This window comes from Pseudomonas sp. LAMO17WK12:I10 (assembly GCF_900215185.1).
Lineage (GTDB): Bacteria > Pseudomonadota > Gammaproteobacteria > Pseudomonadales > Pseudomonadaceae > Aquipseudomonas > Aquipseudomonas chlororaphis.
Genome location: NZ_OBDX01000029.1, coordinates 1 through 85,907, shown reverse-complemented (window position 1 = coordinate 85,907; position 85,907 = coordinate 1). Strand labels below are relative to the sequence as shown.

Here is an 85,907-nt window from a genome sequence, read left to right as displayed (position 1 = left end):
CGCTTCGACCTCCATACGATGTCCTCGACTGCGTCGAGGGGCGCTGCGCGCCATCCCCCTGATGAACGCCTCCGCTCGGCCTCCCGATGGGGCGGGTAGATCAAGATCAAAAGCCGGGCGCGACCTACCGGTCGGCGCTAAACCTTGTAGCCGCTGCCGAGCTTGCGAGGCTGCGATCGGCCGCGAAGCGGACGCAGGGTCTTGAAACCGCTTGAGGACCTTCGGTCCTATCGCAGCCTCGCGGGCTCGGCAGCGGCTACAGGAAGCGTGGGGGCCGTCAGAGGGAAAGAATGGCAACACATTGAGGGTTGTCGCAGTTTTTTTGCGAAGCCATAGTTGCCCGGTCGCCGACGCATCGGCGGCCGATCTTAGCCGGTCGGAAAGCGAGCCTATGAATGCAGAAATGCTAACCATGGAGCTTCCCAATGACCGACTTCATCCCCCTACAAAGCAATCTCACCCCCACCCCAATTTTCCACCTCGACCGCAACGCGCCCGCAGCCGATCTGCATGGCGGCGCGGTACAGCGCATCAAGGCTTCGCGCGATCTGATGCACAGCCTCAATTGCCTGAGTGTCAAAGGTGTGGGCGATCAGGATCTGATTCACTTCGTCAACGCCGCGCACTTGTTGCTACAAGACGGCTGCGACGCGCTGGATGCCTTGCAGTGGCAACTGCAGGCGTAAAAAATCCCACCCCGGAAAAAGCCCAGGCTCACTGTCCCCAGTGAGCCTGCTTGTTCTTGCCGCTTGTAGCTTGCAGCTGCCTCTAGCCTAGATACCCCTTGACCCCGGTAAAGATGATCTGCGCCGCCAGGGCGCAGACGAACAGGCCCATCAGTCGGCTGACGATCTGCAAGCCTTGCTCGCCGAGGATGCGTTCGATGCGGTTGGACAGGTAGAGCACCACGCCGACCGTGAAGCTGGCCAGGGCGATGCTGAGGATCGCGGTGAGTTTGTCGTCCCAGTGCGGCTGGCTGACGCCCATCACCAGCAGGGCGCCGATGGTGCCGGGGCCGACGGTGAGCGGGATGGTCAAGGGCACTATGGTCACGTCCTGCTGCACGTTGTCGGTCTGGATCGCCGACTTGCCCTGGGCCATGCCCAGCGCCGAGATGAACAGCACGCTACCGGCGCCGATGCGGAAGGCGTCCACGGTGATGCCGAACACATTGAAGATCACCCGTCCGAACAGATACAGCAGCACGCTGGAGGCCAGGGTCGCCAGGGCGACGTTCCACGCCAGGCGCCGACGCTCCTTGCTGGAGTAGCCGCGAGTCAGGCTGATGAAGCAGGACAGGACGAAGAAGGGGCTGTAGAGCACCAGCATCTTCAGGTACACGCTGAACAGCACATGGAGCATGGCGCAAACTCACAGCGAGGGAGGGCGAGCGGAGTTTAACAGGCGTTTGCCGGGCTGTCGGCTCAGGACGGTTGCGCCGTGGTGCGGTTCTGCTGATCGCGCTGCGCCACCCAGTGTTCGATCAGTTCGCGCAGTTGCGACAGCTCCACCGGCTTGGCCATGTGCCCGTCCATGCCGGCCTGCCGCGCGCGTTCCTTGTGCTCGGTGAGGATGTGCGCGGTCAGCGCCACCACCGGCGTGCGCACGCGCTGGTTGCCGACTTCCCAGGCCCGCAGCTGCTGGGTGGCGGAGAAACCGTCGAGGATCGGCATTTCGCAATCCATCAGCACCAGGTCGTAGCGCTGGGCCTTCATCGCTTGCAGGGCCTCTTCACCGTTGCTCGCGGTATCGGGCTGCAGGTTGAGCTTGCCGAGCATGCCGCGAATCACCTTGGTGGAAATGCTGTTGTCCTCGGCCACCAGGATGCGGAAGTCGCTCGGCACCTTGACCGGCACCGGAACCCCGCTCAGCGAATGGGGCTGATGGGGGACCAGTTGGCCCTTGTTGCGCTGGGTCAGCTCGTCGGCCAGGGTGGTCTTGAGGGTGTAGCCGGCCACCGGTTTGGCAAGGATGCGCTTGACCCCGGCGTTGCGCGCGATGACCTTGCTCGGCGCGTTGCTGATGCCGGTGAGCATGATCAGCAGGATGTCGTGGTTCAGGCTCGGGTCTTCCTTGATCTTGGCCGCCAGTTGCATGCCGGTCATGCCGGGCATGTTCTGGTCGAGCAGCACCACATCGAAGTAGTCGCGCAGGTGCGCCTTGGTGCGCAGCAGGGCCAGGGCTTCCTTGCCCGAAGGCACGGCGCTGACGTTCAGGCCCCAGGCGCTGCATTGCTGCACCAGGACCTTGCGGCAGGTGTCGTTGTCGTCCACCACCAGTACCCGGGCGCCTTGCAGCGGGCCATCCAGGTCGGACGTCGGGTGCTCCAGGCGCTCAGGGTCCAGCGGCAGGGTCAGCCACAGGGTGCTGCCCTGGTTGGCGCTGGTCTTGACCCCGAACTCGCCATGCATCAGCAGGATCAGCTGGCGGGCGATGACCAGGCCGAGATTGCCGCCCAGGCGGGTGCTGGCGAGGAAGTTCTTGCTGTGCAGTTCCGAATGCAGCAGGGCATCGCGCTCTTCGGCTTCCATCGGCTGGCCGCTGTCCTGCACGGCGATGCGCAGGCGCGGTTTGCTGGTGCGCTCGTCCAGCGCGACCACCACCAGGACCTCGCCTTCGTCGGTCTTCTTCAGGGCGTTTTCCAACAGGCTGAGCATGGCCTGGCGCAAGCGCGTCGGGTCGCCGCTGATCACGCGCGGCACCTGCGGCTGGATGAAGCTGATCAGCTCGACGTTCTGCTGCTCGGCCTTGGCGCGGAAAATACTCAGGCAGTCCTCGATCAGTGCATTGAGGTCGAACTGCACGTCGTCCACCTCGATCTGCCCGGACTCGAGCTTGGAGATGTCGAGGATCTCGTTGATCAGGGTCAGCAGCTCATTGCCGGCGCTGTGGATGGTCTGCACGTAGTCGCGTTGCTTGACCGACAGTGGCGTGCCCAGCAGCAGCTCGGTCATGCCCAGCACGCCGTTCATCGGTGTGCGGATCTCGTGGCTGATCTTGGCCAGGAACTCGGCCTTGGCATTGACCTCGGCGTTGCTGGCGGCGAGGTCACGGCTGACGCTGAACTCGTTTTCGGTGATGCTGCGCTGGCGCTCGCCCAGGGCGATGCTCATCGCCCACCCGCTCAGGCACATGATCACCAGCAGGGTGACGATCAGGCCCTGGGGCGCGACCATGGTCAGCCCCAGCAGCGCCGGCAGCACGATCAGCGCGCCGATGTTGAAGATACCCATGCCGGCCACGAAGTAGCGCGCCGGGCGGTAGCCTTTGTGCCAGTGATAACCGGCGATGAACAGCATGCTCAGGCCGACCAGGGCCACCAGGCCGTAGGTGATGAGATTTAGCGGCAGCGAATCGACGAACAGCAGCAAGAGGCTGCACAGGCCGACCATCAGGATATCCACCAGCAGCAGCTTGTTCAGCGGATGCGGGCCCAGCGGCGCGAAAAAGCGATAGACGAACATCAGTCCGCAAGGGGTGGTCAGCAACAGCGCCAGGTAGGCGCCAGGGGTCTGTATCGCGTGCCAGTCCGGCAGCCAGGGGCCGAACAGGTTGAGCATCAGCGCCAGGCTGAGCATCACCAGGGCTTCGCAGGATGCCAGCCACAGGCTGCTGCGCGAGCGGGTGTAGGCGTAGCGCACCAGGTTGTGCAGCATCAGCATGCCCATGCAGCCGAACAGCAGGCCGTAGAGCACACTCTGGCCCTGATTGGCCGCGGTCATGACCGCCGATTGCAGGGTGATGTACGGGCGCAACTGATGGTCGGAGACCAGGCGCAGATAGACATCGAGGGTCTTCTGGTGCTGCGGCAGCGGCAGCATGAAGTCGCTGCTGGGCAACGGCCGTTCGGCCTGGGGCTGCTGGGTGCCGGAGGTCAGTTGCTCGACCAGGTTGTCGCCGTCCAGCACATACATGTCCAGGCGTGACAGGTCGGGCGCGAAGATCCGCAGCAGTTGTTCGTGCTTGCCCGGTTGCAGTTTGAAACGCAGCCATAACGCGCCTCCGGGTTCTGCGGCGGTGATGCGTTCCAGTTCGATCGGGCTGAATTGATTGGTGTAGCGCGGGGAGCGGATATCGCTCAGTTGCAGGTCGGCCTGTTCATCGAGCAAAACGGCCCAGTTACTGCCTTGTGCGGCCTGGGCCGGGATCAAGCAGAGCAGGGTCAGCAGAGTGACGGTGAAACTTATGGCAGTCCTGAGCCAGCGCACGGCGAAATCCCTTCGTAGGTTGATGCCAGATTATAACTATGCGCGGCGCTGGAGCCGTCCGGCAAGGGCCTGGGGCCCCTGCCGGACAGGAAGACAGGATTACTCCTGACTTTTGCCACGCTCGCGGGCAATGGCCCGGTAACCGATGTCTTTGCGGTAGAAGCAGCCTTGCCAATCGATCTTAGCTGCCAGTTGGTAAGCCTGCTGCTGCGCGGCACTTACGCTGTCGCCCAGGGCGGTGGCGCAGAGCACGCGGCCGCCGGAGGTTACCACCTGACCGTCCTTGAGCGCGGTGCCGGCGTGGAAGACTTTGCCTTCCAGTTTGGCGGCCGCGTCCAGGCCTTCGATCACCGCGCCTTTGGCGTAGTCACCAGGATAGCCGCCGGCGGCCAGGACGATGCCCAGGCTCGGACGTGGATCCCATTGTGCTTCGACCTTGTCCAGCGCCTGGGCCAGGGCGGCCTCGACCAGCAGCACCAGGCTCGATTGCAGGCGCAGCATCACCGGTTGGGTTTCCGGATCGCCGAAGCGGCAGTTGAACTCGATGACTTTCGGGTTGCCGGCCTTGTCGATCATCAGACCGGCGTACAGGAAACCGGTGTAGACGTTGCCTTCGTCGGCCATGCCGCGCACGGTCGGCCAGATCACCTGGTCCATCACGCGCTGGTGCACGTCGGCGGTGACCACCGGGGCAGGGGAGTAGGCCCCCATGCCGCCGGTGTTCGGGCCGCTGTCGCCGTCGCCGACGCGTTTGTGGTCCTGGCTGGTGGCCATGGGCAGCACGTTCTTGCCGTCGACCATGACGATGAAGCTGGCTTCCTCGCCGTCGAGGAACTCTTCGATCACCACGCGCGAACCGGCGTCGCCGAAGGCATTGCCGGCCAGCATGTCGCGCACGGCGTCTTCGGCCTCGCTCAGGGTCATGGCGACGATCACGCCTTTACCGGCGGCCAGGCCGTCGGCCTTGATCACGATCGGCGCGCCCTTTTCCCGCAGATAAGCCAGGGCCGGCTCGATCTCGGTGAAGTTCTGGTAGTCGGCGGTCGGGATCTTGTGGCGAGCCAGGAAATCCTTGGTGAAGGCTTTCGAACCTTCCAGCTGGGCCGCGCCAGCGGTCGGACCGAAGCAGTCCAGGCCACGGGAGCGGAACAGGTCGACCACGCCAGCCACCAGCGGTACTTCCGGACCGACGATGGTCAGGGACACGTTCTTCTCGGCAAACTCGGCCAGCTGCTCGAGGGCCAATACGTCGATGGCCACGTTCTCGCACTTGGCTTCGATGGCGGTGCCAGCGTTGCCCGGGGCAACGAAGACTTTCTCGACCCGTGGGTCTTGAGCGACTTTCCAGGCCAGGGCGTGTTCACGACCGCCGCTACCAATGATCAGTACATTCATTTCAAAAACCTCGGATGACGCTAATTCGGTGAAGCGCACAAGCCTGACGTTGTAGCCGCTGCCGCCAGGCTGCGATCAACCGCGAAGCGGTTGCAGGATCTCAGATCGCTGAAGACCCTTCGGGTCTTATCGCAGCCTTCGGCAGCGGCTACAGGAGAGGGTGGCGCCCCATTGATACTTAGTGGCGGAAGTGGCGCATACCGGTAAAGACCATGGCGATTCCGGCTTCGTCGGCGGCGGCGATCACTTCGTTGTCGCGCATCGAGCCGCCTGGCTGGATCACTGCGGTGATGCCGACCTTGGCCGCATTGTCGATGCCGTCGCGGAACGGGAAGAACGCATCGGATGCCATGACCGCGCCCTGCACCTGCAGGCCGGCGTGTTCAGCCTTGATCGCGGCGATACGGGCGGAGTTCACGCGGCTCATCTGGCCGGCGCCGACGCCGATGGTCTGACGGTTCTTGGCGTAGACGATAGCGTTGGATTTGACGAACTTGGCCACTTTCCAGGCGAAGATCAGGTCGTGGATTTCCTGTTCGGTCGGCGCGCGCTGGGTCACCACTTTCAGGTCGTCGGCGCCGATCATGCCGATATCGCGGCTCTGCACCAGCAGGCCACCGTTGACGCGCTTGTAGTCCCAGGCCGGAACGCGGTCCGCCGACCACTCGCCGCAGGCCAGCAGGCGCACGTTGGCTTTGGCTGCCACCACGGCGCGAGCTTCTTCGCTGACGCTTGGGGCAATGATCACTTCAACGAACTGACGTTCGACGATGGCCTTGGCGGTCTCGGCGTCCAGTTCGCGGTTGAAGGCGATGATGCCGCCGAAGGCCGATTCGGTGTCGGTGGCGTAGGCCAGTTCGTAGGCCTGGCGGATACCGCCTTCGGCGTCCGGGCTCACGGCCACGCCACACGGGTTGGCGTGCTTGACGATCACGCAGGCCGGCTTGACGAAGCTCTTCACGCATTCCAGCGCGGCGTCGGTGTCGGCCACGTTGTTGTACGACAGTTCCTTGCCTTGCAGCTGGGTGGCGGTGGCGATGCCGACTTCGGCAGGCTTGGCTTCCACGTAGAACGCCGCGCTCTGGTGCGGGTTCTCGCCGTAGCGCATTTCCTGGGCCTTGATGAACTGGCTGTTGAAGGTGCGCGGGAATTCGCTGCGGCCTTCGGTGGTCAGGGTTTCGGCCGCCTGGTTCACGGTGCCCATGTAGTTGGCGATCATGCCGTCATAGGCCGCGGTGTGTTCGAAGGCCTTGAGCATCAGGTCGAAACGCTGGGCGTAGGTCAGGCCGCCGGCCTTGAGGCTTTCCAGCACCTGGCCGTAATCGCTGGCGTTGACCACGATGGCCACGTCTTTGTGGTTCTTGGCCGCCGAGCGGACCATGGTCGGGCCGCCGATGTCGATGTTCTCGATGGCGGTCGGCAGGTCGCAGCCCGGCTTGGAGATGGTGGCTTCGAACGGGTAGAGGTTGACCGCTACCAGGTCGATCGGCTTGATGCCGTGCTCGTTCATGATGGCGTCGTCGATACCGCGACGACCGAGGATACCGCCGTGGATTTTCGGGTGCAGGGTCTTTACCCGGCCGTCCATCATTTCCGCGAAACCGGTGTAATCCGCGACTTCCACTGCGGCCACGCCGTTGTCCTGCAGCAGTTTGAAGGTCCCGCCGGTGGAGAGGATCTCCACGCCCAGGGCTTCCAGCTCCTTGGCGAATTCGAGGATCCCGGTCTTGTCGGAAACACTGATCAAGGCGCGGCGGATCGGCAGGCGGGTAGTCTGGTCGGTCATCTCAATTTCCATCAAAAGCAAAGGAGTCAGCAAAAAAGGCGACCGGTTTTACGCGGGCGCCTTTCTGGTTTGATTGAATGCTTACAGCAAATCGTACTGCTTGAGTTTCTTGCGCAGGGTGCCGCGGTTCAGACCGAGCAGCTCGCTGGCCTTGGTCTGGTTGCCCTTGACGTAGTTCATCACGCTTTCGAGCAAAGGAGCCTCGACTTCGGAGAGCACCAGGTTGTACACGTCCGTGACGGCCGCGCCCTCAAGGTGGGCGAAATAATTGTGCAGCGCCTTCTCGACACTCCCGCGAAGGGTCTGGCCTTCTTCGCTCGGCGTATTGAGGTGCTGTTTCAAATTCACGTTGTCGCTCACGGGTGCTGTTCCACTCACTAAAGTCTCGGTCATCATCGTCATGCGGCCACCCCTTCTCCGTCCCCTGTCACCAGGCTCTTGTAACGCTCGGCAAAGAACTCACGAACGTTGGCGCACTGTGCTTCCGTATCTTCCAAACGATTGAAGTGGGCGCGAAACTCCCTGGCACCCGGCAGAGTTGCGAGATACCAGCCCACATGCTTGCGAGCAATGCGTACGCCCATGACATCGCCATAGAAGGCATGCAGCGCGGCCAGATGCTCAAGCAGAATACGTTCCACCTCGAACAGCTCAGGTGCCGGCAGGGTTTGACCGGTACGCAGAAAATGTTCGATCTCACGAAAAATCCATGGCCGCCCCTGAGCGGCCCGGCCAATCAACAGCCCGTCGGCACCGGTAGCGTCGAGGACGTAGCGGGCCTTCTCGGGCGAGTCGATATCGCCGTTGGCGAAGACCGGGATCGACACCGCCTGCTTGATCGCAGCGATGGTGTCGTACTCGGCAACGCCCGTGTACAGGTCGGCCCGGGTCCGGCCATGGACCGCCAATGCCGTGATGCCTGCCTGTTCGGCGATCTTCGCCACCGTCAGGCCGTTCTTGTTCGCCCGGTCCCAGCCGGTACGGATCTTCAGGGTGACCGGCACATCGACTGCGGCCACCACGGCCTGCAGGATCTCGTTCACCAGATCTTCATCTTTCAGTAACGCGGAGCCGGCGGCCTTGTTGCAGACCTTCTTCGCCGGGCAACCCATGTTGATATCAATAATCTGTGCGCCCAACTCGACGTTGGCGCGGGCGGCATCCGCCAGCATCTGTGCATCGCCACCGGCGATCTGTACCGAGCGCGGCTCGGGATCGCCCTCGTGGATCATGCGCAGACGCGATTTGCGACTGTTCCACAAACTCATGTCGCTGGTGACCATTTCCGAGACTACAAGGCCTGCACCCAGCCGCTTGCAAAGCTGACGAAAGGGCTGGTCGGTGACGCCCGCCATGGGGGCGAGAATCAAGCCGTTGTGCAATGTATATGGGCCGATGCGTACCGCCGACATAGGACTTCCCTGTTGTGGGGCCGGATCATGAGAGTTCGAAAAAGGGTTGGCATGATACCCGCTCTCGATGACTGGATAAAGGCTGAATTGGATAAAATCTGAACAGTTATTCTGTTATTGCCAGCGGTTTGGTCCGATGGACAGCAGTCAGAAAACCGCCGTCAATCCAGAGCGGTCTTTGCTCGGATGGCGCGCCTTACTCAGGTGAGTGGAAGCTCAGGCTGTAGTTGACGGCCTTGGGGCCCGGATCGAGGATGTCCAGCGCGATATGGATCGGTGTCTGCGGCGGCATCTCCGACACCCCTTCGAGCTCACCCTTGACGTATTCGCCGGGCTTGAAGCGACGACTGGCGATCAGATGGCCGTTGAGGTCGGCGAAACGCAGTTCCAGCAGCGGGAAGGGCTGGGAGAACGGCGCGCGGTTGTAGATGATCGCATCCACCACTAGGGCGCCGCTGAATTCCGGGTGGCTGCGCACCACCAGGTTGCTGCTTTTGATGCGTCCGATATCGACCTTCGAGGGCACCGTGCAGCCCAGTTCCGGGCAAAACTGCTGGAACCAGGGGCGGTACTGGTCCTGGCGCGCCAGTTCGTCGAAGTGATAGGCGATGTACTGGCCCGCCAGGCCGGCGGCGGCCAGCAGGATCAACAGGCTCCAGAGCAGGCGGCGGCCCCAGGGCGAGCGGCGCTTTTGCCAGTCCAGCTGGATCGGGTCGTCTTCCAGGTCCAGCAACACGGCGTCCGGCGCCTCGGGCTCGGCGCGGCCACGTTTGTTGCGTGGCGCCGGGCTGGCTGGTGGCTCGATTTCATCGGGCTCGTCGGCCTTCAGGGAACCGTGCGCTGGCATGGGTTCCAGGTCGTCGTCCAGGAGCAGGGAGGGCGCCTTGGGTTCGTCTTCCAGATCGTCCAGGTTGAAGGACAGCGACGGTTCGGTACGCCCGGAGCGGCTGGCATCGACGGCTGGCTGCTCAGGTTTTTCGTCCAGGTCGCCGCTGGTGCCTGGTGGCTGGCTGAACAGGCTGTCGGGCCAGTGTTCCTCTTCGGCATCCGGCTGGTCGCGGCGGGCGCTGAGGGCGTCTTCCCTGGAGGCGCGCTCCTGGCCGAAGGCCTTGGTCGGCTGGATTTCCCGCTGTTCGAGCTTGGCCAGTTCCTCATCCAGGTCGAGGCTGTCCAGGTCGAGCTCGGTGGCGCTCCACTGCTTCTGGCTGATGGCGCGCGGTGGCGGCGGGGTCAGCGGTTCAGCAGGGGCAGCCGGTGCGGGAGGTGCGACGACAGCGTCCTTGCCAGCGCGTTGCTCAAGCAACTGCCGTGCGGCGTTGAACACCTGCAGGCACGAGCCGCAGCGCACCACGCCCCGGGCCACGCTCAACTGGGCATGGCTGACGCGGAAGCTGGTTTGGCAATGCGGACACTGGGTGACGAAACTGTCGGTCATGCGGCGATCCGGTTTATACAGGCGGCCATTCTAGCGCCGACGGCCGGTGATGCGTACCCAGCCATCGAGGTTGGCGATCGGATCCAGATCGAAGTCCCGGGCGTAGGCGGCAGCGACTTCTTCACCCTGTTCGGCGAGGATGCCCGACAGCGCCAGGCGTCCGCCGCTCTTGACCAGGCTGGACAACTGCGGCGCCAGGGCAACCAGCGGGCCGGCGAGGATGTTGGCGACCAGCACGTCCGCCTGGACCTGCGGTAGGTCTTGCGGCAGATAGAGCGGGAACAGCGCTTCGGCGATGTTGTTGCGCCCGGCGTTGTCGCGGGAGGCTTCCAGGGCCTGCACGTCGATGTCGGTGCCCACCGCCTGTTTGGCGCCCAGCAGCAGGGCGGCGATCGCCAGGATCCCCGAGCCGCAACCGAAGTCCAGCACGTTGCAGCCTTTCAGGTCCTGGCCGTCGAGCCATTCCAGGCACAGGGCGGTGGTCGGGTGCGTGCCGGTGCCGAAGGCCAGGCCCGGATCGAGCAGCAGGTTGACCGCGTCCGGCTCGGGGGCGGCGTGCCAGCTCGGGACGATCCACAGGCGCTGGCCGAAACGCATCGGCTGGAAGTTGTCCATCCAGCTGCGTTCCCAGTCCTGGTCTTCGATCACTTCGCTGTGATGTTCGGGCAGCGGGCTGCCGGTCAGCAGCTCAAGGTGGGCCAGCACGCTGGCGGCCTCGGTGCCGTCTTCGAACAGGGCCAGCAGGTGAGTGTGATTCCATAGCGGGGTGGTGTTGAGTTCCGGTTCGAAGATCGGTTGATCCTCGGCGTCCATGAAGGTCACCGAAACGGCGCCGACTTCGAGAAAAGCGTCTTCGTAGGTTTCGGCTTGTTCTGGGCTGATGGCGAGACGGACTTGCAGCCAAGGCATGGCGGGCACCTTTGAAATATGTAATGTGCAGCCTAGCGGGCTGCGAGAAGCGCGCAAGTTTACGCGAGCGAGGCGCAGAAGACGACACGCCAGGCGCCATTTCCACTTGCCCACACCTCCTCTCTGTAGGCGCGAGCTTGCTCGCGATGCCTGCAGGGGCGCCGCATGACGCCAGGAAAATGCGCGTTGTCGCTGATGGCCCTATCGCGAGCAAGCTCGCTCCTGCTGGAGGGGCAGAAACGACAAGGCCGCTCGAAAGCGGCCTTGTCGGTCTGGTGCGGTGTCGATCAGTGTTGACCGGCCAGCTTGTGCTCCAGGTAGTGAATGTTCACACCCCCTTTGCAGAAGCCTTCGTCACGAGTCAGGTCGCGGTGCAGCGGGATGTTGGTCTTGATCCCGTCGACCACGATTTCGTCCAGCGCATTGCGCATGCGCGCCATGGCTTCTTCACGGGTTGCCCCGTAAGTGATCAGCTTGCCGATCAACGAATCGTAGTTCGGTGGAACCGCGTAACCGCTGTACAGGTGCGAATCGACGCGTACGCCATTGCCGCCCGGAGCATGGAAATGCTTGACCGTGCCTGGGCTTGGCATGAAGGTTTTCGGGTCTTCGGCGTTGATCCGGCATTCCAGGGCGTGGCCACGAATGACCACGTCCTTCTGGGAGATCGACAGCTTGTTGCCAGCGGCGATGCTCAGCATCTCCTTGACGATGTCGACGCCAGTGACCATTTCCGATACCGGGTGCTCTACCTGCACACGAGTGTTCATCTCGATGAAGTAGAAACGACCGTTCTCGTACAGGAACTCGAAGGTACCGGCACCGCGGTAGCCGATGTCGATACACGCCTTGACGCAGCGAGCGAAGACTTCCTGGCGCGCGGTTTCGTCGATGCCCGGGGCCGGCGCTTCTTCAAGCACCTTCTGGTGACGACGCTGCAGGGAGCAGTCGCGGTCGCCCAGGTGGATCGCGTTGCCCTGGCCGTCGGACAGCACCTGGACTTCCACGTGGCGTGGGTTGGTCAGGAACTTCTCCAGGTAGACCATCGGGTTGCCGAACGCCGCGCCCGCTTCGGAGCGGGTCAGCTTGGCCGAGGAGATCAGGTCTTCTTCTTTATGCACCACGCGCATGCCGCGACCACCGCCGCCGCCAGCGGCCTTGATGATCACCGGGTAGCCGACTTCACGGCCGATGCGCAACGCGGTTTCTTCGTCTTCCGGCAGAGGGCCGTCGGAACCGGGAACCGTCGGTACGCCGGCAGCGATCATCGCGTGCTTGGCCGATACCTTGTCGCCCATCAGGCGAATGGTCTCGGCTTTCGGGCCGATGAAGGCGAAGCCGGAGTTCTCGACCTGCTCGGCGAAGTCGGCGTTTTCCGCGAGGAAGCCGTAGCCTGGGTGAATGGCGGTGGCGCCGGTCACTTCGGCGGCCGCTATGATCGCCGGAATGTGCAGGTAGGAGTGCGCGGCGGAGGCCGGGCCGATGCAGACGGATTCGTCCGCCAGGCCCAGGTGCATCAGTTCCTTGTCGGCCTTGGAGTAAACGGCGACGGTCTTGATACCCATCTCTTTGCAGGCACGCAGAATCCGCAGGGCGATTTCACCGCGGTTGGCGATCAGAACTTTTTCCAACTTCGCAGACATCGTTGGCTCTCCGCGGTTCAAACGATGGTGAACAGCGGTTGGTCGTACTCAACCGGCTGGCCGTCTTCGACGAGGATGGATTCGATCACACCGCTGGTTTCAGCTTCGATGTGGTTCATCATCTTCATGGCTTCGACGATGCACAGGGTGTCGCCTTTCTTCACGCTCTGGCCGACTTCAACGAAGGCTGGCGAGGTTGGCGAGGATTTGCGGTAGAAGGTGCCGACCATCGGCGAACGGGCAACGCTGCCGTTCAGCGCTGGAGCAGCTGGGGCTGCTGGTGCGGCAGCGGCGGCCGGAGCGGCAGCGGCAGGCGCGGCAACCGGAGCAGCCATCGGTGCCGGTGCGTAGTACTGCTGGGCTGGAGTCTTGCTGTGACGGCTGATGCGTACGGACTCTTCGCCTTCCTTGATCTCCAGCTCGTCGATGCCGGACTCTTCCAGCAGTTCGATCAGTTTCTTAACTTTACGGATATCCATGAATCATCAACTCCCAAGGGTCGGTCAGGGGCGTTTAGCTTGTTGTTCAAGCTGCTCTAGTGCGGCCTCCAGGGCCAGTCGGTAACCGCTGGCGCCAAGGCCGCAGATCACTCCCACCGCAACGTCGGAGAAGTAGGAGTGATGGCGGAAAGGTTCGCGTTTGTGCACGTTAGACAAATGCACTTCGATGAATGGGATGCTCACCGCCAGCAGCGCGTCACGTAATGCGACGCTTGTATGCGTAAAAGCTGCTGGATTGATCAGAATGAAGTCCACGCCTTCATCGCGGGCGGCGTGGATACGGTCGATCAATTCGTACTCGGCGTTGCTTTGCAGGTAGAGCAAATGGTGGCCGGCCTCGCGAGCCCGGCGTTCCAGGTCCTGGTTGATCTCAGCCAGGGTGACTGCACCGTAGACCCCCGGTTCACGGGTGCCGAGCAGGTTCAGGTTGGGTCCGTGAAGAACCAGTAGGGTCGCCATCTGCCGTTCCTTGTTATTGCGCAGTGATTGGAATGTGCGGTTATCAGAACCCGGCGACTATGCCGCAAAGCCTTTGTGACTGTCCAGTTCTCTGCAATAGGCAGCACGATGACCGATGTTTACCTAAAATATGTGACCAACTGGCTAAATCCGGTCATTTGCTGCAGCAATGCGTTCAGCGAAGTTCGCGGCGCTGATTTCGCCGACTACACGCACATCGGCACGTTCGACGCCATCTTTGCCGAAGAACATTAGCGCCGGCGGGCCGAACAGTTGGTAGCGGTCCAGCAGGGCGCGCTGTTCGCGGTTGCTGGCGGTGATATCGAAGCGCACCAGGCGGTAGCCCCGCAGGCGTTCGACGACCTGGCGGTCGTTGAGCACCTCGCGTTCGATGACTTTGCAACTGATGCACCAGTCGGCGTACCAGTCGAGCAGCAGCGGGGTCCCGGCATTCCGGGCATCGGCCAGGGCCTGCTCCAGCTCACCGGGGGTGGTGACGGTTTGCCATTGGCCGGTGCTGGTTTGCTCGGGGCTGTTGCCGATGACCGCGACCGGTGGGCGGGCGAGCGGGCTGAACGGATCGGTCTGGCCGCTGAATGCGCCGTACCAGCAGGCCAGGGCATAAAACAGCAGGAACAGCCCGCACAGCTGCGCCAGGCGCGCGCGCGGCGCCTTGTAAACAAACTCCAGGGCTCCGAGAAACAGGCCGACCCCGGCCGCCAGCGCACCAATCAGCAACAGGCTGACCTGGCCCGGCAAGACCCGGCTCAGCAGGCCGATCGCCAGGCCGAGCAACAGCACGCCAATGGCGTTTTTCACGTAGACCAGCCATGGCCCGCTTTTCGGCAGCCAGGCCGCGCCGCCGGTGGCCACCAGCAACAGCGGCGCGCCCATGCCCAGGCCCAGGGCGAACAGTTTCAGGGCGCCGCCCAAGGCGTCGCCGCTGGCGCTGATATACAGCAGGGCGCCCGCCAGCGGCGCCGAAACGCAGGGCGATACCAGCAGGCTGGACACCACCCCGAGAATCGCCGCGCCCCATAGCGAGCCACCTTCAGTGCGCCCGGCGATGCGTTCCAGGCGCTGGCTGATAAAGCGCGGAAGCTTGAGCTCGAAGACATCGAACATCGCCAGGGCGAACACGACGAAGAACAACGCAAAGGGCACCAGCACCCAGGCCGATTGCAGGCGTGCCTGCAAATTGAGCTGGGCGCCGAACAGCCCCATCAAGGCGCCGAGCAGGGCGAAACAGGCGGCCATCGGCAACACGTAGGCGAGCGACAGATTGAAGCCGCGCCAGCCGCCGACCTGGCCCTTGAGGACCACGCCAGACAGGATCGGCAGCATCGGCAGGACGCAGGGGGTGAAGGTCAGGCCGATGCCGGCCAGGAAGAACAGCGCCAGTTCGCGCCAACTCCAGCCGGTTTTCCCATTGTCGGTAGCGGGGCTGCCGGCACTTGAGGCATGTGCCGAGGAGGCCGCGCCATCGATCTGCAAACGCTCGGTTTCCGGTGGATAACACAGGCCCTTGTCGGCGCAGCCCTGGTAGGTCACGGCCAGGGTGAAGCCTCGTTGGTCCGTGGCGCTGCGCGGCAGTTCGACATCGACAATGCCGTGGTAGACCTCGACGTCGCCGAAAAACTCATCGTGTTTCTGTTCGCCCTTGGGCAGTTGGGCGGTCCCCAGGGGGATGTCGGCGGGCTCGGCGCGGAACTGGAAGCGGTGGCGATAGAGGTAGTAACCCTCGGTGGCGACGAAGCGCAGCTTGATCGACTGCGGCGTGCTTTGCAGCAGGCTCAGTTGGAACGCTTCGCGCACCGGCAGGAAGTCGGCGCTGTTATTGATCGAGCCCAGGGTCGAACTGGGGCGGCTGTCCAGCAACCCGGCGGCGGTCGCCGGCAGGGCAAACACAAACAGCATCAGGCAAAGCAGGCGACGCATGGCAATCTCGCGAATTGAAGGTGTGCGCATGATAGCGGAGCGCGGCGGGGTATGCGTATGCGCCCCGTGGCCGCTGCCGAGTCTGCGATCGGTCCGGGCGGCATTCCGACGTAGCGGCCGCAAAGTCTGCGACCGCGTTCTTTCAGACCAATTGCATAGGCTGGTTTTGCGAGGACTGCGTCCTCGATCGCAGCCTCGCAGGCTCGGCAGCGGCTACAGGGCTACAGGGTTAGACGCGGAAGGCCTGGACGGCGGTGTGCAGCTGGCCGCCCAGGGCCAGCAGGTTTTCGCCTTGTTCGCGGCCTTCGCCGATGCGTTGCAGGTTATCCCCGCCCAATTGATGAATGCGCTCGCTGTGGTCGCGGATTTCGCTGACGGCGCCGCTTTGCTGGGCCGTGACATCGGCGATGCGGATGGCGGTGTCGGAAATGGTCTGGATCGCCCCGACGATTTCATCCAGCGCACCGTCGGCGGCCTGGGCCTGGCTGGCCGTGGCTTCGGCATGTTCGACCTGGGCGCGCATGCCTTCCACCGATTGCCGGGCAGCGGCCTGCAGGCCGGCGATCAGGGTCTGGATCTCGGCGGTGGCACCCGCCGTGCGTTGGGCCAGGGAGCGCACCTCTTCGGCGACCACGGCAAAACCGCGGCCCATTTCCCCGGCCCGCGCGGCTTCGATGGCGGCGTTCAGGGCCAGCAGGTTGGTCTGGTCGGCGATGGAGCGGATCACCGTGAGCACGCCGCCGATGGTCGCCGACTCTTCGGCCAGCTGTTCGATCATCTGCGCGTTGCCTTGCACTTCGCCGACCAGGGCATGCAACCCGGTCAGGCTCAGACCGATCACTTTCTGCCCCTGCTCCACCGCCATTCCGGCGCTGCGACTGGCATCGGCGGCCTGGCTGGCATCGCCGGCGACTTGCTGGATGGTCGCTTCCAGTTCGCCGAGGGCGTCGCGGATCTGCGCGGTGTCGCCGGCCTGGCGCTCGGCCCCGCCGTGCAGGCCACTGCTCAGTTCCGCCAGGGCGCGGCTACTGCCGGCGACCTGTTCGGCGTTCTGCCGGATGGTGCCCACCAGGTCCACCAGGTAGGCGCGCAGGCGGTTCAGGGATTCTTCGATGTCGTGCAGTTCGCGGTTGGTCCGGCCCAGCTGGATGTCGCGGCTGAAATCGCCTTCGGCCCAGGTCGACAGGGCCGGCGCCAGGTTGGTCAGGACCCGTGCCAGCCGACGCTGCAAGGTGTCGATCAGCAGGGCGATCAGCAGGATCAGGCCGATCATCAAACCCTGCATCAGCCGCACTTCGCCCTGGATCTGCCCGTGCTGGGCGCGCACCACCGGTTCCAGTTCGGCGATGGCCTGCTGCACGGCGGTGATTTTCAGGTGGGTGGCGGCGCTGAGGTCGGCGCGTTTCTGGATCTGTTCGCGGGTGCGGTTCAGCTCGGCGGGGTAGCGGCCGAGCAGGCTGTTGAGTTCGCGCTTGAGGCCGATGCCGGCGTCTTCGGCGGCGGCCTTCTCGGTGTTCTCCAGGCCCATCATGGCCGCGAAGTCATCGGTATTCGACGCATTGCTGGCGGCGACACCCAGCAACGGCAGGGTTTCCAGCTGCTCGGCCTGGGCGCGCATGTTGCTCACTTCGCGCTCGACATCGGCGGCCAGTTCGCTGCGGCCGCTGCTCACCAGTTTGTCGCGGGCCAAGGACAGCTTGCCCAGGTGCTGGGAGGCGGTCAGCAGCAACGGCAGGTAGGTCGCGGCGCTAGGATTGCTGGCCGCTCCGGTCGCGTACTGGCTCAGTTGTTCGAGGCTGGCCCCCAGCTCGCGCTCGGCCTGCAGCAGCAGCGCTTGCGGATCGCCGGCCAGTTTGCCGGCGGCCAGCAGGTCGGTCTTGCTGAACTCGGCCAGGCCCGACAGGCTCGGGCGCAGGCTTTGCGCCAGTTCAGCGGGCAGTTCGTCGAGCTGGGCTTGCAGGGTTTCGATGGCCTGGCTGGCGCTGCTCAGGCGCAGGGCGTCGCCGCTGGCCAGGTAGTCCTCGATGTTGCGCGCCGCCTGGTTCTGGAACTGCTGGGACAACCCCAGGTAGCGCTCCATCAATAGGTAGGGGCGCTCGAGGGCGCGTTGCGACCACCAGAGCGTTGCACCCAGGGCCAGGCAAACGGCAACTAATAGCAGGGTATTGAGATTGGTCAGCAGCTTCAGGCGCATCGCGTCCTACCAACGACTTGAATGGTAAGCGCCTGAATTTATTGCGTTTGTATTACAAGGTTATGACCGAACCGGTGGATTCTGGTGAAAAAGTGGCGCTTTGATGGCGCGCCGCCTGGACCCGGTTGCGCCCGCTGTCCTTGGCGCGGTAGAGCGCTTCGTCGGCCTGGCTGGCCATCATCAGGCTGTCGGAGTCTTCCCGCAGTTCGACCACTCCGGCGCTGAAGGTGCACCACAGGTCCTGGGGCTGGGCCGGGTAATGGATTTCGGCAAAGCGCTGGCGGATTTCATCCAGCACCTTGCAGGCCGCTTCCAGGTCGGTGTCGGGCATGACGATGGCGAATTCTTCGCCGCCGTAGCGACCGATGAAGTCGGTCTTGCGCAGGCGTTGCTTGAGAAACAGCGCCAGGCTCTTGATCACCCGGTCGCCCATGGGGTGGCCGTGGCTGTCGTTGACCCGCTTGAAGTGGTCGATGTCGAGCATGGCGAAGCTCAGCGGCTTGTTTTCGCGGCGCGCGCGGAAGCTGCAGTCTTCGAGCAGTTGCAGGATATGGGTGTGGTTGTACAGCCCGGTCAGGCTGTCGCGGACCATGCGCGCCTTGAGGTTGCGCGCGCGGGCGGCGCGGTTGCGCACGGTGGTGATCAGGTGGCGCGGCTTGATCGGTTTGGTCAGGAAGTCGTCGCCGCCTTCGCTCATGGCGTCCAGCTGCTTGTCCAGGTCGTCTTCGGCCGACAGGTAGATGATCGGCACGCTGACATAACGGTCGTTATGGCGGATCACCTTGGCCAGCTCGGTGCCGGTACAGGCCGGCATGTACATGTCGAGGATGATCAGGTCCGGTTGGAAGTCGGCCAGTTCGGCCATGGCCTGGATCGGCTCGATCAGCGTCCGGGTGATGATCCCGGCGCTGTTGAGCAGGCGCTCGGTGTGCAGGGCCTGGGCGCGGGAGTCGTCGATAATCAGCACTCTGTAAGGTTCGTACTGGGCGACGCAGGTGAGGATCTCGATCTTCTCCAGCAGGCTCGAAGCTTCCAGGGTGCCGGTGAGGAACTCCTGGCCGCCGGCGCGCACGGCGGCCAGGCGGGTCGGGGTGTCGGTTTCGTGGAGGCTGAAGAACAGCAGGGGCAGCTTCTGCTCCAGGCCTTCCTGGGCTTCGGCGGCCAGTTGCAGGCCCATGCCGTTGCCGCAGAAGTCGACGTCGATGACGATCGCCGCCGGCAGGCGCTCGACCATCGAGGCGCGAAACGCGGCGATGCTGTCCAGGGACTGGGCGCTGAGACCGAAGAATTCCAGCTGCTTGGCCAGGCGCTCGCCGCGATCGTGGTCTTGCAGCATCACGTAGATCGGCTTGCGCAGGGGCGGCAGGAAGGTCTGTTCCAGTTGGTCGCCATGGCGCAGGCCGGTGCGCGACAGGCGTTGCATCAGGCGGTTGAGGTCGGTGATCAGGCCGCTGCTCAGGCGCCCGCGGTTGGCGTCCACCGCCTCCAGCGAGTCGCTGATGCTGCGTGCCAGCTGGGTATGTTCGGGTTGTTCGAAACGTTCGGCGAAACGCAGCAGGCGCAGGTTGGCCTCGCTGAGTTCGGACATGTCGGCGGTCGACCATTCGCTGCGCTGCAGGCGCTGCCATATCTCGAGGATCTGACGAGCCTGGTGAATGACCCGCTGGGCAAAGTGGTGCTTGAGGCGCTCACGGCTGGGGTCTTCTGGCTCGGTCATATCCTGACTACTAGTTAGGGTGCATGCTGAGATCGACTGGTGGCTCTATGCTAGCACCTCTTATGGGTTGTACGAGTGTCGTACGTCAACAATCTGCAAAGCGACCTTATTCAGTTCCCGACCGACTGGTCGCATAGGTTCTGAACTGTGCTTCATTTATAGTGGCCGCTCGATGTACACCCGGCATGTGGCGCCTTGCGCGGCGGATGATTTTTAATCCGTTCGGTTCGAGGCACGATGGAGTAGGGTTGTGGTCGAACCGATGAACCCAAGTGATTGAAAGGATATAGCCATGCTGGACTGGAAGAACCGCGCGGGCAGCGCGCCGGATCGTGCTGCCGAACCCAAGTCGGCGACACGCAGCTACTTTGGTGGCCTGCTGTTCAGCCGCGCCCTGGGCACCCTGGTAGGGTTGTACCTGCTGGTGGCCGGCGCCCTGGGCTGGTACTGGAGCCAGGAACCGTCGCTGTTCCCCGTCCAGCAAGGCGCGCAAATTGCCGCCGAGAAGGAAGGCAAGCAGATGGTCGTGGGCTACACCACGGTGGAAACCCTCAAGGCCGTGGCCGGCACCCTGCTGACCAAGCCGGGCGGCTATATCTCCAACGACCGTTTCCCGCCGGGCCTGTGGATGGACAACATGCCGAGCTGGGAATACGGCGTGCTGGTGCAGGTCCGCGACCTGACCCGCGCCCTGCGCAAGGACTTCGCCCGTTCCCAGTCGCAGTCCGCCGAGGACGCCGACTTGGCCAAGGCCGAGCCGCGCTTCAACTTCGACAACAAGAGCTGGGTGCTGCCGTCCAGCGAGTCCGAGTACCAGGAAGGCATCAACTCCCTGAGCCGCTACCAGGCGCGCCTGTCCGATCCGGAGCAGAAGAGCGCGCTGTTCTACGCCCGTGCCGACAACCTGAACAACTGGCTGGGTGATGTCGGGACCCGCCTGGGTTCGTTGTCCCAGCGCCTGTCGGCCAGCGTCGGCCGGGTCAAGCTCAACACCGCGCTGAAAACCGAAGCCCCGGCACCGGGCCAGTCGCCGCAGGTCGACGAAGAGGTGGTGGAAACCCCTTGGATGCAGATCGACAACGTGTTCTATGAAGCGCGCGGCCAGGCCTGGGCCCTGTCGCACCTGCTGCGTGCCATCGAGGTCGACTTCGCCGACGTGCTGGCCAAGAAGAACGCCACCGTCAGCGTGCGCCAGATCATCCGTGAACTGGAGGCGTCCCAGGAGCCGATCTGGAGCCCGATGATTCTCAACGGCAGCGGCTTCGGCGTGCTGGCCAACCACTCGCTGGTCATGGCCAACTATATTTCCCGGGCCAACGCGGCTGTCATCGACTTGCGTCAATTGCTCAATCAGGGTTGATTCATGGTGGTTACCTCCAATGAGGCCGCGCACCGCGCGGCCTCCGATGCCGAACAAGTCGCCTGGGTCGATGGCGAAGACCAGTTGCTGGGCACGCTGGCACGCTCGGAGTTGCGCGAGCGCGGCCTGATCGGGCGCGGTACCTATATCCTGCTGTTCAATTCCGCCGGTGAGCTGTGCGTGCATCGGCGCACCCTGAGCAAGGCCATTTATCCCGGTTACTGGGACGTGGCCGCGGGCGGCATGGTGCTGGCCGTCGAAAGCTACGCCGAGTCGGCGGCCCGGGAGCTGGAGGAAGAATTGGGCGTGAGCGGGGTGGAATTGACCGCCCATGACCATTTCTTTTTCGAAGACACCGACAATCGCCTCTGGTGCTCGGCCTTTTCGGCGGTCTGGGACGGGCCTCTGCGCCTGCAGCCGGAAGAGGTGCTGGAAGCGCGCTTCATTGCGATCGACGAAGTGATGCGGGAAATCACCGAAAAGCCCTATTGCCCGGACTCCCTGGCGGCCTTGCAGCGCTATCTGGCGCGGCGTCGCTAAAGTTGTATAAATTGGCGCGGTTAGGCTCTTAGCAAGTCGGCTTTTTGCCGTTACACTGCGCGACCTTTTTCAAGCTGAGCCGGCGTTGCTTCTTATATAAGCGCACCGGTCCAGTAGCGCTGCCCCTGCCTGAGTGGGGCTTCGCGGTCGATGGCACAGGCCATGTGCTTCGACCAGTCTTTGTCCTCCCAAGAGGATTGCCGGTGGCCAAAAAAGCCGCATCCTTCGCCGCCCTTGGTGGCCTGGTATTTTCCACCGACGCAGGTCGACATTGCCCGGACTGTAGCCAGCCGGTGGCAGCCTGCATCTGCAAACAAACCGTTATCCCTGCCGGCGACGGCATCGCTCGCGTGCGTCGCGAAAGCAAGGGCCGTGGCGGCAAGACGGTGACCACCATCACCGGCGTGCCGTTGGCCGAAGACGCGCTCAAGGAACTGGCGACCACGTTGAAGAAACGTTGTGGCACCGGTGGCGCGCTGAAAGACGGCGTCATCGAGATCCAGGGCGATCATGTCGAGCTACTCTTGGCAGAGCTGATCAAGCACGGTTTCAAGGCGAAGAAGTCCGGCGGCTAGCAGCCTCTGTGAAAACCACCCCCGACTTGATGCAGCCCTGATCCGATTCAGGCTCGCCGTCGTCTTCATGGTTTTCACAGAGCCTGTTCATGACCGGTTTCTAAACTCAGCGCTGTAACCGAGGTCTACGTCCTCGTTGCAGGCTAATCGTCATTTTCATTCTTTAGACTGCGCCAGCCCCGGACCGGGGTGGCGCTCTATGACTTCTTTATAGGGGACTTCGATGTCCGTACGACGCACACGCAAAGACGATGGCAGCCAATGGACAGTTGCGGACAGCCGCAGTGTTTATGGGATTCGCCATTGGGGGGCCGGGTATTTCGCGATCAATGACGCCGGTCGCGTCGAAGTTCGTCCGAACGGCCCGAACAGCTCGCCCATCGACCTGTTCGAACAAGTCGAGGAGCTGCGCAAGAGCGGCTTGTCCCTGCCGCTGCTGGTGCGCTTCCCGGATATCCTGCAGGACCGCGTGCGCCAGCTGACCGGTGCTTTCGACGCCAACATCGAGCGCCTGGAATACCAGAGCCAGTACACCGCGCTGTACCCGATCAAGGTCAACCAGCAGGAAGCGGTGATCGAGAACATCATCGCCACCCAGAACGTCTCCATCGGCCTGGAAGCCGGCTCCAAGCCCGAGCTGCTGGCAGTGCTGGCGCTGGCGCCGAAAGGCGGCACCATCGTCTGCAACGGTTACAAGGACCGTGAGTTCATCCGCCTGGCGCTGATGGGCCAGAAGCTGGGCCACAACGTGTTCATCGTGATCGAGAAGGAGTCCGAAGTCGCCCTGGTGATCGAAGAAGCCGCCTCGCTCAAGGTCAAGCCGCAGGTCGGCCTGCGCGTGCGCCTGTCGTCCCTGGCGTCGAGCAAGTGGGCCGACACCGGTGGCGAGAAATCCAAGTTCGGCCTGTCGGCGGCGCAGTTGCTGTCGGTGGTCGAGCGTTTCCGCGGCGCCGGCCTGGACCAGGGCATCCGCCTGCTGCACTTCCACATGGGCTCGCAGATCGCCAACCTGGCGGACTATCAACACGGCTTCAAAGAAGCCATCCGTTACTACGGCGAGCTGCGCAACCTCGGCCTGCCGGTGGATCACATCGACGTCGGCGGCGGCCTGGGCGTGGACTACGACGGCACCCACTCGCGCAATGCCAGTTCGATCAACTACGACATGGATGACTACGCCGGTGTCGTGGTCGGCATGCTCAAGGAGTTCTGCGACGCGCAGAGCCTGCCGCATCCGCACATCTTCTCCGAAAGCGGCCGTTCGCTGACCGCGCACCACGCCATGCTGGTGGTGCAGGTGACCGATGTCGAGAAACACAACGACGACGTGCCGCTGATCGAGAACAAGGAAAGCCTGCCGGAAACCGTGCAATGGCTGGTGGACCTGCTGGGCCCGACCGATATCGAGATGGTCACCGAAACCTACTGGCGTGCCACCCACTACATGAGCGACGTGGCCGCCCAGTACGCCGACGGCAAGCTGACCCTGGCCGAGAAAGCCCTGGCCGAGCAGTGCTACTTCGCCGTGTGCCGGCGCCTGCACAACTCGCTGAAGGCGCGCCAGCGCTCGCACCGCCAGGTGCTGGACGAACTCAACGACAAGCTGGCCGACAAGTACATCTGCAACTTCTCGGTGTTCCAGAGCCTGCCGGACACCTGGGCCATCGACCAGGTCCTGCCGATCATCCCGCTGCATCGCCTGGACGAAGAGCCGCTGCGCCGCGCCGTGCTGCAAGACCTGACCTGCGACTCCGACGGCAAGATCAACCAGTATGTCGACGAGCAGAGCATCGAGACCAGCCTGCCGGTGCATGGCCTGAACGAGGGTGAGGACTATCTGCTGGGCGTGTTCCTGGTCGGTGCCTACCAGGAGATCCTCGGCGACATGCACAACCTGTTCGGTGATACCGACTCGGTGAACATCTACCAGAACCCGAACGGCACCGTGTACCACGCCGGGATCGAGACCCACGACACCATCGAAGACATGCTGCGTTACGTGCACTTGTCGCCGGAGGAGTTGATGACTCATTACCGCGACAAGGTGGCCAGCGCGAAGATCAGCGCCAGCGAGCGTACCCAGTTCCTCGACGCCCTGCGTCTGGGCCTGACCCGCTCGTCGTACCTGTCTTCCTGATAGGTCGACCGTTCGAAAAAACCACCGCTTGCGGTGGTTTTTTTATGCCCGCAGGAATCTTCAGCGGGCCGGAGCGAACCAGCCGTCATGCCGGCGCAGCCCGAGGGCGAAGGCCAGCAGGGTCAGGCTGCGCACCAGCATGAACAGCAGGAAGGTCAGCCACAGCCCGTGGTTGCCCAGCCCCTGCAAGGCCCAGGCGCAGGGCAGGGTGATGAGTACGCTGAGCAGCATGCCGTTGCGCATTTCCCGGGCGCGGGTGGCGCCGATGAACAGGCCGTCCAGCAGGTAGCTCCAGACCGCGATCAGCGGCAGGGCGGCGAGGTAGGGCAGGTAGGTGAAGGCGGTCTGCCGCACTTCGGCGATGTCGGTCTGCATCTCGATGAACAGGTGCCCGGCGCACAGGAACAGCACGGCAAAACCGAGGCTGGCCAGCAGCGACCAGCCGCCGGCCACCACCAGCGAACGGCGCAGCGCCAGGCGATCGCGGGCGCCGATGGCGTGGCCGCACAGGGCTTCCACCGCGTGGGCCAGGCCGTCCAGGGCGTGGGCGGTCAGCAGCAGGCCGTTGAGCAGCAGCGCGTTGGCGGCCACGGTCGCGTCCCCCAGGCGCGCGCCTTGCACGGTGATCAGGAAGAACACCGATTGCAGCGCCAGGCTGCGGATGAAGATGTCGCGGTTGACCGCCAGCAACGGTCGCCAGCTGGCCCAGCGCTGCAACGCCGCCCAGGCAATCCGCCCCGGATAGGCGCGCAGGGCCGGGCGGGTCATGGCCAGGCCGATCAGTGCGCCGGTCCATTCGGCGATCACCGAGGCCCTGGCCGAGCCGGCCACGCCCCAGTCCAGGCCCAGCACGAACCACAGGTTGAGGGCGATGTTGATCAGGTTGGTGCTCAGCAGGATCGCCAGCGGCGCCCGGGCGTTCTGGGTACCGAGGAACCAGCCGACCAGGGCCATGCTGGCCAGCGCCGCCGGCAGCCCGAGCAAGCGGGTATGGAAGAAGGTGCGAGTCATTTCGTCCAGCTCGGCCGAAGGCTGCATCAGTTGCAAGGCCGCGCCGCTCAGCGGCACGCCTATGGCGCCCAGCAGCAGGGCCAGCCCCATGGCCAGCAGCAGGCCTTGCACCAGGATCTGCCGCAGCGCCGCACCGTCGGCGCGCCCGGCGGCCTGGGCGGCAAAGCCGGTGGCGCCCATGCGCAGAAAACCCATGGCCCAGGCCAGGAAGGTATAGAGGCTGGCGCCGACCGCCACCGCGCCGAGCTGGTGGGCGTGGGGCAAATGGCCGATGACGGTGCTGTCGACCAGCGCCACCAGCGGCACGGAAATATTGGAAAGAATCATCGGCGCGGCCAGCGCCCACACCCGAGCATGAGTCGGACGGTGGCGCCAGGCAGAAATCAGGCTGGACATGCAGGCTCCTTGAGAGCGGGCATTGTAGCCGCTTGCCCGCCCGGCCATGCGATCCCGATCACGGCCCGAATCCTACAAAGAGGCCGCCCTCAGTCGATCAATGTGCGCTGCGCCACAGCCAGCCGGACGGCGGTGAGATATAGTTCAACCCTTCGATACTCCTGCCAATGAGTGCCCCATGTTTAACAAAGGATTGTTCCTGGCCTGTGCGCTGGCCTTGCTGAGCGCTTGCGATTCCTCGACCTCCGACAAGGCGGCGCCCCCTTCGGCTCCGACAGCGGCAGTGCCCGCGGCCAAGGCCCGGCCCGTGCAGGATGTCGCTGTGCTCAAGCAACGCTACGCCGGTCGCGAGTTGAACGTGGTGGACGTGTCCGAGGTGCAGCTCGACGGGGCCAGCACCCTGTCGGTGAGTTTCTCGGTGCCCCTGGACCCGCAGCAGAAGTTCGCCGACAAGCTGCACCTGGTGGACAGCAAGAGCGGCAAGGTCGACGGCGCCTGGGAGCTGTCGGACAACTTCATGGAACTGCGCCTGCGCCACCTGGAGCCGCAGCGCAAACTGGTGCTGACCGTCGACGCCGGGCTGCGCGCGGTGAACGACGCGACCCTGGCCGCCGAATACGTCAGTCGCCTGGAAACCCGCGACCTGCAGGCCACGGTCGGGTTCGCCAGCCGCGGCACCCTGTTGCCGACCCGCCTCGCCGAAGGCCTGCCGGTGATCGCGCTGAACGTCGACAAGGTCGATGTCGAGTTCTTCCGCATCAAGCCCGAATCGCTGCCGATGTTCCTCGCCCAATGGGGGCGCAATAACAGCCTGCACAGTTACGAGTCCCGTGAACTGCTGCCGATGGCCGACCTGGTGTATGGCGGCCGCTTCGACCTCAACCCGGCGCGCAATACCCGGGAAACCCTGCTGCTGCCGATCGCCGGGCTCAAGCCGCTGCAACAGCCGGGCGTGTACCTGGCGGTGATGCGTGCCTCGGGCACCTACAACTATTCGCAACCGGCGACCCTGTTCACCCTCAGCGACATCGGCCTGTCGGTGCACCGTTACCAGAACCGCCTGGATGTCTTCACCCAGGCCCTGGAAGGCGGCAAGGCGCTGGACGGCGTCAGCCTGGAGCTGCTGGACGGCGAAGGCCGCGTGCTCGGCCAGGGCAAGACCGAGAAGGGCGGCCATGCCGAGCTGCCGCTGCCGAAGAAAGCCGAAGTGCTGCTGGCCCACCAGGGCGAGCAGACCAGTCTGCTGCGCTTGAACGGCGCGGCCCTGGACCTGGCCGAATTCAATATCGGCGGCCCCCAGCCCCATCCGTTGCAGTTCTTCGTGTTCGGCCCTCGCGACCTGTATCGCCCGGGCGAAACCGTGCTGCTCAATGCGCTGCTGCGGGACAAGGACGGCAATGCGGTCAAGCCGCAGCCGGTGAGCGTCGAAGTGCGCCGGCCGGATGAGCAGGTCAGCCGCAAGTTCGTCTGGGACGCCGATGCCTCGGGGCTCTATCAGTACCAGTTGCAACTGGCCGGCGAAGCGCCGACCGGGCGCTGGCAACTGGTGTTCGACCTCGGCGACGGCAAGCCGCAACTGTACGAATTCCTCGTGGAAGACTTCCTGCCCGAGCGCCTGGCGCTGGAACTCAAGGGCAGCGACACACCGCTCAAACCGGACGAGACCGTCGAGATCAGCGTCAACGGTCGTTACCTGTATGGCGCCCCGGCCGCCGGCAATCGCCTGAGCGGCCAGATCTACGTGCGGCCGCTGCGCGAGGCGGTCAAGGCCTTGCCGGGCTACCAGTTCGGCTCGGTCACCGAAGAAGAGCTGAGCCAGGACCTGGAGATAGAGGAGTCGACGCTGGATGAAAACGGCGAAGAACTGATCGCCCTGGAAAGCAAATGGGCCGAGGCCCGTTCGCCGCTGCAACTGATCGTCCAGGGCAGCCTGCAGGAGTCGGGCGGTCGCCCGATCACCCGGCGGGTGGTGCTGCCGGTATGGCCGGCGGACAGGTTGCCGGGGCTGCGTGCGCTGTTCGACGGCGCGGAAACCGACGGCGACGGCCCGGCCGAGTTCGAGCTGCTGGTGGCCAACAATGAAGGCCAGAAGCTGGCCGCGGACAACCTCAAGGTGCGCCTGGTGCGCGAGCGCCGCGACTACTACTGGAACTACTCGGAAAGCGACGGCTGGAGTTATCACTTCAACGAGAAATTCCTCACCCAGGACGAACAGGTCCTGAGCATCAAGGCCGGCGATACCGCGAAGGTCAGCTTCCCGGTGGAGTGGGGCCCTTATCGCGTCGAGGTCGAGGACCCGCAGACCGGGCTGGTCAGCAGCCTGCGTTTCTGGGCCGGCTATCGCACCCAGGACAACGCCGAAGGCGGCGCGGTGCGGCCCGACCAGGTCAAGCTGGCGCTGGACAAACCGCTGTATGGCGACGACGACACCGCCAATGTCACGGTGACTCCGCCGGCCGCCGGCAAGGGCTACTTGCTGGTGGAGTCCAGCGACGGTCCGTTGTGGTGGCAGGAAATCGACGTACCGGCCGAAGGCAAGAGCTATGCGGTCAAGCTCGATCCGAAATGGGCGCGCCACGACCTGTACGTCAGTGCGCTGGTGATCCGCCCCGGCGAGCGCAAGGCCAACATCACCCCGAAACGCGCGGTGGGCGTGTTGCACCTGCCCCTGGATCGTACCCAGCGCAAGCTCGGCCTGACCCTGACGGCGCCGGAAAAAATGCGCCCCAAGCAGCCGCTCAAGGTGAAGATCCAGGCCAGGAACGCCGATGGCAGCGTGCCGAAGCAAGCCTATGTGCTGCTGGCGGCGGTGGACGTGGGCATCCTCAACATCACCGAATACCCGACCCCGGACCCGTACTCCAGCCTGTTCGGGCGCAAGGCCTATGGCGCCGACCAGCTGGATATCTACGGCCAGTTGATCGAAGCCGGCCAGGGCCGCCTGGCCAGCCTGGCTTTCGGTGGCGACGCGGCGCTGGCCAAGGGCGGCAAGCGCCCGGACACCAGCGTCACCATCGTCGCCCTGCAAAGCGCGCCGGTGACCCTGAACGAGCAGGGTGAAGGTGAAGTCAGCGTCGACATCCCCGACTTCAACGGCGAACTGCGCCTGATGGCCCAGGCCTGGACCGACGAGCGCTACGGCATGGCCGAAGGCAAGACGGTGATCGCCGCGCCGCTGATCGCCGAACTGTCGGCGCCGCGTTTCCTCGCCGGCGGCGACCAGACCACCCTGGCGCTGGACCTGTCCAACCTGTCGGGCAAGGCGCAGAAACTCGATGTGCAACTGAGCGCCGAAGGCCAGCTGGCGCTGGTCAACGAAACCCGTCAGAGCGTGCAACTGACCCAGGGCCAGCGCACCACATTGCGGATTCCGGTGCGGGCGCTGGGCGGCTTCGGCCAGGGCAAGGTCAAGGTGCTGGTCAATGGCCTGGACCTACCGGGCGAGAGCCTGCCACCGTTCAGCCGCGAATGGACCCTGGGGGTGCGACCGGCTTACCCGGCGTTGCTCAGGCATTACCGCGCGGTACTCAAGGATCAGCCATGGAGCCTGCCGGAAGGCGAGCTGGCAGCGTTCGAGCCGGCCGGGCGTGAAGCATTGCTGAGCCTGTCGAGCCGGCCGCCGCTGAACCTCGGCGAGCAGATCCGCGCACTCAAGGCCTACCCCTACGGCTGCCTGGAACAGACCACCAGCGGCCTGTACCCGGCGCTGTACGCCGATGCCGTCAGCCTGAAACGCCTGGGCCTGGAAGGCGAGCCGGATGCCGAGCGCAAGCGCAAGATCGAGCTGGGCATCGAACGCCTGCTGGGCATGCAGCGCTACAACGGCAGCTTCGGCCTGTGGGGCGCGGACGGCGAAGAGGAATACTGGCTGACCGCTTATGTCACCGACTTCCTGCTGCGCGCCCGCGACCAGGGCTTCGCGGTGCCGGCCGAGGCGCTGAAGAAGGCCAATGAACGCCTGCTGCGTTACCTGCAGGAGCGCAACCTGATCGAGGTCAACTACAGCGAAAACGCCGAGCACACGCGCTTTGCCGTACAGGCCTATGCCGCTCTGGTATTGGCACGCAGTCAACAGGCGCCGCTGGGCGCGCTGCGCAGCCTGTTCGAACGGCGTACCGATGCGCGCTCCGGCCTGCCATTGGTACAGCTGGCCATCGCCTTGCAGAAAATGGGCGATCAGCCACGGGCCGAGCAGGCCTTGACCGCGGGCCTCGCGGCTTCGCGCAACAGCAAGGACTGGCTGGCCGACTACGGTAGCCCGCTACGGGATCAGGCGCTGATCCTGGCGTTGCTGGAAGAGAACGACCTGGCCAAGGGCAAGCGCGAGGAGCGACTGTTCGAGCTGTCCGACCAACTGGCGGCCAGCCCGTACCTGTCGACCCAGGAGCGCAACTCGCTGTTCCTCGCCGGTCGCGGCCTGCTGGGCAAGCCGGAAGCCAACTGGACCGCCCAGCTGAGCAGTGGCGCCGAAAGCCGCGAGCTGAACAACAGCCAGCCGGGGCTGAAGCTGGAAGGTGCGTTGCTGGCGTCGCCGTTGTCGATCAGCAATCAGGGCAGCGAGCCGGTGTACCAGCAACTGACCATTTCCGGTTATCCACAGCACGCGCCGCTGGCCGGTGGCGAGAACCTGAGCATTCGGCGCGAATACCTGGGGATGAACGGCCAGCCACTGAACCTGCGGGCCCTGGGCAGCGGCGACCTGGTGCTGGTGCACCTGGCGGTCAGCGCCAAGCAACGGGTGCCGGATGCCCTGGTGGTGGACCTGCTGCCGGCCGGCCTGGAACTGGAAAACCAGAACCTGGCGCAGAGCGCCGCCAGCCTGGAAAACGCCAGCAGCCAGGTCAAGGAATGGCGCGAGTCGATGCAGAACGCCAGCCTCAAGCACCAGGAGTTCCGCGATGACCGCTACGTGGCGGCGCTGAACCTGGACGGCTACGACAGCGTCACGCACCTGCTGTACCTGGCACGCGCCGTCACGCCCGGCACTTACCGTGTGCCGCCGCCGCAAGTGGAGTCGATGTACCGGCCGAACTGGCAGGCCGTGGGTGAAACCCTGCCGGAGATGGTGATCAAGGGGCGTTGAGAAGGGTGATCGCGGCAAGCGCGTTCCTTATGTAGGAGCGAGCTTGCTCGCGATACGACCGCGCAGCGGTCGTCTATCGGTCAATGCACCACCCAGCTCAGCAGCCACAACCCCAGCAGCAGCCAGATGATGCCCATGACGATCGAGGCGCGCATGAAGGCGCGGACCGCCGAGTACAGCAGCATCAGCCCGACGATCAGGGTGATGATGCTGATGATCGAGGTGTCCATGCCCAGCGCCCGCGACAAGCCGTCGATAAAGTTGCCGCCAGCGTTGGTCAGGGCGTTGAACAGACCGCTGAGGCCATCGACGATAAACCGTATGACCGAGCCCAGCGCCTGGCCGAGCCATTCAAAAAAGCTTTCTACCTGCATGCGTGCATCCTGATGAAAAAGTTGGCGTGCTTGCCAGACCTGAGCCTTTGGCCATCAATCGCGCTGGCGAGTTCCGTTCCAAGCATAGAGGTTCGCGGGTTTGATTTTTCGATTAGTTGCATCGCGCCTGCGCAGTTTTTGGTGGCGAATATTTGGCCAGGCACAGTCGCCCGGCTTGCCATCGCCGCAACCAAGCGGTCGCCGAGGCTGGCGCATCCTGCGGACCGTGCTGGGTGGCCTGTTGCTGCTGTGGGCCGGGCTTTGGCTGGCCGACCGCATCTGGCCGCTGCCGCTGCCCAAGGATGACCTGGCGCGGGTGGTGCTGGCCGAGGATGGCACGCCGCTGTGGCGCTTTGCCGATGCCAATGGCGTCTGGCGTTATCCGGTGCGCACCGACGAAGTCTCGCCCTATTACCTGGACGCGCTGCTGACCTACGAAGACCGCTGGTTCTACAGCCATCCCGGGGTCAACCCGATGGCGCTGGCGCGTGCCGCCTGGCAGAACCTCACGGGCGGACGGGTATTGTCCGGCGGCAGCACCCTGTCGATGCAGGTGGCGCGCCTGCTCGATCCGCACTCGCGAACCTGGCACGGCAAGCTGCGCCAGCTGTGGCGCACCGCGCAGCTGGAATGGCACCTGAGCAAGCAGCAGATCCTCACGCTCTACCTCAACCGCGCGCCGTTCGGCGGCACCCTGCAAGGGGTGGCCGCGGCCAGCTGGGCTTACCTGGGCAAGTCGCCGCAGCACCTGACCCACGCCGAAGCGGCGCTGCTGGCGGTGTTGCCCCAGGCGCCGAGCCGGCTGCGCCCGGACCGGCAGGCCGCACGGGCACAGGCGGCCCGGGACAAGGTGTTGCAGCGCCTGGCGCAGTTCCAGGTCTGGCCGCAGTCGGCGGTAGACGAAGCCTTGCAGGAACCCCTGTTGCTGGCGCCGCGGCTGGAGCCGAGCCTGGCGCCCCTGCTGGCGCGCCGACTGAACCGCCCGGACAGCCCACCGCTGATCCGCACCACCCTGGACGCCAACCTGCAACGGCGCCTGGAAGACCTGCTTTTGGGCTGGCGCGCGCGCCTGCCGGAACACACCTCGGCGGCGATCCTGGTGGTCGAGGCGCAGACCATGGCCGTGCGTGCCTACCTGGGCTCGGTGGATATCAACGACGCGCGGCGCTTCGGCCATGTGGACATGATCAGCGCCATGCGCTCGCCGGGTTCGACCCTCAAGCCCTTCCTTTATGGCATGGCGCTGGATGCCGGGCTGATCCATTCCGAATCGCTGCTGCAGGACGTGCCACGGCGGTATGGCGACTACCGGCCGGGCAACTTTTCCATGGGCTTCAGCGGCGCGGTGTCGGCCAGCACCGCCCTGGCCACCTCGCTGAACCTGCCGGCGGTGCAACTGCTGGAAGCCTACGGGCCGAAACGCTTTGCCGCCGAGATGCGCATCGGCGGCATGCCTTTGACCCTGCCGGCGCTGGCGGAACCGAACCTGGCGCTGATTCTCGGCGGCGCCGGCAGCCGCCTGGAGGATCTGGTCAGCGGCTACAGCGCCTTCGCCCGTGGCGGCAAGAGCGCGAGCCTGCGCCTGCAACCGGACGATGAGTTGCGCGAGCGGCCGCTGTTGTCCCCCGGTTCGGCGTGGATCGTGCGGCGCATTCTCAGCGGCCAGGCGCGCCCGGACCGCGACCCGCGAGCCGAGCTGGTACAGCGCCCGGTGCTGGCCTGGAAGACCGGCACCAGTTACGGCTTTCGCGACGCCTGGGCGATTGGCGTCGGGCCGCGCTACCTGATCGGCATCTGGATCGGCCGTCCGGACGGCACCCCGGTGCCGGGGCAGTTCGGCCTGGCTTCGGCAGCGCCGTTGATGCTGCAAGTGCACGATGTGCTGATCAACCGCGACAGCCAGCGCGGTATCAGCGCGCCGGTGCAGCCGGTGCCGATGAATGTCGGGGTGGCGGCGATCTGTTGGCCCCTGGGCCAGCCCATGAGCCGCAGCGATCCGAACTGCCGCCGCCAGCGTTTCGCCTGGACCCTGGACGGCACCACGCCGCCGACCTTGCAGGCGGCGGATCAACCCTTGGGCGTCGGCCTGCTGGAAAAAGTCTGGGTCAATGCCAAGGGCCTGCGGGTCGACGCCAAGTGTCCGGGGGCGCAGGCGCGGGATATCGCGCTGTGGCCGGCGCCGCTGGAGCCCTGGCTGCCGCGCATCGAACGGCGTGAAGCGCGCTTGCCGGCCAACGACCCGGAGTGCCCGGGGCCGGCCCTGGCGGCAGCGGCGCCGTTGTCCATCGTCGGCGTGCGCGAGGGCGATCGCTTGCGCCGCCCGGCGGCCAGCCAGGAACTGCTGCGGCTCAAGCTGTCGGCCCTGGGCGGCAGCGGCCGGCGCTGGTGGTTCGTCAACGGCGAGCCGCTGGGCGAGAGTGCCAACCAGGACAGCATCAACGCTAGCTTCGAACGGTTGGGGCCATATCAACTCAGCGTGCTGGACGAAGGCGGGCAGACGGCGCGGGTTGAGTTCAGCGTTATCGATTGAGGGGGCGGTGCGGGCCTTGCCTTCATCCGCCATCCCCCCGAAGCTATACGCCTTCAGGAGACCCCGATGAACCTAGACGAACTGACCCAACGCCTGCACGCCATTCGCGACCGCAATGATTGGCGGCAATTTCACAGCCCGAAGAACCTCGCCATGGCCGCCAGCGTGGAGATGGCCGAGCTGGTGGAAATCTTCCAGTGGCTGAGCGAAGACCAGTCGCGGCAACTGCCGGCCGACAAGCTGGCCCACGCCGGCCAGGAAGTCGGTGACATCGTGCTCTACCTGTTGCTGCTGTGCAGCGAACTGGGCCTGGACCTGGAGCAGGTGGTGCGCAGCAAGCTAGCCGACAGCGAACGGCGGTTCGGCTGATGAGCGACCGTCATTTCGACCAGCTGGCGACCCGTTTCGCCGAAAAGATCTACGGCGGCGCCAAGGGCGCGATCCGCCTGGCGGTGCTCCAGGCCGACCTGGCCGAAGCCTTGCCGGACCGCCCGCTGCGGGTACTGGATATCGGCGCCGGGCTGGGGCACATGTCGCTGTGGCTGGCCCAGCGTGGCCATCAGGTGACCCTGGCCGAACCGGCCGAACCGATGCTCGAGGGCGCTCGCCAGCGCTTCGCCGAGGCCGGCCAGCAGGCGACCTTTATCCAGGCGCCCTGGCAGGACCTGCTGGGCCAGCTCACCGAGCCCTATGACCTGGTGCTGTGCCATGCGGTGCTGGAATGGCTGGCCGAGCCCCACGCGATCCTGCCGGTGCTGCATCAACTGACTACCCAGGACGGTTGGCTGTCGCTGGCGTTCTACAACCGCGATGCGCTGATCTATCGCAACCTGCTCAAGGGCCACTTTCGCAAGATGCGCAAGAACGACATGGCCGGCGAGAAGCAGAGCCTGACCCCGCAACAGCCCCTCGATCCGCGGGAACTGGCGGCGCAACTCGACGGCTTGTGGCGGGTCGAAACCCAGAGCGGGGTGCGGGTTTTCCATGACTACATGCCGGTGGAGTTCCAGGCCCGCGCCGAGTTGCTGGATCTGTTGGAAATGGAGTTGGCCCATCGTCGTCACCCAAGCTTTGCCGGGCTTGGGCGTTACCTGCACTGGATTTGTCGTCCGGTCTGAGCGGAGCTCGAAATGAAACGCCACGCTGGTTTGCTTGTGCTGTGCCTGGGGCTGGCGGCCTGCCAGAGCCCCAACCCCTATGTCGCCAGTTCCAATCCACTGCCGCCGGCGCCCCCGCAGGCGGCCGGCACCTTCGACCGCAGCGCCTATCCGGCGCCCCAGCGCGACTACGGGCGCTATCGCAGCTGGGCCTGGCGCAACGGGCGCCTGCCCAATGGCTCGGCCTGGGCCGATTCGGCGCAGGTCGCCGAGGCGGTCAGCAACGCTCTCGACCAGCGCGGCCTGCGTCCGTTGCACGACAACCGTCCGGCGGACCTGTGGGTCAGCGCCGACCTGCACCTGGAAAAGCGCCTGCGCCAGGTCCAGGACGACTACGGCTACGGTTACGGAGGATATGGCTACAACCGCTACGGCCCTGGTTATGGCATGTACAACACAGTGCCGGTGGTGCGTACCTACGAGGTGGAAGTCGTGGTGGTACGGGTCAACCTGTTCGACGGCCGCAGTGGCCAGCCGGTGTGGAGCGCCAGCGCGGAAACCTCGAGCCAGGGCAGCCTGAGCGAGCGCGCCGATGCGCTGCGCGAGGCTGTGGAAAAGGCCATGGCGGCGTATCCTCCTAGTTAGGCTCTCTACGAAAAGTGGCTGCGCTCGGTCATGCTGCGTTAAAAACAGGCTCGGAATGCTCATGTAGGCCCCTACACTCCGCTTCCTCGCCTGTTTTTGCCTTGCCTGACCTTCGCTCGCCGACTTTTCGTATAGACCCTAGCGACATCCCTTCAGGTGCATTTGCTCTTCTGGAGAAACATCATGTTCCGCCCTCTTGCTTTACTGGCCCTGGCCGCGCTGCTCAGCGCCTGCGCCGCCAACCAGGTCAACCATGACTTCGACGCCAGCCGCGACTTCGCGGCCTATCGCAGCTGGAGCTTCAAGGAACCCGCCCTGCAATACCGCCCCGACGATCCGCGGATCAAGAGCGACCTCACCGAGCAGCGCATCCGCCAGGCCGTCAGCGATCAGCTCGACCAGCGCGGCCTGCGGCCGGCCGCGGCGGGCAAAAAGGCTGATCTCAACGTCCAGACCTACCTGATTGTCGAGAACCGCCAGCAACAGGTCACCACCAATTACGGCGGCGGCTGGGGTGGCCCGTGGAACGGCTACTGGGGGGCGCCGATGTACAACGAAACCCGCAACATCACCTACAAGGTCGCCACCATCCAGATCGACCTGCTCGATGGCAAGGACGGCAAGCTGGTGTGGCGCGGCAGCGACGAGCAGATACTCAGCAGCACGCCAAATCCCGCCGATCGCAGCACGGCGATCAGGGAGACCGTCGGCCGGATTCTGGCGAACTACCCGCCCAGGTAAGTCGCTGCATTCCACCACGGGGCGAGGGCTACACGGGCCCTTACCCCAACGGCACCCTGCCCAAACACAGCGCTGGCAAGTCGCCAGCGTTGTATTCCAGCCTTGACTACACTCCTTTCACCCAGCGGAGATTGCGCCCGGCGGTGCGCCGGCAAAGGAGTGCTCCATGTTTTCCCGCACGCAGTTTTCCGGACCGGCTCGGCAGCGTGGCGCTATTGGTCTGATAGGGGCGTTGGCGTTGGCCACGGCGGTGTTATGCACGCTGGTAGTGGTCGACAGCGGGCACCTGTATCTGGATCAGCGCGAGTTGCAGCGAGTGGCCGATAACGCTGCATTGGAGGCGGTGGCGCGGGGTGGCAATTGCCAGGCGGGGCTCAGCGCGGCGGCATTCGCCAGAGAAAGCGCGGCGCGCAATGGCTTTGCGGTGGGAGACGACAGACCGCTGACAGCCACCTGTGGCTCGCTGCAGACCGGTGCCGACAACCTGCGCACCTTCAGCCCCAACGCCAGCCAGGCCAGCGCCATCCGGGTGGTGGTCAGTGAAGCGGTACCCACCAGCATCGCCCTCAGCGTAATCAATCTGTTTTCCGACAAGCCCCTCAGCGACATGACTTCGTTGAGCGCCACGGCGGTAGCCGCCCAGCCCAAGCCACCGCTGGCGCAATTAACGATTCGCAGCGCGCTGGTCGATCTCAACCTGTTGAACGGCACCCTCAGCGGCCTCGCGGGTAGCGCGATCAATGTCAGCCTGCTCGGTTGGCAAGGCCTGGTCGATACCGACATCAGCCTGCTCGGTTACCTGAAGCAGCTGGCCATCGACTTGAATGTGGGCGCCGGAAACTACAGCGAACTGCTCGACGTCGATACCGATGTCACCCAACTGCTCCAGACCAGCATCAGCGTGGCCCAGAAGAACGGCGCCACCGCCGAGGTCCTGACGGCCCTGGGTAGCATCAAGGCCGCAGCCATCAATACGGTTCCGGTGAAACTGGGTGACCTGTTGAAATTGCAGACCGGCACCGCGGACTCCGGGCTGGATGCCAACGTCCAGCTGCTGAGCCTGGTCGAGGCGTTCCTGCAACTGGCCAGCAGCCAGAGCGCCGCGGCGGTCGAGCTGCCGGTGAGTGTGTTGGGGCTGGCGGGCGTCACCACCCGGGTCAAGATTGTTTCACCTCCGGAGTTCGCCATCGGCAACCCGGAACTGGCCGCCGCCGACCCGCTGGGGCCCAATCGCATTTATGTGCGTACCGCCCAGGTGCGGGCGTTGCTGACGGTGGATCTCTCGCTGATCAACAGCGTGCTGCAGGCGGTGAATACCCTGCTGTCGCCGGTGGTGGTCACGCTCAATACGGTGCTCAGCGCCAATCTCAGCTGTGTGCTCGGTGGCCCCTGCGTAAGGACCGACCTGCTGATCCTGCCGGACGGCGCGAACCTGGATGTCAGCCTCGAAGTGGCGGCTGGCGACAGTCATGTCACCGGCTATACCTGCGTCAGCGACAGCGACAACAGCCTTTCCGTCGACACCACCACCTCCGCGGTCAAGCTCAAGGTCGGTCGGGTGGACGCCAGCAACTGGGCGTCTTCGAGCGCTCAGGTCAGCGTGAGCCCGTTGCCGCTGGTGGATATCGGCGCGAGGACCTGCCAGGGGCTGCTTGGCCCTTATGGGGCACGCGTCTCGTTTGCCGGTGGCGGTAGCGAGTTGATGATAGACACCTCGATTGCCGGCACCCACGAGCCGAATTTCACCTTCGTCAATCCGCCGAAAATGAAGCAGGAACTGGCGGACGACGATTGGCACAGCGTGACCGCTTCCAATGTGGTCAGCAGCCTGCGCGCGTCGTTGACCGGCATCACTCTGATTCAGCATCCGCCCAGCATCGGCAGCCTGCTCGGGGTGGTGCTCAATACCTTGCTGTCGGCGTTGAACACCGTAGTCGGCCTGCTGGCCACGGCTATCGGCGCCTTGCTCGGCCCGTTGCTGGACCCATTGCTGAACAATGTCCTGGCGGTGTTGGGCATCGATCTGGGCAAGGTCGAGGTGGGCGCCAACCTCACCTGCGGCCAAACCGGCCGGGCCTATCTGGTGATCTGATCGGTCTGTACCAACGGCAGCTCGATGCAGAAGCAGGCGCCTTCGCCGGTGTTGCTCACGCTCAGGCGCCCGCTCATGTTCTCGACTATGCCGTAGCTCACCGAGAGCCCCAGGCCGGTGCCCACGCCGACCGGCTTGGTGGTAAAGAACGGTTCGAAGATGCGCCCCAGCAGACGCGGGTCGATGCCGCCGGCATTGTCTTCGACCAGCAGCCGCACCCGCTGCGCGTCATGCTCGGCGCGTATGGCGATCCAGGGCCGCAAGTCCGGATCCTGTTCGCGCCGGCCGAGCAGCGCATCCCGGGCATTGACCAGCAGGTTGATCAAGACTTGCTCAAGCTGATCGACATGGCCCCGCACCTGCACGTTGAAGTCGATTGGCGCGACACGCAATTCAACGCCTTTGCCGCGCATGCCGTCGGCCAGCAGCGACAGGCAGCCTTCCACCGCCTGGGCCGGATCGAAAGGTTGTTGCTCGATCTCCGAGCTGCGGCCAAACACCCGCATATGGTCCACCACCCGGCCGGCCCGCTGGACCTGGGCATCGATGCGCTTGAGCTTGTCCTGCAGGTAGTCGAGCTGCACGTCGCCATTGTTCAGGCGCTTGAGCACGTTGACGATGGCCATGCGCATCACATTCAGCGGCTGATTGATTTCATGGGCCAGCCCGGTGGCCATTTCGCCCAGGGTGGCCATCTTCGCGCTTTGCATGAGTTGCAGCTGGGAGCGGCGGACTTCGGTGTTGTCGCGGCCGACGGCCTGGATCTCCCGCAGGCGTCCTTGCTCGTCGAACACCCCGCGGTCGGACCAGACCCACCAGGCATGTTCGCGCCCCGGCAGTTGCAGGTTGATTTCCGCGGTGCTGACCGGGAATTCCGGGGTCAGCTGGCGGATGCGTTGCACGAAGGCGGCGTGTTGTTCGGCGGACAGCCAGTCACCGAGGTTGGCTCCGGCCAGCTGTTCGGGCGGGCATTCCAGGTAGGTCGCCAGGGGCCGGTTGCCGAAGGTCAGGGTCAGGTCGGGCAGGTAGCGGCAGATCATCGCCGGGGAGTCTTCCACCAGGATCCGGTAGCGCTCCTCGCTGAGTCGTATCTGCTCGGCGGCCAGGGTGGCGTCGGTGACGTCCAGCCACAGGCCGACGGCTTCGACCGGCATGCCCAGGTCGTCGCGCAGCAGCCTGGCCTCGTCGAGCACCCAGTGGTATTCGCCACGGCTGTCGAGCAGGCGATAGCGGCTGCGCACCGCGCCTTCGCGCAGCAGTTGCCGGTTGCGCTCGAAGTAGCGGTCGCGGTCGTCGGCATGCACCCGTTCCGCCAGTGCGCCGTCCTTGCAGTCGTTCAGGGTCCAGCCGAGCAACGGCTGCAGGCTGTCGCTGAAAAACGTCGGCTGCAGCGCACCCTCGACATAGCGCTGGACATAGATCACCGCCGGCGAATGGGCGATCAGGTTGTCCAGCCGGGCATGGGCCGCGGCCGCCTGCTGCTCCTGGTTCTTGATGTCGCTGATGTCCAGCATGAAGCCGACAAAGCGCTGGTTCTGGCCAATGCCCAGGGCTTGCCCCTGCAGGCGGTACCAGATGGCTGGCAGGTGCGGGTCGGCTCGCTGCAACCGTACGCAGAGCAGCAGCGGTTTGCCCTGTCGCAACTCCTGCAGGCGGCTGCTCAGTTCCTGGCGATCGGCGGGGTGGATCAGGGCCAGCCAGGCCTGCAGCGACAGGCGCCGGGTCTGGGGTTCCAGCAGCAGGTTGAGGGCCAGCTGCGGCGCCAGCTGGATCTCGTTGTCCTGCGCGAACAACTCCCACCAACCGGTGCCAAGCAAACCTTGCAAGGCCTCCAGGCGCTCCAGCTGGTGATGGTGCTGCTGTTCGCGCAAACGTCCGAGCAACGGCCCGGCCAGGGCGGCGCTCAATTGCAGCCAGTCCCGTTCGCTCAACTGCGGTGCCTGCTGGCGTACCGGGTAGAGGCCGCAGAGCAGCCAGGCCGCGACACCGTGATCGTCGCGAAAGGGCACGACAAAGCCTTCGCTGCTGCCGAACGCATGTTGCAGGCGCGGATGCTCGCCAAGGCCTTGAGTGAAGATCAGCGACTGCGGGGCATTGCCGTTCAGGCTGTCCAGCCCGGTGCCCAGGACCTGGCCCTTGTGCCACAGCTGCGGTGCATCGGCGGCCTGATACAGGCCGTGGATGTACCAGCCCTGTTCCAGGTCGTCGAGCAGTGCCAGGGCGAGGCAGGGGATATGCCAGTGCCGGGCCAGGGCATGGAGTTGTTCATGCAGCACTTCGGGCAGGCGGAAGAAGCTGCACAGGCGCAGCTGTTCGCTGATCTGCGCGGCGAACTGCTGGCAGTCCTGGCGTTGCTGCGCCTGCAGGCGTTCCAACAACAGGTCGCCGATGTCCAGCAGGTGCAGGAGCCAGCCTTGGGTGGATGGTTGCACCCAGCCGCGCAGGTGCAGGGTTTGCCCGCCGGCGCCATGGAAGTCCAGGTCGAGCACGTGCCCCTGCCAGTCGCCAGGGCTGCCTTCGACACTCAGCGCGCTGTGCGCCAGCAGATAGTCCAGCAGCGGCGCCGGTCCTTCGGCGGCCGGCGGTTGGGCCAGGGCGTGGCGCAGCGGGCCGGTCATTTGCAGCACCTGGGCGTTGTGGTCCAGGTGCACCAGCAGGCCGACCCCGGGCGTGGCCAGGGGCGGCGCGGGAGGAAGCGCCTGGGGCGTCGTCCGGCCGAGAAAACGCCCGAGGAGTTTGTCGCCCGAGCTCAAAATTGCAGACTCGACTGGGCGCTGAGGTTCGCGGGCAGGGCGGGCACGCTGCCCAGGCCCGGCAGCACCAGGAAGGGGATGACCTGTCTGAGCTTGTCGGTGGAGTAGTGGACACGGACCGTGAGCAGGCCACCCGCGTAAGTCACGGTGGCATCGCTGGCGTTGTTGGCATTGAAGTTGAATGCCTGTGGAATCCAGGTCAGTTGCTCGCGCAAGGTGTTCTTCGCGCGTGCTATCAGGGCGGCGTCATAGCCGGGCGTGGCGGGGGCCAGGGCGACGCTGCGCCGCACCGCTTCGGCAGTCGCCTTATTGAAGGACTGCACCATCAGAAGCGGCACGCTGTAGCTGACCAGGGCATAAAACACGGCGAAAAAAATGATGAAGACCATGGCGAACTCGATGGCCACGGCACCTTTTTGTTTTTCTGGCAGGTCGGCTTTCACGGCGGCGTCTACCCTGACTGCTAGTAGGTCATGTCAGCATAGAATCATTCAGCCAGAAGGGATGTTTTTTAACCGATGCAGCATTGGATTCTATTGGCTTGGCTGGGGCTGTGCGCGGTGCAGGATATCCGCCAGCGTCATCTCGCCAACGGCTTGACCCTGGGTGTCGCGCTGCTGGCGCTGGGGTACTTGCTGTGGGCCGGCAACACCTGGCTGGGCGCCGACGCGGTGGAGGGGGGCAGGGCGCTGTTGCTGGCGTTGCTGCTGACCGTGCCTGGCTATGTGCTGGGCCGGATGGGTGGCGGCGACGTGAAGCTCCTGGCGGCCCTGGGGCTGGCGTCCGACCCCCTGCACTGCCGCCGCTGATCAGGATGTTGCAACGCTTGCCCACGGCCTCCTGGACGAATTCGAAAATCGCCTGGTCGATGGTCTGCATGGCCATCAGGTCGCTGCTTTTGAGCATGTCCTTGCGGAATTTGCGGATCGACAGGCAAGGGCCGTCGAGGGCGATCGGCGGGATGATTGCGTTGACCCGGCTGCCGTCGGGCAGCCGTGCATCGACCATGGGCGAGGACTCGTCGAGGCGTCGGCCCAGGGGCGCGAGGATGCGTTGCATGACCCGCTCCACATGGTGCGCGTCGATGAAACGCAGGTCGCTCTGGTGCAGCACGCCATCGCGCTCGACGAACACCCGGTGTGGGCCGTTGACCAGGATCTCGGTCACCGCCGGATCGCGCAGCAAGACTTCCAGCGGGCCGAAACCGGTGAGTTCGTCCACCAGTTCTTCGGCCAGGCGCTCCATTTCATAGCGGGAAATCGCCAGGTGCAGGCGCGAGATGTACTCGGCCACCTTATCGGTAATGAAGCGCGCCAGTGCCTGGCGCGAACCTTCCAGCAGGTTTTTTCCCGATTCCTCGATGGCGTCGATGACGTAGCGATGCAGCACCAGTTTCAGGCCCTCGTGATCGGTGTTGCCGACCGGGCTGTGGGACTGGGCGCCGAAAAGTTTTTCTCTGCTCATCGACTTCCCCTGAGGCGCTCGAACCAGCCGGGCTTCGCCGTGGGCAGCCCTTGGGAGCGTCTGGCCAGGCGCTCGCCGAGGGTCTTCAGGGCTTGGGTCAGGCCTTCGCGGGGGGCCAGTTCGAACAGTGTGACCCCCTGGTTTTTCGCGTTGAGGCGTACCTCGGGGCTATAGGCCAGGACCGCGATCACTTCCAGGGCAAAGGTCTTGCCCAGGGTTTCCGCATCCGGAGCGACCCCGCGCAGGTAGCGGTCGACCAGCAGGCGGGCGTGTTCCAGCTTCATGCCTTTTTCGCGCCAGAGATTGAGCACCGCCAGGTTGCGGCGGCAGTCGAGCACGCTCTGGTCGGTATACCAGAGCAACTTGTCGCAATGGCCGACGAAGGTGCGCAGGGCTTCGCTGTCCGGTTGTCCGGTGAGGTTCACCACGATGTGCTGGAAGTGCTGGCGCAGGGCGCTGAGCAGCATGTACAACTCGGCGGCGCTGGTGCGCTCCAGCGGCTCGTCATGGCCGGCATAGGCCAGGATCCGCAGCCCGGCTTCGGTGCTGGTGACGGCACTGTCGATCAGGGTCGCATCCAGGCGCCGCAGATGGCGCAAGGCATCGCCGAAGTGGAACGAGCTTTCCAGCCCCAGCAGCGCCAGGCTGTCGCCGCGCGGCAGGCCCAGGTCGAGCAACAGCGTCTGTTGGCCGCTCTTCTGTACCACCAGCGCCAGATGGCTGGCGAGCAGGGCGCCATCGGCATCGCTCTGGGTGCCGTAGAGCACGGTCAGGCCGCCGAGCTGGGTGCTCGGCGTGATCTGGGGCAGGCGTTTGCTCAGGCGCCGTACCAGGCCGGCCACTTCGCTGGAGCGCGAGCCGTAGGCCACGAAGTCGCGGGCTCCGGCGCGCATGGCGTTGAGTACCAGTTGGTTGTCCATGCCGTCGCCCAGGGCGACGATGGCCAGCATCGGCTTGGCCTCCAGCGCGCCCTCGATCAACGCCGACTGGCTGACCACATGCTCGCGATCGAGACCGACGAAGACCAGGCTGGCGAATGTCACATCCACCAGCGCCAGCAATTCGTCGAGGCTGCCGCTGCCAGCGCTGACCACCTGCCCGAGTGGCGCCAGGGCACCTTGCAACCACTCCAGGTCGGTGCCGTTGCGGGTGATCGCGAGGAAGGTCTGGCTCAGGTTCTGACTCATTGCGATAGTCCACTGCGTTTGTTGAAGTTGCGGTTTCCCCGGGAGTACGAGGCGTACTCGTCCGGGTCGTGGTTGCGCAGCGATACGTCGCTCTCGACAGGCGCACCATTGGACATCAGGGGCCGGATCAGGCCTTTGAACAGGGACCGGGAATCATTGGACATGAACAGGTGTCCTTGCATGATCAGGGTGTTTGTTGACTCGCTTCGATGCCGCGTATGACTTCTATCTGGGCGCGACGCGCTGCGGCGTCGAAGGTTCTGCCGGTGGAGGGAGGGGAGGTGGACAGGGCCAGCTGGTTGAACTGGATCAGGGACCTGTCGGCGTTTTGCAGATGCTTCGATGCGCTTTTTTCGCCGGCCCAGTAATGCGCCAGGCGTTTCTCGTCGGCGCTGCGTACCGCCAGTCGCAGCACGCCGGCTTGAGCCGCGAGCATCAAGCGGCTCAGCAAGGGTTCCGGGACAGCCAGCAACACGCTGCGCGCGTTCAGGCGACGCTGATCCTGTTTGAGCTTTTCCTCGGCACTGGCGGGCGGCGAGCCCGACTTGCCATCGTTGGTCAGGCCCAGTTGCTCGCCAATGCCCAGCACTCGCAGGGCCGGTACCACGACCTGGGCCGAGGGCAGCAGGTTGTTGCTGTCCTGGCGCAGGAACAGCAGCACATCGACGTAGTCGCCAGGGCTCAGTTGCCCGCTGACGCCAATGACTTCGTCTACCGCGACGGCCAGGGCGCGCTCGTCGGCACGGATCATGCGGGCCACGCTGCCACCGGCTTCGAAGCTTTCCTCGCTTAGCCAGGTCCCCGCCGGCAGCGCCCGCCATGGCGTGCGTCCGATGACTTGATCGAGACTTTTGAGGCTGCCGGCGGGGGCGGTGTGCAGCCGCTCCAGCGTGACATCGCCGGCCTTGATGGGAACGAACGGAGGTATGTCGCGTACCAGCACCACGACGGGCTGGCGTGTCGCATCTTCGGCGGAAGCAGCGACGGTTTGCACGACGGCGGGGGAAGGCTGCGTTACAGGTTGCGCTGCGGGCCGGCGACTCAATGCCAGGCCCCAGTAACCGGCAATGAGAGCCCCCACCAGAAACACCCCAGCCAAGCCCATAGTGATACGACTGTTCATGACGGCTCTCCCTTTCCCGCTGCATTACCGGCTCGCACATCCAATGAGTCAATTTCGCAATCAGGCAGCTATGAACAAGCAACTATTTCGCTATTTGAAGGTAGAACAGCTGCAACAAAATGCCATTACTGTCGAGAAAATAACTTGGCTTATCCGTGCCCTATCAGATGCCGCGTTTTTTTTGACGCCAAAGGGACCAGCTAATACTTAATGATTAATTCGTTCTTACAGTTGTTGGCTGGAAGTTTGTTGACAATGCTGTGCTGGCACAGGGGAATCATGTTGCAACGCTGCAACACTCAGTGCGTTGAGGAGAAACCAGATGTTCTTCATTCTCGCCACCCAATGGATCATCCTTCAGGCCTCCCGGCTCCTGCGTTTCCTCAAGAATAACGAGGGCGCGTCAGGGATCGAGTACGCGCTTATCGCCGGTATGGTGGCCGTGGCCATCGCGGCATTCGTACCTGACATTTCAAGCGCTATCACCACCACCTTCACGACGCTGCAAGGGGCGTTGGAGGGCGACACTAGCGCTGATGCTCCTAGTACCCCGTAAAACCGGTCCTCAAGGCTTTATCGAGGCGTCGATACCCATCGGTATTCAGTCACTTTCAGGTATTGCCCATGAGCTCCTCTTCGTTTCCACGCCAGCAGCTTCTTCTCGTGGACGATGAAGAGGACGCTCTGCTCGAGCTCGCCGAATTGCTCGAAGGTGAAGGCTTTTGCTGCTTCACCGCGACCTCGGTCAAGCTTGCCCTGGCCCATCTCACTCAACACCCGGACATCGCGCTGGTCATCACCGACCTGCGCATGCCGGAGGAGAGTGGCCTGTCGCTGATCAGGCGCCTGCGCGATCACACCTCCCGCCAGCACCTGCCGGTGATCGTCACCTCGGGGCATGCCGACATGGATGACGTCAGCGACCTGCTGCGCCTGCAAGTGCTGGACCTGTTCCGCAAACCCATCTACCACGTGCGCCTGCTGGAAACCCTGAACACCCTGTTCCCGCAGCCACGCATTCACCTGGTCAGTCCTTGAGTTTCCCTTTCTTCCAGGGCCACTGCGTAATCCAGAAGATGACCTGTAGGCGGATAACTAGGGTGCCTCTTTGAAATACCCTCTTGGTCGGGTATTGATTCGGCGTGAGTTCACTTTCGTGAAAACCAACGTTTTCGTTCCCAATTAGCTGGAAGGGTAAACGCATAGACAAATATCATGACAAGGGATAGCCAGCCCATTACGGAGTTATCTACGCGCCCCACAAATGGTAGCGTGCTGTCTTGCACAAAAAAAACGTGAATAGAGCCGAACAGTACGTTATAGATACCAACTCCCCAGAACTTAAATGGGGAAAAATTTCGACCTGAAAACGCGAAGTATGCCCAGTAGGAAGGCCAGTACAGAAGCACCGTTATCAGCACGAAGATGGGGTAGAAAATAAAGTTACTCATTAGAAGGATGGCACGCGTTATACATGGTTTTTGCAGTCGCACTGTCCATCAATCTATCGAAGATAAAGCCTCCTCGCGTAGCTTGTTGATACCCTCTAACATAGTCCGTATTCACGTACCTAAACAAACGCCAAGCATCGGGTTTTAATACCATTCTACCTATACCGTAGGCTGACGAACTCAAGTCAATCATTCCATAGGCCACATCGGCTTCACAATTACCTTTTCCCAGCATTCCAGAAATAGCACGGTAGCCTGTTCTTACTGGTCCAACGGTATCGGTACGGTTCTCGAAAAGGTTGCGCCCGTTTTCATAGATATTATTAGCTCCGTTGAGCATCATGGGCGCTCCGGCAAAAAGGCAAAGCGTGCCCACGGAGGCGTAACAAATCCCAGCGCCTGCAGCAAACTGAAGCGCTCCCGAGATAGTGCTTGCTCCTCGTAAGGCAACGTCTCTTGCCTGACTGAGTAGACTGCTTTGCTCATCCTTTAGCTCTTTTAATCCTTGCTCAGCGCTTTTATTACCCTGAGAAACATCATTGACAATACTTTTTGCGTAGTAAGCAACTTCGCGGTTGAATTGCAAACGTAGAGTGCCGTCTTTGATGTGTCTGGCACCTAATGTACTGGCTTGGTTTCCTAGTTTTCTAGCGGCGTCACTGACCAGCCAGTAATCACAACTGCTGGGCGTGCAATTGTCATCTATTAGCCTCATTCGTTGTTTCCCCAAGTACTGTGTCCACTGGTCCCGGCAGAGTGGTGGGTCCAGGTGATTTCCCTATAACGAATGGCGACATGCTCTTGCGGTTCAGCGTCGTTCTGCAATAGGGCGTGGGGCACTTCAAGTGTCAGGTCGGCAATAACTCCACCACTGATCGAAACGGAGTAGAATTTTTCCTGCATGCCAAAAGACGATACTCGGTAAAAGCTGATAGTGCAGTTTACTTCCTCTCTGCTTGAGAGGGCTTGAGCGATGAGTGGGGAGGACTTATCAATGTTTTTGGTTACTATGATTGGGCTGTGTGTTGGTTTATTAATGTTCCCGATATTAACCATGTTGTGACTGTAAGACAGCACCATGATTTCGTCGGTATGTCCTGCCTGACACTTATTACCAATAGAGTCTTGGGTTGAACAACCTGCAGAAATGAGTCCTTGCGTCTTGCCGGTGATGGTCATGTAACCGTGGTTAGCCATACGTGACACTCCTTTTAGTCAGCCGAACAATCCTATTGCAGGGCGGAGCAGGTGTGTTGTAAGGCATTTCCGAAAATCTATGCGAAATATTCGAACTTGAATCCGACAGAGGCTCCGTAAAGAATCTGGCCTGGTAAGTCTATGGGCAGGTCGAGAAACCAGAGCGTCCGGGCTTATTCTGATTGTTGCTCGGACAAAACGACCCGCCTGCGAGCGGGTCGTTTTGTTGTGCCTGTTTTGTGGGGAGGCTTACAGCTGGTAGCTGAAACTCAGGGTGTAGCGCGGACGCCGGTTGTGGGTGTCCAGTGCTTCATCGGACATCGGCTTGGCCGCTTCGAGGGAGGTGTTGTAGTACTTGGCGTCGCCAAAGCGCAGGCCGACGGCGGCGGACGACAGGTCGTTACCCTTGACCGGCAGTTCGTTGAACCAGGTCCGCGAGCGATCCAGCACCACGTACGGCTGGAGGATTCGCAGCCAGCGGTCTTCGCGATTGAAGCTGTAGTTCACCTCGTAGGCCGCGCCCCAGCCCTTGTCGCCGGACGCCTGGTCGTCGGGGTAGCCACGGCCGAAGTTCTGCCCGCCGAACACCGCGCGCTCGCTGTCGGGCAGGTTGTCGCGGCTCCAGTACAGGGCCGCCGACAGCACCCCTTGCCAGTTGTCGAAGAACTTGTCGCTCTGCACGCCGGACAGGCGCACGCGGAAGAAGTCCAGGTCGTACAGGTTGTCGTTGGTCTTCGCGCCCAGGGCGTCCAGCCCCTGGTACACCCCGGCACTGAGAATCCTTAGTTGGCGTGCGTTGGCCTTGCGCCAGTCGCCCTCGAAGGCCAGGGCGCGAATGTCGGTTTTCAGTTCGACGCTCTGCGGATAACCGACCACTTGATAGCGGGTCTTGTCGTTGACCGCATACAGGCGCGAACCCAGGATCAGCAGCTCGTTGGGCGCGGCGATGACCGGGTGGCTCAAGCCTATGGAATAGCGGTCGTTCTCCCGATGGGGCTTGAGTTCGAGGCCGTTGTCGAGCCGCACATTGGTCCCCGGGTCGGCGCGGTAGCGCGTGCCGTACAGGCTCAGCTGGGTGCCTTCGTCATTGAGAAACTGGTTGTAGTCCAGGCGGTAGTAGCGCTCGTGATCGTCCCCCGGCGGGAACAGGCCGCTGAGGGTTACCTGCTCGCCCATGGAGGTCTGCGAGTTGCTGCTGACCGCCAGCAGCGCTTGCAGGCCATTGCGGTTGTCGTCGGTAGTGCTGAGGCTGCTGGTGAACGGTTTGCGGCTGGCCTGGGCAATCAGGTAGGCCGCGCCGTCAGTGGTTCCCGGTGGCGGCACCTGGGCTTGCAGGGTGACCCCGGGAATGCGGCTCATCAGGGTGGTGTAGTGCTCGAAGGTCTTGCGGGTCAGCGGCCGTTCGGCCTTGAGTTTTGCCACCAGTTTGTCGAGGTAGGCCGAGACCGGGCCGATATCGCCCTGTAGCTGATAGTCCTTGATGTAGCCCTCCACCAGGACCACGCGCACGGTGCCCTGGTCGAAGCTCTGTTGCGGCAGGAACGCATAGGACAACAGGTAGCCGTCCTGCTGGTAGCGGCGGGTGATTTCCCGGGTGGCTTCGATCAGTTGCCCCAGGGTGCTCTCATGGCCGATCAGCGGCTTGTAGATCTCTGCCAGCTCGCTCAGCGGATAGAGGGTGCCGCCCTCGATCTGCACGGTGCTGACGTTGACTGTGGTGCCCATCATCAGGGGCTGGGCCTGGGGTTCCGTGGGGGGCGCCAGTTTGGGCGCCGGGGTCGTGGGTCGGTAGGCGTCGGCCGGCAGGTTGGGTACCGGCAGATTGCGGATGGTTTCGTTGCTATTGAGAAAGCTGGGAAGGTTTTCGGCGTGGACGTATGAGCAAAGCGAGACTAACAGCAAGGGAGCCAAAGCGCGCATAGGACACTCCATGGTCAAGTCGCAGCAACGCGAGAGGTACTTCAATCGGCGGCGCTTGTCAGGGTCTTGGCCTTGATCAAGGACTGCAACCGTCATGCTCCAGGCAAGAAAAAGACGAGAGACTCAATCGAATCCCTCGTCTCCAACCAAGCGTAGGCGCTGTAGGTAGGGCCGTCGAATCGGCCAGGTGCAAAACGCTTATCGGGTGCCGCCCAGGGTTCCGGTCAAGCCACCGAGTACACCGCCCAGCACGCCCGTGGTCCCGCTGCCGCTGGCAGTGCCACCGTCGACCAGGGTCCCGACCGAGGTGACCGTGGCCCCCAGGGTGTTCACGGTCTGGCCCACGGCAGTCACCACAGGGTTAGGGGCGCTTGCCGTGATCGTGGTACCCGCACCGCTGACGGCGCCGCCTACCTGGGTGAGCAGACCGGCGATGGGGGTGCCGGTGCCGGTCGTGGCGCCTACTTGCTGGGTCAGGCCGGTGACGGTCGTGGTGACCGGGTTCAACGCTGCGCCGACCGTGGCGCCGACACCGGCCAGTGGCGCAGTGGCGCCGACATTGGCCACACCCGTGCCGCCCAGGGCTCCACCCACCGAGGCTACGACGTTGCCGACCGAGGCTGTGCTTACCCCTGTGGCGCTGACCAGGGTGTTGGTGTTGCCGGCATTCAAGCCGGTACCCAGGTTGACCACCGCACCGCCGACGGTTTCCAGCAGGCCGGCGCCGCCAATGGTTCCCCCGCCGGTGCTCGGGGCGGTCGTCAGGCTGCTGGTATTGCCGATAGTGGTGGCGACATTGTTCAGGGTGCCGCCCAGGGTATTGGTCAGCGTGTTGCCACTGCCCGTGGCGGTGACTTTGTCGCCCAGGCCATCGACGGTCGTTGCCACCTTGTCGATCAGGCCGCCGACCGGAGCGCTCAGGCCCGTGGAGCTGACCACCTTGCCGGTCAAGCCTTCTGCCAGGGTGACGACCGGCACCAGCAGGTTGTTGCCGACCTTGTCTGTCACTGTCCCCAGGGGGCCGCTACTGGTCACGGTGGTGAGGGTGTCGCCGAGCATGCTGACCTTGTCGCCGACGCCGTCGAGTACCGGCGCCACTTTGGTGACCACGCCGCCCACCAGGGGAATGCTGCTGGTACTGGTGGCCAGCTTGCCGCTGATGTCCGAGACGCCATCGCCGACGTCCGACACCACGTTGCCGACTATGGCCGTGGTCTTGCTCAAGGCCTGTGGATCGCTGCCCAGTTGGCCGAGGCCATTGGTCAGGCCATCGCCCACGGTATCGACCACATTGCCGGTGGTATTCACTGCGCTCTGCAGTACACCACCGACTACCGGAAGCGGGGTCAATGCGTTGCTGAGGTTACTGACGCCATCGCCGACACCGCTGATGGTGGTGCCGAGGTCGGACACCAGGGTCGAGGTGACCAACGGGGTAGTGGTGGGTGTTGTCGGGTCGGTCGGATCCGTTGGGTTGGTCGGGTCGGTGCCGCCACCTCCACCGGTACCGCCACCCGTGCCTCCGGTCCCGCCGGTGCCACCCGTCCCTGCCGTGCCGCCGCCGGTTCCACCTGTACCACCCGTACCGCCGCCGATCCCGCCTGTACCATCAGTTCCGCCATCGATTCCGCCGGTCCCGCCTGTGCCCGCGGTGCCGCCACCGGTGCCGCCGGCACCGCCCGAACCATCGCCGGAGCCGCCAGAGCCACTGTCGGTACCTGCCGCGCTGTCGGGCGAGGAGCTGCCGGAACTGCTCTTGTGGCCGCCACCGCCGCTGCTGCAACCGGTCAGGCCGAGGGCCAGGATCAGGGCCAGCGCTGTGCTTGTTTTCAACCAGACTTGAGTTTTCATGAGTGAGATTCCTTGCACCTGTTACAACGTTTTGTTGTCTTCGATAACTCTCCAGTTCTGTTGCTGGAGATGTTTTCGTCCGTAGTCGCTATAAAAGGTCCAAGTGCTTTTTTTCACCATTCTCAACTTGGTATTAACAACTTATATATCGGCTGTTTTTGCTCCCGCGGAGGGACTAATACCAAAGGTGTGGTAAACGAATATGTTTTTTAAAAGATCTTATTAATCAGTATGTTGTATTTTTTTAAGTGAAAGCTCTGAGGGCGCTTGAACGAAAGTTATATATATACAATTAATTGCCTGGCGACCCCGCCACGGATTTGGCGTCAACTTGCCTTATAATCCGCGGCCTGGCTTTTTTTCTGGAGAAACTTTATGCCTGCCCCTGTCTGGTGGCTGCTTTGCCTGCCGGTGATTGCCGGTGCTTTTTTACCCCTGCAAGCGGGAATCAACGGCCAATTGGCCAAGCAGGTTTCCAGCGTGCTGGCGGCGGCGCTGATCTCGTTTTTTGTCGGTACCGTGGCCTTGCTGGTCCTGGCCATGGCCCAGCGCGAAGTGCCCGGCCTGACGGCCTTGAAAAGCCTGACCTGGTGGCACTGGTGCGGCGGTCTGCTGGGGGCGTTTTTCATTGCCACCGCGGCCTTCGCCGGGCCACGGATCGGCGCGATGCTGTTCATGGCCCTGGTACTCGCCGGGCAGTTGGGCATGGCCATGGCGCTGGACCATTTCGGCTGGGCGGGGTTTCGCGAGGCACCCATCAGCCTGGGCAAGATTGCCGGGCTGGTGCTGATCCTGGTGGGAGTGTTCCTGATTCGTCGCGGTTGAGACGGGCTCAGGCCAGCGGCTGCCAGCGCCCGCTCATATGTTCCAGGTCGCCCGCGCCGGTCAGGCGCAGGTCACCGCTCGAGCCCGCGGCGCTTGCCAGCAGGCACACCTCGCTGGGCAGGCGCACCGGTTTTCTGAAGTCCACGGCGATCTCGATAGGAGCCGCCGGCAAATGTTTGCTCAATGCCGCCAGGGTCCGCGCTTTGTTCCACAGGCCGTGGGCGATGGCCTGGGGGAAACCGAACATTCGGGCGCTGATGGCGCTCAGGTGAATCGGATTGTAGTCGCCGGACACCCGGGCGTAACGCCGGCCGATGTCGGCGGGGGCTTGCCAGCGCGTCAGCTCGCTGAGGCTGGCCTCGGCCGACGGCTCTTCGGCCGGTGCTTCGCCCGGCAGTTGCACACCCCGACAGAGCATCCGGCTTTGTGCTTCCCACAGCGGTCCCAGGGCGTCGTCGACGTAGGTCAACAGATCGAAAACCGCGCCTTTGGCATGGGGCTGCACGTTGTCCGCACGCACCCCGATGCTCAAGTTGCCGACCCCACCCATGGGCCGTAGCACGCGAATGCGGTTGGCCAGATGGATCAGCCCCAGTAGCGGAAAGGGGAAGTCGCTGGCGGTCAGTAATTGCATCTGCAGGGCGAACGCCAGCACATGGGGATAGGTCGGCGGCAGCAGGCCGTTCTCGGTAAAGCCGCAGACCTGGCGATAGGCCGCAAGCTTCGCCGGCTGCACGCTCACCTGGCGGCGCAGGCCATACTCAGGCAGCTCGGTGCCGGTGATCTTGCGGCGGATCGCGGCCTTCCAGTACAGCTCGGGCAGGTTCGGCGGGGTATCCAGCTGATGCCATTGCAGGCTCATGTTCACGCTCCCAATACGCTTTGCCCACAGACTCGCAGCGCTTGCCCGCTGACCGCGCCACTGCCCGGCTGGGCGAGCCAGGCCACGGCTTCGGCGACGTCCTGCGGCAGGCCGCCTTGCCCCAGCGAACTCATGCGCCGCCCGGCCTCGCGCAGGGCGAACGGAATGTGCGCGGTCATCTGGGTTTCGATAAAGCCCGGGGCCACGGCGTTGATGCTGATGCCGCGCTCTTGCAACAGCGGGGCCCAGGACTGGGCCAGGCCGATCAGCCCGGCCTTGCTCGCCGCATAGTTGGTCTGCCCGCGGTTGCCGGCGATACCGCTGATGGACGCCAGCAGGATCAGCCGGCCATTGTCGTGCAGGGTGCCACTGTCCAGCAGCGCCTTGGTCAGTACCTGCGGCGCGTTGAGGTTGACCGCCAGCACCGCGTCCCAGAATTCCGGGGTCATGTTGGCCAGGGTCTTGTCGCGGGTGATGCCGGCGTTGTGCACCACGATGTCGATGCCGTCCGGCAACTGTTCCACCAGCCGGGTCGCGGCGTCCTCGGCGCAGATATCCAGGGTGATCGCGTGGCCGCCCAGGCGCGCGGCCAGGGCTTCGAGGTCGGTCTTGGCGGCGGGCACATCCAGCAGCACCACCTGGGCGCCATCCCGGGCCAGGGTCTCGGCGATCGAGGCGCCGATGCCGCGCGCCGCGCCGGTGACCAGTGCCCGCGCGCCGGCCAGCGGCCGGGTCCAGTCCTGGACCTGGGTCGCGCAGGGGTTCAGGCGGATCGCCTGGCCGGAGATGTAAGCGCTTTTCGGCGAGAGGAAGAAGCGCAGCGCGCCTTCCAGCTGGCTTTCGGCACCCTCGCCGACATAGAGCAATTGCAGGGTGGCGCCACCGCGCAGCTCCTTGGCCAGCGAACGGCTGAAGCCCTCCAGGGCGCGTTGGGCGCTGGCGGCGAACGGATCGCCGAGGGTTTCCGGGGCGCGGCCGAGAATCACCAGGTGCGCGCTGGGTTCGAGGTTCTTCATCAGCGGCTGGAAAAATTCGCGCAGTTGCTTGAGCGGGTCGGTCTGCAGGAGGTCGCTGGCGTCGAACACCACGGCCTTGAGCTTGGGGCCGTGGCCGGGAATCCAGGCCGTGGCGAGGGTCGGATCGGTGCCGTAGCTGTAGATGCTCTCGGTCAGCCGCGGGGCGATGGCGCCGACCTGCTGGGTCAGCGGGCCGCCGCCGATCAGCAGCGCACCCTCGACCGGACGCATGCGGCCGGCCTGCCAGCGCTCCAGACGCACCGGCGACGGCAGGCCAAGGGCCCCGACCAGGCGGTGGCCGATGGACGAGTTGGCGAAGTCGATGTAACGATCTGACATGGAACACGCTCCAGGAACCGGGGTTCAAAGTGTGGACCACGAAGGGCCTTTGGTCGTTCGATCCATGAGATACAACCTACGCTTGTCGGTTGTGCCACTCACAGAATAGGGAGCTTTTCATGACTCAGCTGCGTCGTGTTGCGATTATCGGCGGCAACCGCATCCCCTTTGCCCGTTCCAACGGGCCTTACGCCACCGCGAGCAACCAGGCCATGCTGACCGCGGCCCTGGAAGGCCTGATCGAACGCTACCGCCTGCACGGCCTGCGCATGGGCGAAGTGGCCGCTGGCGCGGTGCTCAAGCATTCCCGGGATTTCAACCTGACCCGCGAATGCGTGCTCGGCTCACGGCTGTCGCCGACCACCCCGGCCTACGATATCCAGCAAGCCTGCGGCACCGGCCTGGAAGCGGCGTTGCTGGTGGCCAACAAGATCGCCCTAGGGCAGATCGAATGCGGCATCGCCGGCGGCGTCGATACCACCTCGGACGCGCCGATCGGGGTCAACGAGGGGCTGCGCAAGATCCTGCTGCAAGCCAACCGCGGCAAGACCCTGGGTGACAAGCTCAAGAGCTTCCTGCAACTGCGCCCCCGGCACCTTAAGCCGGAACTGCCGCGCAATGGCGAACCGCGGACCGGCTTGTCCATGGGCCAGCACTGCGAGCGGATGGCGCAAACCTGGAACATTCTCCGCGACGAGCAGGATCAGTTGGCGCTGGAGAGCCATCAGAAAATGGCCGCCGCCTATGTCGAGGGTTGGCACGACGACCTGATGACCCCCTTCCTCGGCCTGACCCGCGACAACAACCTGCGCCCGGACCTGACCCTGGAAAAGCTGGCGTCGTTGAAGCCGGTGTTCGAGCGCGGCGACAAAGCCACCCTGACCGCGGGCAACTCCACGCCGTTGACCGATGGCGCGTCCCTGGTGCTGTTGGGCAGTGAGGAATGGGCGAAGGAACGTGGCTTGCCGATCCTCGCCTATCTGCGCGACGGCGAAGCGGCGGCGGTGGATTTCGTCCACGGCGCGGAAGGGCTGCTGATGGCGCCGGTCTACGCGGTGCCGCGCTTGCTGGCCCGCAATGGCCTGACACTGCAGGACTTCGATTACTACGAAATCCATGAGGCCTTCGCCGCGCAGGTGCTGTGCACGCTCAAGGCCTGGGAGGACGCGGACTACTGCAAGACCCGCCTGGGGCTGGACGCGCCCTTGGGCTCCATCGACCGCAGCCGGCTGAATGTCAAAGGCAGTTCGCTGGCCGCCGGGCATCCGTTCGCCGCCACCGGCGGGCGCATTGTCGCCAACCTGGCGAAGCTGCTGGAAGTGGCGGGGCAGGGGCGTGGCCTGATTTCGATCTGCGCCGCCGGAGGCCAGGGCGTGACGGCGATTGTCGAGCGTTGAGGGGCCAGGTGTTTGCGCAGTGGCGGCCCCTGTAGGAGCGAGCTTGCTCGCGATCGAGCGCGAAGCACTCGTCAGCTTCTGTCACCTATACCCCGGCCTTTAGTAACGGGCAGCCGCCGAGCACTGGGCTATGATCCTGGTCGGTCGAGCCTGTCGACATGACGGGTTGACCTGGCACATTGAGTGCATCGGCACTGTCGTAGGTCGGTAACCTCTCCCCGTGGTGCGAGGATTGCCGTATAACGAGTGACATTCGCGTGTTTGGTAATAAAGGACCCCTGATAAAAGCTGATGAAGACTCCAAAACGCATTGAACCCCTGATCGAGGACGGTCTGGTCGACGAGGTGCTGCGCCCACTCATGAGTGGTAAAGAAGCAGCTGTTTATGTGGTGCGCTGCGGCAACGAATTACGTTGCGCCAAGGTTTACAAGGAGGCGAACAAACGAAGTTTTCGTCAGGCGGCCGAGTATCAGGAAGGCCGCAAGGTGCGCAACAGCCGTCAGGCTCGCGCGATGGCCAAGGGGTCCAAGTTCGGGCGCAAGGAGACCGAGGACGCCTGGCAGAACGCCGAAGTGGCGGCGCTGTTCCGCCTGGCCAACGCCGGCGTGCGGGTGCCCAAGCCGTTCGACTTCCTCGAAGGCGTGCTGCTGATGGAGCTGGTGGCGGATGAATACGGCGATGCCGCGCCACGCCTGAACGACGTGGTGCTGGAGCCGGATCAGGCCCGCGAATATCACGCCTTCCTGATTTCCCAGATCGTGCTGATGCTGTGTACCGGCCTGGTGCACGGTGACCTGTCCGAGTTCAACGTGCTGTTGACCCCCGACGGCCCGGTGATCATCGACCTGCCCCAGGCGGTGGATGCGGCGGGCAACAACCACGCCTTCAGCATGCTGGAGCGGGATGTCGGCAACATGGCGTCCTACTTCGGGCGTTTCGCCCCGGAGCTCAAGCGCACCCGCTACGCCAAGGAGATGTGGGCCCTGTACGAAGCCGGCACCCTGCACCCGGCCAGCGTGTTGACCGGCGAGTTCGACGATCCGGAAGAACTGGCGGATGTCGGCGGCGTGCTGCGGGAGATCGAGGCGGCGCGCCTGGACGAGGAACGGCGCCAGGCCATGCGCATGGCCGACGACGCGCCACCGGCCAAGTCCGAGGAACCACCGCCTCCGCCCTGGATGCAGTGATTCCCGAATACAAAAAATCCGGCAATAGCCGGATTTTTTGTACCCGTGAATCACGTAGCCGCTGCCGATAGGCTGCTATCGACTGCGAAGCAGGCGCTGCTCTTGAAACCGCCAGAAAAGCCTTCGGCCCTTATCGCAGCCTGCGGCAACGGCTACAGGTCATAGGGGCGTGCAGCACCCGCCCGAAGCCAGGTCCTTGAGAATCGGGCAATCCGGGCGATGGTCGCCGTGGCAGTGCTGCACCAGGTCCTGCAGGGTGTCGCGCAACCCGGCCAGCTCGGCGATTTTCCGGTTGAGCTCGTCGATGTGCTGGCGGGCCAGGGCTTTGACATCGGCGCTGGCGCGCTGGCGGTCCTGCCACAGGGTCAGCAGCTTGCCCACTTCCTCCAGGGAAAACCCCAGGTCCCGCGAGCGCTTGATAAAGGCCAGGCTGTGCAGGTCGTCGTCACCGTACAGGCGGTAGCCGCTGTCGCTGCGATGGGCCGGCCGGAGCAGGCCGATGGACTCGTAGTAGCGGATCATCTTGGCGCTCAGGCCGCTTTTGCGGGCTGCTTGGCCGATGTTCATCGAGCGTCCTCCAGGTCTTTGGGTTTCCAGGTTTTCAACAGTAGCGCATTGCTCACCACGCTGACGCTGGACAGCGCCATGGCCGCCCCGGCCAGCACCGGGTTGAGCAGGCCGAACGCCGCCAGCGGAATGCCGATCAGGTTGTAGACGAAGGCCCAGAACAGGTTCTGGCGGATCTTCGCGTAGGTCTTGCGGCTGATCTCCAGGGCCGCCGGCACCAGGCGCGGGTCGCCGCGCATCAGGGTGATCCCCGCCGCGTGCATCGCCACATCGGTTCCCCCGCCCATGGCGATGCCGATATCGGCGGCGGCCAGGGCCGGGGCGTCGTTGATGCCGTCGCCGACCATTGCCACCACGCCGGTCTTTTTCAGTTCGGCGACGGTGGCGGCCTTGTCGGCGGGCAGCACTTCGGCGTGCACGTCAGTAATACCCAGGGCCTCGGCGACCACCTTGGCGCTGCCGCGGTTGTCGCCGGTCAGCAGGTGGCTGCCGATATGGCGCGCGCTCAGTTGCTGCACCGCTTGCAGGGCGCCGGGCTTGAGGGTGTCGCCAAAGGCGAACAGGCCCAGTACACGTGGTTGTGGCTGTTGTTCGATCAGCCAGGACAGGGTGCGGCCTTCGGTTTCCCAAGCCTGGGCCGAGGCCGCCAGGTCGCCGGCCTGCAGGCCGCTTTCTTCCAGCAGGCGTCGGTTGCCCAGGGCCAGTTGGCGGCCGTCCAGGGTGCCGGCAATGCCGCGGCCGGTCAGGGACTGGCTGGCGCTGACGTCGGCCACCGCCAGCTGGCGTTCGGCGCACAGGTCGAGAACCGCCTTGGCCAGCGGGTGTTCGCTGCCGCGTTGCAGGGCGCCAGCCAATTGCAGCAGGTGGTCTTCGTTGCCATCGACCGCATCCAGGTGGGCGATGCGTGGCGTGCCGGAGGTCAGGGTGCCGGTCTTGTCGAAGACCACCGTGCTGACTTCATGGGCGCGCTCCAGGGCTTCGGCGTCCTTGATCAGGATTCCGTGGCGGGCGGCGACGCCGGTGCCGGCCATGATCGCGGTCGGCGTGGCCAGCCCCAGCGCGCAGGGACAGGCGATGACCAGCACCGCGACCGCATTGATCAGCGCGGTTTCCAGCGGCGCGCCATACAGCCACCAGCCGATCAGCGTCGCCAGGGCCAGCACCAGCACCGCCGGCACGAATACCTGGCTGACCCGGTCCACCAGTTTCTGGATCGGTGCCTTGCCGGCCTGGGCGTCTTCCACCAGGCGGATGATGCGCGCCAGCACGGTTTCCGCGCCGAGGGCCAGGGTCCGCACCAGCAGCCGGCCTTCGCCGTTGATGGCGCCGCCGGTGACCGGGTCGCCAGGTTGTTTCGGTACCGGCAGGCTTTCACCGCTGATCAGGGCTTCGTCGGCATGGCTCTGGCCTTCGACCACTTCGCCGTCCACCGGGAAGCGCTCGCCGGGCTTGACCAGCACCAGGTCGTTCAGGCGCAGGGCGCTGATCGCCACTTCCTGCTCACGGCCATCGATGACCTGGATCGCCCGTTCCGGGCGCAAGGCTTCGAGGGCGCGGATGGCGCTGGCGGTCTGGCGTTTGGCGCGGCTTTCCAGGTACTTGCCCAGCAGCACCAGGGCGATGACCACGGCCGAGGCCTCGAAGTACAGATGCGGCATGCCGCCGGCGGGGGTGATGGCCCATTGGTAGAGGCTCAAGCCGTAACCGGCGCTGGTGCCCAGGGCCACCAGCAGGTCCATGTTGCCGGCGCCGGCGCGCACGGCTTTCCAGGCGGCGACATAAAAACGCGCACCGAAGATGAATTGCACCGGCGTGGCCAGGACGAACTGCGCCCAGGCCGGCAGCATCCAGTGCAGGCCAAAGGGTTGCACCACCATGGGCAGTACCAGCGGCAGGGCCAGCAGGATCGCCAGCACCAGGGACCAGCGTTCGCGCCGCAGGCGTTGTTCCTGATCGTCGCGCTCGGGGTGTTCGGCCTGCCACAGGGTGGCGGAGTAGCCCGCCTTGCTGACGGCGGCGATCAAGTCGGCGCTATCGACCTGGCCCAGCAGATCGATATGCGCGCGTTCGTTGGCCAGGTTGACGCTGACCCGGGTGACCCCGGCCACCTTGGCCAGCGCGCGTTCCACACGGCCGACGCAGGAGGCGCAGGTCATGCCGCCGATGTTCAGTTCCAGGCTGTGGGCCGGCACGCTGTAGCCGGCATCCTGCACCGCGGCCATCAGCGCCGGCAGGCTGTCGCTGGGCGCCTGGACACGGGCCTGTTCGGTGGCGAGGTTGACGCTGACGGCCGCGGCGCCCGCGACCTTGCTCAAGGCGCGTTCCACGCGCCCGGCGCAGCTGGCGCAGGTCATGCCGGCAATCGGCAGGTCAAAGGTGGTTGATTCGGACATCACTGACACTCCCTGTAAACGGTGGTCTACAGGATCAACCTTGCCATGCTGGCAAGGTCAAGCGCCATGGTGCGGGGTGCTTCAATCTGTCTCGGGGGTAGCGCCTGGATCGTCGCCCGTGCCGGTTCCGGGGAGGGACAGGGCGCAGGCGACGACCCGGGGCCTCAGTATCCCAGGCCGGTGCGCTGGAGGTGCAGGCCCGACGGGCTCATGGCGATGCGGAACTTCAGTACGTCGCCGGCCTTGAGGCTGATGTCCTGGGAGCTTGGCGCCAGCATGCCCGGGTTGCAGCCCGGCATCTGCCCCGGCAGCAGTTTCAGGCGCAGCGAGACTTTGCCCGGCGGCAGGTTGAAGGACGTGGCTTGTTCCTGGAACAGCCGGCCCGCCAACTGATCCTCGATGTACAGGCCGATTTCGCAGGAGGTGGCGACTTCCAGGCGTTCCCGGGAAATGATCAGGACGCCGTAGTCCTCACCAGCGGCGTTGACCGAAGGGGATGCCGCGATCAGGCCGAGGAGGCTGAACAGGCTGATAACCGACCAGCGCATGGCTGAATCTCCTAGTGTCGTGTCGTAGAGGGATGAAGCTTGGCCGAGCGCGTCGCCGATTGCCAGCCCGGCAGATGCATCCGGAACTTGACCTTGCCATGATGGCAAGGTCGAGACTGGCGACAACCCTCACTACAGGAGAAGCGTCATGCAAGTGTTCAATGTCGAAGGTATGTCCTGCGGTCACTGCGTCCGGGCCATCACCCAGGCGGTGCAGAGCAAGGATCCGGCGGCCAGCGTCAAGGTCGATCTCGGGGCCCGGGAAGTGGGCGTGGAAAGCCGCTTGTCCGCCGACGAGGTGATCAGCCTGATCAGCGAAGAAGGCTATGCGGTCAAGCTGGCGTGAGCGGATTTAGCCGGTCTTTTTAATAGTTAGCGACCTATCGGAATGTTCAAGGCCTCCAAGCGCGGATAAACTGTCGGGCTGCCGACCGACCCGCACCTGGATGCCTGATGAACTTTCGCACAATCCTGATTCTCGGCGCCCTGAGCGCCTTCGGTCCTCTGGCCATCGACTTCTATCTGCCGGCGTTCCCGGCGATGGCGCTGGCCTTTGGCACCGATGAAAAACACGTTCAGCTGACCCTGGCGGCCTACTTCCTCGGCCTCTCCATCGGCCAGCTCGCCTACGGCCCGGTGGCCGACCGCTTTGGCCGGCGCATCCCGTTGCTGGCCGGGGTGGGGCTGTTCACCCTGGCGTCCCTGGCCTGTGCCTACGCGCCGAACCTGGAATGGCTGATCGGCGCGCGGTTCGTCCAGGCCTTGGGCGGCTGCGCGGGCATGGTGATTTCCCGGGCGGTGGTCAGCGACAAGTGCGACGCGGTGGGTTCGGCCAAGGTGTTTTCCCAACTGATGCTGGTCATGGGCCTGGCGCCGATCCTGGCGCCGATGCTCGGCGGCCTGCTGGTGAATCTCTACGGCTGGCAGTCGATCTTCATCATGCTGACTCTGTTCAGTGCCCTGGCCGGCCTGGCGGTAGCCCTGGGCTTGCCGGAAAGCCTGCCGGCCCATGTGCCGCGCCAGCCGTTGTCCGGCGCTTTGCGCCAGTACGGTCGGCTGCTGGCTGACCGGGTGTTCCTCGGCCATGCCCTGACCGGGGGCATCGCCATCGCCGGGATGTTCGCCTACATCGCCGGTTCGCCTTTCGTTTTCATCAAACTCTACGGTGTGCCGGCCGAGCATTTCGGCTGGTTCTTCGGGATCAACACCGGCGGCTTCATCCTGGTGGCGCAGATCAATGCGCGGTTGCTGGCCAAGCGTGGCCCGGCGTTCCTGCTGGCACGCACGGTGTGGATCTACCTGTTGGGTGGCCTGGCCTTGCTCGCCGTCAGTTCGCTGCACCCGGCACAACTCTGGCCGCTGCTGGCACCGCTGTTCATTTGTATCGCCAGCCTGGGCTGCATCCTTCCCAATGCCTCGGCCTGCGCCATGAACGGTCAGGGCGCGCGGGCCGGCAGTGCCTCGGCGATGCTCGGCTGTCTGCAGTTCAGCGTGGCGGCCGGCGCCGCGGCGTTGGTGGGCGTGTTGCACGATGGCAGCGCCGTGCCGATGGCAACGGTCATCAGCCTGTGTGGGATTCTGGTGGTGACGCTGGCGATGGTCACCCGCAAATTGCAGAACGCCAGGGCACTGCAAGCCGCCCAGCTGTAATCAGCCGGCGGCGCGTTGTTGGCTTTCGGGGAAGCGGTGGGGGGCTTGCAGACGCGTTTCCAGCGTATTGGCGAAGGCTCGGGCTTCGGCCTCGCTGCGGAAGGTCACCGCATGCTGGTCGAGTTGAACCTGCCATTGGGTGCCTTTGGATTTTGCCAATTCTTTTATCAGGATCTTCATTGCTGACCTCCTAGCGTAAAAGACTGCATTGCAAAGGCCCCCAGTGTAGACCCGAATACGGTCACAAGTATGACAAGGATCAACTCTCGGACTGACGGCATCCTGCCCCTTTCCGGAGCCGGCAGGACGCCGTCCGCTCCCCGCCTCAGAAGCCTTCGAGCACGATCTTGCCCTTGGCCTTGCCGCTTTCCAGCAGCGCATGGGCGCGCCGCAGGTTGGCCGCGTTGATCGTGCCGAAGTGCTCGCCGAGGGTGGTCTTCAAGGTGCCGGCGTCGATCAACTCGGCGACGCGATTGAGCAGCTTGTGCTGCTCCTGCATGTCCGCGGTTTCGAACAGCGAGCGGGTGTACATGAACTCCCAGTGCAGCGACAGGCTCTTGCGCTTGAGCTTGGTCACGTCGAGGGTTTGCGGATCGTCGATCAGCGCCAGCCGGCCCTGGGGCGCGAGGGCCTCGACCAACTCGTCCAGGTGCGCTTCGGTCTGGGTCAGGCTGGCGACATGGGTGACGCTGGCCTGGCCGGCTTTTTTCAGTTCCTGGCTCAACGGCTGGCTGTGGTCGATCACCAGGTCGGCGCCCAGTTCGCGCACCCAGCCCTGGGTTTCGGCGCGCGAGGCGCTGCCGATGACCTTGAGCCCGGTGAGCTGGCTGGCCAGTTGGGTGAGGATCGAACCGACGCCGCCGGCCGCGCCGACGATCAACAGGCTCTGCTGCCGATCGGCCTGGCCTTCGGCGATCTGCAGGCGTTCGAACAGCAGTTCCCAGGCGGTGATCGCGGTCAGCGGCAGGGCGGCGGCTTCGGCGAAGCCCAGGCTCTTGGGCATATGGCCGACGATGCGTTCGTCGACCACGTGCAGCTCGCTGTTGCCACCGGCGCGGGCGATCGAGCCGGCGTAGAACACCTTGTCACCGGCCTTGAACAGGCTGACGTCGCTGCCCACCGCCTTGACCACCCCGGCCACGTCCCAGCCCAGCACCTTGGCGGCGCCACCTTCAGGCTGGACGTTCTGGCGGACCTTGGTGTCCACCGGGTTGACCGAGATGGCTTTGACTTCCACCAGCAGGTCGCGGGGGCCGGCGAGCGGTTCCGGCAGTTCGATGTCTTGCAGGGACAGGGGATCGTCGATCGGCAGGGAGGCGTAGTAGGCGATAGCTTTCATGGTGGGTTTTCCTGATGAAGATGAAGGTTGGGTCAGAGGAGCAGCAGGCGCTTGAGCTCGAAGTGCTCGATCGCCTCGCGGGTCTGGCTGAGAAAATGCTGGAAGTGCGGTGTGGCGTTGTGAAACTCCAGGGCTGCCTCGTCATCCCAGCGTTCCAGTACATAGAAGGTGCCTGGGGCCTCGGCGTCCTGGTGCAGGTTGTAGTACTGGCAGCCGGCTTCTTCACGGCTCGGTTGCACCAGGGCGCTGAGTTCGCGCTTGAGCACGGCCTGCTGGCCGCTCTTGGCGACCAGAGTGGCGATGGCGGTAAAGGCTTGCGACATAGGGAGTTCCTTCAAAGGCTGGTGTGACGAGCTGATATGACGGTAGGCCGATCATTGGTCATTTCCCCGGAAGATAAAACCGGCTAAAACAGCAGTCTCTTTCAATATTTTTTTGATAATGCCCGGTGAGCCAGATGCTGCGATTCGATGACCTGCAATTGTTCGTGCGCGCCGCGGACCTCGGCAGCCTGTCCGCCGCGGCGCGGGTCATGGACCTGTCGGCGGCGGTGGCCAGCGCGGCCCTCAAGCGTATCGAGCAGCAGCTCGGCGCCCGGCTGCTGGCGCGTTCGACCCGCAGCCTGCGCCTGACCGCCGAGGGCGAAGGGTTTCTCGAATACGCTCGCGCGGCCCTGAGCAACCTGGAGGAAGGCCGGCGCCTGCTGGCCAGCGGGCAGGATCAGGTCAGCGGCGTTCTCCAGCTGTCCGCGCCCTCGGATTTCGGCCGCAATCTGTTGCTGCCCTGGCTCGACCAGTTCCAGCTGGAGCACCCCAAGCTCACGCTGCGCCTGCTGCTGGGCGACCGTATCGCCGACCTGTTTCGCCAGCCGGTGGACATCGCCCTGCGTTACGGCGAACCGGAAGACTCCAGCCTGGTGGCCTTGCCTGTCGCGCCGCAGAACCGCCGGGTGCTGGTGGCCGCCCCCGAGTACCTGGCCCGCCACGGCGAGCCGCGTCAGCTGGAGCAATTGGCCCAGCACAATTGCCTGCTCTACATGCTCGGCAGCCGGGTGCATGACCATTGGAGTTTTCACGACGGCAAGCGCGAGGTCGGCCTGACGGTCAGCGGCGATCGTTTCAGCGACGACGCCGATGTGGTGCGCCTGTGGGCGGTGGCGGGGCGGGGTATCGCCTACAAGTCCTGGCTCGACGTGGCGGCCGATGTGCTGGCCGGGCGTCTCAAGGTGCTGCTGCCGGAGCTGCGCTGCGAATGGGCACCGCTGAACCTGTTGTGCGCCCATCGGGCGCAACTGAGCAAACCGGTGAAGCTGCTGCGGGACATGTTGCAGGCGCGCTGCGCTGAAGTTTCCACGCATTACCCCAAGCCCACCCACGCCGATCACTGACCCTGGCCGGCGGCGTCGTTGCCGGGTGCGGGCAGGTCGCATCCAGCACTGAGCGGCGGCGTCGATCTTGCACACTCGATTGCAGACCATTCAATCGGGGGGACGGGGCATGGCAAGTCAGGGATACAGTGCGGCGGAGCGTCTGGAACGCTTGCCCATCAGCGGTTATCACCGGGTCATTTTCATCATCATCGCCCTGGCGTTTTTCTTCGACTCCATGGACCTGGCGATGATGACGTTCCTGCTCGGCTCGATCAAAGCCGAGTTCGGCCTGAGCACGGCCCAGGCCGGCCTGCTGGCCAGTTCGAGTTTCTTCGGCATGGTGGTCGGCGCGTCGCTGTCGGGCATGCTCGCCGACCGCTTCGGGCGCAAGCCGGTGTTCCAGTGGAGCATCGTGCTCTGGGGCATCGCCAGTTACCTGTGCTCCACGGCGCAGACGGTGGACAGCCTGACCCTGTTCCGGGTGCTGCTGGGGATCGGCATGGGCATGGAGTTTCCCATCGCCCAGTCGATGCTCTCGGAGATGATCCCGGCCAAGCGGCGCGGGCGCTATATCGCCTTGATGGACGGCTTCTGGCCGCTGGGTTTTGTCGCGGCGGGCGTGCTTTCGTACTTCCTGCTGCCGCTGATCGGCTGGCGCGACATCTTCCTGGTCCTGGCGATCCCGGCGGTGTTCGTGCTGGCGATCCGTTTCTTCATCCCCGAGTCGCCGCGCTGGCTGGAGCAGGCCGGGCGGCACGCCGATGCCGACCAGGTGCTGCGGCGGATCGAGGATAAGGTCCGCGCCTCGCTGCAGCGTGCGGACCTGCCCGAGCCGGTGCGCCTGCCGCGGGTGGAGAGCGTGCCGGGGCACTTCTTCTCGGCCTTGCGCGAGATCTGGTCACCGCTCTACCGCCAGCGCACGATGATGATCTGGAGTGTGTGGTTCTTTGCCCTGCTGGGTTTTTATGGCCTGACCTCGTGGCTCAGTGCCTTGTTGCAGCAGTCGGGTTTCGCCGTGACCCAGTCGGTGTACTACACGGTGCTGATTTCCCTCGGCGGGATTCCCGGCTTTCTCATGGCCGCCTGGCTGGTGGAGCGCTGGGGGCGCAAGCCGGTGTGCGTGATCACCTTGCTGGGCGGTGGGGTCATGGCGTTCTTCTACGGGCAGAGCGCGGTGTTCGGCGGCAACGTGGCGCTGCTGATCGGCTCCGGCCTGTTGATGCAGTTCTTCCTGTTCGGCATGTGGGCGGTGCTCTACACCTACACGCCTGAGTTGTATCCCACCTCGGCGCGGGCTACTGGCTCCGGGTTCGCCTCGGCGGTGGGGCGCATCGGGTCGCTGCTCGGTCCTTTGGTGACCGGCGTGGTGTTCCCGATGACCGGGCAGGGTGGGGTGTTCGCCCTGGGCGCGCTGTGTTTCGCGGTCGCCGCGGCGGTGGTCTGGCTGTTCGGGATGGAGACCCGGGGCAAGACGCTGGAGGAGTTGAGCGAAGTCGGCGTTTGATCTGTAGCCGCTGCCGCAGGCTGCGATAAGGTTCGAAGAACCTTCCGAGGCCCTCAAGAGCGGTGCCCGTTTCGCGGTCGATCGCAGCCTGCGGCAGCGGCTACATAGTGCGGTCGCGGCGTGGTCGGGTGGTTCGGGATGGAGACGCGGGGCAAGAGGCTGGAGGAGTTGAGCGAAGTCGGCGTTTGATCTGTAGCCGCTGCCGCAGGCTGCGATAAGGTTCGAAGAACCTTTCGAGGCCCTCAAGAGCGGCGCCCGCTTCGCGGTCGAGCGCAGCCTTCGGCAGCGGCTACATAGTGCGGTCGCGGCGTGGTCGGGTGGTTCGGCAGCGGCTACAGGGGTATCGCGGGCAGGTTGCCCGCGATGGCGGTTTACGGCTTGACCAGCCGCGCATCCAGGCTGTTCTGCGCCAGGCGTTTGGCCTGGTCCTGGGTCATGCCCAGGTGGGTGTACAGGGCGTGGAAGTTCTCGGTGACGTAGCCGCCGAAGTAGGCCGGGTCATCGGAGTTCACCGTGACCTTCACTCCACGTTCGAGCATCTCGAGGATGTTGTGCTGCGACATGTGATCGAACACGCAGAGCTTGGTGTTCGACAGCGGGCAGACGGTCAGCGGGATCTGCTCGTCGATGATGCGCTGCATCAGTCGCTCGTCCTCGAAGGCGCGCACGCCGTGGTCGATGCGCTGGATCTTCAGCAGGTCGAGGGCTTCCCAGATGTACTCGGGCGGGCCTTCCTCACCGGCGTGGGCGACAGTGAGGAAACCTTCGCTGCGGGCCCGATCGAACACCCGCTGGAACTTGCTCGGCGGGTGCCCCATTTCCGAACTGTCCAGGCCAACCGCGACAAAGGCTTCGCGGAACGGCAGTGCCTGGTCGAGGGTTTTCTGCGCTTGGTCTTCGCTCAGGTGGCGCAGGAAGCTGAGGATCAGGCCGCTGGTGATGCCCAGTTGCTGCTCGCCATCCTTGAGCGCGCTGGCGATGCCGTTGAGCACCACTTCGAAAGGAATGCCGCGATCGGTGTGGGTCTGCGGATCGAAGAAGGGTTCGGTGTGGATGACGTTCTGCTCTTTGCAGCGCAGCAGGTAGGCCCAGGTCAGGTCATAGAAATCCTGGGAGGTGCGCAGTACGTCCGCGCCCTGGTAGTACAGGTCGAGGAACTCTTGCAGGTTGTTGAAGGCATAAGCCTTGCGCAGGGTTTCCACATCGCTCCAGGGCAGGGCGATCTTGTTGCGTTCGGCCAGGGCGAACAGCAGCTCGGGCTCCAGGGATCCTTCGAGGTGCAGGTGCAGTTCGGCCTTGGGCAAGGCGTTCAACCAGTCGTACATGGGGGTGATCTCATCAGGTGCAGTCGAGCGCTGCGTGAACGTATTGCGCTCCATCATCCTGCGGCGAAAAGCCCACCGCAAGGTTCGATGACAGGCGCCGGCCCCGGGTTTCCCCAGGGCTGCGCGGGCGCGTCAGGTTCCAATCGCGCCCATAAGGGCAGGCATTCTACAGGCGCACGCGGACGATTCGGCAAAACCTGACCCGCCGGGCGATCAGGACGCTTGCGGTTCCCGGCGATAGGCATAGGTATCGGCGAACCGCGACAAGAGGAATTCGGCGCAGGTGGTGACCGGGTACTTCGGCGGATGCCCGGCATCCTGGCAGCCGGGCAGGCATTCGATGCGGGTATCCGGATGGGGTTCGGCGAAGAACGGCATCGAATAGCGGTCCACCCCCAGCGGGCTGATCACCCGGTGCGGCGTCGACCGGTAACGGTCGTTGCTCCAGCGCGCCATCATGTCGCCGAGGTTGACCACGAAGGTGCCCTCGATGGGCGGTGCGTCGATCCACTGGCCCTGGACATTGCGCACCTGCAGGCCGCCGGCGCTGTCCTGGTAGAGCAGGGTGATGCAGCCGTAGTCGGTGTGGGCGCCGGCGCCTTGCTGTTCGTCGCTGCTGGCGGTGTGCCGCGGCGGGTAATGGATCAGGCGCAAGACGCTGACCGGCTCCTTGAAGCGGCGGTCGAAAAAATCGCGCTCGATGCCCAGGGCCAGGGTCATGGCCCGCAACAGGGTCTGGGCCAGGGCCTGCATGTCCAGGTAGTGCTGCTCCATCAGGGTTTCCCAGCCGGCGATATCCGGGTGCCGGTTGCTGCCGCGCAACGGTTTTTCCGCGAGCACCTCGGGATGGTCGGCCGGCAGGTGCAGGCCCATGTCGAAGGTTTCCTTGAGGTCGCTTGGCTTGTCCGGGTCCAGTTGCTCGGTGGCGATTGCGCCATAGCCGCGATGGTGGCGGGTCTGGGTGATATCGATCTTGAGTTTCTCGGCGGCCGGCAGAGCGAAGAAATGCCGGGCGGCGTCGAGCAACTGGCCGATGCGCCCGGAGGTGATCGGGTGGCCCTTGATATAGAAGAACCCCCACTCGCGGCAGGCACGGTCGATCTGCTGGGCGACGCTGTTCCAGCCGTGGGCGTCGCCGCCGTAGAGCGGGCTGATGTCGATGATTGGCAGCTGGTTCATATAAATGCTCTCAAGGTACCCATTGCCCTGTAGCCGCTGCCGCAGGCTGCGATCGATCTGGGCGGCACTCCGACGAAGGGGGCGTGCTCTGGAGATCGAGCAAAGGACCTTCGGACCTTAGCGCAGCCTGCGGCAGCGGCTACAGGATTCGATGGGTCATTTCGGAATGTCGGCCTTCATGCCTTCCACGTAATAGTTCATCGACGCGAGCTCTGCATTGCTGGCGCTGACCCCGGCGGCGAGTTTTTCCACGCCGGCCTGATCCTTGATCGGTCCGGTGAACGGGTGGAAGGCGCCGCTCTTGATGTCGGCGATGATCTGCTCGGCCTCACGCTTGACGTCGGCCGGCACCAGGTCGCTGATCGGCAGTTCGACCGTGCCTTCCTTCAGGCCGCCCCAGTAGTCCTGGGATTTCCAACTGTGGTCGAGCACGCTCTGGGTGGCCTGGATATAGTGCGGGCCCCAGTTATTGACGATGGAGGTCAGCACCGCTTTCGGGCCGAAGTGGGCCATGTCCGAGGCGTAGCCCACGGCGTACACGCCACGGCGCTCGGCGGCCTGGATCGGCGCCGGGCTGTCGGTGTGCTGGAAGATCACGTCGGCGCCCTGGTCGATCAGAGCGTTGGCGGCGTCGGCTTCCTTGCCCGGGTCGAACCAGGAGTTGACCCACACCACCTTGATCTCGGTGCCCGGGTTGTATTTGTTCAGGGCCAGCTGGATGGCATTGATGTCGCGGATCACTTCCGGGATCGGGAAGGAGGCGATGTAGCCGACCTTCTTGCTCTTGGTCATCTTCGCCGCGAGGAAACCGCCGACGTAGCGACCTTCATAGGTGCGGGCCAGGTAGGTGCCGAGGTTCTTGTCCTGCTTGTAGCCGGTGGCGTGTTCGAAGGTGGTTTTGGGAAACTGCTTGGCGACTTTCAGGGTCGGGTTCATGTAGCCGAAGGAGGTGGTGAAAATCAGGTCGTACTTATCCTTGGCCATGTTACGGATCACCCGCTCGGCGTCGGCGCCTTCGGCGACGTTCTCCACGTAGTTGGTCTTGATCTGCTCACCGAACTTCTCCACCAGCGCCTTGCGCCCCTGTTCATGCTGATAGGTCCAGCCGTGGTCGCCGATCGGGCCGATATAGACGAAGCCGACCTTCAACGGATCGGCGGCGCTGGCGCCCAGCGAGACGCTCAGGCCGATGGCCGCGGTGAGGGCGCACAGCAGTTTTTGCAACGGACGTTTATGCATGAATCCGGACTCCATTTTGTTGTGGGGCGTGGCTGGGCTCTAAGGCTTGAATGGCTCAATGCAAATAGCTGACCAACAGGACAACAAAATCTCCGGGACCAGGGTGAAGCCTTCGCGGGCAAGCCTCGCGCCTGCAGAGGCTGCATGATCCTGTAGGCGCGAGGCTTGCCGGCGAAGAGGCCCACCGGATCACCAAAGGCTCATCCCGGTGCACCCTCGCCCATCAACGCCATTGACTGGTGCACTAAGGTGTAACGAAACGTTAGTGACTTCAGGCAGTCTTTAGCTCATCTCTTTCTGCTCGATTTATCCGGTCAAAGGACTGCAATGTTCACTTCACTCAAGCAAGAAAGTTTTCTGTTGCTGGCGCTGCTCGCGGCGCTGGTTGCCTATCCGCTGGAGCATGCGCTGCTCAACGGCGGCCAGGGCGTGGCGCTGATCTCCGGGTTGGTGCTGATCGGTTTTATCGTCGCGGCCTCGATGCGCGTCGCCCATCACGCCGAGCTGCTGGCGGAGAAGGTCGGCGACCCCTACGGCACCATGATCCTGACCCTGGCCGCGGTCCTGGTGGAGGTGGTGATCCTGGCGATCATGATGAACAACGAGGCCTCGCCGACCCTGGTGCGCGACACCATCTATTCGGCGGTGATGCTCGACATCAACGGCATCCTCGGCCTGGCCGCGCTGATGGGTGGGATCAAGCATGGCGAGCAGGCCTACAACGACGACTCGGCGCGCTCCTACAGCGTGATGATCCTCACCGCCATGGGCGTGTCGATGGTGGTGCCGGAGTTCATTCCCGAGTCGAAATGGAAGCTCTACTCGGCCTTCACCATTGGCGCCATGGTGCTGTTGTACACCCTGTTCCTGCGCATGCAGGTCGGCGCCCACAGCTACTTCTTCAGCTACAGCTACCCGGAAAAACGCCGCAAGAAAGAACCGACAGAGGATCAGCCGGCGCCTGTCAGCCTGGCGTTTTCCATCGCCACCCTGGTGTTCGGCGTGGTGCTGATCGGCGCCTTGGCGGAGGTGATGTCCAAGACCCTCGACCTGGGGCTGGAAGGCACGGGCGCGCCGCCGGTGATCACGGCGATCCTGGTGGCGGCGATTTCCGCGGCGCCGGAAATCCTCACGGCCCTGCGCGCGGCGTTAGCCAATCGCATGCAGTCGGTGGTCAACATTGCGTTGGGCGCGTCGTTGTCGACGGTGATCCTGACGGTGCCGGTGATGGAGGCGATGGCGCTCTACACCGGCCAGCCGTTCCAGATGGCGATGACCCCGGTGCAGACGGTGATGATCTTCATCACCCTGATCGTCAGCGCGATCAACCTCAATGATGGTGAGACCAATGCCATCGAAGGCATGACCCACTTCGTGCTGTTCGCGACCTTCATCATGTTGTCGCTGTTGGGGCTTTGAAGAGCATCGCGAGCAAGCTCCTACATCCGGCGTGATTCATTCTGGAAATAATCGGAACCGGTTCCCTGTAGGAGCGAGCTTGCTCGCGATAACGCCGGATCAGGCGCCGGCGATCAGTTGCCGGGCCGCCTGGCTGTGATCGGCAATCAAGCCCCTCAGATCCAACCCCTCGACCTGCCCGTCGATCACCCGCCACTGGCCGCCGACCATCACCCGGTCCGCCCGATCCGCGCCGCACAGCAGCAACGCCGACAACGGATCATGGCTGCCGGAGAAGCGCAGCTCATCGAGCTTGAACAGCGCCAGGTCGGCCTGTTTGCCCACGGCCAGCTCGCCGATATCGCTGCGCCCCAGCAGCCGTGCCGAACCCTGGGTGGCCCAGCCCAGCACCAACGCCGGGGTGATCTTTTCGGCGCCGTAGCGCAGGCGTTGCAGGTACAGGGCCTGACGGGTTTCGAGAATCATGTTGGAGGCGTCGTTCGAGGCCGAGCCATCCACGCCCAGGCCGACGGGGGCGCCGGCGTCGGTCAGTTCCAGGGTCGGGCAGATGCCCGAGGCCAGGCGCATGTTGGAGCTCGGGCAATGGCAGATACCGGTCCCGGCCGCGCCGAGGCGGGCGACTTCATCGGGGTTGAAATGGATGCCGTGGGCCAGCCAGGTCCGTGGGCCGAGCCAGCCGACGCTGTCCAGGTAGTCCACGGTGCGCAGGCCGAAACGTTGTAGGCAGAAGTCTTCCTCGTCGAGGGTTTCCGCCAGGTGGGTGTGCAGGCGCACGTCGAGTTTTGCCGCCAGCTCGGCGCTGGCGGCCATGATCTCTGGGGTTACCGAGAACGGCGAGCAGGGCGCCAGGGCGATCTGGATCTGCGCGCCGGCGCCGCGTTCGTGGTACTCGGCGATCAGGCGCTGGCTGTCGGCGAGAATCACCTCGCCCTGTTGCACGGTCTGTTGCGGCGGCAGGCCGCCATCCGCTTCGCCGAGGCTCATGGAGCCGCGGGTGAGCATGGCGCGCATGCCCAGATCGCGCACGCTGGCCACCTGCACGTCGATGGCATTTTCCAGGCCTTCGGGGAACAGGTAGTGGTGGTCGGCGGCGGTGGTGCAGCCCGACAGCAGCAGTTCGGCCAGCGCCACTTTACTGGCCAGGGCGAGTTGCTCCGGGGTCAGCCGGGCCCAGACCGGGTACAGGGTTTTCAGCCAGGGGAACAGCGGCTGGTTGACCACCGGCGCCCAGGCGCGGGTCAGGGTCTGATAGAAGTGGTGATGGGTGTTGATCAGCCCCGGCAGCAGCACATGCTCGCGGGCATCGAAGACCTGTGCGCAGGGCTGGGCGGGTGGCTGGCCGGCGCCGAGCACTTCGACGATCAGGCCGTCTTGCAGCACCAGGCCGCCACGGGCGTCGAGGGCATTGCCAGTGAAAATGGCGAGGGGATTCTTTAACCAGGTACGGGTCGCAGGCATGGTGGCCGGCTCCTCTGAAAGTGGGTTCAGGTTAGCCAGCTCAGTGTTGCCCTGTCTGCTGATCCAGGGGCGTCAGGAGCGACGCGGGGTGCAGTTTACGGCGAGACCGCGTTGCGGTCTATCGCCGGCCAGCTCGCCCTCCGTAGGCGCAAGGCTAGCCCGCGATGACGTCCTGTAGCCGCTGCCGAAGGCTGCGTTCGACCACGCACTGTGTGCGCTGCGATGTCGGCCGCGGGAAGGCTCTTCGCGCCTTATCGCAGCCTCTGGCAGCGGCTACAGGTGCAGGCTTACCAGGGAATGGTTTCGCCCTTGTAGTTGACGAAATGGTGCCCGCCCTTGCCGGTATAGGCATTGATCTGCTCGATCAGGCCGCGGGTGCTGGTCTCGACGTCGATGTCCGCGCCTTCGCCGCCCATGTCGGTCTTCACCCAGCCCGGGTGCAGCGACAGCACGGTGAGCTTCTGCTCGAGCTGGGTGACGAAGCTATTGGTCATGGAGTTCAGCGCCGCCTTGCTGGCCTTGTACAGCGCCAGCTCCGGCGCGTCGGGCATGGTCACGCTGCCCAGCACCGAACTCATGAACGCCAGCACGCCGCTGTCCGGACGGATCTGCGGGGCGAAACGCTGGGCCAGGTTGATCGGCGCCACGGCGTTGGTGAAGAACAGCTGGCCGACTTCCGCCAGAGTCGCCTTGCCTGGTGTCTGGTCGTCCGGCCCCTTGACCCCGGCGTTGACGAACAGCAGGTCGAACACTTCGCCTTTGAGCTTCTGGTTCAGGGCGATCACCGCCTGCTGGTCGTCCATGTCCAGTTGCTCGATACGGACCGGGCCCAGGGCCTTGAGCGCCTCGGCTTTTTGCGGGTTGCGCACGGTGGCGGTGACCTGCCAGCCATCGTCCAGCAGACGTTGCACCAGGCCCAGGCCCAGGCCTCTGGAGGCGCCGATGATCAGTGCGGTTTTTGGCGTAGACATGCGGGGATTCCTTGATGAGTGAAGATCATGGATTTAATGGGCAACGCTGGCCGAGCCGTTGTTGCAGCTCCTGGCGCAACTCGCCCAGTTCGCTGAAGGGGCAGTTTGTCTTGCAGCAGCTGCGTCACGGCGCTGTCCGGATCGCTGGCATGCCAGATCGCGGCAACGCTGTTGCCGATCTCGCCGCGGCTGACGGCGCAGGCCTGGGCAAGTTCACCGATGCGCATGCTGGCGTCTCGGAAGGGCTTGACCCTGGAGCATACTCCAGGCTTTAGCTTGGGTGCTCCTTGAATATCCGGAGCGATCCTTTATGTGGAGCACAGCGCAATACCGTCAATTGGTGCGGGCCAGCGGTTGGTACGACCTGATCGTCACCGCCGCCTTTGTCACCCCCTGGAGCTTTCTCGCCCTGCACGGCCTGATGCAGCAGTGGAGCCGGGCCCTCGACCTGCCCGGCGCACTGCCGCCGTTCGAGCCCATGCACATGCTGATGGTCAACCTGATGGGTTCGATCGTCTGCGTGTGGTCGGTGCTGCGCATCCGCGATCCGCAACTGGCCTTCGGACGCTACGATGCCGCCGGCCGGCTGCTGTTCGCCACCTGGCAGATCTACGCCCTGGCCCAGGGCGGCACGGCCTTGATCGGCGTGATCCTGTTTTTCGAGTTGACCTGGGCGGTGGCGCAGTTGTGGCCGGTTCGCGAGCAGGACAGACGCCTCGAGCCCTTGCCAGAGATTCCGTAGGAGCGAGGCTTGCCCGCGATAACGCCCGCCCGAACGCCACCTATCGCCCCGCCTGCCACGGCTGCCCCAGCGACACTGGCGCATACAGGCGGGTGCGCAGCGCATCCCGGGACAGCAGCACCAGCACCAGGATGGTCGCGGCATACGGCAGCATCGCCAGCAGGTTCGAAGGGATCGCCAGGCCCAGGCCTTGCGCCACCAGGTGCAGGATGCTGGCGAGGCCGAACAGGTAGGCGCCGAGCAGCAGGCGCCACACTCGCCAGCTGGCGAACACCACCAGCGCCAGGGCGATCCAGCCGCGCCCGGCGCTCATGTTTTCCGCCCACATCGGTGTGTAGGCCAGGGACAGGTAAGCCCCGGCCAGGCCAGCCATGGCGCCGCCGAACAGTACCGCCAGGGTGCGTACCCGCAGCACCGGCAGGCCCATGGCGCTGGCCGCGTCGGGGTTTTCGCCGACCGCCTGGATGATCAGGCCGACCCGGCTTTTCAGGATCACCCAAGCCACCAGGGCGAACAGGGCGAAGGACAGGTAGACCAGCAGGTCCTGGGCAAACAGCATGCGCCCGATCAAGGGGATTTCGCTCAGCAGCGGAATCGCCATGGGTTCAAACCCGGCCAGCGGTTTGCCGACCCAACTGGCGCCGACGAAGCTCGACAGTCCGACCCCAAAGATGGTCAGGGCCAGGCCGGTGGCCACCTGATTGGCGTTGAACACCAGTGCCACCAGGGCGAACAGCGATGACAGCAGCATCCCGGCGAGCATCGCCAGCAGTACGCCGAGCCACAGGTTGCCGCTGTTCAGGGCGACGATAAAACCGATCACCGCGCCAAACAGCATCATGCCTTCCTGGCCGAGGTTGAGGACGCCGCTCTTCTCGCAGATCAGTTCGCCCAGGGCCACCAGCAGCAGCGGCGTACCGCAGCGGATCATGGCGTAGAAAATATTGCTCAACAGATCGATATCCATCACAGCGCTCCTGCCTGTATGGAAGGGTTGGCGGCGCGACGTGCCCAACGCAGGTTCAGGCGCGGCCGATAGAGAATCAGCACGTCACTGGCCAGCAGGAAGAACAGCATCATGCCTTGGAACAACTGGGTGATGGCTTGCGGCAGGTTGAGGCTCATCTGCGCGTTTTCGCCGCCGATGTACAGCAGCGCCATCAGCAGGCTGGAGAACAGAATGCCGATCGGGTGCAGGCGGCCGAGAAAGGCCACGGTGATCGCCGCATAGCCATAGCCGGGCGATACCTGGGGCACCAGCTGGCCGATGGGGCCGGTGACTTCGCACACCCCGGCCAGGCCGGCCAGCCCACCGCTGATCAGCAGCGCCAGCCAGATCAGGCGCTTCTCGCGAAAACCGACGAAGCCGGCGGCGCGCTTGTCCAGCCCCAGCACCTTGATCTGGAAACCGACGAAGCTTTTTTGCAGCAGCACCCACACCGCCACCAGGGCCAGCAGGGCGAAATACACCCCGGCATGCACCCGGCCGTCTTCCAGGAGCAGCGGCAGGCGGCTGGCATCGCCGAACATCGCCGACTCGGGGAAGTTGAACCCGGCCGGGTCTTTCAGCGGCCCGTGCACGCAATACAGCAGCAGGTTCAGGGCGATGTAGTTGAGCATGATGCTGGTGAGGATTTCATTGGCATTGAAGTGTGTGCGCAACCAGGCGGTGAGGCCGGCCCAGGCTGCGCCGGCCAGGGTGCCGGTGAGCAGGATCAGCACCAGCGCCCAGCGGCTTTGCAGGTCGATGATGTTCACCGCCAGGGCGCTGCCGGCCAGGGCGCCGAGCAGCAGTTGGCCTTCGGCGCCGATGTTCCAGATCCGCGCCTGATACGCCACGGCCAGGCCGAGGGCGCAGAGCAGGATCGGCAAGGCCTTGACCAGCAGTTCGGAGACGCCATACAGGTCGCTGATCGGGGCGATCAGCAAGGTGTGCAGGGTTTCCAGCGGGTCGTGGCCCAGGGCGACGAACAGCAACGAGCCACAGCCCAGGGTCAGGGCCGCGGCCAACAGCGGCGAGCACCAGAGCATCAGGCGCGATTGCTGGCCGCGGGGTTCGAGAGAAAGCAGCATAAATAAACAGCTCCGTTACGCCGGCTGAGCGGATAAGTGGACGGGGGTATCGAACTGGCCGGCCATCCAGCCGCCGACTTCGACCAGGCTGGTGTCCGCGGTGGCCTTGAGGGCCGACAGGCGACCGCTGCACAGGGCCGCCAGGCGATCGCTGATCTGGAACAGTTCATCGAGGTCTTCGGAGATCACCAGGATCGCCGCGCCCGCATCGCGCAGGGCCACCAAGGCCCGGTGGATAGTCGCGGCGGCGCCGACGTCGACGCCCCAGGTCGGGTGCGCGGCGATCAGCAGCCTGGGGCGCTGGAGGATTTCCCGGCCGAGGATGAATTTCTGCAGATTGCCGCCGGACAGGCTGCGGGCGGCGGTCTGGCTGTCCGGCGTTTTCACCGCGAAGCGGCGAATGATGTCTTCGGCCAGGGCCAGCACCTTGCCGCGCTGGATCAGGCCGTTGCTCACCAGCCCTTGCTGGAAGGCGGTCAGCAGGGCGTTGTCCGCCAGGCTCAGTTCCGGCACGGCGCCGTGGCCCAGGCGCTCGGCCGGGACGAACGCCAGGCCCAGCCCGCGACGGGCGTCGGGGCGCAGGTGGGCGATGGCTTGCCCGGCGAAGCGCAGGGTGGCGCCTTGGGCGCGGCCAAGGCGCTGTTCGCCGCTGAGCAGGGCCAACAGTTCGTCCTGGCCATTGCCGGCGACCCCGGCGATGCCGACGATTTCACCGCTGCGCACGTCCAGGTCGATGTCCTGGAGCGAGCAGCCAAACGGGTCCGGATTGGGCCAGGAGAGTTTCTGTACCTGCAGGAAGGCCTCGCCGCCCTTGGCCTTCGGGTAATCGGTGATCAGGCTCGCGGCTTCGCCGACCATCAGCCGCGCCAGTTCCTGGTCCGAGCATTCGGCGGGTATGCAGTGCCCGGCAACCCGTCCACCGCGCAGCACCGTGGCGCTGTGGCACAGGGCGCGGACTTCGCCGAGCTTGTGGCTGATGAACAGAATGCTGCAGCCCTCGCTGGCCAGGCGGCGCAGGGTGACGAACAGTTCGTCGGCCTCCTGGGGCGTCAGCACCGAGGTCGGTTCGTCGAGGATCAGCAGGCGGATGTCCTGCATCAGGCAGCGAATGATCTCCACCCGCTGGCGTTCGCCGATGGACAGGCTGTGCACCAGGCGTTCCGGCTCCAGGGCCATGCCGTAGCGCTGCGAGACCTGGCGGATCTTCGGTTCCAGCTGCTTCGGTGTGCCGGCCGCGGCGCCCATGGCCAGGGCGATGTTCTGCGCCACGGTCAGGGTCTCGAACAGCGAGAAATGCTGGAACACCATGCCGATCCCCAGGCTGCGCGCCTGGGCCGGATTGCGCATGAGCTGATGCTGCCCCTGCCAGATCACCTCGCCCGAGTCGGCCTGGGTCACCCCGTAGATGATTTTCATCAGGGTGCTTTTGCCGGCGCCGTTTTCACCGAGCAGGGCGTGGATTTCTCCCGGCTGGATACTCAGGTCGATCCCATCGTTGGCCAGGCAACCGGGGTAGCGTTTGGTGATTCCGCGCAGTTGCAGGCGGGGTATTGCAGCGGGGATGGGTACAGGGTTTGGCATGACGGACTCGGGTTGCTGAACGTTATGCCGGTGGACAAAGCAATTTCCTGGCCAGTGAGTCAGGAAATTGCCGGAGCCCCGATGAACTGCGGCCTCGTGCCCCTTTTGCTCGTTACCTGCATCGCTGCTCGGCACCAGTTCAGGGCAAGGTGCTTGAAAAGGCGGCGGTTTTGCCCGAAGGGTCTGGTCGAAAAATGATCAGGTGCCTGCAAGCCTTGCGCTCTATGCGGCTGGCGCAGCCTTGCACGGGTTATCCACAGCTTGTTCCACAGTATTTGTGTGCAAGCCCGAAGGCCGGGCATAAGCACTGTGTGGCTTTCTTCTAAAAGCGATAAACCAAGCTAACTTACTGTTTTAGCTTGAAAAATATGTTTTTGGCGAGTGATTGACTGAAAAGTGAGCAATCGCTGCAAAGCCACGTGACAGAAGGGTTACAGGCAAGTGTGCTCAGGTTATCCACAGTCGGGTGCACAGCAGGTGTGGGCAAGTCGACTGTCCACCGGGCCGTTGTGCACAGGATGATTTCGAGGCGTTGGTGCGTATTGGTGCGCTCAGCGCTGCAAGAGGATGCGCCCGCGACTCAGGTCGGCCAGCTGGCTTTGCAAGGTGGCGATCTGGCTTTCGCCCAGAGCCAGCTGCAGTTCTACGCCGTTGGCCGTGAAGTGTTCCTCGACCAGCAGCCCGCCGAGTTCGGCGACCCGCAGCTTGACCAGTGCCAGCTCGCTGAAGCTGCAGGCGCAACGCAGGGCTACGCGGCTGACCAGCTCGATGCGTTCGGCGCCTTGCAGGCACTTGTTGGCGCTGCCGCCATAGGCGCGGGCCAGGCCGCCGGTGCCCAACTGAATGCCGCCGTACCAGCGAATCACCAGCACCGCGACCTGGTCGCAGTCCTGGGCTTCGATGGCCGCGAGGATCGGGCGGCCGGCAGTGCCGCCGGGCTCGCCGTCGTCGCTGCTGCGGTATTGCTCGGCGAGTTTCCAGGCCCAGCAGTTGTGGGAGGCATTGGGATCGCTGTGCCGTTCGATAAAGGCTTGGGCCTCGGTCGCGCTGCTGATTGGCGCGGCAAGGGCGATAAAGCGGCTTTTGCGAATCTCTTCGCGGTATTCGCAAAGGCCGGCGAGGGTAAAGGGCATGCGTTGTGTTCTTTATAAGGCAGGCTTGAGGCCGCAACCCTTGAGGATGATGCGGATCAGGTTGTTGCCGGCGTCTTCCATGTCCTGCTTGGTCAGCTTGCTGCGACCGGTGACGCGGCAGATCTGGGTGGCGAAGTCGGCGTAATGCTGGGTGCTGCCCCACAGCAGGAAGATCAGGTGCACCGGGTCCACGGGGTCCATCTTGCCTGCGTCGATCCAGGCCTGGAACACTGCGGCGCGCCCCTGGAACCAGGCGCGGTAGTCCTGGCTGAAGTATTCGCTGAGGCATTCGCCGCCGCTGATGATCTCCATGGCGAAGATTCGCGAGGCCTGCGGCTGGCGCCGGGAGAACTCCATCTTGGCGCGGATATAGCGGGTCAGCGCTTCGGCCGGGTCGTCCTCGGCGGTCAGGGTGTTGAAAGTGCTGTCCCACAACTCGAGGATGTTGCTCAGCACCGCGACATACAAACCAAGCTTGTTGGTGAAGTAGTAATGCAGGTTGGCCTTGGGCAGGTCGGCATTCTGCGCGATGGTGTTCATGCTGGTGCCTTTGAAACCGTGACGGGCGAACTCGTCTTCGGCGGCCTTGATGATCGCTTCTTCGTTTTTCTGACGAATACGGCTGGCGGGCTTGGCGGTTTGAGGGCCGGCGTGGGCTGGGACTTCAAGGGTCATAGGCATTTCCGAGCTGTTCTGTGGGTGCAACCAGTGCGTTGATAGCGCACCCACAGGCCTCAGACAAGTCTTAATGGGCAGAAAACCCTCAAAGCGGTTCCAGGGTGTCGCTTTCGCGAGCCGGATTTGCGCTACGCAGCGCGGCTCGATCTTCCGGCAGCAACAGGCACATGAGGATCGCGGTCAGGCCGCCGCTGGTGATCGCCGAGTCGAACAGGTTCTGCACCACCTTGGGCAACAGGTGCAGCAGGTTCGGTTGCGCCGCGATCCCCAGGCCGACGCCGAAGGAGGTGGCGATGATCAGCATGCTGCGCCGGTCCAGCGGTGCCTGGGCGAGGATGCGCACGCCGGCCGCGGCGACGCTGCCGAACATCACCAGGGTGGCGCCGCCGAGCACTGGCTTGGGGATTTGCTGCAGCACCGCGCCGATCAGTGGAAACAGGCCCAGGCAAAACAGCAACAGGCCGATGTACAGCCCGACATGACGGCTGGCGACGCCGGTCAGCTGAATCACCCCGTTGTTCTGGGCGAAGGTGGTGTTGGGGAAGGCGCTGAAGGTCGCGGCGATCATGCAGCTGACGCCGTCGCCGAGAATGCCGCCCTTGAGCCGGCTTATATAAGAAGGGCCGCTGATGGGCTGGCGGGCGAGCATGCAGTTGGCGGTCAGGTCGCCGACGGTTTCGAGGGTGCTGATCAGGTAGATCAGCGCCACGGGCAGGAACGCCGTCCAGTCGAAGCTGAAACCGAAGCGGAAGGGCGTCGGCAGGCTGATCAGCGGTAGGTCGGGCAACGCCTGGGGCACCAGCTTGCCGCTGAACCAGGCGGCGAGGCTGCCCAGGGCCAGGCCGATGATGATCGCCGACAGTCGTACCCAGGGCGTGTTCGAGCGGTTCAGCAGGATGATGGTCAATAGCACCAACAGGCCCAGCGCCAGGTTGCCCGGCGCGCCGAAGTCCGCGGCATTGAAGCCGCCGCCCAGATCGGTGATGCCGACCTTGATCAGGCTGACACCGATCAGGGTGATCACGATGCCGGTGACCAGCGGCGTGATGACCCGACGCAATTGGTCGATGAAGCGGCTCAGGACGATCTGCACCGCCGCGCCGAAAAAGCACACGCCGAAAATCATCGCCAGGATGTCTTCCGGGCTGCCGCCCCGTTGCTTGACCAGAAAACCCGCGGACAGCACCGCGCCGAGGAAGGCAAAGCTGGTGCCTTGCAGGCAAATCATCCCCGCGCCGATTCCGAACGGCCGACGCGCCTGAATGAAGGTGCCGACGCCGGAAACCATCAGCGCCATGCTGATCAGGTAGGGCAGGTGGGCGCCCAGGCCCAGGGTCGAGCCGATCACCAGCGGCGGGGTGATGATGCCGACGAAACTCGCCAGCACATGCTGCAGGGCGGCGAGGATCGCGGCGAGTGGTTTCGAGCGATCGTCGAGACCGTAGATCAGGTCGCTTTGGCGCAAGGTGTCTGGCTGCATGGACGGGGAACTCAGGGCTGATGGTTCAAGGTCATCGTGCCCTGCAAAAAGCTGTCCAAGTGCTCAGGTTATTGCCTGTGTTTGCCGTTGTGGGGCAATGGGGACGGGGCTTTTATAGTGTCGTAGGTTTTTTCAGCGGGTGGCCGCCAGGCTGTCCAGGAAGCTTTCCAACACCAAATGGGGGCGACGGCCCTTGCGCGTGACCGATGCCAGGCTCAGGTCATAAAAACGTGAGCCGGGCTTGAGCGCGCGCAGTCGTCCCTGCTGGACCCAGAGGCTGGCGTAATGGTCCGGCAGGTAGCCGATGTAGCGTCCGGTGAGAATCAGGAACGCCATGCCTTCGCGGTCCGAAGCGCTGGCGGTGCAATTGAGCGCCTGGTAATGGGCCTGGATCTCGGCGGGCAGGCGGAAGGTCGGGGCGATGGCGTCCTGCTCGTTGAGGCGCCTATCGTCCAGTTGCTTGTCGTCGACATAAAACAGCGGGTGGCCAACGGCGCAGTAAAGCAGCGAGCGTTCGCTGTACAGCGGTTGGTATTCCAGCCCGGACAAGGCACTGGCCTGGGGCACTACGCCGACATGCAGGCGCCCGTCGAGCACGCCTTGTTCGACTTCGTTGGGGGCGATCATGCGGATCTGGATCTGCACGTCCGGCCCACGTTCCTTCAGTTGCGCCAGGGCATGGGTGATGCGCATGTGGGGCAGGGTGACCAGGTTGTCGGTCAGGCCGATGATCAGTTCGCCACGCAGGTGCCGGTGCAGGCCGTTGACCTCGGTACGAAAGCTTTCCAGGGCGCTCAACAGTTGCAGGGCCGATTGATATACCTCGCGACCCTCTTCGGTCAGCGAGAAGCCGGCTCGTCCGCGTTGGCACAGGCGCAGGCCCAGGCGTTGCTCGAGGTCGCTCATCTGCTGGCTGATGGCCGAGCGCCCGATGCCGAGCACGGTTTCCGCGGCGGAGAAGCCACCGCACTCGACCACGCTGCGAAAGATCCGCAGCAGGCGGATATCAAAGTCGCTGACTTGCGCCAGCGGGTCGGCGCGACGGCTGCTCATAGTTTAGTGGGCCACTGACTGAAGGTTATAAAAGTTGGATTTCACCGACTTTATAGCCGTGGCAACTTAGCTGCAACAACGCTTTCCGATCCCTGCGCCGCTTATTGCCCTGCGAGGTTTTGCCCCATGAACATGCATGAAAACGCTCCAGCTTCCCTGGCCAGCCAGCTCAAGCTCGATGCTCACTGGATGCCCTACACCGCCAACCGCAACTTCCAGCGCGATCCGCGGTTGATCGTCGCCGCCGAAGGCAGCTGGCTGGTCGACGACAAGGGGCGCAAGGTCTATGACTCGCTGTCCGGCCTGTGGACCTGTGGCGCCGGCCACACCCGCAAGGAAATCCAGGAAGCGGTGGCCAAGCAACTGGGCACCCTCGATTACTCGCCAGGCTTCCAGTACGGTCACCCGCTGTCGTTCCAGCTGGCCGAGAAAATCACCGCGCTGACCCCGGGCAATCTGAACCACGTGTTCTTCACCGACTCCGGTTCCGAATGCGCCGATACCGCGGTGAAAATGGTGCGCGCCTACTGGCGCCTGAAAGGCCAGTCGACCAAGATCAAGATGATCGGCCGTGCCCGTGGCTATCACGGTGTGAACATTGCCGGCACCAGCCTCGGCGGGGTCAACGGCAACCGTAAACTGTTCGGCCAGGCGATGATGGATGTCGACCACCTGCCGCACACCCTGCTGGCAAGCAACGCGTTCTCTCGCGGTATGCCGGAGCAGGGCGGTATCGCGCTGGCCGACGAGCTGCTCAAGCTGATCGAACTGCATGACGCCTCCAACATCGCCGCAGTGTTCGTCGAGCCCCTGGCCGGTTCCGCTGGCGTGCTGGTGCCGCCACAGGGTTACCTCAAGCGCCTGCGGGAAATCTGCGACCAGCACAATATCCTGCTGGTGTTCGACGAAGTGATCACGGGTTTCGGCCGTACCGGCAAGATGTTCGGTGCCGACAGCTTTGGCGTGACCCCGGACCTGATGTGCATCGCCAAGCAAGTCACCAACGGCGCGATTCCGATGGGCGCGGTGATTGCCAGCTCCGAGATCTACCAGACCTTCATGAACCAGCCGACCCCCGAGTACGCGGTGGAATTCCCCCACGGCTATACCTACTCGGCGCACCCAGTGGCTTGCGCGGCCGGTCTGGCGGCACTGGATCTGTTGCAGAAAGAAAACCTGGTGCAGAGCGTCGCTGAGGTGGCACCGCATTTCGAGAAGGCACTGCATGGCATCAAGGGTACGAAGAATGTCATCGACATCCGTAACTACGGCCTGGCCGGTGCCATCCAGATTGCCCCGCGCGATGGCGATGCCATCGTGCGTCCGTTCGAAGCGGGCATGGCCCTGTGGAAAGCCGGTTTCTACGTACGCTTCGGCGGCGACACCCTGCAGTTCGGCCCGACCTTCAACAGCAAGCCGCAGGATCTGGATCGTCTGTTCGATGCCGTCGGCGAAGTGCTGAACAAGCTCGACTGATTCCTCCCTCTATATATAAGTACAAACAGCAGGCGCTCCTTGGCGGGCGCCTGTGGACAACTTCAGGAGTTCCCCGATGAGCGTTATCCCGCATTTGATCAATGGTGAACTGGTGACCGAGAGCGGTCGCGCGGTCGATGTGTTCAACCCGTCCACCGGTCAGGCGATCCACAAGCTGCCGCTGGCCAGTCGCGAAACCATCCAGAGCGCCATCGATGCCGCCAAGGCTGCTTTCCCGGCCTGGCGCAACACGCCACCAGCCAAGCGTGCCCAGGTGATGTTTCGCTTCAAGCAACTGCTGGAGCAGAACGAATCACGCATCGCCCAGTTGATCAGCGAAGAACACGGCAAGACCCTGGAAGACGCCGCCGGTGAGCTCAAGCGTGGTATCGAAAACGTCGAGTTCGCCTGTGCCGCTCCGGAAATCCTCAAGGGCGAGTACAGCCGCAACGTCGGCCCGAACATCGATGCCTGGTCCGACTTCCAGCCGCTGGGCGTGGTTGCCGGCATCACCCCGTTCAACTTCCCGGCGATGGTGCCACTGTGGATGTATCCGCTGGCGATCGTCTGCGGCAACTGCTTCATCCTCAAGCCATCCGAGCGTGACCCGAGCTCGACCCTGCTGATTGCCCAGCTGTTGCTGGAAGCCGGCCTGCCGAAAGGCGTGCTGAGTGTGGTGCACGGCGACAAGGCCGCGGTGGACGCGCTGATCGAAGCGCCGGAAGTCAAGGCACTGAGCTTCGTCGGTTCGACGCCGATTGCCGAATACATCTACGCCGAAGGCACCAAGCGCGGCAAGCGCGTGCAGGCACTGGGCGGCGCGAAAAACCACGCCGTGCTGATGCCGGATGCCGACCTGGACAACGCGGTCAGTGCCTTGATGGGCGCGGCCTATGGTTCCTGCGGCGAGCGTTGCATGGCGATCTCGGTTGCCGTGTGTGTCGGCGACCAGGTGGCCGATGCATTGGTGGCCAAGCTGGTTCCGCAGATCAAGGCGCTGAAAATCGGTGCAGGCACTTCCTATGGCCTGGACATGGGGCCGCTGGTCACAGGACAGGCGCGGGACAAGGTCAGCGGTTATGTCGAGGATGGCGTGAAGGCAGGCGCGAAGCTGGTGGTCGACGGTCGTGGCCTGAGCGTGCCGGGTCATGAAGAAGGCTTCTTCCTCGGTGGCTGCCTGTTCGACAACGTCACCCCGGAAATGCGCATCTACAAAGAAGAGATCTTCGGGCCGGTGCTGTGCGTCGTGCGGGTGAACAGCCTGGAAGAGGCCATGCAACTGATCAACGATCACGAATATGGCAACGGCACCTGCATCTTTACCCGTGACGGTGAAGCGGCGCGCCTGTTCTGTGACGAGATTGAAGTCGGGATGGTGGGGGTCAACGTACCGCTGCCGGTACCGGTGGCATACCACAGCTTCGGCGGCTGGAAGCGTTCGCTGTTTGGCGACCTGCATGCCTACGGTCCGGACGGTGTGCGTTTCTATACCCGTCGCAAGGCGATCACTCAGCGTTGGCCACAGCGTGCCAGCCATGAAGCCTCGCAGTTCGCCTTCCCTAGCTTGTAATAAGTAGAAGGGTATTAAAGGCCGCCCCCTTGGGGGCGGCCTTTGCTTTTAGGGGCTTTTTGACTGATGTGACAGATTTGTGAAAATAAGTGTTGACGGCAGATTCTGGAAGTCTATAATTCGCCCCACTTCCGGCGCAGTCGAAACGGAAAACTCCTTGAGATTCAACGAGTTACGCGGTTTTCGACAGCGGTCACGCTTCAGTTCATCGAAGCCCGAAGGAGTTGGTTCGGCAGTCAGTTTTCGCCGAATTAACGATTCGATCTTCTCGGTCGAAAGCGGAGAAAAAGAGGTGTTGACAGCAGCGTGTAACGCTGTAGAATTCGCCTCCCGCTGACGAGAGATCGGAGGCGCAAGTGGTTGAAGTTGCAAAGGAAACTTTGAAAACTTCTTAAAATAACCGCTTGACA

At 64.1% G+C, this 85,907-nt stretch carries 71 protein-coding genes and 3 pseudogenes; 26 read left to right on the top strand and 48 right to left on the bottom strand.

The features are described 5' to 3' along the window. Positions 1 to 425 precede the first annotated feature (425 nt). Positions 426 to 686 (top strand): hypothetical protein, encoded by a 261-nt coding sequence (locus tag CRO75_RS25955; RefSeq protein ID WP_009041974.1) that lies wholly within the window; start codon positions 426 to 428, stop codon positions 684 to 686. Between the two features lie 82 nt (positions 687 to 768). Here the strand turns inward: CRO75_RS25955 and CRO75_RS25950 are convergent, their stop codons facing one another. The 14 genes from CRO75_RS25950 to CRO75_RS25885 form a co-directional block, all read right to left on the bottom strand. Then, the gene (locus tag CRO75_RS25950) at positions 769 to 1,362 is read right to left on the bottom strand and encodes a MarC family protein (RefSeq protein ID WP_007923493.1); all 594 of its coding nucleotides are present in this window, start codon (positions 1,360 to 1,362) and stop codon (positions 769 to 771) included. Between the two features lie 62 nt (positions 1,363 to 1,424). Continuing rightward, complete coding sequence (locus CRO75_RS25945) at positions 1,425 to 4,208, bottom strand: hybrid sensor histidine kinase/response regulator (protein WP_097139124.1); 2,784 nt, start codon at positions 4,206 to 4,208, stop codon at positions 1,425 to 1,427. A gap of 99 nt (positions 4,209 to 4,307) precedes the next feature. Continuing rightward, a complete protein-coding gene (purD, locus tag CRO75_RS25940) occupies positions 4,308 to 5,603 on the bottom strand; it encodes a phosphoribosylamine--glycine ligase (protein WP_097139122.1) in 1,296 nt (431 codons plus the stop codon). A 178-nt stretch (positions 5,604 to 5,781) separates the two neighbouring features. Then, positions 5,782 to 7,389: a bifunctional phosphoribosylaminoimidazolecarboxamide formyltransferase/IMP cyclohydrolase gene (gene purH, locus CRO75_RS25935; protein ID WP_009041977.1), complete on the bottom strand. Its 1,608-nt coding sequence runs from the start codon at positions 7,387 to 7,389 to the stop codon at positions 5,782 to 5,784. Between the two features lie 81 nt (positions 7,390 to 7,470). After that, positions 7,471 to 7,791 carry a DNA-binding transcriptional regulator Fis gene (gene fis, locus CRO75_RS25930; RefSeq protein WP_007921650.1) on the bottom strand — a complete coding sequence of 107 codons (321 nt, stop codon included), beginning with the start codon at positions 7,789 to 7,791 and terminating at the stop codon, positions 7,471 to 7,473. After that, positions 7,788 to 8,801: a tRNA dihydrouridine synthase DusB gene (dusB, locus tag CRO75_RS25925; protein WP_007921649.1), complete on the bottom strand. Its 1,014-nt coding sequence runs from the start codon at positions 8,799 to 8,801 to the stop codon at positions 7,788 to 7,790. Before dusB ends, fis begins: the two co-directional genes overlap by 4 nt. 196 nt (positions 8,802 to 8,997) lie before the next feature. Further along, the gene (locus CRO75_RS25920) at positions 8,998 to 10,236 is read right to left on the bottom strand and encodes a DUF3426 domain-containing protein (RefSeq protein ID WP_097139120.1); all 1,239 of its coding nucleotides are present in this window, start codon (positions 10,234 to 10,236) and stop codon (positions 8,998 to 9,000) included. Positions 10,237 to 10,266: 30 nt separating this feature from the next. Further along, on the bottom strand, positions 10,267 to 11,145 hold the full coding sequence (prmA, locus tag CRO75_RS25915) for a 50S ribosomal protein L11 methyltransferase (RefSeq protein WP_007921647.1): 879 nt from the start codon (positions 11,143 to 11,145) through the stop codon (positions 10,267 to 10,269). 287 nt (positions 11,146 to 11,432) lie between these two features. Next, a complete protein-coding gene (accC, locus tag CRO75_RS25910) occupies positions 11,433 to 12,788 on the bottom strand; it encodes an acetyl-CoA carboxylase biotin carboxylase subunit (RefSeq protein ID WP_007921646.1) in 1,356 nt (451 codons plus the stop codon). A gap of 17 nt (positions 12,789 to 12,805) precedes the next feature. After that, the gene (gene accB, locus CRO75_RS25905) at positions 12,806 to 13,267 is read right to left on the bottom strand and encodes an acetyl-CoA carboxylase biotin carboxyl carrier protein (protein WP_085533695.1); all 462 of its coding nucleotides are present in this window, start codon (positions 13,265 to 13,267) and stop codon (positions 12,806 to 12,808) included. A 24-nt stretch (positions 13,268 to 13,291) separates the two neighbouring features. After that, positions 13,292 to 13,747 (bottom strand): type II 3-dehydroquinate dehydratase, encoded by a 456-nt coding sequence (gene aroQ / locus CRO75_RS25900; RefSeq protein WP_007921644.1) that lies wholly within the window; start codon positions 13,745 to 13,747, stop codon positions 13,292 to 13,294. A 144-nt stretch (positions 13,748 to 13,891) separates the two neighbouring features. Then, positions 13,892 to 15,685, bottom strand: coding sequence for a protein-disulfide reductase DsbD (locus CRO75_RS25895; protein ID WP_097139118.1), 1,794 nt, complete (start codon positions 15,683 to 15,685; stop codon positions 13,892 to 13,894). A 229-nt stretch (positions 15,686 to 15,914) separates the two neighbouring features. Then, positions 15,915 to 17,879 (bottom strand): methyl-accepting chemotaxis protein, encoded by a 1,965-nt coding sequence (locus CRO75_RS25890; RefSeq protein ID WP_097139116.1) that lies wholly within the window; start codon positions 17,877 to 17,879, stop codon positions 15,915 to 15,917. 52 nt (positions 17,880 to 17,931) lie between these two features. After that, positions 17,932 to 19,596: a PleD family two-component system response regulator gene (locus tag CRO75_RS25885; RefSeq protein WP_097139114.1), complete on the bottom strand. Its 1,665-nt coding sequence runs from the start codon at positions 19,594 to 19,596 to the stop codon at positions 17,932 to 17,934. A 292-nt stretch (positions 19,597 to 19,888) separates the two neighbouring features. Here CRO75_RS25885 and CRO75_RS25880 point away from each other — a divergent pair, with 292 nt between their 5' ends. The 4 genes from CRO75_RS25880 to speA all read left to right on the top strand — a co-directional run bounded on the left by CRO75_RS25880 (position 19,889) and on the right by speA (position 24,208). Continuing rightward, on the top strand, positions 19,889 to 20,956 hold the full coding sequence (locus tag CRO75_RS25880) for a DUF2333 family protein (protein ID WP_097139112.1): 1,068 nt from the start codon (positions 19,889 to 19,891) through the stop codon (positions 20,954 to 20,956). Positions 20,957 to 20,959: 3 nt separating this feature from the next. Further along, entirely contained in the window at positions 20,960 to 21,496 is a 537-nt protein-coding gene (locus CRO75_RS25875; RefSeq protein WP_007921639.1) for an NUDIX hydrolase, read from the top strand. Positions 21,497 to 21,699: 203 nt separating this feature from the next. Then, entirely contained in the window at positions 21,700 to 22,071 is a 372-nt protein-coding gene (locus tag CRO75_RS25870; RefSeq protein WP_007921638.1) for a translation initiation factor Sui1, read from the top strand. A 223-nt stretch (positions 22,072 to 22,294) separates the two neighbouring features. Then, positions 22,295 to 24,208 carry an arginine decarboxylase gene (gene speA / locus CRO75_RS25865; RefSeq protein ID WP_087092546.1) on the top strand — a complete coding sequence of 638 codons (1,914 nt, stop codon included), beginning with the start codon at positions 22,295 to 22,297 and terminating at the stop codon, positions 24,206 to 24,208. A 60-nt stretch (positions 24,209 to 24,268) separates the two neighbouring features. Here speA and CRO75_RS25860 read toward each other — a convergent pair whose 3' ends face one another. Beyond that, positions 24,269 to 25,615 carry an MATE family efflux transporter gene (locus CRO75_RS25860; protein ID WP_097139110.1) on the bottom strand — a complete coding sequence of 449 codons (1,347 nt, stop codon included), beginning with the start codon at positions 25,613 to 25,615 and terminating at the stop codon, positions 24,269 to 24,271. 178 nt (positions 25,616 to 25,793) lie between these two features. On the opposite strand from CRO75_RS25860, the gene CRO75_RS25855 reads away from it, so the two are divergent. Next, positions 25,794 to 30,698: an alpha-2-macroglobulin gene (locus CRO75_RS25855; protein ID WP_097139108.1), complete on the top strand. Its 4,905-nt coding sequence runs from the start codon at positions 25,794 to 25,796 to the stop codon at positions 30,696 to 30,698. Between the two features lie 80 nt (positions 30,699 to 30,778). On the opposite strand, the gene CRO75_RS25850 is transcribed toward CRO75_RS25855, so the two are convergent. Continuing rightward, positions 30,779 to 31,072 (bottom strand): hypothetical protein, encoded by a 294-nt coding sequence (locus tag CRO75_RS25850; RefSeq protein WP_007921634.1) that lies wholly within the window; start codon positions 31,070 to 31,072, stop codon positions 30,779 to 30,781. Positions 31,073 to 31,289: 217 nt separating this feature from the next. Here CRO75_RS25850 and pbpC point away from each other — a divergent pair, with 217 nt between their 5' ends. The 6 genes from pbpC (at position 31,290) to CRO75_RS25820 (ending at position 38,177) form a co-directional block, all read left to right on the top strand. Further along, positions 31,290 to 33,602 carry a peptidoglycan glycosyltransferase PbpC gene (gene pbpC, locus CRO75_RS25845; protein WP_256596239.1) on the top strand — a complete coding sequence of 771 codons (2,313 nt, stop codon included), beginning with the start codon at positions 31,290 to 31,292 and terminating at the stop codon, positions 33,600 to 33,602. A gap of 66 nt (positions 33,603 to 33,668) precedes the next feature. Further along, positions 33,669 to 33,971, top strand: coding sequence for a MazG-like family protein (locus CRO75_RS25840; protein WP_053259493.1), 303 nt, complete (start codon positions 33,669 to 33,671; stop codon positions 33,969 to 33,971). Beyond that, on the top strand, positions 33,971 to 34,720 hold the full coding sequence (locus tag CRO75_RS25835; RefSeq protein ID WP_007928683.1) for a methyltransferase: 750 nt from the start codon (positions 33,971 to 33,973) through the stop codon (positions 34,718 to 34,720). Before CRO75_RS25840 ends, CRO75_RS25835 begins: the two co-directional genes overlap by 1 nt. Positions 34,721 to 34,732: 12 nt before the next feature. After that, a complete protein-coding gene (locus CRO75_RS25830) occupies positions 34,733 to 35,344 on the top strand; it encodes a DUF4136 domain-containing protein (protein WP_007928684.1) in 612 nt (203 codons plus the stop codon). 183 nt (positions 35,345 to 35,527) lie between these two features. Then, complete coding sequence (locus CRO75_RS25825) at positions 35,528 to 36,085, top strand: DUF4136 domain-containing protein (RefSeq protein ID WP_007928685.1); 558 nt, start codon at positions 35,528 to 35,530, stop codon at positions 36,083 to 36,085. 166 nt (positions 36,086 to 36,251) lie between these two features. Further along, positions 36,252 to 38,177 carry a TadG family pilus assembly protein gene (locus CRO75_RS25820; protein ID WP_097139103.1) on the top strand — a complete coding sequence of 642 codons (1,926 nt, stop codon included), beginning with the start codon at positions 36,252 to 36,254 and terminating at the stop codon, positions 38,175 to 38,177. On the opposite strand, the gene CRO75_RS25815 is transcribed toward CRO75_RS25820, so the two are convergent. Beyond that, positions 38,162 to 40,930 carry a PAS domain-containing sensor histidine kinase gene (locus tag CRO75_RS25815; RefSeq protein WP_097139101.1) on the bottom strand — a complete coding sequence of 923 codons (2,769 nt, stop codon included), beginning with the start codon at positions 40,928 to 40,930 and terminating at the stop codon, positions 38,162 to 38,164. The genes CRO75_RS25820 and CRO75_RS25815 overlap by 16 nt on opposite strands. Continuing rightward, positions 40,927 to 41,373, bottom strand: coding sequence for a TadE/TadG family type IV pilus assembly protein (locus CRO75_RS25810; RefSeq protein WP_097139099.1), 447 nt, complete (start codon positions 41,371 to 41,373; stop codon positions 40,927 to 40,929). Before CRO75_RS25810 ends, CRO75_RS25815 begins: the two co-directional genes overlap by 4 nt. 75 nt (positions 41,374 to 41,448) lie before the next feature. Between CRO75_RS25810 and CRO75_RS25805 the strand changes: the two are divergent. After that, a pseudogene (locus CRO75_RS25805) lies at positions 41,449 to 41,727 on the top strand (prepilin peptidase); the annotation flags it as partial. On the opposite strand, the pseudogene CRO75_RS25800 reads toward CRO75_RS25805, so the two are convergent. The 4 genes and pseudogenes from CRO75_RS25800 to cpaB all read right to left on the bottom strand — a co-directional run. Beyond that, positions 41,726 to 42,394: pseudogene (locus CRO75_RS25800) on the bottom strand (ATPase, T2SS/T4P/T4SS family); the annotation flags it as partial. The pseudogenes CRO75_RS25805 and CRO75_RS25800 overlap by 2 nt on opposite strands. Beyond that, positions 42,391 to 43,581: a pilus assembly protein gene (locus CRO75_RS25795; RefSeq protein WP_097139097.1), complete on the bottom strand. Its 1,191-nt coding sequence runs from the start codon at positions 43,579 to 43,581 to the stop codon at positions 42,391 to 42,393. The gene CRO75_RS25795 and the pseudogene CRO75_RS25800, both read right to left, overlap by 4 nt. After that, positions 43,578 to 43,745, bottom strand: a complete 168-nt coding sequence (locus CRO75_RS25790) for a hypothetical protein (protein ID WP_239990641.1) — start codon at positions 43,743 to 43,745, stop codon at positions 43,578 to 43,580. Before CRO75_RS25790 ends, CRO75_RS25795 begins: the two co-directional genes overlap by 4 nt. Before the next feature lie 20 nt (positions 43,746 to 43,765). Continuing rightward, positions 43,766 to 44,704, bottom strand: a complete 939-nt coding sequence (gene cpaB / locus CRO75_RS25785; protein WP_097139093.1) for a Flp pilus assembly protein CpaB — start codon at positions 44,702 to 44,704, stop codon at positions 43,766 to 43,768. A 322-nt stretch (positions 44,705 to 45,026) separates the two neighbouring features. On the opposite strand from cpaB, the gene CRO75_RS25780 reads away from it, so the two are divergent. After that, positions 45,027 to 45,260 carry a Flp family type IVb pilin gene (locus CRO75_RS25780; protein ID WP_097139091.1) on the top strand — a complete coding sequence of 78 codons (234 nt, stop codon included), beginning with the start codon at positions 45,027 to 45,029 and terminating at the stop codon, positions 45,258 to 45,260. A gap of 68 nt (positions 45,261 to 45,328) precedes the next feature. After that, the gene (locus tag CRO75_RS25775) at positions 45,329 to 45,742 is read left to right on the top strand and encodes a response regulator (RefSeq protein WP_009042004.1); all 414 of its coding nucleotides are present in this window, start codon (positions 45,329 to 45,331) and stop codon (positions 45,740 to 45,742) included. 405 nt (positions 45,743 to 46,147) lie between these two features. Here the strand turns inward: CRO75_RS25775 and CRO75_RS25770 are convergent, their stop codons facing one another. The 4 genes from CRO75_RS25770 to CRO75_RS25755 all read right to left on the bottom strand — a co-directional run bounded on the left by CRO75_RS25770 (position 46,148) and on the right by CRO75_RS25755 (position 51,123). Beyond that, complete coding sequence (locus CRO75_RS25770) at positions 46,148 to 46,870, bottom strand: DUF4225 domain-containing protein (RefSeq protein ID WP_239990640.1); 723 nt, start codon at positions 46,868 to 46,870, stop codon at positions 46,148 to 46,150. Next, positions 46,867 to 47,352 carry an Hcp family type VI secretion system effector gene (locus CRO75_RS25765; protein ID WP_092422435.1) on the bottom strand — a complete coding sequence of 162 codons (486 nt, stop codon included), beginning with the start codon at positions 47,350 to 47,352 and terminating at the stop codon, positions 46,867 to 46,869. The genes CRO75_RS25770 and CRO75_RS25765 overlap by 4 nt, the downstream gene beginning before the upstream one ends. Before the next feature lie 249 nt (positions 47,353 to 47,601). Continuing rightward, the gene (locus CRO75_RS25760; RefSeq protein WP_097139087.1) at positions 47,602 to 49,272 is read right to left on the bottom strand and encodes a POTRA domain-containing protein; all 1,671 of its coding nucleotides are present in this window, start codon (positions 49,270 to 49,272) and stop codon (positions 47,602 to 47,604) included. A gap of 198 nt (positions 49,273 to 49,470) precedes the next feature. Further along, positions 49,471 to 51,123, bottom strand: coding sequence for a collagen-like triple helix repeat-containing protein (locus tag CRO75_RS25755; protein ID WP_097139085.1), 1,653 nt, complete (start codon positions 51,121 to 51,123; stop codon positions 49,471 to 49,473). Between the two features lie 375 nt (positions 51,124 to 51,498). Here CRO75_RS25755 and CRO75_RS25750 point away from each other — a divergent pair, with 375 nt between their 5' ends. Next, positions 51,499 to 51,948: a DMT family transporter gene (locus CRO75_RS25750; RefSeq protein ID WP_097139083.1), complete on the top strand. Its 450-nt coding sequence runs from the start codon at positions 51,499 to 51,501 to the stop codon at positions 51,946 to 51,948. A 7-nt stretch (positions 51,949 to 51,955) separates the two neighbouring features. Here CRO75_RS25750 and CRO75_RS25745 read toward each other — a convergent pair whose 3' ends face one another. Then, a complete protein-coding gene (locus tag CRO75_RS25745) occupies positions 51,956 to 52,810 on the bottom strand; it encodes a MaoC/PaaZ C-terminal domain-containing protein (RefSeq protein ID WP_097139080.1) in 855 nt (284 codons plus the stop codon). Positions 52,811 to 52,812: 2 nt separating this feature from the next. After that, the gene (locus tag CRO75_RS25740; RefSeq protein WP_097139079.1) at positions 52,813 to 54,165 is read right to left on the bottom strand and encodes a 3-oxoacyl-ACP reductase; all 1,353 of its coding nucleotides are present in this window, start codon (positions 54,163 to 54,165) and stop codon (positions 52,813 to 52,815) included. A gap of 119 nt (positions 54,166 to 54,284) precedes the next feature. On the opposite strand from CRO75_RS25740, the gene CRO75_RS25735 reads away from it, so the two are divergent. Together CRO75_RS25735 and CRO75_RS25730 are read left to right on the top strand one after the other, a co-directional pair. Beyond that, a complete protein-coding gene (locus CRO75_RS25735) occupies positions 54,285 to 55,562 on the top strand; it encodes an acetyl-CoA C-acetyltransferase (protein ID WP_097139077.1) in 1,278 nt (425 codons plus the stop codon). 291 nt (positions 55,563 to 55,853) lie between these two features. Further along, positions 55,854 to 56,750 carry a PA4780 family RIO1-like protein kinase gene (locus CRO75_RS25730; RefSeq protein WP_007928734.1) on the top strand — a complete coding sequence of 299 codons (897 nt, stop codon included), beginning with the start codon at positions 55,854 to 55,856 and terminating at the stop codon, positions 56,748 to 56,750. A gap of 159 nt (positions 56,751 to 56,909) precedes the next feature. On the opposite strand, the gene cueR is transcribed toward CRO75_RS25730, so the two are convergent. The 3 genes from cueR to CRO75_RS25715 form a co-directional block, all read right to left on the bottom strand. Continuing rightward, positions 56,910 to 57,317, bottom strand: coding sequence for a Cu(I)-responsive transcriptional regulator (gene cueR / locus CRO75_RS25725; RefSeq protein ID WP_097139075.1), 408 nt, complete (start codon positions 57,315 to 57,317; stop codon positions 56,910 to 56,912). Further along, positions 57,314 to 59,710 (bottom strand): heavy metal translocating P-type ATPase, encoded by a 2,397-nt coding sequence (locus CRO75_RS25720; RefSeq protein WP_097139073.1) that lies wholly within the window; start codon positions 59,708 to 59,710, stop codon positions 57,314 to 57,316. The genes cueR and CRO75_RS25720 overlap by 4 nt, the downstream gene beginning before the upstream one ends. Positions 59,711 to 59,874: 164 nt before the next feature. Beyond that, positions 59,875 to 60,258: a hypothetical protein gene (locus CRO75_RS25715; RefSeq protein ID WP_009042014.1), complete on the bottom strand. Its 384-nt coding sequence runs from the start codon at positions 60,256 to 60,258 to the stop codon at positions 59,875 to 59,877. 148 nt (positions 60,259 to 60,406) lie between these two features. On the opposite strand from CRO75_RS25715, the gene CRO75_RS25710 reads away from it, so the two are divergent. After that, positions 60,407 to 60,604, top strand: a complete 198-nt coding sequence (locus tag CRO75_RS25710) for a cation transporter (RefSeq protein WP_007923288.1) — start codon at positions 60,407 to 60,409, stop codon at positions 60,602 to 60,604. Between the two features lie 107 nt (positions 60,605 to 60,711). Then, positions 60,712 to 61,908 carry a multidrug effflux MFS transporter gene (locus CRO75_RS25705; RefSeq protein ID WP_097139071.1) on the top strand — a complete coding sequence of 399 codons (1,197 nt, stop codon included), beginning with the start codon at positions 60,712 to 60,714 and terminating at the stop codon, positions 61,906 to 61,908. On the opposite strand, the gene CRO75_RS25700 is transcribed toward CRO75_RS25705, so the two are convergent. The 3 genes from CRO75_RS25700 to CRO75_RS25690 all read right to left on the bottom strand — a co-directional run bounded on the left by CRO75_RS25700 (position 61,909) and on the right by CRO75_RS25690 (position 63,570). Beyond that, positions 61,909 to 62,088 carry a hypothetical protein gene (locus CRO75_RS25700; protein ID WP_007923286.1) on the bottom strand — a complete coding sequence of 60 codons (180 nt, stop codon included), beginning with the start codon at positions 62,086 to 62,088 and terminating at the stop codon, positions 61,909 to 61,911. A gap of 145 nt (positions 62,089 to 62,233) precedes the next feature. Beyond that, a complete protein-coding gene (locus CRO75_RS25695) occupies positions 62,234 to 63,247 on the bottom strand; it encodes a zinc-binding alcohol dehydrogenase family protein (RefSeq protein WP_092422451.1) in 1,014 nt (337 codons plus the stop codon). A 32-nt stretch (positions 63,248 to 63,279) separates the two neighbouring features. Then, a complete protein-coding gene (locus CRO75_RS25690) occupies positions 63,280 to 63,570 on the bottom strand; it encodes a putative quinol monooxygenase (RefSeq protein ID WP_009042017.1) in 291 nt (96 codons plus the stop codon). 134 nt (positions 63,571 to 63,704) lie between these two features. Between CRO75_RS25690 and CRO75_RS25685 the strand changes: the two genes are divergently transcribed. Beyond that, positions 63,705 to 64,634 (top strand): LysR substrate-binding domain-containing protein, encoded by a 930-nt coding sequence (locus CRO75_RS25685; protein ID WP_097139126.1) that lies wholly within the window; start codon positions 63,705 to 63,707, stop codon positions 64,632 to 64,634. Between the two features lie 109 nt (positions 64,635 to 64,743). Then, positions 64,744 to 66,120, top strand: a complete 1,377-nt coding sequence (locus CRO75_RS25680; RefSeq protein ID WP_097139069.1) for an MFS transporter — start codon at positions 64,744 to 64,746, stop codon at positions 66,118 to 66,120. Between the two features lie 371 nt (positions 66,121 to 66,491). Here CRO75_RS25680 and CRO75_RS25675 read toward each other — a convergent pair whose 3' ends face one another. From CRO75_RS25675 to CRO75_RS25665, 3 genes are all read right to left on the bottom strand, one after another. Then, on the bottom strand, positions 66,492 to 67,445 hold the full coding sequence (locus CRO75_RS25675) for an adenosine deaminase (RefSeq protein WP_097139068.1): 954 nt from the start codon (positions 67,443 to 67,445) through the stop codon (positions 66,492 to 66,494). Positions 67,446 to 67,658: 213 nt separating this feature from the next. Beyond that, positions 67,659 to 68,624: a 2-oxoglutarate and iron-dependent oxygenase domain-containing protein gene (locus CRO75_RS25670; RefSeq protein ID WP_097139065.1), complete on the bottom strand. Its 966-nt coding sequence runs from the start codon at positions 68,622 to 68,624 to the stop codon at positions 67,659 to 67,661. Positions 68,625 to 68,780: 156 nt separating this feature from the next. Next, the gene (locus tag CRO75_RS25665) at positions 68,781 to 69,863 is read right to left on the bottom strand and encodes a BMP family ABC transporter substrate-binding protein (RefSeq protein ID WP_097139063.1); all 1,083 of its coding nucleotides are present in this window, start codon (positions 69,861 to 69,863) and stop codon (positions 68,781 to 68,783) included. A gap of 327 nt (positions 69,864 to 70,190) precedes the next feature. Here CRO75_RS25665 and CRO75_RS25660 point away from each other — a divergent pair, with 327 nt between their 5' ends. After that, on the top strand, positions 70,191 to 71,282 hold the full coding sequence (locus tag CRO75_RS25660) for a calcium:proton antiporter (RefSeq protein ID WP_097139061.1): 1,092 nt from the start codon (positions 70,191 to 70,193) through the stop codon (positions 71,280 to 71,282). A gap of 99 nt (positions 71,283 to 71,381) precedes the next feature. On the opposite strand, the gene CRO75_RS25655 is transcribed toward CRO75_RS25660, so the two are convergent. The 3 genes and pseudogenes from CRO75_RS25655 to CRO75_RS25645 all read right to left on the bottom strand — a co-directional run bounded on the left by CRO75_RS25655 (position 71,382) and on the right by CRO75_RS25645 (position 73,938). Continuing rightward, positions 71,382 to 72,740, bottom strand: coding sequence for an 8-oxoguanine deaminase (locus CRO75_RS25655; RefSeq protein ID WP_097139060.1), 1,359 nt, complete (start codon positions 72,738 to 72,740; stop codon positions 71,382 to 71,384). A gap of 287 nt (positions 72,741 to 73,027) precedes the next feature. After that, complete coding sequence (locus CRO75_RS25650; RefSeq protein ID WP_009042025.1) at positions 73,028 to 73,711, bottom strand: SDR family oxidoreductase; 684 nt, start codon at positions 73,709 to 73,711, stop codon at positions 73,028 to 73,030. 25 nt (positions 73,712 to 73,736) lie between these two features. Then, positions 73,737 to 73,938 (bottom strand): annotated as a pseudogene (locus CRO75_RS25645) (hypothetical protein). Between the two features lie 83 nt (positions 73,939 to 74,021). Between CRO75_RS25645 and CRO75_RS25640 the strand changes: the two are divergent. Continuing rightward, positions 74,022 to 74,453: a hypothetical protein gene (locus CRO75_RS25640; protein ID WP_097139057.1), complete on the top strand. Its 432-nt coding sequence runs from the start codon at positions 74,022 to 74,024 to the stop codon at positions 74,451 to 74,453. A 40-nt stretch (positions 74,454 to 74,493) separates the two neighbouring features. Here the strand turns inward: CRO75_RS25640 and CRO75_RS25635 are convergent, their stop codons facing one another. The 7 genes from CRO75_RS25635 to CRO75_RS25605 form a co-directional block, all read right to left on the bottom strand. Continuing rightward, positions 74,494 to 75,420: an ABC transporter permease gene (locus CRO75_RS25635; RefSeq protein ID WP_097139056.1), complete on the bottom strand. Its 927-nt coding sequence runs from the start codon at positions 75,418 to 75,420 to the stop codon at positions 74,494 to 74,496. Then, on the bottom strand, positions 75,420 to 76,526 hold the full coding sequence (locus CRO75_RS25630; RefSeq protein ID WP_097139053.1) for an ABC transporter permease: 1,107 nt from the start codon (positions 76,524 to 76,526) through the stop codon (positions 75,420 to 75,422). Before CRO75_RS25630 ends, CRO75_RS25635 begins: the two co-directional genes overlap by 1 nt. A gap of 15 nt (positions 76,527 to 76,541) precedes the next feature. After that, positions 76,542 to 78,107 (bottom strand): ABC transporter ATP-binding protein, encoded by a 1,566-nt coding sequence (locus tag CRO75_RS25625; protein WP_097139051.1) that lies wholly within the window; start codon positions 78,105 to 78,107, stop codon positions 76,542 to 76,544. Positions 78,108 to 78,658: 551 nt separating this feature from the next. Continuing rightward, positions 78,659 to 79,240, bottom strand: a complete 582-nt coding sequence (locus CRO75_RS25620) for a YigZ family protein (protein ID WP_097139049.1) — start codon at positions 79,238 to 79,240, stop codon at positions 78,659 to 78,661. A 12-nt stretch (positions 79,241 to 79,252) separates the two neighbouring features. Beyond that, positions 79,253 to 79,915 carry a TetR/AcrR family transcriptional regulator gene (locus tag CRO75_RS25615; RefSeq protein ID WP_097139047.1) on the bottom strand — a complete coding sequence of 221 codons (663 nt, stop codon included), beginning with the start codon at positions 79,913 to 79,915 and terminating at the stop codon, positions 79,253 to 79,255. Positions 79,916 to 80,003: 88 nt separating this feature from the next. Next, the gene (locus CRO75_RS25610) at positions 80,004 to 81,398 is read right to left on the bottom strand and encodes a nucleobase:cation symporter-2 family protein (RefSeq protein WP_097139044.1); all 1,395 of its coding nucleotides are present in this window, start codon (positions 81,396 to 81,398) and stop codon (positions 80,004 to 80,006) included. Between the two features lie 132 nt (positions 81,399 to 81,530). After that, on the bottom strand, positions 81,531 to 82,451 hold the full coding sequence (locus CRO75_RS25605) for a LysR family transcriptional regulator (RefSeq protein WP_007930700.1): 921 nt from the start codon (positions 82,449 to 82,451) through the stop codon (positions 81,531 to 81,533). A gap of 126 nt (positions 82,452 to 82,577) precedes the next feature. Here CRO75_RS25605 and CRO75_RS25600 point away from each other — a divergent pair, with 126 nt between their 5' ends. Next, the gene (locus CRO75_RS25600) at positions 82,578 to 83,927 is read left to right on the top strand and encodes an aspartate aminotransferase family protein (RefSeq protein WP_097139042.1); all 1,350 of its coding nucleotides are present in this window, start codon (positions 82,578 to 82,580) and stop codon (positions 83,925 to 83,927) included. A 76-nt stretch (positions 83,928 to 84,003) separates the two neighbouring features. Next, positions 84,004 to 85,497, top strand: a complete 1,494-nt coding sequence (locus CRO75_RS25595) for a CoA-acylating methylmalonate-semialdehyde dehydrogenase (protein WP_097139040.1) — start codon at positions 84,004 to 84,006, stop codon at positions 85,495 to 85,497. 48 nt (positions 85,498 to 85,545) lie between these two features. Here the strand turns inward: CRO75_RS25595 and CRO75_RS33340 are convergent. Then, positions 85,546 to 85,907 (bottom strand): hypothetical protein (locus CRO75_RS33340; protein WP_239990639.1); only part of this gene is annotated, 362 nt, incomplete at its 5' end.

What these genes read in the sequence shown, in the direction of transcription:
- CRO75_RS25655 (WP_097139060.1), bottom strand. Translation starts at nt 72,740, where the DNA reads ATGCCTGCGACCCGTACCTGGTTAAAGAATCCCCTCGCCATTTTCACT.
- CRO75_RS25950 (WP_007923493.1), bottom strand. Translation starts at nt 1,362, where the DNA reads ATGCTCCATGTGCTGTTCAGCGTGTACCTGAAGATGCTGGTGCTCTAC.
- CRO75_RS25675 (WP_097139068.1), bottom strand. Translation starts at nt 67,445, where the DNA reads ATGTACGACTGGTTGAACGCCTTGCCCAAGGCCGAACTGCACCTGCAC.
- purH (WP_009041977.1), bottom strand. Translation starts at nt 7,389, where the DNA reads ATGACCGACCAGACTACCCGCCTGCCGATCCGCCGCGCCTTGATCAGT.
- CRO75_RS25830 (WP_007928684.1), top strand. Translation starts at nt 34,733, where the DNA reads ATGAAACGCCACGCTGGTTTGCTTGTGCTGTGCCTGGGGCTGGCGGCC.
- dusB (WP_007921649.1), bottom strand. Translation starts at nt 8,801, where the DNA reads ATGTCGGCGGTACGCATCGGCCCATATACATTGCACAACGGCTTGATT.
- CRO75_RS25600 (WP_097139042.1), top strand. Translation starts at nt 82,578, where the DNA reads ATGAACATGCATGAAAACGCTCCAGCTTCCCTGGCCAGCCAGCTCAAG.
- CRO75_RS25620 (WP_097139049.1), bottom strand. Translation starts at nt 79,240, where the DNA reads ATGCCCTTTACCCTCGCCGGCCTTTGCGAATACCGCGAAGAGATTCGC.
- CRO75_RS25635 (WP_097139056.1), bottom strand. Translation starts at nt 75,420, where the DNA reads ATGGATATCGATCTGTTGAGCAATATTTTCTACGCCATGATCCGCTGC.
- aroQ (WP_007921644.1), bottom strand. Translation starts at nt 13,747, where the DNA reads ATGGCGACCCTACTGGTTCTTCACGGACCCAACCTGAACCTGCTCGGC.
- cueR (WP_097139075.1), bottom strand. Translation starts at nt 57,317, where the DNA reads ATGAACATCGGCCAAGCAGCCCGCAAAAGCGGCCTGAGCGCCAAGATG.
- CRO75_RS25855 (WP_097139108.1), top strand. Translation starts at nt 25,794, where the DNA reads ATGTTTAACAAAGGATTGTTCCTGGCCTGTGCGCTGGCCTTGCTGAGC.
- CRO75_RS25680 (WP_097139069.1), top strand. Translation starts at nt 64,744, where the DNA reads ATGGCAAGTCAGGGATACAGTGCGGCGGAGCGTCTGGAACGCTTGCCC.
- prmA (WP_007921647.1), bottom strand. Translation starts at nt 11,145, where the DNA reads ATGCCTTGGCTGCAAGTCCGTCTCGCCATCAGCCCAGAACAAGCCGAA.
- CRO75_RS25735 (WP_097139077.1), top strand. Translation starts at nt 54,285, where the DNA reads ATGACTCAGCTGCGTCGTGTTGCGATTATCGGCGGCAACCGCATCCCC.
- speA (WP_087092546.1), top strand. Translation starts at nt 22,295, where the DNA reads ATGTCCGTACGACGCACACGCAAAGACGATGGCAGCCAATGGACAGTT.
- cpaB (WP_097139093.1), bottom strand. Translation starts at nt 44,704, where the DNA reads ATGAACAGTCGTATCACTATGGGCTTGGCTGGGGTGTTTCTGGTGGGG.
- CRO75_RS25610 (WP_097139044.1), bottom strand. Translation starts at nt 81,398, where the DNA reads ATGCAGCCAGACACCTTGCGCCAAAGCGACCTGATCTACGGTCTCGAC.
- CRO75_RS25760 (WP_097139087.1), bottom strand. Translation starts at nt 49,272, where the DNA reads ATGCGCGCTTTGGCTCCCTTGCTGTTAGTCTCGCTTTGCTCATACGTC.
- CRO75_RS25860 (WP_097139110.1), bottom strand. Translation starts at nt 25,615, where the DNA reads ATGTCCAGCCTGATTTCTGCCTGGCGCCACCGTCCGACTCATGCTCGG.
- accC (WP_007921646.1), bottom strand. Translation starts at nt 12,788, where the DNA reads ATGTCTGCGAAGTTGGAAAAAGTTCTGATCGCCAACCGCGGTGAAATC.
- CRO75_RS25820 (WP_097139103.1), top strand. Translation starts at nt 36,252, where the DNA reads ATGTTTTCCCGCACGCAGTTTTCCGGACCGGCTCGGCAGCGTGGCGCT.
- CRO75_RS25765 (WP_092422435.1), bottom strand. Translation starts at nt 47,352, where the DNA reads ATGGCTAACCACGGTTACATGACCATCACCGGCAAGACGCAAGGACTC.
- CRO75_RS25630 (WP_097139053.1), bottom strand. Translation starts at nt 76,526, where the DNA reads ATGCTGCTTTCTCTCGAACCCCGCGGCCAGCAATCGCGCCTGATGCTC.
- CRO75_RS25745 (WP_097139080.1), bottom strand. Translation starts at nt 52,810, where the DNA reads ATGAGCCTGCAATGGCATCAGCTGGATACCCCGCCGAACCTGCCCGAG.
- CRO75_RS25715 (WP_009042014.1), bottom strand. Translation starts at nt 60,258, where the DNA reads ATGCGCTGGTCGGTTATCAGCCTGTTCAGCCTCCTCGGCCTGATCGCG.
- CRO75_RS25665 (WP_097139063.1), bottom strand. Translation starts at nt 69,863, where the DNA reads ATGCATAAACGTCCGTTGCAAAAACTGCTGTGCGCCCTCACCGCGGCC.
- CRO75_RS25885 (WP_097139114.1), bottom strand. Translation starts at nt 19,596, where the DNA reads ATGACCGAGCCAGAAGACCCCAGCCGTGAGCGCCTCAAGCACCACTTT.
- CRO75_RS25660 (WP_097139061.1), top strand. Translation starts at nt 70,191, where the DNA reads ATGTTCACTTCACTCAAGCAAGAAAGTTTTCTGTTGCTGGCGCTGCTC.
- CRO75_RS25605 (WP_007930700.1), bottom strand. Translation starts at nt 82,451, where the DNA reads ATGAGCAGCCGTCGCGCCGACCCGCTGGCGCAAGTCAGCGACTTTGAT.
- CRO75_RS25770 (WP_239990640.1), bottom strand. Translation starts at nt 46,870, where the DNA reads ATGAGGCTAATAGATGACAATTGCACGCCCAGCAGTTGTGATTACTGG.
- CRO75_RS25595 (WP_097139040.1), top strand. Translation starts at nt 84,004, where the DNA reads ATGAGCGTTATCCCGCATTTGATCAATGGTGAACTGGTGACCGAGAGC.
- CRO75_RS25710 (WP_007923288.1), top strand. Translation starts at nt 60,407, where the DNA reads ATGCAAGTGTTCAATGTCGAAGGTATGTCCTGCGGTCACTGCGTCCGG.
- CRO75_RS25650 (WP_009042025.1), bottom strand. Translation starts at nt 73,711, where the DNA reads ATGTCTACGCCAAAAACCGCACTGATCATCGGCGCCTCCAGAGGCCTG.
- CRO75_RS25890 (WP_097139116.1), bottom strand. Translation starts at nt 17,879, where the DNA reads ATGCGCCTGAAGCTGCTGACCAATCTCAATACCCTGCTATTAGTTGCC.
- CRO75_RS25825 (WP_007928685.1), top strand. Translation starts at nt 35,528, where the DNA reads ATGTTCCGCCCTCTTGCTTTACTGGCCCTGGCCGCGCTGCTCAGCGCC.
- CRO75_RS25780 (WP_097139091.1), top strand. Translation starts at nt 45,027, where the DNA reads ATGTTCTTCATTCTCGCCACCCAATGGATCATCCTTCAGGCCTCCCGG.
- CRO75_RS25775 (WP_009042004.1), top strand. Translation starts at nt 45,329, where the DNA reads ATGAGCTCCTCTTCGTTTCCACGCCAGCAGCTTCTTCTCGTGGACGAT.
- CRO75_RS25625 (WP_097139051.1), bottom strand. Translation starts at nt 78,107, where the DNA reads ATGCCAAACCCTGTACCCATCCCCGCTGCAATACCCCGCCTGCAACTG.
- CRO75_RS25790 (WP_239990641.1), bottom strand. Translation starts at nt 43,745, where the DNA reads ATGTCCAATGATTCCCGGTCCCTGTTCAAAGGCCTGATCCGGCCCCTG.
- CRO75_RS25755 (WP_097139085.1), bottom strand. Translation starts at nt 51,123, where the DNA reads ATGAAAACTCAAGTCTGGTTGAAAACAAGCACAGCGCTGGCCCTGATC.
- CRO75_RS25835 (WP_007928683.1), top strand. Translation starts at nt 33,971, where the DNA reads ATGAGCGACCGTCATTTCGACCAGCTGGCGACCCGTTTCGCCGAAAAG.
- CRO75_RS25730 (WP_007928734.1), top strand. Translation starts at nt 55,854, where the DNA reads ATGAAGACTCCAAAACGCATTGAACCCCTGATCGAGGACGGTCTGGTC.
- CRO75_RS25720 (WP_097139073.1), bottom strand. Translation starts at nt 59,710, where the DNA reads ATGTCCGAATCAACCACCTTTGACCTGCCGATTGCCGGCATGACCTGC.
- CRO75_RS25705 (WP_097139071.1), top strand. Translation starts at nt 60,712, where the DNA reads ATGAACTTTCGCACAATCCTGATTCTCGGCGCCCTGAGCGCCTTCGGT.
- CRO75_RS25750 (WP_097139083.1), top strand. Translation starts at nt 51,499, where the DNA reads ATGCCTGCCCCTGTCTGGTGGCTGCTTTGCCTGCCGGTGATTGCCGGT.
- CRO75_RS25875 (WP_007921639.1), top strand. Translation starts at nt 20,960, where the DNA reads ATGGTGGTTACCTCCAATGAGGCCGCGCACCGCGCGGCCTCCGATGCC.
- CRO75_RS25795 (WP_097139097.1), bottom strand. Translation starts at nt 43,581, where the DNA reads ATGAGTCAGAACCTGAGCCAGACCTTCCTCGCGATCACCCGCAACGGC.
- CRO75_RS25740 (WP_097139079.1), bottom strand. Translation starts at nt 54,165, where the DNA reads ATGTCAGATCGTTACATCGACTTCGCCAACTCGTCCATCGGCCACCGC.
- CRO75_RS25685 (WP_097139126.1), top strand. Translation starts at nt 63,705, where the DNA reads ATGCTGCGATTCGATGACCTGCAATTGTTCGTGCGCGCCGCGGACCTC.
- CRO75_RS25920 (WP_097139120.1), bottom strand. Translation starts at nt 10,236, where the DNA reads ATGACCGACAGTTTCGTCACCCAGTGTCCGCATTGCCAAACCAGCTTC.
- CRO75_RS25840 (WP_053259493.1), top strand. Translation starts at nt 33,669, where the DNA reads ATGAACCTAGACGAACTGACCCAACGCCTGCACGCCATTCGCGACCGC.
- accB (WP_085533695.1), bottom strand. Translation starts at nt 13,267, where the DNA reads ATGGATATCCGTAAAGTTAAGAAACTGATCGAACTGCTGGAAGAGTCC.
- CRO75_RS25895 (WP_097139118.1), bottom strand. Translation starts at nt 15,685, where the DNA reads ATGCGTCGCCTGCTTTGCCTGATGCTGTTTGTGTTTGCCCTGCCGGCG.
- CRO75_RS25640 (WP_097139057.1), top strand. Translation starts at nt 74,022, where the DNA reads ATGTGGAGCACAGCGCAATACCGTCAATTGGTGCGGGCCAGCGGTTGG.
- CRO75_RS25955 (WP_009041974.1), top strand. Translation starts at nt 426, where the DNA reads ATGACCGACTTCATCCCCCTACAAAGCAATCTCACCCCCACCCCAATT.
- CRO75_RS25690 (WP_009042017.1), bottom strand. Translation starts at nt 63,570, where the DNA reads ATGTCGCAAGCCTTTACCGCCATCGCCACTCTGGTCGCCAAGAGCGGC.
- CRO75_RS25850 (WP_007921634.1), bottom strand. Translation starts at nt 31,072, where the DNA reads ATGCAGGTAGAAAGCTTTTTTGAATGGCTCGGCCAGGCGCTGGGCTCG.
- CRO75_RS25695 (WP_092422451.1), bottom strand. Translation starts at nt 63,247, where the DNA reads ATGAAAGCTATCGCCTACTACGCCTCCCTGCCGATCGACGATCCCCTG.
- fis (WP_007921650.1), bottom strand. Translation starts at nt 7,791, where the DNA reads ATGACGATGATGACCGAGACTTTAGTGAGTGGAACAGCACCCGTGAGC.
- CRO75_RS25700 (WP_007923286.1), bottom strand. Translation starts at nt 62,088, where the DNA reads ATGAAGATCCTGATAAAAGAATTGGCAAAATCCAAAGGCACCCAATGG.
- CRO75_RS25880 (WP_097139112.1), top strand. Translation starts at nt 19,889, where the DNA reads ATGCTGGACTGGAAGAACCGCGCGGGCAGCGCGCCGGATCGTGCTGCC.
- CRO75_RS25615 (WP_097139047.1), bottom strand. Translation starts at nt 79,915, where the DNA reads ATGACCCTTGAAGTCCCAGCCCACGCCGGCCCTCAAACCGCCAAGCCC.
- CRO75_RS25670 (WP_097139065.1), bottom strand. Translation starts at nt 68,624, where the DNA reads ATGAACCAGCTGCCAATCATCGACATCAGCCCGCTCTACGGCGGCGAC.
- purD (WP_097139122.1), bottom strand. Translation starts at nt 5,603, where the DNA reads ATGAATGTACTGATCATTGGTAGCGGCGGTCGTGAACACGCCCTGGCC.